The sequence below is a fragment of the Mesorhizobium sp. M0870 genome, assembly GCF_040319775.1.
Lineage (GTDB): Bacteria > Pseudomonadota > Alphaproteobacteria > Rhizobiales > Rhizobiaceae > Mesorhizobium.
Window position 1 is genome coordinate 1 of the sequence record NZ_JAMYOI010000016.1, and the last position, 112,298, is coordinate 112,298.

The 112,298-nt window shown below is 62.4% G+C and carries 111 protein-coding genes and 1 pseudogene (1 of these 112 running past the window's edge); 59 read left to right on the top strand and 53 right to left on the bottom strand.

What is annotated here, in order from left to right; all coding sequences use genetic code 11:
• Positions 1–140 precede the first annotated feature (140 nt).
• Positions 141–752, bottom strand: a complete 612-nt coding sequence (locus NKH97_RS19685) for an LOG family protein (RefSeq protein WP_023812907.1) — start codon at positions 750–752, stop codon at positions 141–143.
• Between the two features lie 143 nt (positions 753–895).
• On the opposite strand from NKH97_RS19685, the gene NKH97_RS19690 reads away from it, so the two are divergent.
• Positions 896–2,380, top strand: a complete 1,485-nt coding sequence (locus tag NKH97_RS19690) for a LysM peptidoglycan-binding domain-containing protein (RefSeq protein WP_128303054.1) — start codon at positions 896–898, stop codon at positions 2,378–2,380.
• Positions 2,381–2,404: 24 nt separating this feature from the next.
• Here NKH97_RS19690 and NKH97_RS19695 read toward each other — a convergent pair whose 3' ends face one another.
• Positions 2,405–3,199 carry an NAD(P)H-dependent oxidoreductase gene (locus tag NKH97_RS19695; protein ID WP_023813729.1) on the bottom strand — a complete coding sequence of 265 codons (795 nt, stop codon included), beginning with the start codon at positions 3,197–3,199 and terminating at the stop codon, positions 2,405–2,407.
• 95 nt (positions 3,200–3,294) lie between these two features.
• On the opposite strand from NKH97_RS19695, the gene NKH97_RS19700 reads away from it, so the two are divergent.
• The 6 genes from NKH97_RS19700 to NKH97_RS19725 all read left to right on the top strand — a co-directional run bounded on the left by NKH97_RS19700 (position 3,295) and on the right by NKH97_RS19725 (position 8,857).
• Positions 3,295–4,227, top strand: coding sequence for a LysR family transcriptional regulator (locus NKH97_RS19700; RefSeq protein ID WP_031213735.1), 933 nt, complete (start codon positions 3,295–3,297; stop codon positions 4,225–4,227).
• 67 nt (positions 4,228–4,294) lie between these two features.
• Positions 4,295–4,627 (top strand): ArsR/SmtB family transcription factor, encoded by a 333-nt coding sequence (locus NKH97_RS19705; RefSeq protein WP_502897083.1) that lies wholly within the window; start codon positions 4,295–4,297, stop codon positions 4,625–4,627.
• A gap of 76 nt (positions 4,628–4,703) precedes the next feature.
• The gene (locus tag NKH97_RS19710; protein ID WP_023813732.1) at positions 4,704–6,584 is read left to right on the top strand and encodes an ABCB family ABC transporter ATP-binding protein/permease; all 1,881 of its coding nucleotides are present in this window, start codon (positions 4,704–4,706) and stop codon (positions 6,582–6,584) included.
• Between the two features lie 121 nt (positions 6,585–6,705).
• On the top strand, positions 6,706–7,053 hold the full coding sequence (locus tag NKH97_RS19715; protein ID WP_023813733.1) for an antibiotic biosynthesis monooxygenase family protein: 348 nt from the start codon (positions 6,706–6,708) through the stop codon (positions 7,051–7,053).
• Between the two features lie 283 nt (positions 7,054–7,336).
• Positions 7,337–8,035: a phosphatidylserine decarboxylase gene (locus NKH97_RS19720; RefSeq protein ID WP_352442157.1), complete on the top strand. Its 699-nt coding sequence runs from the start codon at positions 7,337–7,339 to the stop codon at positions 8,033–8,035.
• A 3-nt stretch (positions 8,036–8,038) separates the two neighbouring features.
• Positions 8,039–8,857 carry a CDP-alcohol phosphatidyltransferase family protein gene (locus tag NKH97_RS19725; RefSeq protein WP_502895160.1) on the top strand — a complete coding sequence of 273 codons (819 nt, stop codon included), beginning with the start codon at positions 8,039–8,041 and terminating at the stop codon, positions 8,855–8,857.
• 234 nt (positions 8,858–9,091) lie between these two features.
• Here NKH97_RS19725 and NKH97_RS19730 read toward each other — a convergent pair whose 3' ends face one another.
• Both NKH97_RS19730 and NKH97_RS19735 read right to left on the bottom strand, forming a co-directional pair.
• Complete coding sequence (locus tag NKH97_RS19730) at positions 9,092–11,314, bottom strand: AMP-binding protein (protein ID WP_352609786.1); 2,223 nt, start codon at positions 11,312–11,314, stop codon at positions 9,092–9,094.
• Positions 11,315–11,437: 123 nt separating this feature from the next.
• Positions 11,438–11,845: a tautomerase family protein gene (locus tag NKH97_RS19735; protein ID WP_352609784.1), complete on the bottom strand. Its 408-nt coding sequence runs from the start codon at positions 11,843–11,845 to the stop codon at positions 11,438–11,440.
• Between the two features lie 113 nt (positions 11,846–11,958).
• Between NKH97_RS19735 and NKH97_RS19740 the strand changes: the two genes are divergently transcribed.
• Positions 11,959–12,816: a LysR substrate-binding domain-containing protein gene (locus NKH97_RS19740; RefSeq protein WP_352773967.1), complete on the top strand. Its 858-nt coding sequence runs from the start codon at positions 11,959–11,961 to the stop codon at positions 12,814–12,816.
• Between the two features lie 133 nt (positions 12,817–12,949).
• Here the strand turns inward: NKH97_RS19740 and NKH97_RS19745 are convergent, their stop codons facing one another.
• From NKH97_RS19745 to NKH97_RS19755, 3 genes are all read right to left on the bottom strand, one after another.
• On the bottom strand, positions 12,950–13,876 hold the full coding sequence (locus tag NKH97_RS19745; protein WP_352677475.1) for a DMT family transporter: 927 nt from the start codon (positions 13,874–13,876) through the stop codon (positions 12,950–12,952).
• A gap of 60 nt (positions 13,877–13,936) precedes the next feature.
• Positions 13,937–14,824 (bottom strand): DMT family transporter, encoded by an 888-nt coding sequence (locus NKH97_RS19750; RefSeq protein ID WP_128303058.1) that lies wholly within the window; start codon positions 14,822–14,824, stop codon positions 13,937–13,939.
• A 178-nt stretch (positions 14,825–15,002) separates the two neighbouring features.
• Positions 15,003–16,520, bottom strand: a complete 1,518-nt coding sequence (locus NKH97_RS19755) for a S10 family peptidase (RefSeq protein ID WP_128303059.1) — start codon at positions 16,518–16,520, stop codon at positions 15,003–15,005.
• A 153-nt stretch (positions 16,521–16,673) separates the two neighbouring features.
• Between NKH97_RS19755 and NKH97_RS19760 the strand changes: the two genes are divergently transcribed.
• The gene (locus NKH97_RS19760) at positions 16,674–17,375 is read left to right on the top strand and encodes a helix-turn-helix transcriptional regulator (RefSeq protein ID WP_352753442.1); all 702 of its coding nucleotides are present in this window, start codon (positions 16,674–16,676) and stop codon (positions 17,373–17,375) included.
• A gap of 21 nt (positions 17,376–17,396) precedes the next feature.
• On the opposite strand, the gene NKH97_RS19765 is transcribed toward NKH97_RS19760, so the two are convergent.
• Both NKH97_RS19765 and aguA read right to left on the bottom strand, forming a co-directional pair.
• Entirely contained in the window at positions 17,397–18,491 is a 1,095-nt protein-coding gene (locus NKH97_RS19765; protein ID WP_352550560.1) for a polyamine ABC transporter substrate-binding protein, read from the bottom strand.
• Positions 18,492–18,535: 44 nt separating this feature from the next.
• Positions 18,536–19,642 (bottom strand): agmatine deiminase, encoded by a 1,107-nt coding sequence (gene aguA, locus NKH97_RS19770; RefSeq protein ID WP_352753440.1) that lies wholly within the window; start codon positions 19,640–19,642, stop codon positions 18,536–18,538.
• Between the two features lie 202 nt (positions 19,643–19,844).
• Here aguA and NKH97_RS19775 point away from each other — a divergent pair, with 202 nt between their 5' ends.
• The gene (locus NKH97_RS19775; protein WP_352753438.1) at positions 19,845–20,351 is read left to right on the top strand and encodes an OsmC family protein; all 507 of its coding nucleotides are present in this window, start codon (positions 19,845–19,847) and stop codon (positions 20,349–20,351) included.
• Between the two features lie 3 nt (positions 20,352–20,354).
• Here NKH97_RS19775 and NKH97_RS19780 read toward each other — a convergent pair whose 3' ends face one another.
• The 16 genes from NKH97_RS19780 to rpsF all read right to left on the bottom strand — a co-directional run bounded on the left by NKH97_RS19780 (position 20,355) and on the right by rpsF (position 34,953).
• Positions 20,355–20,576: a hypothetical protein gene (locus NKH97_RS19780; RefSeq protein WP_013532531.1), complete on the bottom strand. Its 222-nt coding sequence runs from the start codon at positions 20,574–20,576 to the stop codon at positions 20,355–20,357.
• Positions 20,577–20,743: 167 nt separating this feature from the next.
• Positions 20,744–21,373 carry a hypothetical protein gene (locus NKH97_RS19785; protein ID WP_128303064.1) on the bottom strand — a complete coding sequence of 210 codons (630 nt, stop codon included), beginning with the start codon at positions 21,371–21,373 and terminating at the stop codon, positions 20,744–20,746.
• A 135-nt stretch (positions 21,374–21,508) separates the two neighbouring features.
• The gene (locus tag NKH97_RS19790; protein ID WP_352442166.1) at positions 21,509–22,249 is read right to left on the bottom strand and encodes an SDR family NAD(P)-dependent oxidoreductase; all 741 of its coding nucleotides are present in this window, start codon (positions 22,247–22,249) and stop codon (positions 21,509–21,511) included.
• 44 nt (positions 22,250–22,293) lie between these two features.
• On the bottom strand, positions 22,294–23,763 hold the full coding sequence (purF, locus tag NKH97_RS19795; RefSeq protein WP_013532528.1) for an amidophosphoribosyltransferase: 1,470 nt from the start codon (positions 23,761–23,763) through the stop codon (positions 22,294–22,296).
• Between the two features lie 104 nt (positions 23,764–23,867).
• Positions 23,868–24,527 carry a CvpA family protein gene (locus NKH97_RS19800; protein ID WP_352442167.1) on the bottom strand — a complete coding sequence of 220 codons (660 nt, stop codon included), beginning with the start codon at positions 24,525–24,527 and terminating at the stop codon, positions 23,868–23,870.
• A gap of 63 nt (positions 24,528–24,590) precedes the next feature.
• Positions 24,591–25,994 (bottom strand): DNA repair protein RadA, encoded by a 1,404-nt coding sequence (radA, locus tag NKH97_RS19805; RefSeq protein WP_023813748.1) that lies wholly within the window; start codon positions 25,992–25,994, stop codon positions 24,591–24,593.
• A gap of 231 nt (positions 25,995–26,225) precedes the next feature.
• On the bottom strand, positions 26,226–27,716 hold the full coding sequence (locus NKH97_RS19810) for a replicative DNA helicase (protein WP_127261333.1): 1,491 nt from the start codon (positions 27,714–27,716) through the stop codon (positions 26,226–26,228).
• Between the two features lie 226 nt (positions 27,717–27,942).
• Positions 27,943–29,172, bottom strand: a complete 1,230-nt coding sequence (locus tag NKH97_RS19815; protein ID WP_352722766.1) for an RNA polymerase sigma factor — start codon at positions 29,170–29,172, stop codon at positions 27,943–27,945.
• Entirely contained in the window at positions 29,169–29,534 is a 366-nt protein-coding gene (locus tag NKH97_RS19820; RefSeq protein WP_128303068.1) for a YciI family protein, read from the bottom strand. The genes NKH97_RS19815 and NKH97_RS19820 overlap by 4 nt, the downstream gene beginning before the upstream one ends.
• 40 nt (positions 29,535–29,574) lie before the next feature.
• Entirely contained in the window at positions 29,575–30,288 is a 714-nt protein-coding gene (locus NKH97_RS19825) for a DUF1428 domain-containing protein (protein WP_352722765.1), read from the bottom strand.
• 140 nt (positions 30,289–30,428) lie between these two features.
• On the bottom strand, positions 30,429–31,400 hold the full coding sequence (locus NKH97_RS19830) for a small ribosomal subunit Rsm22 family protein (RefSeq protein ID WP_023813754.1): 972 nt from the start codon (positions 31,398–31,400) through the stop codon (positions 30,429–30,431).
• Between the two features lies 1 nt (position 31,401).
• Positions 31,402–31,725, bottom strand: a complete 324-nt coding sequence (locus NKH97_RS19835) for a YnfA family protein (protein ID WP_023813755.1) — start codon at positions 31,723–31,725, stop codon at positions 31,402–31,404.
• Between the two features lie 67 nt (positions 31,726–31,792).
• Positions 31,793–33,097: a cyclopropane fatty acid synthase gene (locus tag NKH97_RS19840; RefSeq protein ID WP_023813756.1), complete on the bottom strand. Its 1,305-nt coding sequence runs from the start codon at positions 33,095–33,097 to the stop codon at positions 31,793–31,795.
• A gap of 301 nt (positions 33,098–33,398) precedes the next feature.
• A complete protein-coding gene (gene rplI, locus NKH97_RS19845) occupies positions 33,399–33,983 on the bottom strand; it encodes a 50S ribosomal protein L9 (protein WP_127289263.1) in 585 nt (194 codons plus the stop codon).
• Positions 33,984–34,204: 221 nt separating this feature from the next.
• Entirely contained in the window at positions 34,205–34,453 is a 249-nt protein-coding gene (rpsR, locus tag NKH97_RS19850) for a 30S ribosomal protein S18 (RefSeq protein WP_006203718.1), read from the bottom strand.
• Positions 34,453–34,953: a 30S ribosomal protein S6 gene (gene rpsF / locus NKH97_RS19855; protein WP_013532520.1), complete on the bottom strand. Its 501-nt coding sequence runs from the start codon at positions 34,951–34,953 to the stop codon at positions 34,453–34,455. The genes rpsR and rpsF overlap by 1 nt, the downstream gene beginning before the upstream one ends.
• Positions 34,954–35,406: 453 nt before the next feature.
• On the opposite strand from rpsF, the gene NKH97_RS19860 reads away from it, so the two are divergent.
• On the top strand, positions 35,407–37,065 hold the full coding sequence (locus NKH97_RS19860; RefSeq protein ID WP_352442173.1) for a pilus assembly protein TadG-related protein: 1,659 nt from the start codon (positions 35,407–35,409) through the stop codon (positions 37,063–37,065).
• 8 nt (positions 37,066–37,073) lie between these two features.
• Here the strand turns inward: NKH97_RS19860 and NKH97_RS19865 are convergent, their stop codons facing one another.
• Positions 37,074–39,005: an LTA synthase family protein gene (locus NKH97_RS19865; RefSeq protein ID WP_352442174.1), complete on the bottom strand. Its 1,932-nt coding sequence runs from the start codon at positions 39,003–39,005 to the stop codon at positions 37,074–37,076.
• 276 nt (positions 39,006–39,281) lie between these two features.
• Here NKH97_RS19865 and fabD point away from each other — a divergent pair, with 276 nt between their 5' ends.
• The 5 genes from fabD to fabF all read left to right on the top strand — a co-directional run bounded on the left by fabD (position 39,282) and on the right by fabF (position 43,030).
• Positions 39,282–40,223 carry an ACP S-malonyltransferase gene (gene fabD, locus NKH97_RS19870; RefSeq protein ID WP_352631896.1) on the top strand — a complete coding sequence of 314 codons (942 nt, stop codon included), beginning with the start codon at positions 39,282–39,284 and terminating at the stop codon, positions 40,221–40,223.
• Positions 40,224–40,283: 60 nt separating this feature from the next.
• Positions 40,284–40,508, top strand: a complete 225-nt coding sequence (gene relB / locus NKH97_RS19875) for a type II toxin-antitoxin system RelB family antitoxin (RefSeq protein ID WP_352631894.1) — start codon at positions 40,284–40,286, stop codon at positions 40,506–40,508.
• Between the two features lie 40 nt (positions 40,509–40,548).
• On the top strand, positions 40,549–41,286 hold the full coding sequence (gene fabG, locus NKH97_RS19880; RefSeq protein WP_023813762.1) for a 3-oxoacyl-[acyl-carrier-protein] reductase: 738 nt from the start codon (positions 40,549–40,551) through the stop codon (positions 41,284–41,286).
• A 210-nt stretch (positions 41,287–41,496) separates the two neighbouring features.
• A complete protein-coding gene (locus NKH97_RS19885) occupies positions 41,497–41,733 on the top strand; it encodes an acyl carrier protein (RefSeq protein ID WP_006203723.1) in 237 nt (78 codons plus the stop codon).
• Positions 41,734–41,767: 34 nt separating this feature from the next.
• Positions 41,768–43,030, top strand: a complete 1,263-nt coding sequence (fabF, locus tag NKH97_RS19890) for a beta-ketoacyl-ACP synthase II (protein WP_352609745.1) — start codon at positions 41,768–41,770, stop codon at positions 43,028–43,030.
• Here fabF and NKH97_RS19895 read toward each other — a convergent pair.
• A complete protein-coding gene (locus tag NKH97_RS19895; protein ID WP_352442176.1) occupies positions 43,018–43,290 on the bottom strand; it encodes a hypothetical protein in 273 nt (90 codons plus the stop codon). The two genes, fabF and NKH97_RS19895, sit on opposite strands and share 13 nt — an antisense overlap.
• On the opposite strand from NKH97_RS19895, the gene mltG reads away from it, so the two are divergent.
• From mltG to gmk, 3 genes are all read left to right on the top strand, one after another.
• On the top strand, positions 43,289–44,341 hold the full coding sequence (gene mltG, locus NKH97_RS19900) for an endolytic transglycosylase MltG (RefSeq protein WP_352442177.1): 1,053 nt from the start codon (positions 43,289–43,291) through the stop codon (positions 44,339–44,341). The genes NKH97_RS19895 and mltG overlap by 2 nt on opposite strands.
• Positions 44,342–44,498: 157 nt before the next feature.
• The gene (locus NKH97_RS19905; RefSeq protein ID WP_352442178.1) at positions 44,499–45,389 is read left to right on the top strand and encodes a YicC/YloC family endoribonuclease; all 891 of its coding nucleotides are present in this window, start codon (positions 44,499–44,501) and stop codon (positions 45,387–45,389) included.
• A 3-nt stretch (positions 45,390–45,392) separates the two neighbouring features.
• Positions 45,393–46,049: a guanylate kinase gene (gene gmk / locus NKH97_RS19910; protein WP_013532512.1), complete on the top strand. Its 657-nt coding sequence runs from the start codon at positions 45,393–45,395 to the stop codon at positions 46,047–46,049.
• A gap of 50 nt (positions 46,050–46,099) precedes the next feature.
• Here gmk and rsmA read toward each other — a convergent pair whose 3' ends face one another.
• From rsmA to lptF, 6 genes are all read right to left on the bottom strand, one after another.
• The gene (gene rsmA, locus NKH97_RS19915) at positions 46,100–46,939 is read right to left on the bottom strand and encodes a 16S rRNA (adenine(1518)-N(6)/adenine(1519)-N(6))-dimethyltransferase RsmA (RefSeq protein ID WP_352609739.1); all 840 of its coding nucleotides are present in this window, start codon (positions 46,937–46,939) and stop codon (positions 46,100–46,102) included.
• Between the two features lie 10 nt (positions 46,940–46,949).
• Entirely contained in the window at positions 46,950–47,966 is a 1,017-nt protein-coding gene (pdxA, locus tag NKH97_RS19920) for a 4-hydroxythreonine-4-phosphate dehydrogenase PdxA (protein WP_502895161.1), read from the bottom strand.
• A gap of 13 nt (positions 47,967–47,979) precedes the next feature.
• On the bottom strand, positions 47,980–48,909 hold the full coding sequence (locus tag NKH97_RS19925; protein ID WP_023813768.1) for a peptidylprolyl isomerase: 930 nt from the start codon (positions 48,907–48,909) through the stop codon (positions 47,980–47,982).
• 99 nt (positions 48,910–49,008) lie between these two features.
• Entirely contained in the window at positions 49,009–51,447 is a 2,439-nt protein-coding gene (locus NKH97_RS19930; protein WP_023813769.1) for an LPS-assembly protein LptD, read from the bottom strand.
• Complete coding sequence (lptG, locus tag NKH97_RS19935) at positions 51,447–52,532, bottom strand: LPS export ABC transporter permease LptG (RefSeq protein ID WP_031213741.1); 1,086 nt, start codon at positions 52,530–52,532, stop codon at positions 51,447–51,449. The genes NKH97_RS19930 and lptG overlap by 1 nt, the downstream gene beginning before the upstream one ends.
• On the bottom strand, positions 52,529–53,731 hold the full coding sequence (gene lptF, locus NKH97_RS19940) for an LPS export ABC transporter permease LptF (protein ID WP_023813771.1): 1,203 nt from the start codon (positions 53,729–53,731) through the stop codon (positions 52,529–52,531). The genes lptG and lptF overlap by 4 nt, the downstream gene beginning before the upstream one ends.
• 351 nt (positions 53,732–54,082) lie before the next feature.
• On the opposite strand from lptF, the gene NKH97_RS19945 reads away from it, so the two are divergent.
• The gene (locus NKH97_RS19945) at positions 54,083–55,594 is read left to right on the top strand and encodes a leucyl aminopeptidase (RefSeq protein ID WP_352798570.1); all 1,512 of its coding nucleotides are present in this window, start codon (positions 54,083–54,085) and stop codon (positions 55,592–55,594) included.
• Between the two features lie 28 nt (positions 55,595–55,622).
• Positions 55,623–56,072: a DNA polymerase III subunit chi gene (locus NKH97_RS19950; protein WP_352631889.1), complete on the top strand. Its 450-nt coding sequence runs from the start codon at positions 55,623–55,625 to the stop codon at positions 56,070–56,072.
• Between the two features lie 91 nt (positions 56,073–56,163).
• Here NKH97_RS19950 and NKH97_RS19955 read toward each other — a convergent pair whose 3' ends face one another.
• Entirely contained in the window at positions 56,164–56,682 is a 519-nt protein-coding gene (locus NKH97_RS19955) for a DUF995 domain-containing protein (protein WP_031213743.1), read from the bottom strand.
• Positions 56,683–56,856: 174 nt separating this feature from the next.
• Positions 56,857–57,780 (bottom strand): glycoside hydrolase family 26 protein, encoded by a 924-nt coding sequence (locus tag NKH97_RS19960; RefSeq protein ID WP_128305696.1) that lies wholly within the window; start codon positions 57,778–57,780, stop codon positions 56,857–56,859.
• 624 nt (positions 57,781–58,404) lie between these two features.
• Here NKH97_RS19960 and NKH97_RS19965 point away from each other — a divergent pair.
• From NKH97_RS19965 to NKH97_RS19975, 3 genes are all read left to right on the top strand, one after another.
• Complete coding sequence (locus NKH97_RS19965; protein WP_352722763.1) at positions 58,405–60,291, top strand: glycosyltransferase family 2 protein; 1,887 nt, start codon at positions 58,405–58,407, stop codon at positions 60,289–60,291.
• A 227-nt stretch (positions 60,292–60,518) separates the two neighbouring features.
• Positions 60,519–62,960 (top strand): sulfatase-like hydrolase/transferase, encoded by a 2,442-nt coding sequence (locus tag NKH97_RS19970; protein ID WP_352722762.1) that lies wholly within the window; start codon positions 60,519–60,521, stop codon positions 62,958–62,960.
• Positions 62,961–63,406: 446 nt separating this feature from the next.
• Entirely contained in the window at positions 63,407–63,817 is a 411-nt protein-coding gene (locus tag NKH97_RS19975; protein WP_352753436.1) for a hypothetical protein, read from the top strand.
• Positions 63,818–63,978: 161 nt separating this feature from the next.
• Here NKH97_RS19975 and NKH97_RS19980 read toward each other — a convergent pair whose 3' ends face one another.
• Complete coding sequence (locus tag NKH97_RS19980; protein ID WP_352631921.1) at positions 63,979–64,980, bottom strand: glycosyltransferase family 2 protein; 1,002 nt, start codon at positions 64,978–64,980, stop codon at positions 63,979–63,981.
• Between the two features lie 44 nt (positions 64,981–65,024).
• Complete coding sequence (locus NKH97_RS19985; protein WP_502897084.1) at positions 65,025–65,954, bottom strand: lysylphosphatidylglycerol synthase domain-containing protein; 930 nt, start codon at positions 65,952–65,954, stop codon at positions 65,025–65,027.
• A gap of 544 nt (positions 65,955–66,498) precedes the next feature.
• On the opposite strand from NKH97_RS19985, the gene NKH97_RS19990 reads away from it, so the two are divergent.
• The gene (locus tag NKH97_RS19990) at positions 66,499–66,975 is read left to right on the top strand and encodes a DUF995 domain-containing protein (RefSeq protein WP_352442186.1); all 477 of its coding nucleotides are present in this window, start codon (positions 66,499–66,501) and stop codon (positions 66,973–66,975) included.
• Between the two features lie 690 nt (positions 66,976–67,665).
• Here the strand turns inward: NKH97_RS19990 and galE are convergent.
• Together galE and NKH97_RS20000 are read right to left on the bottom strand one after the other, a co-directional pair.
• Positions 67,666–68,745: a UDP-glucose 4-epimerase GalE gene (gene galE, locus NKH97_RS19995; RefSeq protein WP_352442187.1), complete on the bottom strand. Its 1,080-nt coding sequence runs from the start codon at positions 68,743–68,745 to the stop codon at positions 67,666–67,668.
• On the bottom strand, positions 68,742–69,779 hold the full coding sequence (locus tag NKH97_RS20000; RefSeq protein WP_352798576.1) for a UDP-glucuronic acid decarboxylase family protein: 1,038 nt from the start codon (positions 69,777–69,779) through the stop codon (positions 68,742–68,744). The genes galE and NKH97_RS20000 overlap by 4 nt, the downstream gene beginning before the upstream one ends.
• 1,041 nt (positions 69,780–70,820) lie before the next feature.
• Here NKH97_RS20000 and NKH97_RS20005 point away from each other — a divergent pair.
• The 5 genes from NKH97_RS20005 to NKH97_RS20025 all read left to right on the top strand — a co-directional run bounded on the left by NKH97_RS20005 (position 70,821) and on the right by NKH97_RS20025 (position 74,537).
• Entirely contained in the window at positions 70,821–71,426 is a 606-nt protein-coding gene (locus NKH97_RS20005) for a hypothetical protein (protein WP_127289220.1), read from the top strand.
• Between the two features lie 62 nt (positions 71,427–71,488).
• Entirely contained in the window at positions 71,489–72,343 is an 855-nt protein-coding gene (locus tag NKH97_RS20010) for a 23S rRNA (adenine(2030)-N(6))-methyltransferase RlmJ (protein WP_352798578.1), read from the top strand.
• A 193-nt stretch (positions 72,344–72,536) separates the two neighbouring features.
• The gene (locus NKH97_RS20015) at positions 72,537–72,989 is read left to right on the top strand and encodes a hypothetical protein (protein ID WP_023813788.1); all 453 of its coding nucleotides are present in this window, start codon (positions 72,537–72,539) and stop codon (positions 72,987–72,989) included.
• A gap of 133 nt (positions 72,990–73,122) precedes the next feature.
• The gene (locus tag NKH97_RS20020) at positions 73,123–73,704 is read left to right on the top strand and encodes a TetR/AcrR family transcriptional regulator (RefSeq protein WP_352442190.1); all 582 of its coding nucleotides are present in this window, start codon (positions 73,123–73,125) and stop codon (positions 73,702–73,704) included.
• On the top strand, positions 73,701–74,537 hold the full coding sequence (locus NKH97_RS20025) for an EamA family transporter (protein WP_023813790.1): 837 nt from the start codon (positions 73,701–73,703) through the stop codon (positions 74,535–74,537). Before NKH97_RS20020 ends, NKH97_RS20025 begins: the two co-directional genes overlap by 4 nt.
• Positions 74,538–74,575: 38 nt before the next feature.
• On the opposite strand, the gene NKH97_RS20030 is transcribed toward NKH97_RS20025, so the two are convergent.
• Positions 74,576–74,887 carry a transcriptional regulator gene (locus NKH97_RS20030; RefSeq protein WP_023813791.1) on the bottom strand — a complete coding sequence of 104 codons (312 nt, stop codon included), beginning with the start codon at positions 74,885–74,887 and terminating at the stop codon, positions 74,576–74,578.
• Between the two features lie 573 nt (positions 74,888–75,460).
• Here NKH97_RS20030 and NKH97_RS20035 point away from each other — a divergent pair.
• Together NKH97_RS20035 and NKH97_RS20040 are read left to right on the top strand one after the other, a co-directional pair.
• Positions 75,461–75,940 (top strand): histone, encoded by a 480-nt coding sequence (locus NKH97_RS20035; protein WP_081734982.1) that lies wholly within the window; start codon positions 75,461–75,463, stop codon positions 75,938–75,940.
• 412 nt (positions 75,941–76,352) lie between these two features.
• A complete protein-coding gene (locus NKH97_RS20040; protein WP_031213750.1) occupies positions 76,353–76,949 on the top strand; it encodes a glutathione S-transferase family protein in 597 nt (198 codons plus the stop codon).
• Positions 76,950–77,055: 106 nt separating this feature from the next.
• Here the strand turns inward: NKH97_RS20040 and NKH97_RS20045 are convergent, their stop codons facing one another.
• Entirely contained in the window at positions 77,056–77,712 is a 657-nt protein-coding gene (locus NKH97_RS20045) for an outer membrane protein (protein ID WP_023812630.1), read from the bottom strand.
• A gap of 413 nt (positions 77,713–78,125) precedes the next feature.
• Between NKH97_RS20045 and NKH97_RS20050 the strand changes: the two genes are divergently transcribed.
• The 6 genes from NKH97_RS20050 (at position 78,126) to NKH97_RS20075 (ending at position 83,260) form a co-directional block, all read left to right on the top strand.
• On the top strand, positions 78,126–78,890 hold the full coding sequence (locus NKH97_RS20050) for an SDR family oxidoreductase (protein ID WP_352442191.1): 765 nt from the start codon (positions 78,126–78,128) through the stop codon (positions 78,888–78,890).
• Positions 78,887–80,950, top strand: a complete 2,064-nt coding sequence (uvrC, locus tag NKH97_RS20055; RefSeq protein WP_023812628.1) for an excinuclease ABC subunit UvrC — start codon at positions 78,887–78,889, stop codon at positions 80,948–80,950. Before NKH97_RS20050 ends, uvrC begins: the two co-directional genes overlap by 4 nt.
• A 100-nt stretch (positions 80,951–81,050) precedes the next feature.
• Positions 81,051–81,647: a CDP-diacylglycerol--glycerol-3-phosphate 3-phosphatidyltransferase gene (gene pgsA, locus NKH97_RS20060; RefSeq protein ID WP_023673449.1), complete on the top strand. Its 597-nt coding sequence runs from the start codon at positions 81,051–81,053 to the stop codon at positions 81,645–81,647.
• A gap of 1 nt (position 81,648) precedes the next feature.
• A complete protein-coding gene (gene moaD / locus NKH97_RS20065) occupies positions 81,649–81,906 on the top strand; it encodes a molybdopterin converting factor subunit 1 (RefSeq protein ID WP_023812627.1) in 258 nt (85 codons plus the stop codon).
• 1 nt (position 81,907) lies between these two features.
• Positions 81,908–82,384, top strand: a complete 477-nt coding sequence (locus NKH97_RS20070; RefSeq protein WP_023812626.1) for a molybdenum cofactor biosynthesis protein MoaE — start codon at positions 81,908–81,910, stop codon at positions 82,382–82,384.
• A gap of 111 nt (positions 82,385–82,495) precedes the next feature.
• Positions 82,496–83,260 carry a YbaY family lipoprotein gene (locus NKH97_RS20075; RefSeq protein WP_023812625.1) on the top strand — a complete coding sequence of 255 codons (765 nt, stop codon included), beginning with the start codon at positions 82,496–82,498 and terminating at the stop codon, positions 83,258–83,260.
• 69 nt (positions 83,261–83,329) lie between these two features.
• Here the strand turns inward: NKH97_RS20075 and ndk are convergent, their stop codons facing one another.
• Complete coding sequence (ndk, locus tag NKH97_RS20080) at positions 83,330–83,752, bottom strand: nucleoside-diphosphate kinase (RefSeq protein WP_013532476.1); 423 nt, start codon at positions 83,750–83,752, stop codon at positions 83,330–83,332.
• A 345-nt stretch (positions 83,753–84,097) separates the two neighbouring features.
• Between ndk and NKH97_RS20085 the strand changes: the two genes are divergently transcribed.
• Entirely contained in the window at positions 84,098–84,355 is a 258-nt protein-coding gene (locus NKH97_RS20085) for a DUF2934 domain-containing protein (RefSeq protein ID WP_023812624.1), read from the top strand.
• A gap of 17 nt (positions 84,356–84,372) precedes the next feature.
• Here the strand turns inward: NKH97_RS20085 and NKH97_RS20090 are convergent, their stop codons facing one another.
• Positions 84,373–85,065, bottom strand: a complete 693-nt coding sequence (locus NKH97_RS20090) for a glutathione S-transferase family protein (protein ID WP_128305352.1) — start codon at positions 85,063–85,065, stop codon at positions 84,373–84,375.
• Positions 85,066–85,125: 60 nt separating this feature from the next.
• Here NKH97_RS20090 and NKH97_RS20095 point away from each other — a divergent pair, with 60 nt between their 5' ends.
• The gene (locus tag NKH97_RS20095) at positions 85,126–85,638 is read left to right on the top strand and encodes a DinB family protein (protein ID WP_023812622.1); all 513 of its coding nucleotides are present in this window, start codon (positions 85,126–85,128) and stop codon (positions 85,636–85,638) included.
• A 48-nt stretch (positions 85,639–85,686) separates the two neighbouring features.
• Here NKH97_RS20095 and NKH97_RS20100 read toward each other — a convergent pair whose 3' ends face one another.
• From NKH97_RS20100 to NKH97_RS20110, 3 genes are read right to left on the bottom strand one after another with little or no spacing between them, the layout of a single operon-like run.
• The gene (locus tag NKH97_RS20100) at positions 85,687–86,277 is read right to left on the bottom strand and encodes a GNAT family N-acetyltransferase (protein WP_206535255.1); all 591 of its coding nucleotides are present in this window, start codon (positions 86,275–86,277) and stop codon (positions 85,687–85,689) included.
• Position 86,278: 1 nt separating this feature from the next.
• A complete protein-coding gene (locus NKH97_RS20105) occupies positions 86,279–87,238 on the bottom strand; it encodes a LysR substrate-binding domain-containing protein (protein ID WP_023812620.1) in 960 nt (319 codons plus the stop codon).
• Positions 87,239–87,285: 47 nt separating this feature from the next.
• On the bottom strand, positions 87,286–87,909 hold the full coding sequence (locus NKH97_RS20110; RefSeq protein ID WP_352798586.1) for a hypothetical protein: 624 nt from the start codon (positions 87,907–87,909) through the stop codon (positions 87,286–87,288).
• Between the two features lie 56 nt (positions 87,910–87,965).
• Here NKH97_RS20110 and NKH97_RS20115 point away from each other — a divergent pair, with 56 nt between their 5' ends.
• The 4 genes from NKH97_RS20115 to NKH97_RS20130 all read left to right on the top strand — a co-directional run bounded on the left by NKH97_RS20115 (position 87,966) and on the right by NKH97_RS20130 (position 91,962).
• Positions 87,966–88,181 carry a hypothetical protein gene (locus tag NKH97_RS20115; RefSeq protein ID WP_352798588.1) on the top strand — a complete coding sequence of 72 codons (216 nt, stop codon included), beginning with the start codon at positions 87,966–87,968 and terminating at the stop codon, positions 88,179–88,181.
• A 45-nt stretch (positions 88,182–88,226) separates the two neighbouring features.
• Positions 88,227–89,153 (top strand): DMT family transporter, encoded by a 927-nt coding sequence (locus NKH97_RS20120; RefSeq protein ID WP_023812618.1) that lies wholly within the window; start codon positions 88,227–88,229, stop codon positions 89,151–89,153.
• A 357-nt stretch (positions 89,154–89,510) separates the two neighbouring features.
• Positions 89,511–89,960: a Ros/MucR family transcriptional regulator gene (locus tag NKH97_RS20125; RefSeq protein ID WP_023812616.1), complete on the top strand. Its 450-nt coding sequence runs from the start codon at positions 89,511–89,513 to the stop codon at positions 89,958–89,960.
• 124 nt (positions 89,961–90,084) lie between these two features.
• The gene (locus tag NKH97_RS20130) at positions 90,085–91,962 is read left to right on the top strand and encodes an ABC-F family ATP-binding cassette domain-containing protein (RefSeq protein ID WP_023812615.1); all 1,878 of its coding nucleotides are present in this window, start codon (positions 90,085–90,087) and stop codon (positions 91,960–91,962) included.
• A 244-nt stretch (positions 91,963–92,206) separates the two neighbouring features.
• On the opposite strand, the gene NKH97_RS20135 is transcribed toward NKH97_RS20130, so the two are convergent.
• Entirely contained in the window at positions 92,207–92,545 is a 339-nt protein-coding gene (locus tag NKH97_RS20135) for a winged helix-turn-helix transcriptional regulator (protein WP_023812614.1), read from the bottom strand.
• A gap of 135 nt (positions 92,546–92,680) precedes the next feature.
• Between NKH97_RS20135 and NKH97_RS20140 the strand changes: the two genes are divergently transcribed.
• The 3 genes from NKH97_RS20140 to NKH97_RS20150 all read left to right on the top strand — a co-directional run bounded on the left by NKH97_RS20140 (position 92,681) and on the right by NKH97_RS20150 (position 96,245).
• On the top strand, positions 92,681–93,595 hold the full coding sequence (locus tag NKH97_RS20140; RefSeq protein WP_128305354.1) for an NAD(P)-dependent oxidoreductase: 915 nt from the start codon (positions 92,681–92,683) through the stop codon (positions 93,593–93,595).
• Entirely contained in the window at positions 93,588–94,001 is a 414-nt protein-coding gene (locus NKH97_RS20145) for a GFA family protein (RefSeq protein ID WP_031213540.1), read from the top strand. The genes NKH97_RS20140 and NKH97_RS20145 overlap by 8 nt, the downstream gene beginning before the upstream one ends.
• Before the next feature lie 135 nt (positions 94,002–94,136).
• On the top strand, positions 94,137–96,245 hold the full coding sequence (locus NKH97_RS20150) for a molybdopterin-containing oxidoreductase family protein (RefSeq protein ID WP_023812610.1): 2,109 nt from the start codon (positions 94,137–94,139) through the stop codon (positions 96,243–96,245).
• 137 nt (positions 96,246–96,382) lie between these two features.
• On the opposite strand, the gene NKH97_RS20155 is transcribed toward NKH97_RS20150, so the two are convergent.
• The 3 genes from NKH97_RS20155 to NKH97_RS20165 all read right to left on the bottom strand — a co-directional run bounded on the left by NKH97_RS20155 (position 96,383) and on the right by NKH97_RS20165 (position 98,928).
• Positions 96,383–96,886 carry a hypothetical protein gene (locus NKH97_RS20155; RefSeq protein ID WP_352798592.1) on the bottom strand — a complete coding sequence of 168 codons (504 nt, stop codon included), beginning with the start codon at positions 96,884–96,886 and terminating at the stop codon, positions 96,383–96,385.
• A gap of 313 nt (positions 96,887–97,199) precedes the next feature.
• Positions 97,200–98,342 (bottom strand): flavin-containing monooxygenase, encoded by a 1,143-nt coding sequence (locus NKH97_RS20160; protein ID WP_023812609.1) that lies wholly within the window; start codon positions 98,340–98,342, stop codon positions 97,200–97,202.
• Between the two features lie 76 nt (positions 98,343–98,418).
• Complete coding sequence (locus NKH97_RS20165; RefSeq protein ID WP_196815338.1) at positions 98,419–98,928, bottom strand: Lrp/AsnC family transcriptional regulator; 510 nt, start codon at positions 98,926–98,928, stop codon at positions 98,419–98,421.
• Positions 98,929–99,003: 75 nt separating this feature from the next.
• Between NKH97_RS20165 and NKH97_RS20170 the strand changes: the two genes are divergently transcribed.
• The 10 genes from NKH97_RS20170 to NKH97_RS20215 all read left to right on the top strand — a co-directional run bounded on the left by NKH97_RS20170 (position 99,004) and on the right by NKH97_RS20215 (position 108,032).
• Positions 99,004–100,212, top strand: coding sequence for a diaminopropionate ammonia-lyase (locus tag NKH97_RS20170; protein ID WP_352798595.1), 1,209 nt, complete (start codon positions 99,004–99,006; stop codon positions 100,210–100,212).
• Positions 100,209–101,435, top strand: a complete 1,227-nt coding sequence (locus NKH97_RS20175; RefSeq protein ID WP_023812606.1) for a Zn-dependent hydrolase — start codon at positions 100,209–100,211, stop codon at positions 101,433–101,435. Before NKH97_RS20170 ends, NKH97_RS20175 begins: the two co-directional genes overlap by 4 nt.
• Before the next feature lie 11 nt (positions 101,436–101,446).
• Entirely contained in the window at positions 101,447–102,619 is a 1,173-nt protein-coding gene (locus tag NKH97_RS20180) for a M20 aminoacylase family protein (protein ID WP_352798597.1), read from the top strand.
• Positions 102,620–103,106: 487 nt separating this feature from the next.
• Positions 103,107–103,280, top strand: coding sequence for a hypothetical protein (locus tag NKH97_RS20185; protein WP_023812604.1), 174 nt, complete (start codon positions 103,107–103,109; stop codon positions 103,278–103,280).
• A gap of 87 nt (positions 103,281–103,367) precedes the next feature.
• Positions 103,368–105,461: an ATP-dependent helicase gene (locus NKH97_RS20190; RefSeq protein WP_352442200.1), complete on the top strand. Its 2,094-nt coding sequence runs from the start codon at positions 103,368–103,370 to the stop codon at positions 105,459–105,461.
• Between the two features lie 19 nt (positions 105,462–105,480).
• Positions 105,481–106,260 (top strand): 4-hydroxy-tetrahydrodipicolinate reductase, encoded by a 780-nt coding sequence (dapB, locus tag NKH97_RS20195; RefSeq protein WP_128305362.1) that lies wholly within the window; start codon positions 105,481–105,483, stop codon positions 106,258–106,260.
• A gap of 397 nt (positions 106,261–106,657) precedes the next feature.
• The gene (locus NKH97_RS20200) at positions 106,658–106,861 is read left to right on the top strand and encodes a DUF680 domain-containing protein (protein ID WP_128305363.1); all 204 of its coding nucleotides are present in this window, start codon (positions 106,658–106,660) and stop codon (positions 106,859–106,861) included.
• Between the two features lie 47 nt (positions 106,862–106,908).
• A complete protein-coding gene (locus NKH97_RS20205) occupies positions 106,909–107,112 on the top strand; it encodes a DUF680 domain-containing protein (protein ID WP_128305364.1) in 204 nt (67 codons plus the stop codon).
• Positions 107,113–107,159: 47 nt separating this feature from the next.
• The gene (locus NKH97_RS20210) at positions 107,160–107,387 is read left to right on the top strand and encodes a DUF680 domain-containing protein (RefSeq protein WP_352798601.1); all 228 of its coding nucleotides are present in this window, start codon (positions 107,160–107,162) and stop codon (positions 107,385–107,387) included.
• A 411-nt stretch (positions 107,388–107,798) separates the two neighbouring features.
• Positions 107,799–108,032 (top strand): DUF680 domain-containing protein, encoded by a 234-nt coding sequence (locus NKH97_RS20215; RefSeq protein WP_023812598.1) that lies wholly within the window; start codon positions 107,799–107,801, stop codon positions 108,030–108,032.
• A gap of 51 nt (positions 108,033–108,083) precedes the next feature.
• Here the strand turns inward: NKH97_RS20215 and NKH97_RS20220 are convergent.
• The 3 genes and pseudogenes from NKH97_RS20220 to purM all read right to left on the bottom strand — a co-directional run bounded on the left by NKH97_RS20220 (position 108,084) and on the right by purM (position 110,576).
• Positions 108,084–108,591, bottom strand: a pseudogene (locus tag NKH97_RS20220) (SixA phosphatase family protein).
• A 195-nt stretch (positions 108,592–108,786) separates the two neighbouring features.
• Positions 108,787–109,500: a phosphoribosylglycinamide formyltransferase gene (purN, locus tag NKH97_RS20225; protein ID WP_023812596.1), complete on the bottom strand. Its 714-nt coding sequence runs from the start codon at positions 109,498–109,500 to the stop codon at positions 108,787–108,789.
• Complete coding sequence (gene purM / locus NKH97_RS20230; RefSeq protein WP_023812595.1) at positions 109,497–110,576, bottom strand: phosphoribosylformylglycinamidine cyclo-ligase; 1,080 nt, start codon at positions 110,574–110,576, stop codon at positions 109,497–109,499. The genes purN and purM overlap by 4 nt, the downstream gene beginning before the upstream one ends.
• A gap of 238 nt (positions 110,577–110,814) precedes the next feature.
• On the opposite strand from purM, the gene NKH97_RS20235 reads away from it, so the two are divergent.
• Positions 110,815–111,372, top strand: a complete 558-nt coding sequence (locus NKH97_RS20235) for a CDP-alcohol phosphatidyltransferase family protein (protein ID WP_023812594.1) — start codon at positions 110,815–110,817, stop codon at positions 111,370–111,372.
• On the top strand, positions 111,344–112,298 hold the 5' portion of the coding sequence (locus tag NKH97_RS20240; RefSeq protein ID WP_023812593.1) for an AI-2E family transporter. It continues 248 nt past the right edge of the window; 955 of the gene's 1,203 nt are visible here — the first part of the coding sequence; the start codon lies at positions 111,344–111,346; its stop codon lies off the right edge, out of view. Before NKH97_RS20235 ends, NKH97_RS20240 begins: the two co-directional genes overlap by 29 nt.

Here is a 112,298-nt window from a genome sequence, read left to right on the forward strand (position 1 = left end):
TAGGGGAATAGGGGAATAGGGGAATAGGGGAATAGGGGAATAGGGGAATAGGGGAATAGGGGAATAGGGGAATAGGGGAATAGGGGGCGCCGTTCCCAGGCACTTCACATATTCCCCTACTGCCTTACTCCCGTATTCCCCTACATCTTGTCTATCACCGACTGCACGCCCTCGGTCGGGGCGTCTACGGAGGATCCAGCCACCATGATGGCGGCGACGATCGCTTCGGGGTCGTCGACAACCAGCGGCTTGACCCGTTGCGCGGTGTGGATGAAGCCCTCAGCGGCCATGTGATCGAGCAGCGTCAGCATCGGATCCCAGAATCCTCCGACATTGCCGAAGACGATCGGTTTGCGATGATGGCCAAGCTGCGCCCAGGTCATCACCTCGACGATCTCCTCGACCGTGCCGATGCCCCCCGGCAGCGCCACAAAGGCGTCGGATTTCTCGAACATCTTGTGTTTGCGCTCGTGCATGTTGTCGGTGATCAGCAACTCGTCGAGCCGGTCAAGCGCGGTTTCGGTTGCCTCCCTGTTGATCAGGAAGCGCGGAATGATGCCCGTCACCTTGCCGCCGGCGCGCAAAGCGCCTTCGGCGACAGCGCCCATGATGCCTTTGGTGCCGCCGCCATAGACCAGCCGCATTCCTGCTTTGGCAATCGAGCGTCCGAGCAGGTTTCCGGCCTTGATATAGATTTCATCACGGCCCGGAGACGAGCCGCAATAGACGCAGACGGATCGAATCGTGTTCATGCCGATGATTGGTGATTGGGTCTGAAAGCGTGGTCAAGCCCCAAGGGTCAACAAGCCCGGGCTTTTTCTTGTCGGCCCGTTTTTCTTGTCGGCATTGGCAAAACAAGCTAGACCGGCGTTAGGTGGCTAAGGGGTAGGGAAATATGGCAATTAATCCACTGAAGGCGTTCCTGTTCGCGGCGGGTGGGACCGTTGCTGCCGCGGGAACCGCCTATGTATCGGGCGCACTCGACCCGTATCTCAATCCCACGCCGCCGGCGCAAGTGGCGGCGCAGACGTCGCCCGCAGCGCCAAAATCGGCCGATCCCGGCACCGAAGCGCGGCTGCCCGCCGCGGAGGTCCCCGCGGCTCCCGCCGCGGTGCCCCAGGCAACGGCACCGGCCGCGGCGGCGCCGGCTGCGGCCGGTCCCGTCGCACCGTCCTTTGACGTCGTGCGCGTCGAGGGCAATGGCTCGATCGTCGTTGCCGGCAATGCAGCGCCCAACGCAAAGGTCGAGATCCTCAACGGCACGACCGTGCTTGGCTCGACGGTTGCCGGTCCCGATGGCGCATTTGTCATCGTGCTGGACGATCCGCTGAAGCCCGGCGACTATACAATCGCACTGCGCGCGACCACGGGCGATGTCGTCACCCCTTCGGTGCAGACCGCTGTCGTTTCGGTTCCCAAGGATGCCGCCGGCCAGGTGCTGGCAATGGTCGAGGAGCCGGGCAAACCGGCCGAACTGCTCACCGTTCCGGCGCCCGAAACAAAGCCAGCTGCTCCGGCCGCCGCGCCGGCTGCTCCCGCAGCCGAAGCGCCCGCAACTGCTCCGGCACCAGCCGCCCCGGCACCTGCCGTCGTAGAAGCAGCACCGGCTCCTGCCGTGGTAGAAGCAGCACCGGCTCCTGCAGCGCCGGCGACGCCGCCCGCTGCAGGCGTGACCGAGCCCAAGATCGTCGTCGAGGCGGTCGAGATCGACGGCAGCAAGATCTTTGTCGCCGGTCTCGCCGATGCCGGCCGCAAGGTGCGCGCCTATGCCAACGATATCCTGCTCGGTGATGCGCAAACTTCGACGGACGGTCATTTCCTGGTCGAGGCGACGCGCGACATTCCGGTCGGCAGCTACACAATTCGTGTCGACGGCCTCGATACCGACGGTGTGACAGTTGTGGCCCGCGCAGCCGTGCCGTTCGAGCGCGAGCCCGGCGAAGCGGTCGCCGCCGTGGCACCCTCGGCGCCGAAGCCCGTTCAGCCCAAGCCGGCCGCACCTGCCGCCGCCGAGGCGCCGGCCGCGGCCGGGACGGCCCCGGCCACGACGCCTGCTCCCGCCACCGAGGCTCCGGCCGTTGTGGCGGAGGCGACGCCGCCAAGCGATGTGCCCGAGACCGTGGCGCCCAAGCTCGAACATGCCGACGGCGCCGTCATCATCCGCCGCAACGATACGCTGTGGCGGATCTCGCGGCGCGTCTACGGCCATGGCGTACGCTTCTCGACCATCTACCTCGCCAACCAGGACCAGATCAGTGATCCCGACCGCATCTGGCCGGGGCAGGTGTTCAAGGTCCCGGAAAAGTCGAAGGAAGGCGAGGCAGCCGACCTCAAGACGATGGGCGAGCAGGCAACGACAGCGCCGGCCAAGACCAACTAGATCCAAGGCCGTCCAGGTCGAAATCTACTGGTGTGCTGAGCCGCTCAGGTGCAGTTTGAATCCGATCATGTTCGGATCCCCCAGGTCGGGGCGTAGTTTCATGCTCGGAATCAAATAGTCGCCGCCATTCTGCCGGCGATAGGGGATGGGTTGCGTGGTCGCGAGCGTTCTCATCCTCTCGCGCAGGCGCTCGGCGGTGGGTTCGAAGTCGGCTTCACCGAAGCGGTCGACGCTGTAGACGACGAATGGCGGAAGGACGTCGTAGCCCGGGTAGTAGAGGATCCCGTGGTTGATCGGGAACAGCAGATCATCAATTGGTCCGTTGACGCCGCGAGGGGCATAGTGCTCCTCCCAGCCGCCGGCGGTCACGATCAACATTGCGCGCTTGCCCATCAAGGTTCCCTCGCCGTAGCGGTCGCCCCATCGTTTGTCGCTATGTTCGCCCACGCCGTAAGCGAAGCCGTAGGCAAAGACCCTGTCGACCCAGCCCTTGAGGATCGCCGGCATGGCAAACCACCAGAGCGGAAATTGGAGAATCAGGGCATCCGCCCATAGCAGCTTTGCGATCTCGGCCTTGACGTCCTCTGTCAGCGCGTCGGCCTCGAAAGACTTTTTTGACGCTGCGGCAGGCATCAGCCGCGCGCCCGGCGCCAAAACCGGAAAGTCGGCCCGATCAACCGCTGATTTCCAACCCTGGGCGTAGAGGTCCGTCACCCGCACTTCGTGGCCTTGTGCCTCGAGTTCTCTGATGGCGACGTCGCGGAGCGCGCCGTTGAGCGAGCGGGATTCGGGATGTGCGAAGACAAGTAGGATTTTCATGCGGGGGACTCCGGGGATTGAAAAACTGGTCCCTTAGCTAGGCAATATCGACGCAATCCGCTATATATTCGTAATGCATAAGATTGTGCCGAATAGTGGATAAATCGGACATCACCCTCGAACGCATGCGCACCTTCGTTCGCGTCGCGGAACGGGGCAATCTGTCCTTGGTTGCCGGTGAACTGGGTATCGGACAATCGACGGTCACGCGGCATCTGCAGGAACTCGAAGAGGCAGTGGGTGCGCCTTTGCTCAGCAGGACCACCCGGCGGGTCACGCTGACCGACGAGGGCAGCCGCTACTATGCCAACAGCGTCCAGATCCTGCGCCTTGTCGAGCAGGCCGGCGACGAAGCGCGGGGCGCACGTGGCGCGCCGGCCGGCACCGTCCGGATATCCTGTACTGCCGCTTTCGGGGTCTTGCACACCAGCCGACTCATCTTCGACTTTCAGGACCGATATCCCGACATCGGCGTTGACCTCAGCCTCAGCGATGAGCGTGTCGACCTCGTCAGGGAAGGTGTCGACATCGCGCTTCGGTTGGGGCCGCTCACCGACAGCTCATTGAGGCTGCGGGCCCTCGGCCTGTCACGGCGCCTGCTCGTGGCATCGCCGGATTATCTGGCGCAGCGAGGCAGACCGGCTATCCCGTCGGATCTGTCTGGACATGAGGGTATCCGGATGTCGAACGTGGCGGGGAGTGAAACTCTTGCCTTGCAGGGCGCCGGAGGCGAGCGCCATATGGTGCCTTTCGCGGGGCGCCTGCGTGTCGACCATGGGCTTGCCGCGCGCGAGGCTTTGCTCGCGGGTCGAGGGGTCGCACCGGCTCACCGATGGCTTGTCGACGATCTTTTGGCGGCGGGCCTGCTCGAGACGATACTGGATGATTATTCACTGCCGTCCGCCCCTTTGAACATGCTGATCGTCCCGGAGCGCGCGGGCGTTGCAAGGGTCCGCCTGATGGTCGACTTCCTGGCTGAGCGGATTGCCGGCATCCCGGGGATCGAGAAGTCCAGTCCAAAGCGTTAGCCGCTATCTGCTCTGCCCAGAAGAGTAGCTTGCAGCAGCGTCGACCATCGTTTATCGCCGATGGACGATGAGCGAATCCCTAGCTGAAATAGGTATGCCTGGCTGCGCCCCGGACAGCCGAGCCGTTGCCACCCGGCTGGCAGCACTTTCGCACCCGGCTCGGATCGAAATCCTGAAATACCTGTCCGCAAGCAACTCCTGCTGCTGCCGCGAGGTTGTCGACCGTTTCGAGCTGGCGCAGTCCACTGTGTCACAACATTTGAAGATACTGGTCGAAGCCGGGCTGGTCCGGTTCGAACCCGACCGTCAGCGCTCGCGCTACGAGGTCGATCGTGCCGCACTTGCCGATGTTTCCGCGTCGGTGGCCGCGCTCGTCAATTCCTGCTGCTCCGGCCGCTAGACCATGATCCCGAAAAGTGGAGCCCGGTTCTCGGACGAGATCATGGTCAAAAAGACATAAGAAGAAGGCACAAGAAATGGCCGAAAAAACCGTCTCCGACTCCTCGACCTTCAAGACGCTGCTCAATTTGTGGCCCTATATGTGGCCGGCGGATCGCGCCGATCTGAGAGCCCGGGTCACATGGGCGACGCTTCTGTTGGTCGTCGCCAAGCTGACGCTGGTCGCCGGTCCCTATTTTTTCAAATGGGCGACCGACGCGCTGGCCGGCGACGCCAAATCGGTGCCGCCGCTGCCGAGTTTTCTGCTGGCGCCGGTCATGCTGGTCGTTGCCTACAATGTCGTGCGCCTGGTGCAACTTGGCTTCAATCAATTGCGCGACGCCTTGTTTGCCCGTGTCGGCCAATACGCGGTGCGCCAGCTCGCCTTCCGCACCTTCGTCCACATGCACCAACTGTCGCTGCGCTTCCATCTCGAGCGCCGCACCGGCGGCCTGTCGCGCATCATCGAGCGCGGCACCAAGGGTATCGAGACGATCGTGCGCTTCATCATGCTCAACACGGCGCCGACCATCCTCGAATTCGCGCTGACCACCGGCATCTTCGCCTACACCTATGGCTGGAAATACGTAGTCGTCGTCGCGGTCACCGTCTGGGTCTATGTCTGGTTCACGGTCCGCGCCAGCGACTGGCGCATCTCGATCCGCCGCGACATGAACGACAGCGACACCGATGCCAACACCAAGGCAATCGACTCGTTGCTCAATTACGAGACGGTGAAATATTTCAACAATGAGGGCATGGAAGCCGAGCGCTTCGACCGCTCGATGGCACGCTACGAGGTCGCAGCGACCCGGATCTGGACCTCGCTCGGCTGGCTGAACTTCGGCCAAGGCATCATCTTTGGCCTCGGCACCGTCATCGTCATGTGCATGTCGGCGCTGGAAGTGCAGGCCGGCACGCAGACGGTCGGCGACTTCGTCTTCATCAATGCCATGCTGATGCAGCTGTCGGTGCCGCTCAATTTCATCGGCTTCATCTACCGCGAAATCCGCCAGGGGCTGACCGACATCGAGCAGATGTTCGACCTTCTGGATGTGCCGCAGGAGATCGTCGACAAGCCGGACGCGAAGCCACTTACTGTCAGCGCCGGCAAGGTCGAGTTCCGCGACGTGCATTTTTCCTATGACCCCAACCGCAAGATCCTGAAGGGCATCAGCTTCGAGGTGCCGGCCGGCAAGACCGTGGCCATTGTCGGGCCCTCGGGCGCCGGCAAGTCGACCATCTCGCGGCTTCTGTTCCGCTTCTACGACGTCCAGTCCGGCCAGGTGCTGATCGACGGCCAGGATATCAGGGACGTGACGCAGGAGAGCCTGCGCGGAGCGATCGGCATGGTGCCGCAGGACACCGTACTGTTCAACGACACCATCGCCTACAACATCCGCTATGGCCGCATCGGCGCCAGCGAGGAGGATATGCAGAAGGCCGCCGAACTCGCCCAGATCGGCCCGTTCATCGAGCGATTGCCTGACGGTTACAAGTCGATGGTCGGCGAACGCGGGCTAAAACTTTCGGGCGGCGAGAAGCAGCGCGTGGCGATCGCCCGCACCATCCTGAAGGCGCCGCCGATCCTGATGCTCGACGAAGCGACCTCGGCGCTCGACAGCCACACCGAACAGGAAATCCAGGCCGCGCTCGATCTGGTCAGCCGTGGCCGCACCACCATCGTCATCGCCCACCGCCTGTCGACGGTGATTACCGCTGATGAGATCATCGTGCTGCAGGACGGCCAGATCGCCGAGCGCGGCACCCATGCCGAGCTGATGCGCAAGCATGGCCTCTACGCCTCGATGTGGGACCGCCAGCGCGAGGCGACCGAGGCCGAGGAGCGCCTACGCATCGCCCGCGAGGGCGACGAGCTTGGCGTTGTCGTTCGTCGACGAACGTCGGAGGTGAATTGACACCGTTTCCTTCTCCAACGAGGGGAAAAGAGAAAATTTCCGCTTGACCTCAACTTAAGTTGAGATCGTAGGCCGTTCTTGGAGCCCGCCAACTAGCGTGTTTAAAAAACGGAGCAATCGAATGAGCGAGACAAATCAGACTGTTGACGGGGGCAGCGTGTTCAGGGTGGACAAATTCGTCGTCCCGGCCGCCGCTCGCAAGGAGATACTCGCCAAGGTCCGGACGACGCATGAATTGCTGCGCCTGCAACAAGGCTTTGTGCAGGATTTCCTGCTCGAGCAATTCTCAGGCCCAGGCGAATTCAACCTCGTCACCATCGTCGAATGGGAGAGCCAGGCGGCCGTCGACAACGTCGTGCCGATCGTCAAAGCCGCGCACGAGCGCATCGCCTTCAACCCGCAGGAGACGATCGCCCGGCTCGGCGTTCGCGCCGACATCGCCAACTATCAGAGGGTTCCCGGGCTGTAGCAAGGCTGCTACCGCCAGCCGATGCCAGGTGCCGGCGCTTCGACGCTGAGCACCTGGCCGGTGCGGGCTTCAGAAGCCTTCGGATTTGGGATCATGGACGGGCAACCTTTTCCGGCGCCTTGAACCGTCGGTGTCCCGAATTCTGCCGACAACGACACCGACCTAGCAAGCGGATCGCGACCCCTGCCGGCGCACCCAATACGGCCTTCCCTATTGTTGCGTTGCGGCGAGGGGGGCTTTCGGCTATTGAGGCCGGACTTGAAACGGAGCCTGTTTATTACCGATGAGCCTTGTCGATACGGTCAAGAACGCGTTCGTACCGATCCATCGCGAGGGCTATCCCTTCATCGCAGCCTTTGGCGCGGCGACGCTTTTCCTCGGTTATTTCTCCTCGATCCTGTTCTGGATCGGTCTGATACTGACGGCCTGGTGCGTCTATTTCTTTCGCGATCCCGAGCGCGTCACGCCGGTAGATGACCGCCTGGTGGTCAGCCCCGCCGACGGCATCATCTCGGCGGTCGGACCCGCCGTGCCGCCGCGCGAACTCGGCCTCGGCAATGTCGAGATGACCCGCATCTCGGTGTTCATGAACGTCTTCTCCTGCCACGTGAACCGCGCCCCGGTGCGCGGCCGTATTGCGAAAATCGAACATCGGCCGGGCAAATTCCTCAATGCCGAACTGGACAAGGCCAGCACCGAGAACGAGCGCAACGGCCTGGTCATCGAGAGCCCCAATGGCACGGTCGCGGCCGTCCAGATCGCCGGCCTGGTGGCGCGCCGCATCGTCTGCTGGGCCGAGGCCGGCGGCTCGATCGGCACTGGCGAGCGTTTTGGCCTGATCCGCTTCGGCTCGCGTGTCGATGTGTTCCTGCCCCTGACCGCGACGCCGCGCGTTGCAGTCGGCCAGACGGCGGTTGGCGGCGAAACCGTGCTGGCCGAATTCGGCGGTGTTGCCGGCACGCCTCTTGTTCGGGTTTCCTGACCGGTGGGCACGCAATACAAAAAGTTCGAGGCCCATGCCAGCGGCGGTCCGCGCATCCGCGAAATCCCGATGCGCATGGTGCTGCCCAATCTGGTCACCGTGCTCGCCATTTGCGCCGGCCTGTCCGGCATCCGCTTCGGCTTCGAAGGCCGCTTCGAGCCGGCGGTGGTGATGGTGCTGCTTGCAGCCTTCCTCGACGGCATTGACGGCCGCTTGGCGCGGATGCTGAAGGCGACATCCAAATTCGGCGCTCAGATGGATTCGCTGGCCGACATCGTCAATTTCGGCGTGGCGCCGGCTCTGGTGCTCTATGCCTTCCTGCTCGACCGCGCCGGTTCGCCGGGCTGGATCGCGGCACTGCTGTTCGCCATCGCCTGCGGGCTGCGCCTCGCCCGTTTCAACGTGCTCGATGACGAGAAGGCCGATCGCCCCATATGGCAGTCCGAATATTTCGTCGGCGTGCCGGCGCCGGCTGGCGCCGTGCTGGTGATGCTGCCGCTTTATCTCTATTTCCTGCGCACAGGTCTGGAGCCCAGTCGTCCAGCAGCCTTCGTCGCCACCGGCTTCACCATCCTGGTCGCTTTCCTGCTGGTCAGCCGGCTGCCTGTCTATTCCGGCAAGAGCCTGAGAATCCCGGGCGACAAGGTGTTGCCGATCATCCTGGGTGTCGTCCTCTACGTGCTCCTGTTGATGACCTATCCCTGGTACACGCTGACCGCTTCGGTCGCCGGCTACCTGATCTTCCTGCCGTTCAGCGTGCGCGCCTATTCGAAGCGCGCCAAGCTGGAGGGCGAGAAGGTGCCGCCTTCGGATATAGGTTAGAACCTACGCTTTCGTCATCCTAGGGCGAAGCAGGAGCGAAGCGACGTTGCGAAGACCCTGGGATCCATGCCGTGACCTCAGCCAAAAAGCGCAACGGACGAGAACTGGCAATCGCTTGGCGCCGGTCGCCTTCTGAATGGCCGCGCGTGACGTGAATGTCACGGAATGGATCCTAGGGTCTGCGCCGCGTCGCTTCGCTCCTTGCTTCGCCCTAGGATGACGACCGCGAGGTATTTACGCCGCGACGCCGAGCCCCAGCCTGTCGATCGCCAGCTTTCTCGTCGACACATAGTCGGTCTTGCCGGATCCCAGCACCGGGATTTCCTCGACCTTAACGATGTCGTTCGGCACCATCAGTTCGGCAGCACCCGCCTGTTTGCCGAATTTGCGCAATTCGTCGGGATTGGCGTCGTCGGCGGTGGTGACCAGCACGATGCGCTCGCCGCGCCTCTTGTCGGGCACGGCCACAGCCGCGTGGTGCTCTTCCGGCCACAGCGACTGCACCAGCATCTCCACCGCACCCAGCGACACCATCTCGCCGGCGATCTTGGCGAAGCGCTTGGCGCGTCCGCGAATGGTGATGAAGCCTTCGCGGTCGACGGCAACGATGTCGCCGGTGTCGTGCCAGCCGGTCAGCGGCTGCAATTCACCGGGGCGGTCCGCGGTCATGTAGCCCATCATCAGGTTCGGTCCGTCGAGCCACAATTGGCCGGCGTCGGAGATGCCGTCGACCGGCTCGAGCTTCATGCGCATGGCCGGCAGCAGCCGACCCACCGTGCCGTCGCGGCCATGGATTGCGGTGTTGACGGCAACCACGGGTGCCGCCTCCGTCAGCCCGAACCCTTCGATGATTTCGGCTTGGAAGCGTTCGCGGTAGACGCGGCGGGTTTCCGGCTTCACCGCCTCGGCGCCGGCGACGACGAAGCGCAGGCTGGAAAAATCACCGTCCTTGGCGGTGCGCGCATAGTTGGCGAGGAATGTGTCGGTGCCGAACATGATGGTCGGTTTTACCTTGCGCGCAACCTCGGGAATGATCTTGTAGTGCAGCGGCGAGGGGTAGAGGAACAGCTTTACCCCGGTGACCAGCGGCAGGATGGTGCCGCCCGTCAGGCCGAACGAATGGAACACCGGCAGCACGTTGAGCAGGATGTCGGCGGGCGAGATGGTGATCCGCGCCTCGGCCTGCATGGCGTTGGCGTAAAGGTTCTTGTGCGACAGCACGACCGCTTTCGGCGTGCCTTCCGAACCGGAGGTGAACAGGATCACCGCCGGCTTGGCCGCATCCTGCCGCTGCAGCGGCCAGCGCCACAGCAAGGCGGCGGCAAGGTTGTCCAATGTGGTTACGCTTTCCCGCACATCCTCCAGCCAAAGCAGCCTGGCGCCGCCCTTTTCGACCGCCGCGACGATATCGGCAAGGTCGGCCTTCTCGACGAACGCGCGGGACGAAATCACGGTCCTTATCACCGCCGTGCGCACGGCCGCGGTGACGCTCGCCGGCCCGGCCGTATAGTTGATCATCGCCGCCACCCGGCCGGCCGACAGAAGGCCGGTGAGCGACAGCACGACGCCATTGGCGTTGGGCAGCATCACACCGACCGCTTCGCCCGGCGCCGTGACGGCCTCGAAGCGCCTGCCCAGGACGCGGGCGCCGATGAACATCTTGCGGTAGCTCAACGCACCCAAGATGACGTCTTCTATGATCGTGTGCGAAGCGCCGACGCGGTCGGCGGCATCGCGCATGGCCAGGAACAGGCCACGATCGAGGTTGGTGCCGAAGAGCCGCGCCTCGGCGACACGGTCGAACAGCGCGTTGGTGTTCGAGGCCTGCTCGGGATTGCGCGCCACCAGTTCGGCGATGGTCATCGGCTCCAGCACGCTGATCGACAGCTGCGGAAACCAGTGTCGTGGTGCCTTGTCCGCGGGCGTCAGCGACACCGGCAGGCTGCGCGCGCCGCCGACGAAGATCGGCACGATCTTGGCATCGGCCTGCATGGCGATGCGGGTGACGGCACGAAACAGCCGAAACGTCTTGACGTCGGGCTCGACCGCATCCGGCAAATAGACAGCGAGCCGGCCCTTGCCCTTCAGCACCCGCACCAACCGGCGGCTGACGAAGACATGTTCGGCGTTGAAGGCGATGGTGCGGCCAAGCTCGCGCCAAGGTTCGAGCCACGGCGAGCGCGCCGAGACCTCATCGAGAATATGCAGCGTGTCTTCCGGCAGCAGCGACAGCATCAGCGCCGGCTCGAAGCGCGATTGATGCGAGATGACGTAGATGACTGGGGCCTGCGCCTTGCGGGCGATCCTGATGCGGCTATCTCCGATCCGGTAGGCGAGCTTGAACGGCACATAGAGCAGCGCCTGGGTGAAGCGCAGGCCGAGGCGGAATTTTTCCGCCACGCCGATCAGCAGCCAGGCCAGAACAAGACCCGCAAGCAGCGCCAGTGTCAGGATCATGCCGCGTCTCTCCCAACGTTTTTAGCATCTCGGCTCTTTGCGGCCGTGTCGGCCAGAACCTAGACGATGTGGGAGCAAGGTCAATGCGGAGCTTTTGCTTCCCTTGGTGCGGGAAGCTGCTTCTCACGCCGCCTGCAGCCGTCCACTGATGAAACGAAATTCCTGCGTCTTGCCGCCATAGCCGTAAGCGGCTGCCGGCACTTCATGCACGAAGGCGTAGCTCTCCTCGTGCACTGCGCCCAGCAGACGGCCGAAGGCTGCGAAGATCGCCTTCAGATAGGCTTCCAGCTCGAGCTTGGTGTTGGTGCCGTCGACCACCTTGATATCAAGCCAGAACGTGTTGGTGCCGTGCTCGGCCAGCGACTTGCCGCCGGCGAACCAGTGCTGCGGATCGACATAGGACACGGCAACTGCCGTGATCGTCGGGTCCTTGCGCAGCTGCGTCGCGGTGATTTCCGTGGCCTCCTTTGCGATGCGAGCGGAAAGCGCCGCGTCAGGCTTGCCGGTGACGCTGACGTTGATGATGGGCATTTTTCTTCTCCTTGGCTTGAGCGGCGTCCGATCGCCGTTGAAACAACCATGCCATCATCTTTAGGTCAAAAAAATCGAATTGTTTTTAACTGAAGATTCGATAAGATCGAAGTATGGAAACACTGGATCCCGATCTGCTCCGAACCTTCCTTGCTTTCGTCGACAGCGGCTCGCTGGCCCAGGCGGCTGCAAGCGTTGGCCGCTCGCCCTCGGCGGTGACCGCCCAGATGCAGCGGCTGGAGGAAATCGTCGGTGAGCCGCTGCTGGCGCCGCAAGGGCGAGGACGCGGCTTGACCCCTGCAGGCGAAGACCTCGTCGGCCATGCCAGGCGGATCCTTGCCGCCCATCGCGAGGCTTGGCTGGCACTGAAGGGCGTGCGCGCTGCCGGGCGCGTCGCCATCGGCACGACGCAGGATTTTGCCGACAGCGGCCTGCCGGATCTGCTGCGAGCCTTCGCCGTCAGTCATCCACGCGTCAGGATCGAACTGCGGGTCGGCCGCTCGGCAGAGCTGGCGCAGGCGCTGCAGTCTGGCGGCCTCGATCTGGCGATCGTCATGCGCCAGGCGGCAGCGCCGGACGAAGTCGGCGTGCTGCGGGAGCCGATGATATGGCTATGCTCACAAAAAGGGCTGGCTTCGCGGCAGGAGGAATTGCCGCTGGCGCTGCTCGATCCGTATTGCGGTTTTCGCGAGGCAGCACTTGCCGCACTCGATGCTGCCGGCCGCCGCTACCGCATCGCTGCCGGCAGCGCCAGTCTGGCCGGCCTGCGCACGGCGGTGAACGCCGGTGTCGCGCTGACGCTGCGAACGGCTCGCTTTGCCCATTCCGGCATTGTCGAGGCGCCGCGCGAACTTGGCCTGCCGCATGTTCCAATGGCTGAGTTCGCCATCCGGTTGCTCGCTGGCTCCGATGGTCCGGCGGGCGATCTGGCGGCCCTTCTCAGTGGCAACCTTGCCCTGCCGGGCGGTTGAATGCCCAAAGAAAAAGCCGACCTTACGGTCGGCTTGGAGTAGGACGGGCCGAGGGGTTTGGGGGGACTTGGGGATGGCCCGTCGCAGCAATAATGCCTGACCCGGATGATGGTTCCGTGACCGCGTCACTTTTTTAAGAAATATTTGACGCCACGCGTTGCGGGCCGGCCAAGCGTTGCGAGCGGGCCATCAGCCAATCCCGCCCCGCATGGGCGAACACCGCGCACAACACGATGACGCCGCCGATCATGCTGGCGGCTGGTGCAATCTCGCCCAGGAACAGGAAGGCAAACAGGATCGCGAACGGCACTTCGGCCGAGCCGAGCAGCCCGGATTCGGCCGGCGGGATGAGCCGCGCGCCTTCCGTCCACAGGATCGAGGACAGCGCGAAGGACGCGCCGAAAGTGACGAGCAGAACCGCATCCCTTGGCGAAACCGCCAGCGGATCGGTGACGAACCAGCCGAGCACGAACAACAGGAAGGCCGACACCGCACCGGCCCACACCACGGGCGTGTCGCGGAAGGCGCGTACCATGATCATGTAGAGGCCGCTGCCGATGGTCATCAGCAGTGCCAGTCCGTCGCCGAACAGATTGCCGCTGCCGAAGCCGGACCAGACCATGATCGCCACGCCGCACAGCGACACGGCGGCGGCGACCATCGTCTGCAACCGGAACGGTTCGCGCGTCAGAACCCAGGCCAGCAGTGCGGTGACGAAAGGTGCTGTGGCATAGATGACGGCGACATTGGCGACGAAGGTGAACTTGAACGCCGATATGAAGGCGATGCTGGCCAGCGCACCTTCCACCGCCAGCAGCCAGCCGCGCCAGCCAAGCCGCAGCGTTTCGCGGTTGCCGGAACGGTGACGCCGCCACAGCACATAGAAGCTGATCAGGATCGCGCCGACAAAGCCGCGCCAGCAGATGATGGTCAACGGGTCGGCATGGATCGACTTTGTCAGGACACCGGTCAGGCCGAAAACGGCAGCTGAGGACGACACCAGGATGATGCCGAGTGTGCGCTCCGCGGCGGTGTCGGTGGCGGCTGCAAAGTCAGTCATGCAACCAGCCTACGCCGCTTGGTCCTGACATCGTAGTGTCAGCAATCATGGCCATGCACATCATAGCCGTTTGCGGAAATGCTCGGTGCCGACGATCAACAGGCCGGCGGCGACGATCAGGGCGGCACCCAGGAAGACTTCGCGGCGCGGCACGTCGCCCCAGATCGCAAAGCCGAGCGCGAACGCCCACAACAGCGAGGTGTATTCCAGCGGTGCCAGCACCGAGGCCGGTGTGCGCTTCATGCCCTCGAAGAGAAGATACTGCGCCAGGCCGCCGAGTGCGCCGACGCTGGCAAGGAGCAGCAACTGAGCCCCGTCCGGTGTCCGCCACCACAACAACGCCGGTACCGCCGAAAACAGCAGGAAATAGAAATTGTTGAGCAGGAGTTGGATCATCGAGCGCTCGGCAAGGGCGGTTTTGCGCAAGAGTACGATGGCGATGCCCCACAAGAAGGCGGCCGCCAGCACCAGCAGCACCGGCACGGACAGGCCGAGATGAGTCGGATCGCAAGCGATGAACACGCCGGCAAAGCCGATCAGCACCGCCAGCCAGCGCAGCATCGGCACTTTTTCGCCGAGCAGGAACACCGAAAGCACGGTGACAATGATTGGGGCCGCGTAATAGACGGTGGTCAGTTCGGCGAGCTGCAGGCTGCGCGCCGCGTTGTAGTAGCAGAGCCACGCAGCAAGCGTGAAGGCACTGCGCACCAGCATCGGCCGCACGATCGGCGAGCGCATCGTGTCAGCAAACAACTGTCGTCCGCCGATCGCCGCGCACGCACCCAGAATGGTGATGCTGCGGAAGAACATGATCTGCCAGACGCTCATGCCGACGACCAACAGCTTGATCGAAGCATCCTGTGTCGAAAACAGCAGATAGGCCGCACCGGTCAGCAGGATGCCTGCAAGAACCCGCTCGCGTGTTTCGAGAATGGCGATATCGGCCATAAGGCGCGTGGGACCAAAATTGCCGGAGCGGCAGAAATGCTGTGAGGAGCGACACAAGGGAACTGTGAATTCAGCTCCCTTGGCACCAAGCTATACGGGCGAAAACCGCTGCGGCGCTACGCCAGCCCGGTGCTTATGTTGGGGCAGGGGTCCATGGCGAGTTGCACTGTCGCCAAGCCTATTGCGTCGCCTGGTAAAGCTCCGAAGCGGCCTCTTTCAGGGCGCGCCGACCATCGGATCGGAAATACATCATGTGCCCGCCCTCGACGACATCGAGACGGATAGGCTTGGCATTGGCGAGCGACGGGATCTGGTTCACCAGGTAGCGCGAGGCGAGGTAAGGCGTGACCAGGTCGGTGTAGCCGTTGACGATCACGACGCCGAGCGAGGGGTTCAGCGAGCGTGCTCGCTGCAGATCGTCCATTACCCCGGCATAGCCTTGCCGTGACGCGCTGGTCCCGTAGTCCCAATTATGGCTGATTTCGCCATTGAGCAGCCGATAGCTGACATCGGTGCGGAAATGCAGTTCGTCGCTGATATAGCCGACGAACGCCGACGTCAGCGCCGGCACGCTGCGGTCGAGCACCGGATCCGGGCCGGCGATGCGAGCGCTCTCGGGCGCGATGTCGGCCGTGCCGATCGTGGCGTCATAGGGGCTGAGCACCTTGCCGCTGGCGCGGGCGAACTCCCTTGCGAACAGGCCGGTGGGAATGCGGGCGGAGTTCCGCTGCACCAGGTCGAGCGGCAGGCCGGTGATGTCAGCCACGCGTTGACTGGCCAGCCGCCTGCCTTGCTCCAGTCCGCTGGTGAGCGCCGTAAGGTAATCGCCCATCGCATAATGTTCGACGTCTGCCAGCTTCTCCCGCAATGCATCGCCGCTGACGCCTTCGGCGCGCAGGCGCACCGCCGCCAGTGAAGGCAGTTCGAGCGCCCAATGCAGCGGCTCGAATTCGTCGGGCTGCACCAGCGTGAACTCCAGCGCCGGGGAGATCAGCACGATGCCGTTCGGACTGATGCCGATATCTTCCTGCAATGTCCTGGCGAGCAGCGCCGCGCGGAACCCGCCATAGCTTTCACCGGCAAGGAACAGCGGCGAGCCGGTGCGGCCGTTCTGCGAGAGATAGAGCCGGATGAAGGCGCCAATCGAGCTGGCATCCTGGTTGACACCCCAGAAATCGCGCGTGTCCTGCCCCGGTGCCTCGCGGCTATAGCCGGTTCCGACCGGATCGACGAAGACGAGATCGGTCATGTCGAGCCAGCTGTCCGGATTGTCGATCAGTCTTTGCGGTGACGGCAGGAATTCGCCGTCGGCTCCCGTCGCGATTATCCGTGGACCGAGAGCGCCGATATGCAGATAGGCGGACGCTGCTCCAGGGCCGCCGTTGAACACGAAGGTGATCGGCCGCTGCGGGTCTTTGGCCCCGCTTGCCGGCGGCTCCAGCGTGTAGGCGACATAGAAGATCTCCGCCGTGACGTCGCCCTTGCCGGAAAGCAGCGACAGGGTGGCGGCTTTTGCCTGGTAATCCAGCTTTCTTCCGGCCAGCGTGATCGAATGGTTGGTTGTCTGCGGCGGCGGCAGCAGGGACAGAACGCCGCCCGAGGGCGCCGGCCGCTCCGCTGTTTCAGCCAGGACGGGCTGCGCCAGGACGGCAAGCATCGGCAGGATAAGGCAGATCAGTTTCAGCTTGACCGGCATGATGGCTCCGCGACAACGACTCCCGCATAGGTATGGCCGAGAGGTTCGAAGTCAAAGGAAATGGCTGTTTTGAACTTGTAACGGCTTGCGCTACTGTGAGCCGGAATGCAGTCGAACGTTTCCCTCGATCAGTTTGGACGCTGGAGCGGCGGTGTGGCCGCTGCGGCCGTTGCCGCGACTCCCGAAGAATTGTCGGCTCGCTTCACGGCAGCGGCGAGCGAGTTGCTTGGCTCCGACCGCGCCTATGTCGGCTTTTACCGTCGCGATATCACGTCCCTGACCATCGACGATGCCGGCCCCGATCGCTGGAACCGCGACTACGATGCACGACTGTATCGCCAGGATCCCTTCTTCCAGAGGTTCGCCAGCACAAGGCAGGATTTCCTGTTGCCGCTGTCGGCACTCCGCAATGGCGACTTCCAGCGCACCCCCTACTATCGCGAATTCTTCGGCCCTTCCGACAGTTTCGACGAGATCACCGGCGTGTTCAATCTCGACGGGCTGACCGCTGGCTATGTCACTTTTCTCAGGCGAAACGGGGCAGAACCGTTTGGCGAGCAGGATCTGGCAACGGCTTGCGCGGCAAGCAGCGCGACAAGGCTCATTTTGGGAAGATTGCTTCATCTGTGCCGCTTCCGGCACAAGGGCGCCGCAATCGGTGACGCTCGCTCGCGGCTGAGCAGGCGCGAGGCCGAGATTGCGCGGCACCTGGTCGATGGTGGCAACGCCAAGACCATCTCGCGAAGTCTCGCCGTCTCGCCCGGCACCGTCCGCAACCACATCAAGCAGATCTACCGCAAGCTCGGCGTGCACTCCCAGGTCGAGCTGCTGGCGACCCTCCGCGACGTCGCTTGAGCCTGACGGCTCCCGCCGGCTCTATTGCCCCGTCACGATGCGCGTCCACATGCGGTTTTGCGATCGCAGCCACTTTGGGTCGTTGTTGTCGACCACGAACAGCTTGGCCTTTACGGCATCAGCCGGAAAGACGCCGGGATCGCTGGCTATGGCCTTGTCCATCAGCGGCAGGGACTCCGGTATCGCATTGGCGTAGGAGACATAGCTGGAATTGGCCGCGGCGATATCGGGCCGCAGATTGAAGTCGATCCAGGCCTGGGCGTTGTCGGGATGCGGCGCATCTTTCGGCACCGCCATCGTATCGAAGTTGATGAGCGTGCCTTCCCTGGGAATGGAATAGGCGATCTCCAGCTTCTTCACGGATTCCGCCGCACGAGTCCTTGCCTGGAGGATGTCCCCCGACCAGCCCAACACCACGCAGATGTCGCCGTTGGCGAGGTCGTTGATGTATTTGGACGAATGGAAATAGCGGATGTAGGGCCGCACCTTGCCCATCAGGTCCTCGACCCTGGCGAGGTCGTCGGGACTGGTCGATTTGGGGTCGATGTGAAGATAGTTCATCGCCATCGGGATGACTTCCGCCGGCGCATCGATCATGGCCACGCCGCAATCGGACAGCTTCTTGACCATTTCGAGGTCGAAGACCATGGCGAAGGAATCCGTCGGCGCGTCCGGCAGCCGCTGCTTCACCGCGGCGACGTTGTAGCCAATGCCGTCGGTGACCGCCATATAGGGCACGGCATGCAGGTTCCGCGGGTCGGCGCCAGCGATCAGCGCCAGGGCCTGCGGATCGATCTTCGAATGGTTGGCAAGCTTCGATTTGTCGAGTTCCAGGAACGCCCCCGCCTTCACCTGGTTCTTCAGGAACGGATAGGCTGAGGGGTAGACCACGTCATATCCCGAGCCGCCGGTGAGCAGCTTGGTTTCAAGCACCTCGTTGCCGTCATAGACATCGTAGCGAACCTTGATGCCCGTCTCCTTCTCGAATTTCTCGGCCGTGTCCTGCGCGATGTAGTCGGACCAGTTGTAGACGTTGACGATCTTTTCCTCGTCAGCCGAAGCCGCATTTGCGCAGATGCCGCAGGCAAGCAGGGTTGAGAAGATCAGAGCGCGCATAAATGTCCTCCGTTTTCGCTATCTGTTTTGGGCATGCCCTTCCCTCAACGCCGTTGCGGGGCATAGACTGGCAAGGTGATGCAGGCGACATTGCCGCCACCCAGCAGGATCTCGCGTGAGTTTTCGATGCCGACTATCTTGTGGTCGGGAAACAGCTCGGCCAGCGTCTGCTTGGCCCTCACATCGAGATCGCAGCCGAACTGCGGTACCACCACGACGCTGTTGCCCGGATAGTAGTTGATGTAGCTCGCCGCGATCCGGTTTCCGGCCGGTCGCGCCCAGGTCGAATCCAGCCGGTCCACGCTGTCGCTTTCTTCCGGCGTCATCTCGATCGGCAAGGGGTGGGGCAGCCGATGAACTTTCAGCGCGCGGCCACGCGCATCGCGGGCCGAACGCAGCACCTCTTCGGCTTCTCGCACAATCTCGTATTGTGGGTCCTCCCGGTTGTCGGTCCAGCTCAGCACGACCACGCCGGGGCGCACGAAGCAGCAGACGTCGTCGACATGGCCGTCGGTCTCGTCGAAAGCGAGGCCGCGTGGCAGCCAGATGACGGTATCGACACCGAGATAGTCGCCGAGCTGGCGTTCCACTTCGGCCTTGCCGAGATGGGCGTTGCGATTTCGGTTGAGGAGGCATTGCTCCGTCGTGATGAGGGTGCCCTGGCCGTCGCACTGCAATCCGCCGCCCTCGGCGATCAGCGGCGCCCGGTAGCGATCCATGTTCTCGATTTCGAGCACTTTCTGCGCCGCCAGGTCGTCCAGGTCCCATGGCGAATAGAGGCCGCCGTCGAAACCGCCATAGGCGTTGAAGATCCAATCGACGCCACGCACGTCGCCTTGATCGTTGACGACGAAATTGGGGCCGCTGTCGCGCAGCCAGGAATCGTTGGTGGACATCTCCACGATGCGCACATGGCCTGGCAATCGCGCTCGGGCATTCTGCCACTGGCGAGCAGAGGCCGCCACCGTCACCGGCTCGCTTTGCGCGATCGCCGCGGCGACATCCGCGAACAGCTTTTGCGCGGGCTTGGCGCCGAGGCGCCAGGTGTCCGGTCGCTCCGGCCAGATCATCCAGCAGCCTGATTTGGGTTCGAATTCGCCGGGCGCGCGAAACCCATCCTGTTTCGGCCTTGTCGAGAGGGTACGGGGCATCTTGGGACCGCCGGGAAATGGAGTGATGACTTGCCCGGATCAGACGTTTTGGGACCTTGTCCGTCAATGTCCCATTTGGGATATCGGTGTCGGCGGCTGTCTCCTGTTGCGGAACGGCATTGCCTTCCCACGGTGATCGTCGCAAATCTCGACCGGACGGCGTATGCCGGTGACGCAAGCAGTCGACGAAAGGGGAAAGCGGATGGATGCGATCGAACTGAAGGCCATGCAGGCGCCGCTGAAGCAGGCCTATCGTGACGATGCTTCGCAGGCCCTGATCACGCTTCGCGCCAAGGGCTCGATCGACGACCAGTCGGTTGCCTGCAAGGTGGAGACGGGCAGGGCGCTCGCCATCGCCGGACTGCATCCGGCAACAGGCGGCTCAGGGCTTGAGCTCTGCTCGGGCGACATGCTGCTGGAGGCCTTGGTGGCTTGCGCCGGGGTGACGCTGAAGGCGGTGGCGACGGCGCTCGAGTTCAAGCTCGGCGCCGCCACGGTGGAAGCCGAAGGCGATCTCGATTTTCGCGGCACGCTCGGTGTCGCCAAGGATGCGCCGGTCGGCTTTCGCGCCATCCGGCTCAATTTCAACCTCGACACCGATGAGCCGCAGGAGCGGATAGACTCGCTGCTGAAGCTGACCGAGCGTTATTGCGTGGTATTCCAGACCATCAGCCAGAAGCCGGAGCTGACGGTGAGCGCGCGCCGCTGACGCTTACTGCGCTGACGGTTCTTCGGCGTCGCCCTCGTCAGTGAAGGGCGAGGCGCTCGGCACGCATTGCACCGACCAGCCGGCCGGTGTCGGCTGCTTCTGATATTCGGTGATGGCGGCGGTGCACTGTTCGCGTTTGTCGAAGGTGCTGGGCAGCACGACCATGCCGCCTTGCGGGCCGGCGATTACCAGATACCAGACCAACGCTGCTGCGGTCGTAGCCATGGGGATTTCCTCATTCTGCCAGTGGGCGCTTGTTGTGGGAGTCGCTGTGATCCTTACCAACTCCACGGAAATGACGAAAGCATGACGGCGGCGCAGCCTTCCATCGTCACATCACAGCCGCGTGATGTGACGGGGGTTTCGCAGCCCGATTTCGAAGCGAAATCGGCTCAGTTGGTGGCAAAACAATAGAACAAGCCGTCGCCCCCGGTGCCCTTGAGCGCCTCCTGGCTGCAGCCGCCGCGCGAAGCGTGCGAGGAATTCCAGGATTTGGCCGCTGCCGAATCGTCGAGGCCGGCGCGGTCATGATGGCCCATCATAGCGGCGCCTTCCGCCCCGCTCATCGTCCAGTCGCCGCAGGTCTGGTCGGCGATCTTGGTGCCGTCGGGCTTGGAGCCGGTCAGCACGTCGTGGCGGTTGGGCGTGTCGCCGCGGCCGTTGACCGCTTCGCCTTTCTCGTTGAGCGCTGTCTGCTTGGTGATGCCGTTGGCATCGCTGTGCAACGAGGCGACATCGTCGGCGATCTTGATGCCCTTTGCGTTTACCCATGGCCCCTTGCCGATGCGGTCGCGGGCGTCGGTGTCGCTGGTCGACAGATAGGCGGCCCAACTTTTGCCGGTGACGCCAGCGGCTTCCGCCAGCGACGCGCAATGCGCGTCGGCGCCTTTGAGGCCGCCGAGGTCGGCACCCTTGCCGGAACCGACACTGGTAACGAAGAAGCTCATCTTGGCATCTTGCGAGTAAGCGGCGCCCGCGGCTGCGATCAGGGTGGCGGCGGTGGCGAGAAGCAGTCTACGCATGTCGGTCCTCCGGTTGGTCTTCGACGGGTTACATCAGAAGAAACGTTGCCGGAGGCCTGTTTAATCCCTACGCATGTCGCCTAAAAGTGTGCAGCGGTTTTTGGGAAACCGACATGCGTCAAAAAGGCTCTAGTTTTATTCCGGCTGGCGATAGGCGACGAAGCGATTGTGCTTGGCTTGGAAGATCAATCCGGTCTCTTTCAGCTCCGGGCTGGCCAGCGGCACGATGCGTTTGGCGATCTCGGCGGGGTGCGGCAACGTCTCGGGATCCTCGCCCGGCACTGCCTGGGCACGCATGGCGGTGCGGGTGGCGCCGGGGTCGGCGGCGTTGACCCGGAGCGGCAGGCTCTGCGTCTCATGCGCCCAGGAGCGCATCATCGTCTCCACCGCGGCCTTGGACGCCGCGTAGGGCGCCCAGAAGGCACGCGCCGAGTGCGCTGCGTTGGAAGATAGGATGATCGCTCGTCCAGCATCGGAGAGCCGCAGCAGAGGGTCGACCGAGCGGATCAGCCGCCAGGTCGAGGTGACGTTGATGGTCATCACCTTCTCGAAGGTTTTTGCTTCGACATGACCGATCGGCGAAATGACGCCGAGAACGCCGGCATTGGCGACGAGAATGTCGAGCTTGCCCCAGCGTTCGTGGATGGCGCCGCCCAGGCGGTCGATGCCGGCCATGTCGGCGAGGTCGAGCGGCACCAGTGTCGCCTGGCCGCCGGCCGTCTTGATCTGGTCGTCGAGCTCTTCCAGTCCGCCGACAGTGCGCGCCACCGCAATGACATGCGCGCCGGCGGCAGCCAATTCCTTGGCCATGAAATAGCCGATACCGCGCGAGGCGCCGGTGACGACCGCAACGCGGCCGGTAAGGTCGAGGGTCATGCGATGGATTCCGGGAATTTGACTAACGCTGATGACGGTCCGGCCTACGTCCCGCTCGTCGCCAGCAGCGACAGCGTGCGCACATTGTCGTGGCCTTCGAAGTCGAGCAGGCGGGTTGGATACTGGCCGGTGAAGCAGGCATCGCAGAATTGCGGCTGGTCGTTGTCGCGGCTGGCTTCGCCGACGGCGCGGTAGAGCCCGTCAATGGTGAGGAAGCCGAGCGAATCGACGCGAATGAACTCGGCCATCTCCTCGATTGACATGCGCGATGCCAGGAGCTTCGATTTCTCCGGCGTGTCGACACCGTAGAAGCAGGAGGCGCGTGTCGGCGGTGAGGCGATGCGCATATGCACCTCCTTGGCGCCGGCGTCGCGCACCATCTGCACGATCTTCTGGCTGGTGGTGCCGCGCACGATACTGTCGTCGACCAGCACCACGCGCTTGCCCTCGATCATGCGGCGGTTGGCATTGTGCTTCAGCTTGACGCCCATGTGGCGGATCGAATCGCCCGGCTGGATAAAGGTGCGGCCGACATAATGATTGCGGATGATGCCGAGCTCGAAGGGAATGCCTGCGGCCTGGCTGAAGCCGATCGCCGCCGGCGTGCCCGAATCCGGCACCGGCACGACGATGTCCGCCTCGACCGGGCTTTCAACCGCCAGCTCGGCGCCGATGCGCTTGCGCACCTCATAGACGTTACGGCCTTCGACCGAGGAATCCGGCCGCGCGAAATAGACATATTCGAAGATGCAGAAGCGGGTCTTCTGCGGTTCGAAGGGGAACAGGCTTTCAATACCCTTGGACGTGACGACGACCATCTCGCCGGGCTTCAGGTCGCGAACGAAACGAGCGCCGATGATGTCGAGCGCGCAGGTTTCGGAGGCCAGGATCCAGGCGCCGTCGAGATCGCCGAGCACCAGCGGCCGGATGCCGAGCGGATCGCGGCAGCCGATCATCTTCTTGGCCGTCATCGCCACCAGCGAGAAGGCGCCCTCGACCTGCCGCACCGCATCGATGAAACGCGAGTTCAAATCGCGCTCCTTGCTGGTGGCGACAAGGTGCAAAAGCGTCTCGGTATCGGAGGTGGAGGAGAAGATCGCGCCTTGCTTCTGCAGCGCGCGCTGCACGGTCATGGCGTTGGTCAGATTGCCGTTGTGGGCGACGGCGAAGCCGCCATCGGCCAATTCTGCGAAAAAGGGCTGGATGTTGCGCATGCCGGCGCCGCCAGTCGTGGCGTAGCGGGTATGGCCAATGGCGCGGTTGCCTTGCAGGCTGTCGATGACGCGCTGCTTGGTGAAGGTGTCGCCGATCAGGCCGACATGGCGTTCGACATGGAACTGGCTGCCGTCATAAGAAACGATGCCTGCCGCTTCCTGGCCACGATGCTGCAGCGCATGCAGGCCCAGTGTGACGATGGCTGCCGCGTCCTGCCGGCCGAAAATGCCGAACACACCGCATTCGTCGTGGAAATGGTCGTCGGCCTCGGCGGAAAGCACGTCGTCTGCGTCTGCCATCTTAAGCTCCGCTAAAATCGCCATATAATGCGGGTTCGCGCCGAAAGCAACGCGGGCCGTGCGGTCGTTCACACCATCGTCAGATCCTGACGTCGTTTTCGGCGTCAGTTTGCCGGTGCCGTCGGTGCCGGAGCGTTGTTGGCCGGTGGTGTTGCGTCATTGTCGTCAGGCGCCGGCGTGTTGGCATCGTCGCCGCCCGCCGGAGCATCCGCCGCCGGTGCGTCCGGAGCAGCTGGTGTCTCGGCGGCCGGCTGATTCGGATTGAGCTTCTTGAGGATCGCGTTTTCCGGATCCTCGGGCAGCAGGCTTTCGAGCTTGGCGCCGATCTGTTCGAGCAGCGGCCGCGACTTGGCCTCCGTGACCCAGGCTGGTGCCTTGGCACCGGCCAGCCAGTTGAAGAACAGCAGGGCGACGGCAACGACCAGGATGCCGCGCGCGGCGCCGTAAAGGAAACCGAGCGTACGATCGAGTGCGCCGATCCTGGAATCGATGATCCAGTCGGCTAGCTTCATGGTGATGACCGAGACGACGATCAACGCGATGATGAAAACCACGCCGGCGGCCGCCGCCATGGCGACCTTTTCATTCTCGATGTAGGGCGCGAGGTAAGGCACAACCGGCTTGTAGAAGAAGAACGCCGCCGCTGCCGCCGCTGCCCAGGAGACGACGGACAGGACTTCGCGCGAGAAGCCGCGAACCATGGCGAGCATCGCCGAGACCAGAGTGAAGCCGACGAGAATTCCGTCAAGCAGCGTAATCGGCATGTCTTTCGCCCCACTCCATGAGCCGCATTATAGCGCGGAGCATCGGGTTCTGGGTCCGATGCTCTAATCTTCTTCGTCCACGCGGCTTCGGCGTGAGCCGGCTATGCGTGCCACGAGGTCGGCAAGCTCGGTCGGCTGGAAAGAACCGGCCCCGATCCCCCCGGCCAGTTCCCCGCTGCCCGAGGGCAGAACCGCGCTTCCAAAACCCAGCTTTTCGGCTTCCTTGAGGCGCTGTTGCGCATGCGCAACCGGCCTCACGGCGCCCGAAAGGCTGATTTCGCCGAAATAGACGCAATCGGCGGGAAGGGCAAGACCGGTGAGCGAGGAAACCAGGGCGGCCGCCACTGCCAGATCGGCCGCGGGCTCCGAAATCCGGTAGCCTCCGGCGACATTGAGATAGACATCGTGAGTGCCGAAGCGCACGCCGCAATGGGCTTCGAGAACCGCCAGGATCATCGACAGCCGGGCGCCGTCCCAGCCGACGACGGCGCGGCGCGGCGTGCCGAGCGAGGAGGGTGCGACCAGTGCCTGGATCTCGACCAGCACCGGCCTTGTCCCCTCCATGCCGGCGAAAACCGCCGCCCCCGGCGATTTGGCATGGCGTTCGCCAAGGAAAAGCTCGGACGGATTGGCGACCTCGCGCAGGCCCTTGTCCGACATTTCGAAGACGCCAATCTCGTCGGTCGGTCCAAAACGGTTCTTCACCGTGCGCAGGATGCGATAGTGATGGCCGCCTTCGCCTTCGAAGTAGAGCACGGCGTCGACCATGTGCTCGACGACGCGCGGCCCGGCGATCTGGCCTTCCTTGGTGACATGGCCGACCAGCACGATCGCCGCCCCTGTGGATTTCGCATAACGGATCATCGCCTGGGCGGCGGCGCGCACCTGTGTGACGGTCCCAGGCGCCGAATCGGCAAGGTCGGTCCACAGCGTCTGGATCGAATCCAGGATGACGAGATCAGGCCGCTTGCCGTCGGCGATCGTCGCCAGGATGTCCTCGACATTGGTCTCGGCGGCAAGTTCCACCGGAGAAGAGGCGACGCCAAGCCGCTGCGCCCGCAGCCTGATCTGCGCGACCGCCTCTTCGCCGGAAACATAGACGATGCGATGGCCTTTTGATGCCAGCGCCGCGGCCGCCTGGGTGAGCAGCGTCGACTTGCCGATGCCGGGGTCGCCGCCGACCAGCAACGCCGAGCCGCGCACGAAACCGCCGCCGGTGGCGCGGTCGAGTTCGCCAATGCCCGAGATGATGCGCGGCGCGTCCTCGATATCGCCGGACAGCGTGGTCAGCACCACCGCGCGGCCCTTGCGGGCATTGCGCGTGTTGGCTGGTCCCGAGCCGATGCCGCCGGACGTGCCTTCCTCGACCAGCGTGTTCCACTCGCCACAGGCATCGCATTTGCCGGCCCAGCGCTGATGCACCGATCCGCAACTCTGGCAGATGAATTGGACGCGTGACTTTGCCATTACGTCGCCGCAGGCTGAAAATTGGGAAAGCGGGGCGTTCCTTCACACCCCCCTCTGTCCTGCCGGACATCTCCCCCGCAAGGGGGGAGATTGGCAGTTTTGACTACAGCACCATCTCTGCCACGTCGGCGATTGGCGAAATCGGTAACGACATCCAATCTCCCCCCTTGCGGGGGAGATGTCCGGCAGGACAGAGGGGGGTGTGACAGAGCGCGACGGTAGGTCAAAAAGCTACTCGAACCTTTCCGGCAGATGATGCTCCTCGGCGAGGTCGGAGAAGCGGGTGAACTCGCCCTGGAAGGCAAGGCTGACGGTGCCGGTCGGGCCATGGCGCTGCTTGGCGATGATCACTTCGGCCTTGCCCTGGACCTCGATCATCTTCGTTTCCCAGGCGAGGTGCTCGGGCGTGCCTTTCTCCGGTTCCTTGTTCTTGATGTAATATTCCTCGCGGTACACGAACAGCACGACGTCGGCGTCCTGCTCGATCGAGCCCGATTCGCGCAGATCGGACAGCTGCGGATGCTTGTCGTCGCGGCTTTCGACCTGACGCGAGAGCTGTGAGAGGGCGATGATCGGCACGCCCAACTCTTTGCCGAGTGCCTTCAGTCCGGTGGTGATCTCGGTGATTTCCTGGACGCGGTTCTGCGACGCCTTGGCGGACGAACCCTGCATCAGCTGGATATAGTCGATGACCATCAGGTCCAGCCCGCGCTGCCGCTTGAGGCGGCGGGCGCGCGCCGCGAGCTGGGCGATCGAGATACCACCCGTCTGGTCGATGTAGAGCGGGCGCTTGTGGTTCTCCTGCGTGTAGGCGACAAGCTTGCCGAAATCGGCTTCCGTCAAATCGCCGCGCCGGATTTTCGAAGATGGTATCTCGGTCTGCTCGGAGATGATGCGGGTGGCCAGCTGCTCCGACGACATTTCGAGCGAGAAGAAGCCGACGACGCCGCCATTGGCCGCCTTGACCGAACCGTCGGCCTGCTGGGCAGGCTCATAGGCGGCCGCGATGTTGTAGGCGATGTTGGTGGCCAGCGACGTCTTGCCCATGCCTGGGCGGCCGGCGATGATGATCAAATCGGATGGCTGCAGGCCGCCCATGCGGTGGTCGAGATCGCGCAGGCCGGTGGCAATGCCGGATAGGTGACCGTCGCGCATGTAAGCCGCACTGGCCATGTCGACGGCGTTCTTCAACGCATCGGAAAAACTCTCGAAGCCGCCATCGTAGCGGCCGTTTTCGGCCAGCTCGAACAGGCGGCGTTCGGCGTCCTCGATCTGTTCGCCGGGCGCCATGTCGACCGGCGCGTCATAGGCGATGTTGACCATGTCCTCGCCGACGGTGATCAGCGCGCGGCGCGTCGCAAGGTCATAGATGGCGCGGCCATAGTCGGTGGCGTTGACGACGGTAACGGCCTCCACCGCCAGCCGCACGACATATTGCGCCATCGTCATGTCGCCGACTTTCTCGTCGGCCGGCAGGAAGGTTTTTAGCGTTATCGGCGTCGCGACCTTGCCCATGCGGATGAACTCGGACGCCACCTCAAAGATCTTGCGGTGCAGCGGCTCGTAGAAATGGCTGGCCTTGAGGAAGTCCGAGACGCGGTAGAAGGCATCGTTGTTGACCAGGATCGCGCCGAGCAGCGCCTGCTCGGCCTCGATGTTGTTTGGCGCTTCACGATAAAGCGGTGTTTCCGCGACGCCGAATTTTCGCGCTGCTTCTGCCATGATGTCCCCGATTTCGATCCCGGCTTCTCGATATCAGAACGTGACAAGTCCATGCTGACTTATCTGCACCAGTGCCTGTCCAATCAGCTTTGATACCCGCGATTCACAGCCGAGTTTTTTCGGTGGAAAGAATCACAATTGACTCGAATCGAAAGAACGATTGTAGCGCATCTACAGGGAGAACAAAACGGGAAAACAAGAATGGTGCCCTGTGCAGCCATCCCGCTCAAAGCTGACCGAGTCGCCCCTCGATGAACCGGCGTTCCGCCGGTTGCCGGGTCAACTCGATCGCCCGCCGGTAGGAGGTCCTTGCCGCTTCGGTCAAGCCAAGCCTGCGCTGCATTTCTGCTCGCGCCGCGTGCGCCAGATGGTAGCCGTCCAGCCCGCCTTGTCCCATGGCCGCCTCGATTGCCGCCAGTCCGGCCTGCGGGCCGTCGCGCATGCCTATGGCCGCGGCGCGGTTGAGTGCCACGACCGGCGAGGGGTCGACGCGGCCGAGCACATCGTAAAGCGCGACGATTTGTACCCAGTCGGTCTCCGCCGTGCCTGCCGCCTCGGCGTGGACGGAAGCAATGGCCGCCTGCAGGATGTAAGGTCCGATGCGGCGCGAGGCGATCGCCCGACCGATCAGGCCGTCGGCCTCGGCGATCAGCGAACGGTCCCACAGCGTGCGGTCCTGATCCTCTAGCAGGACAAGGTCGCCGCTGGCGTCGACCCGCGTCGCGCGCCGCGCCTCGTGCAGCAGCATCAGGGCCAGCAGCCCTTGCGCCTCCGGCTGGTCGAGCAGTTCGACCATCAGCCGGCCGAGCCGGATCGCCTCGGCGCACAGATCGGCCCGCGTCAGGTTCGGCCCCTCGGTTGCCGCGTAACCCTCATTGAAGATCAGGTAGATCACCTGCAGCGCACTCTCGAGACGCGCCGGCAGGTCGTCGCGGTCCGGCACTTCGTAAGGGATGGCCTCGTCGCGGATCTTCGCCTTGGCCCGCACGATGCGTTGCGCAATGGTCGGTGCCGGCGTCAGATAGGCGCGGGCGGTCTCTTCGGTGGTCAAACCACCCACTTCGCGCAGGGTCAGGGCGATGCGTGCATCCGGCGCCAGCGCCGGATGGCAGCAGACGAAGATGAGCCGCAATTCATCGTCCTGGATGTCTTCCGGCATGGCCGGCTCCGGTGTCGGCTCGGCCAGAGCCGTGAGCTCGGGCAGAGCCCCGGCCAGCCGCGCTTCCCGGCGCCAGCGGTCGATGGTCCTGAAGCGGCCGGCCGAGACCAGCCAGGAATAGGGATTGGCCGGCACACCCTGGCGCGGCCATTGTTCGGCGGCAGCAGTGAAGGCCTCATGCAAGGCCTCCTCCGCCGCGTCGAAACCGCCGAGCAGGCGGATCAAGGTCGCCAGCACGCGCCGCGCCTCGGTGCGGTAGGCCGCCTCCAGGGCGTCGCGCGGGCCGGCGGTGCTCACAGGACCGGCGGCGGCTGGCTGAAGTCGACGACCGGACGGACTTCGATAAAGCCGATCGTTGCCAGCGGATGGCCGCTCGCCACCCGCACCGCTTCATTGAGATCACGGGCTTCGATGACGATGATGCCGCCCAGGATTTCCTTGGTCTCCATGAACGGGCCGTCGACCGAAGACATCTTGCCGTCGCGGACCTGCACGGTCATCGCCTCTTCCGGCAACACCAGGGCCTCGGCGGTTACGAAGTGGCCGCTGGCCCTGAGCACCTCGTCATATCCGGCGCATTCGGCCAGCACGGCGTTGGCTTGCGGGCTGCCGCCGAACAGCGTCTTGGGGTGGTAGTAGATGAGACAGGCATAACGCATGGTGGGTTTCCTTTTCCAGGATTGTCTAGGGTTCTTGGGATCAGGCGTCGAGGATCGGTGCGAAGCCGCCGTGGACCCGGCGCTGGTTGTCGTAGGGCATGGTGTCGGCATACATGCGCGGATCGGCAATCACCTTCTTCCAGGCGTCGTCACGCACCTGCTTCGACGGCCATTCGACCCAGGCATAGACGACAACCTCATCGCCCGTCGCTTTCACGGCGCTGCGGTAATCGGTGATCTCGCCGTCGGGAACATCGTCGCCCCACGCCTCGACGACGCGGGTTGCGCCATGTTCCTTGATCACCGCGGCCTGCTTCGCCGCCACGGCAAGGTAGGCTTGCTTGTTGGCGGCCGGCACCGGCACCAGCGAGCCATCGATATAGCCGGTCTTGCCGGTCGTGTTCAGGTCGATGAACGGCGTGAAACCGCCGATGATCATGCGCTTGCCGTCAAAGGGCATGGACGCGCCGATCTCCGCCATGCGCGGGTCGCTCATCATCGTCTGATAGGCAGCGTCCGCCGCCGCCTTGTCCGCGTATTCGTGCCACGAAAAGGTGATGACCTCATCCGGCTTTGCCTTCACGGCTCCCTTGAAGTCGGTGATCTTGCCGCCGGGCACGTCGTCGCCCCATCCCTCGACCATCCGGGTGGTGCCGAACTCCTTCAGCACCGATGCCGCCTTGGCGACATGCTTGCGATAGGCTTCCTTGTTGGCGGCGGGCACCGCGGCGACAAATCCTGCGATATAGCTCATTGCGTCTCTCCTGTTGGCTGATGGCGTTTGACACTCTTGGCGTCTCGAAAGATCCGAGAACGCCAATGGTCGAACGGCACGGCCTGGATTCGACATCGCTCCGAATTTTTCTTCGGAGCGGTTCGAAACGCCACTGCCGCCTATTCGGAACCCAGCCTGTCGCCCCAGTCCAGCCGCCGGGCGAGCTTGAAGTCGGCGCCGTCGCGCTTGGTGAACAAGCGCTCGGCGGCGGTACCGTCGTCCTGGCAAAGCTTGAGCAGAACCTTGCCGGAGCCGGATTTCGGCGGCGCAAGAACCCGCGCCTGGTGCGAAGTGGGCCGTTCTCGGGAAGCCGCGACATAGATGAACTTCTCGTCTTCCCACGGCACGTCGGCATCCTTGGCCAGCCGATGCAGGCGCGAGCGGGCGACGCGGCGGGAAAAATGGCACCAGTCGGGCTGGATCAGCGGGCAGGGCGCCTGATGCGCGCAAGGCGCTAGCACATGCGCGCCCGCCTCGATCAACTGCCGGCGCACGGCAAGGATGCGCTGCCAGCCGGCAGGGGTGCCCGGCTCGACCACAAGCAGCGTGTCGGCGGTGAGTTGCCAGAGGCGGTCGATGAGCTTCGGCAGTGATGCGGGAGCGATTTCATCGAGCACATAGGCGCAAGTGACCAGATCGGCCGACTTGAGGTCGGCAAGGTCGATGGTGGCATCACCCGCCAGCCACCTCGTCTGGGCGGCAATCGCACCGGCGGCAAGTGTCTCGCCGACCTTGCGTACCGCCGCACTGGCTTCGAACAACACAGCCTGTTCGAGATCGGGCCACAGCTCAGTCGTGGCCCAAAGCGCAGTACCAGGACCTGCGCCGACATCGAGCAGGCTCTTGGGTTGGAAGGCGGGCTTGGCATCGCTCAGCGCATCGAGACTGGTGCGGATCGCGGCATAGGTCGCCGGCAGCCGCGTCGCCAGATAGGCTTTCACCGCCAGATCCTCGGCCATGTGCAGACGGCCGTCGCGCAATTCGGCACGATAACGGTCGGACAGCGTTTTTGCCGCTTGTTTGAGTACAGCCAGCGGAACGTTTTCGAGCAAGCGCTCGACACCTTGGCGAAGGGATGCCGGCAACTCCATCTCACGCGCCCCGCGGGACGAGAAGGATCACGGAAGCGCCGGCAATGCAGAGCGCCGCGCCGGCAAAATCCCAGCGGTCGGGGCGCACGTCCTCCACCAGCCACAGCCAGCCAAGCGATGCCGCAATGTAGATGCCGCCATAGGCGGCGTAGGCGCGACCGGCGGCTGACGTGTCGACCAGCGCCAGCAGGAGGCCGAACAGGGCAAGCGAGCCGAGGCCGGGAAGAAGCCAAAGCGGCGACTTATCCAGCCGCCACCAGGCCCAGAACGAAAAGCAGCCGGCGATCTCGGCCAGAGCGGCGGCGGCATAGAGGACGTAGGTCATGAAAAAGGTCCCGCGACGGTCACGGGACCTTTTTCAGTGCAGGCGCCGGCAATGGCAAGCGGCAATGCTATTCCTGGTCCGCAACCTTGCGGCGACGAGCCGGCTTGGCGGTCGGACTCTTTTTGACGGGAGCCGTTTCACGATGCCCCATATCGCGCATCTCGAGCGCCTTTTCGCATTTGGCCATGTAGTCGCGCGACATCGGCAGCGTATCGTTCTTCTTGGTGATCTGGATCTGGAAGATGACCAGGTCCTGCCAGCGGAAGGCGGCTTCCGAGGCCGCCAGATAGAATTCCCACATGCGGCAGAAGCGCTCGTCATAGATCGCCTTGGCCTTGTCGCGGTTGGCAGCGAAGCGCTCGCCCCAGTGCTTCAGCGTATCGGCATAGTGGAGCCGCAGGATCTCGACGTCGGTGACGACCAGGCCCGACTTTTCGATCGCCGGCATGACTTCCGAGAGCGAAGGGATATAGCCGCCCGGGAAGATGTATTTGCGGATGAATGCGCTGGTCGCCCACGGCACGCCGGAACGACCGATCGTGTGCAACAGCATCACGCCATCGGGCTTGAGCAGCGTCGCGCTCTTGTCGAAGAACGTACGGTAGTGGTTGACGCCGACATGCTCGAACATGCCGACCGAGACGATGCGATCGAAACGCTCGTTGAGTTCGCGGTAGTCCTTGAGCTCGAAATGCACGCGGCTTTCCAGCCCTTGCGCGTGCGCCCGGTCGGTGGCGACGCCATGCTGCTCGGTCGACAGCGTCACGCCCTGCACGTCGACGTCGAACGCTTTGGCGAGGTAGAGGCCAAGCCCGCCCCAGCCGGAGCCGATGTCGAGCACCGTCTGGCCGGCTTTCAGCCGGAGCTTGGCGGCGATGTGGCGCTTCTTGGCGGCCTGCGCTTCGTCCAGCGTCATGTCCGGCTGCTCGAAATAGGCGCAGGAATACTGCATGTCCTGGTCAAGGAAGAGCCGGTAGAGGTCGCCCGACAAATCGTAGTGGCGCTGCACGTTGCGGCGCGAGCGCGAGGCGGTGTTGATCTGCTGCAGGCGGCGGAAGGCGTGGCGCAGCCCTTCGATGGCCTTCGACCAGGTGGCGTCGATGCCGCCGCTGCCCATATTCTGGAAGGCGATGCGCATCACGCCCAGCACGCCGCCTTCGAGGATGTCGAGTTCGCCGTCCATGTAGGACTCTGGCACTGCCAGCATCGGATCGAAGGTGATGGCGCGCTCGGCATGCGCCGTCTTGATATGCATGTGCACCGGTTCGCCGCTGCCGTCGCCGAAAATCACAGCCGAGCCCTTGGGGCCGGTCACCTTGAGATTGCCGGTGCGCACCAGGCGGTCGAGAACGCGCTTCAACAGAATATTCATGACCAAATGTCCCCTCTCGGCCAGACAGGCTGCCTTGGCGCGTGACCGCGAAAATCGGTATCGATTTCGCCGGGGGTCTTGCGCCGAACCAAAGTTGCACAGCGTGCTTTGCGCGGCCAAAGGACGCGCTACGCCATAGTCTGCAACAATATATAGGGGTTCGAAAAGTTCCATTTGGCACAAAAATGCCCGGGCGAGAGACCCGGGCATTGGTCCAGCATGGCTGGATGACGGCAAAGTGATCGGAGCTTGGCTTTAAGTCGTGATCAGCCCATGGCTCCAATCGTCTTGCGAAGTGTGATCAGGCGTTGTCTTCGCCGCCCTCGAACTCGGTGTTCGGATCGAAGAAGTTCTCCGGCCGGGCGTTGTCGTTGATGTCGTCGCCATAGATGGCTTCGGCAGTGGTCAGTGTCTCGCCCTTGGCCTGGCGCTCGGCTTCGTCGGCCGTGCGGGCGATGTTGAGCGTGACGGTGACCTCGACTTCCGGATGCAGCGCGATCGCCACATTGGTGACACCGATGGTCTTGATCGGCTGGTTGAGCAGGATCTGGTTGCGGTTGATCGAGAAACCTTCCGCCGTCAGCAGATCGGCGATGTCGCGGGTCGAAACGGAACCGTAAAGCTGCCCGGTTTCGCCGGCGGAGCGGACGGCGATGAAGCTCTTGCCGTCGAGCTTTTCGGCGATCTGGGCCGCTTCCGACTTGCGCTCGAGGTTACGGGCTTCGAGTTGGGCGCGCTGGCCTTCGAACTTCTTCTTGTTGGCTTCGTTGGCGCGCAGCGCCTTGCCCTGCGGCAGCAGGAAGTTACGGGCAAAGCCGTCCTTGACCTTGACGGTGTCGCCCATCTGGCCGAGGCGGGAAACGCGTTCGAGAAGAATGACGTCCATGGTTTTGTTCCTTCGGTTGGGCGCCAATCAATCGATGAGATCGACGCCGAATGTCTCTGGAACAGGTCAGGAAGCTTGAGCGCCCGGGGGCGCTGGTGTCGCTGTCCTGCCTGTCGCGGCAGTTAGAGGTTTTTGACCTCAACCCGGGATTTGATGTCCAACCCTGCGGCGCCCGTCGCCGTGGGAGAGGAGCGGGCGGCGAGCCGCCCGCATTGACGCTATTAGCGAACCACGTAGGGCAGCAGGCCGAGGAAGCGGGCGCGCTTGATTGCCTTGGCGAGTTCGCGCTGCTTCTTCTGGCTGACGGCGGTGATGCGCGACGGCACGATCTTGCCGCGCTCGGAAATGTAGCGCTGCAGGAGACGCACGTCCTTGTAGTCGATCTTGGGCGCGTTGGCGCCTGAGAACGGGCAGGTCTTGCGGCGGCGATGGAACGGGCGCCGGGTCGGGATCTGATTGATGTCGACCATTATTCTGCACCCCCTTCAAAGCCTTCGCGCGGACGGCGCGGACCACGATCGGCACCGGCGTCGCCGAACGAGCGCGGCGGACGATCGCCACGGTCGCCGCGATCACGGTCGCCGAACGAGCGCGGGCCACGATCGCCACGGTCGCGGTCGCCGAAGCCGCCGCGTTCCGAGCGCTCTTCGCGCTTCTGCATCATGGCCGACGGGCCTTCCTCATGCGCCTCGACCTTGATGGTCAGGAAGCGCAGCACGTCTTCGGACAGGCCCATCTGGCGCTCCATCTCGTTGAGCGCGGCCGCTGGGCAATTCAGGTCCATCAGCGTGTAGTAAGCCTTCCGGTTCTTGTTGACCCGGTAGGTGAGGGACTTCAGTCCCCAATTCTCGACCCGGCCGACGGACCCGCCATTCGCGGAGATGACACCCTTGTACTGTTCGACAAGAGCATCGACCTGCTGCTGCGAGAGGTCCTGCCGGGCAAGAAACACATGTTCGTAAAGAGCCATTATGTCTTATGCCTTTCTTCGTTTCTCTCCCGGTTCCCGGCGGCAAAAGCCTCTGCAACTTCTCTGACCCGCAAACCCTCGAAGGGGCAGGGGGAAGAAAGGAGCATAACGAGACGGTCGAGAGCGGAGACACGGGAGGCGGAAGCACTTCCGGCTTCACACGAAGGTTCTAAAAAACCTCCGGCCCTCCGTTCAGCCCCCAGCAAGGACCGGCAGATTGCGGGCGTCTATATAGCAATCCGACCGTAAAGCAAGGGCAAGCGGCATTCCCGTGTGTCCCACGTGACGATCGGGGAGCAGCAACGGCGGAAGTTGTGGTTTCCGGGAACCACGTCTTAACCACACTAGAAGGTTGTGTGGAGTTGAAGCCCAGCCGTCAACGGTCGATTCATCATGGAAGGCGCAAAAGCCCGGACGACCGCACAAAAGCGGCAAGCATTTCCGGGGGTAAGGATGCTTCTCGACAAATTCTGGCGCTCGAAGAGCGGCAATTTCACGCTTGTGCTGGCACTGGGTTTGCCGGTCATCCTGACAGCAGTCGCTTTCGCAACCGATGTCTCGACCCTTATGCGGGCCAAGAGCAATTTGCAGAACGCTCTCGATTCGGCAAACCTTGCTTCCTCGCACCTTGGCGATCTCGACATCACCCGCAATGACGCTTTCAACCGCTATTTCCAAGCCAACATCGTCGGTCATGGCGAGCTCGGCAATGCGCAGGCGACGTTGACTGTCGACAAGGGCGTCAACTTCGTCAAGACAAAGGCGGTTGCCTCGGCGGACGTCAATCTCAACTTCGCCTTCCTGTTCGGCGACAGCAAGCGCATCGTCGTCGATGCCTCGGCGGTCGAATCGAACAACCAGCTCGAAGTCGTGCTGGTGCTGGACAACACCGGCTCGATGGCCGGCGCGCGCATGACGGCGTTGAGGACGGCGACAAAATCGTTGCTCGACACGCTCGAAGCGGCGAAATCGCCGACGCGCAAGATCCGCGCCTCGCTGGTTCCTTTCGTAACCGCTGTCAACGTCAATGGCGACGGCTTCGATCCGTCCTGGATCGACATGGACGGCAAGTCCTCGACCAACGGCGTCAATTTTCCCGTCATCGACGGCAAGCGACCGAACCACATGGCGCTTTTCAAACAGCTCAAGAAGACCGGATGGACCGATGCCGGATGGAATGGCACCGGATGGAAGGGTTGTGTCGAGGCGCGGCCAGGCGCTTACAATATCTCCGACACGCCACCCGACACGGCCAAGCCCGACACGCTGTTCGTGCCGTACTTTGCGCCGGACGATCCCGAAGACGCCCAAAAGCCGTCTGGCGCCTATGGCAATTCGGACAAATACTACAACAACTCCTACCTCAACGATGTCAGCGACAAAACCAGGCTTGCCCAGTCGGGCATCAACATTCTGGGCATCGATCTCAGCAACCTGCTCGGCAACCTCATCGACCTTTTGTCACCCGATGACAGGGCTGCCAGGGAAAAGATCGCCAAATATGTTGCGCCCGCCAAGGAACTCATCACCGAGACCGGCTCTCCCATCACTATCGGCCCGAACCGTGCGTGTCCGACCCCGGTGGTCGCCCTGACCGACGATTTCGACAAGCTGCGCAAGGCAGCCAGTCAGATGACCGAGTGGAACGGTTCGGGCACCAATGTCTCCGAGGGCCTGTCATGGGGTATGCGGGTGCTGTCGCCCGCCGCGCCCTACACCGATGGAGCGCCGTGGAAGACGCCCGGCATCAGCAAGATCGTGCTGTTGCTCACCGACGGTGAGAACGTCGTCTATGGCGCCAGCCAACAGCCGACGAAGTCTGACTACACATCATATGGCTATCTGGCCGGCGGTCGTTTCGGATCGGATAACCAGACGACGGCGGCACGCAACGTCGATGGCTGGACCAAAAGCGTCTGCACCCAATTGAAGGACCAGGGCGTGCAGATCTACACCATGGTGCTGCAGTCCGACACCGCAGCCAACCGTGCGCTTTACAGCGCCTGCGCCTCTGATCCGAGCGGCTATTATGCAGTCAACGATCCGACCAAATTGCCGGACGTCTTCCAGCAGATTGCCAACAAGTTCTCAAAGCTGCAATTGACGAACTAAAGGCGGTCTCAACTCGTATGGGCGGCGACAATCTTGTCGACCGTTTCGGGGAAGAAGTCGGGTGCCGCGTGGCGTTTGCCGAACATCATATCGTACTGCAGCAGGCGGAAATCGCGGATCGCCGGATCGATCTCCTTTTGTCGCGCCCAATCGGGCGTGGCTTCGCCAGCCGGCGTCAGCAGAAGATTGCGGTCGACGACACGGTAGCGTTCGCTCATCTCGCCCAGGAAGCCGGTGTAGTAGGGATGGCTGATCCCGGCCGTTTTCAGGATATGATAGGGCAGGAAGGCTGGGCTGACGGCACCCATGTGCTCAGCCGGTCCGGTGCGGTTCGACCAGATGACCAGCGGCGTCTCGTGGTGTTCGAGGGCGGCCTCGGGCGACGCTTCCTTGCGCGGCGCGACATTGTCCTTGAGGAAGCCGGTTTCGACGTAGACCGGCCCCAGCGGCGGCAGATGATCGCCGAAGAAGGCGATCACGGTGGGACGGGAGCGTTTCTTCGCCCATTCGACCAGGCGTTCAAGGCCGCGATCCGCATCGGCTGAACCCTCGGCATAGCTAAGCAGCGATTCGCGCGCCCATTGGCTGATCGGCGCCTTCACCGTATGCGTCGGATTGTAATAGCGGTTCGGCTCGTAAGGACCGTGGTTTTGCAGGCTGACGGCAAAGAAGAACACTGGCTCGTCGCTGGCGTCGGCCTCGCTGATGATCTCGTCGGTCATCGCCGCGTCCGATGCCAGCGGCCCGCGCTTTTGCATGGGCGGCAGCGTCTCTTCCGACTTGAAGTCGTTGAAGCCGAAATCGGCGTAGACCGCGCCACGGTTCCAGAACCAGTTGGTGCCGGGATGGATGGCGCGCGCCCGGTAACCCTGGCTCTTGAGGAAGGTTGCCAGCGAAGGCGTCGGCGTGCGCACATATTGCTGATAGGGGATGCTGCCGGCCGGCAGGAAGGCGTTGGAAAAGCCGGTCAGGGCCTCGAACTCGATGTTGGCGGTCATGCCGCCGAATTCCGGCGAGAACATCGAGCCCGAGCGCAGCGCCCGCACGTTGGGGATCGGATCGGGCGTGATGGTGACGCCGGGCAGCTTGGTCGGATCCCAGAAGGATTCGCTCATGACGATGATGATGTCGGGCTTCTCGGCCGGCACCGAGGCGGTTACATCAGGTCTGCCGATCGCCGCGATCGCTTTGTCGGTATAGCCTGGCGGCGCCGAGACATGCGCCATCGGCACATTGAGGGCGAAGGCCAGCGCAAAACCGTTGGAGGCATAGTTTTCCTTCTGGTCCCACATGATCGGGATGATCTGCAGCCGGTCCCTGGTCCAGGAGAAGGTGGCGTAGTCCATGATCGAAACGAAGAAGGCGAGCAGCGGCACGGCCAGCGTCAGCCGGGCAAGGCGGCCCTTGCGGCTGAGCGCGGGAACCTTGCGGCGCCACAGCCGCCAGCCGTAGACGAGCAGTGACAGGCCGGCGACGATGCCGACGACCATGGCGAGCGCGGTCATCGGCCGGTCGCGCACCAAAAGCGGCAGCAGCGCGAAGATCTGGCGGGCATAGAGGAAATCGGTGGGATAGAGCGGATCGCCGAGATAATGCGACTTCTGGTGGCCGACGAAGGCAAGGGATAGCGTCAGCGGCGCGACGATCATCAGGCTCTGATGGCTGCGGCCGAGCACCGCATCGAGGCCGATCAGGATCAGCGCGAAGACGACGATGGTGGTCCAGCCGGGCTTCAGCGGCTGCAGGAAGAAGGAGACGGTGCCAGCAAAATCGCCGCGCACGATCAGTTCGATCGCAAACACCAGGACGGCCGCGATCGCCAGGCTGACAAGCCCATAGCGCACGACCGGCCATCTCCTGCCCGGCAGATAGCCGGTGGAGGGGTCGTCTTCCAGGAACTGTGGCGCGGGCTTGCCGGCGCGTTTGTAACTCTTTGCCACTTAAACTTCCCCACCCAGCGACAAACACGTCACTCGATTGTCATGGAATTGTCACGCAAAGCTAGCGCCTGTGGCCAAAATAAGAAGAGCCAGCAAACGAATCGTGAGCGGTTTTCATCAGGAGTGATCGCCAAAAAGCCTTTCGGAACAGGCACTCGGCGGATGAGGCGGCCGTCGGGCAGGGTCGAACCGGGCTTGACTTGGCGCCCCGCCATGCCTCACAGGCAAGAAAAACCCGTCTTCAGGCAAGCAAAACCAGCCCTTGGGAGCCCTCGCATGGCCGTCGCATTCACCTTTCCCGGACAAGGCAGCCAGGCGGTCGGCATGGGCAAGGATCTCGCCGACGCCTTCCCCGAAGCGCGCAGGGTCTTCCAGGAAGTCGACGACGCACTTGGTGAGAACTTGTCGAAGCTGATCTGGGAAGGGCCGGAAGAGGCGTTGACGCTGACCGCAAACGCGCAGCCGGCACTGATGGCGGTGTCCCTGGCCGTGGTCCGGGCGCTGGAATCGCGCGGCTTCTCGCTGAAAGGCAAGGTCACCTATGTCGCCGGTCATTCGCTGGGCGAATATTCGGCGTTGGCCGCTGCTGGCTTCGTTTCGGTTGCCGATGCCGCCCGGTTGCTGCGCATACGCGGCAATGCCATGCAGGCGGCGGTGCCGGCCGGCGAGGGCGCCATGGCGGCGATCATCGGATTGGAACAGGCCGATGTCGAAGCAGCCTGCACCGAGGCATCCAAAGGGTCGGTCTGTCAGATCGCCAACGACAATGGCGGCGGTCAGCTGGTTATTTCCGGAACCAAGGCTGCGGTCGAACTGGCGGCGAAACTGTGCACGGAAAAGGGCGCCAAGCGAGCGCTGATGCTGCAGGTTTCCGCGCCTTTCCACTCCGCGCTGATGGCGCCCGCGGCCGACGTCATGCGGGAAGCCCTGGCCGGCGTGACAAAGAATTCGCCGGTGGTTCCCGTCCTATCCAATGTCACGGTTAGCCCGACCAGCGATCCGGACGAGATCGCCCGCCGCCTGGTCGAACAGATAACCGGCCGCGTGCGTTGGCGCGAGACGGTGGAGTGGTTCGGCGCGAACGGCATCACCACGCTTTACGAAATCGGCGCCGGCAAGGTGCTTTCAGGATTGGCGCGGCGCATCAACCGCGACATTGCCACCGCGTCGGTCGGCTCCGCGGCTGAGGTCGAGGCAGTGCTGGTGGCGCTTCGTTGAGCTGCGCAACTTGAATTCACCGGCGCATGACCACATACATGCATCGCAACGAGGTGCGGCATGCCCACATCGATCCGTCTTTCTTCTGAAGTCGAGCGACGGTTGGATTCGCTTTCGGCCGAAACCGGTCGCAGCAAGGCTTACTATCTGCGCGAATTCATTGAGCGGGGCCTTGAGGATGTAGAGGATTACTACCTTGCCGCCGAGGTGCTCGGGCGGATCAGGAGCGGCGAAGAAGGCATTCTGAGAGCCGAAGACTTCTGGAACGGCGACGTCTACAGATAGCCAATTCGCGGGCTGTCCGATTTGAAAGAGGATTAAACACATGTTCGAATTGACTGGCCGCAAGGCGCTCGTCACCGGCGCATCGGGAGGCATCGGTGAGGCGATCGCCAGGATGCTGCATGCGCAGGGCGCGATCGTCGGCCTGCATGGCACCCGCGTCGAGAAACTGGAAGCGCTGGCTAGCGAGCTTGGCGACCGGGTCAAGCTGTTCCCGGCCAACCTGTCGAACCGTGACGAGGTCAAGGCGCTCGGCCAGAAAGCCGAGGCCGATCTCGAAGGCGTCGACATCCTGGTCAACAATGCCGGCATCACCAAGGACGGGCTGTTCGTGCGCATGTCGGATGCCGACTGGGACACCGTGCTCGAAGTCAACCTGACCGCCGTGTTCAGGCTGACCCGCGAACTCACCCATCCGATGATGCGCCGCCGCCATGGCCGCATCATCAACATCACCTCGGTGGTCGGCGTCACCGGCAATCCCGGCCAGACCAATTATTGCGCCTCAAAGGCCGGCATGATCGGCTTTTCCAAATCGCTGGCACAGGAGATCGCCACCCGCAACATCACCGTCAACTGCGTCGCCCCGGGCTTCATCGAATCGGCGATGACCGACAAGCTCAACGACAAGCAGAAAGAGGCGATCATGGCGGCGATCCCCACGCGGCGCATGGGCACCAGCGTTGAAGTCGCGTCCGCCGTCGCTTATCTCGCCTCCAACGAAGCCGCCTACGTCACCGGCCAGACCATCCACGTGAATGGCGGCATGGCGATGATCTAACGAGGTTCGGCAGCAACGCCGGCGGGTTGTGAAAAGAGACCATTTCGGCTTGGACCTCAGCTATTTTTCGTGTAATGCGGCCCGCAACCCGGCGGTTCGGGCAAAAACCGGTCCGTAGTCGTTGCGTTTCCGGCAGGACCATCTTTCAGCTTGATTAGCGGCATTCTGCCCGCTAACGAAGACAGACAAACAAAAGACGAGGATGCCCAAATGAGTGACACCGCAGAGCGCGTCAAGAAGATCGTCATCGAGCACCTTGGCGTCGATGCCGACAAAGTGACGGAGCAGGCGAGCTTCATCGATGATCTGGGCGCCGACAGCCTCGACACGGTCGAACTCGTCATGGCGTTCGAAGAAGAATTCGGCGTCGAGATTCCCGACGATGCGGCTGAGACCATCCTGACCGTTGGCGATGCCGTGAAGTACATCGACAAGGCTTCGGCCTGACGCTTTCCGCAGTCATCACCGGGGAGGACCTGCGATGAGGCGTGTCGTCGTCACGGGCCTTGGGTTGCTGTCGCCGTTCGGCATGGGCTTCGAGCACAGCTGGAAGGAACTTCTGACCGGCCGCAGCGCTGCCAAGCGCATCACTGAGTTCGAGGTGGAGGATCTTGCCTGCAAGATCGCCCACGTCATTCCGCGTGGTGACGGCAGCAATGCCACCTTCAATCCGGAGGCCGTGCTCGAGCCGAAGGAACTGCGCAAGATCGGCGACTTCATCCTGTATGGGATTGCCGCCGCCGACGAGGCGCTGAAGGATTCCGGCTGGGAACCCAAGACGCATGAAGAGCGGTGTGCCACCGGCGTCCTGATCGGCTCCGGCATCGGCGGCATCGAGGGCATCGCCGAGAACGCGACGATCCTCAAGGAGCGCGGCCCGCGCCGCATCAGCCCTTTCTTCATCCCGGGCCAGATCATCAATCTCGTCTCCGGGCAGGTTTCGATCCGGCACGGGCTGAAAGGCCCGAACCATGCCGTCGTCACGGCCTGTTCGACCGGCGCGCACGCTATTGGCGATGCTGCCCGGTTGATCATGTGGGGCGATGCCGACGTGATGGTCGCCGGTGGCGCCGAAGCGCCGGTGACGCGGCTGTCGATCGCCGGCTTTGCCGCATGCCGGGCACTGTCGACGGAACGCAATGATTCGCCGCAAATGGCGTCGCGACCCTATGATCGGGACCGCGACGGCTTCGTCATGGGCGAGGGCGCCGGCGTTGTCGTGCTCGAGGAGCTCGAACATGCCAGGGCGCGCGGCGCCAAGATCTATGCCGAGGTGACGGGTTATGGTCTCACCGGCGATGCGCATCACATCACCGCGCCCGCCGAGGATGGCGATGGCGCCTTCCGTTGCATGACGGCGGCACTGAACCGGGCCAAGTTGACGCCGGCCGATGTCGACTACATCAACGCGCACGGCACCTCGACCATGGCCGACACGATTGAGCTCGGTGCCGTCGAGCGGCTTGTCGGCAATGCCGCATCGAAGATTTCGATGTCGTCAACCAAGTCGTCGATCGGCCATCTGCTTGGAGCGGCGGGTGCCGCCGAAGCGATCTTCTCTATCCTTGCCATCAGAGACAATGTCGCGCCGCCGACCATCAATCTCGATAACCCGGAACGCGAAACCGCGATCGATCTGGTGCCGAACAAGCCGCGTGCCCGCCAGATCGACGTGGCGCTGTCCAATTCCTTCGGCTTTGGCGGGACCAACGCGTCGCTGGTCTTCCAGCGCTACAATGGCTGATCGTCCGGCTGCCGGGCGGCGCTTTGGCGTGCCGTCAATTTTGCCATATTCGCCCCTACTCTGCCGCTGGGGATTCGTTGGGCGATCAAACGGTAGGGCGAAATGAACACAAATCCGGCAGGCAACGGAGAATTCGGGCAACGGCCGCCGACATCCGGCCCGATCGTGCCGAAAACGGCCAGCGAGGCGTTGCGGCCAGAGGCTGGCACGCCACCGCCGAAGCGCTCGCGTGCGTCACGCAGCCAGGTCGTCGTGTTCATGAACTTCGTCATCTCCTCGGTGATGCTGGTGGTTCTGGCGGCCGGCGTCGCGGTCTATTTCGGCAAGCAGGAATTCACCGAACCCGGACCTTCGGCTAATGGCGACACCTTCCTGGTCAAGCCGAACACCGGCGTCCAGGATATCGCCGACCAGCTCGAACGCCGCGGACTGATCAGCGACGCCCGGGTATTCCGTCTTGGCGTGCGGGCCTTCGGCAATGATTCCGCGCTGAAAGCCGGCGAGTACGAGATCAAGCCCAGGGCTTCCATGCGCGATATCATGGAGCTTTTGAAGAGCGGCAAGTCGGTGATGTATTCGCTGACCATTCCTGAGGGACTGACGGTCGACCAGGCATTGCAGCGCATCGCCGAGGAGACTGCGTTGAGCGGCGACATGCCGGCAACCACGCCGCCGGAGGGCAGCCTCGCCACCGACACGCTGCGCTTCACGCGCGGCGCGACACGCCAGCAGATGGTCGACAAGCTGCTGGCGGATCAGAAGAAGCTGGTCGACGATGTCTGGGAGCGGCGCGCGCCTGACCTGCCGCTGGCCAACGTCGAGGAGTTCGTCACGCTGGCCTCGATCGTCGAGAAGGAGACGGGCAAGGGTGACGAGCGTTCGCGAGTTGCCGCCGTCTTCCTGAACCGGCTTGCCAAGGGCATGCGCCTGCAATCCGATCCAACCATCATCTATGGGCTGTTCGGCGGCAAGGGAAAGCCGGCGGACCGGCCGATCTACCAGTCGGACATCCAGAAACAGACTCCCTACAACACCTATGTGATCAATGGCTTGCCGCCGACGCCGATTGCCAATCCGGGTCGTGCAGCGCTGGAGGCGGTGGCCAATCCGTCGAAAACCGCCGACCTCTATTTCGTTGCCGACGGCACCGGCGGGCACGTCTTTGCCGCGACGCTGGACGAGCACAACGAGAATGTCGCCCGCTATCGCGCGTTGCTGAAGAAGCAGGCCGATGATGCCGCCAAAGCCGCCAAGACGACTGGCACCGGCGACAGCGATGCCAGCGGCGGTGACGCGGGCGCTGCCCAGTAAATGAAGAAAGGCGTTGCCCGACAGGCAACGCCCTGACATTTGGAAGAGCGCCGCGCGTCCGATTTCGACGCGCCTGCGGCGCAGTCTTTTTTCAAGCCGCACTCGCTCCTGTCCGGAAAGCCGGTTCAGGGCGATGTGCCAGGGACGTGTGGGCGATATGAATTTGCAGAGCATGACCGGTTTTGCACGTGCCGTCGCCGAGCACGAAGGCACTTCGATCGCCTGGGAGGTCAAGTCCGTCAACGGCAAGAGCGTCGAGGTACGGCTGCGGCTGCCGCAAGGCTTCGAACGGTTGGAACCTGCTGTCCGGCAGATACTTCAGAAACGTTTTGCACGCGGCAATTTCCAGGCGACGCTGACCATCGGCCGTGCCGTTGGCGCGCAGGCGCAGCCGGTCGTCAACGAAGCCTTCCTGAAGGACCTTGCTGGGCTCGCCAAACGGCTGCAGGAGCAATTCGGCGTTGCTGCGGCGACGTCAGATGGATTGCTTTCGCTGCGCGGCGTGCTCGACATTCCTGAAACCGTCGAAACCGAGGAGGCGAGGGCCGCGCTCGATGCCGCGATCATGGTCGCGCTCGAAGTGGCCTTGAACGGGCTCGAACAGGCACGTCAGGGCGAAGGAGCCGCGCTGGCTTTGCTGTTGTCGGGTCATATCGACACGATCGAGGTGCTGACGCTGCGAGCCGAGGCGGATCCATCCCGCGAGACGACGGTGATTCGCGAACGCATCGCCGAGCAGGTCAGGCTGCTGATGGACGCTTCCGCCAATCTGGATGCCACCCGACTGCACATGGAGGCGGCGTTCCTGGCCACCAAAGCCGATATTCGCGAAGAGATCGACCGGCTGAAAACGCATGTCGCGTCCGGCCGGGCTCTGCTGCTGGGCGGCGGTGCGGTCGGTCGCAAGCTCGATTTTCTGGCACAGGAATTTAACCGCGAATCGAATACGCTGTGTTCCAAATCGAATGCCGCAGCCGTCACCGCGATCGGCCTGGACCTGAAGGCGGTGGTCGACCAATTTCGTGAACAGATCCAGAATCTGGAGTAGCCGATGGTTGCCAAGGATTTGGGGTCCCGCATTCGCCGCCGGGGCCTGATGCTCGTCCTGTCGTCGCCATCCGGCGCCGGCAAGTCGACGATCGCGCGCAATCTTCTGGAAAGCGATTCCAGCCTCGAACTGTCGGTCTCGGTCACCACCAGGCCGCGCCGCGGAAGCGAGATCGAAGGCGTCCACTATCATTTTCGGACGATGCGGGAATTCGAGCGGCTTCGTGATTCCGACGCACTGCTGGAGTGGGCCGAGGTGCATGGCAATTGCTATGCGACGCCGCGCGAACCGGCCGAACTGGCGCTGTCCGAGGGGCGCGACATGCTGTTCGACATCGACTGGCAAGGTGCCCAGCAGCTCAAGGAGAAGATGCGCGCCGACATTGTCTCGATCTTCATCCTGCCGCCATCGATGAAGGAGTTGAAGGCGCGGCTGAAACGTCGCGCTGAAGACCAGGAGGCGGTGATCGAGACGCGGCTGAAAAACGCCCGCAACGAGATCGAGCACTGGAAGGAATATGATTTCGTCATCGTCAATGACGACCTTGACCGCGCCTTCGCCGAAGTGCGCGGTATCGTCGTCGCCGAGCGGCTAAGACGCGACCGCCGGCCAGGCCTGTTCGATTTCGTCTCTGGACTGTTGGACGAGAAGACGGGCTGAGGCGGTGAAGCGCCAATCTCCCCCACGAGGGGTGGGAGATCGGCAGCTTCTTACACCGCATTGGTCAGCCGCACGAACTCCTCGACGCTCAGCGTTTCGGCGCGGCGTGTCGGATCGATGCCGGCGCGTTCGAGCAGGGCCTCGCCGCCGAGGTTCTTCACGCTTTGCCGCAGCATTTTGCGACGTTGGCCGAACGCGGCTTCGGTGACGCGGCCGAGTTTTTTTACCTCGGCGGACAGAGGGGTCGGGCGCGGCACCAGATGCACCACCGAGGAGGTGACCTTTGGCGGCGGCGTGAATGCCTGTGGCGGTACGTCGAAGGCGATCCTCGCCTCCGTCCGCCAGCCGGCAAGAACCCCTAGCCGGCCATAGCTGTCGCTGCCGGCGGGCGCGACGATGCGCTCGGCCACTTCGCGCTGGAACATCAAAGTCATCGAGGTGTAGAAAGGCGGCCAGTCGCTGACCGTCAGCCAGCGCACCAGCAGCTCCGTGCCGATGTTGTAGGGCAGGTTGGCCACGATCTTGACCGGACCGCCGTTCCCGGTCGCTCGGCTGGCAAGGCCTGCGAAATCCGTCTTCAGCGCATCGCCGGAAACAACCTCCAGCCGGCCGGGATAGTGGTCGGACACTTCGGCAAGAGCAGCCAGGCAACGTTCGTCGCGCTCTATGGCGACCACATGGCGCGCTCCGTTGTTGAGCAAGGCGCGGGTCAGCCCGCCGGGACCAGGACCGACCTCGATTACTGTTGCATCGGACAAGTCGCCGGCGGTGCGCGCGATCTTGCCGGTGAGGTTGAGGTCGAGCAGAAAATTCTGGCCGAGCGCCTTCTTCGCCTGCAACCCATGACGCTCGATCACCTCGCGTAGCGGCGGCAGCCCGTCGATGCTCATGCCCGAGGTCTCATACGGCGATTGCCTTCGTGTTCGTGTCGGCCAGCCGCCGGGCAAGCTTCAGCGCGGCTATCAAGCTGTCGGGCCGCGCCACACCCTTGCCGGCGATGTCGAAGGCCGTGCCGTGGTCGGGCGAGGTGCGGATGAAGGGCAGGCCGAGCGTGACATTGACCGCCTCGTCGAAAGCCAGCGCCTTGGCCGGGATCAGCGCCTGGTCGTGATACATGCAAAGGGCCGCGTCGTAGCCCGCCCGCGCCCGGACATGGAACAACGTGTCGGCCGGCAAAGGGCCGAAAGCGTCGATTCCTTCGGCACGCAGGATGTCGACCGCCGGGCGCACGATCAGCTCGTCCTCGAGGCCCATGGCGCCGCCTTCGCCGGCATGTGGGTTGAGCCCGGCAATCGCCAGCCTCGGCTTGGCGATGCCGAAGCGGCCGGTAAGGTCGGCGGCGGTGATGCGCGCGGTGGCGACGATCAGTTCGGTGGTCAGTGCCTTCGGCACCTCGGCCAGCGCGATGTGGATGGTGACGGGAACGGTGCGCAGGTCGGGTCCTGCCAGCATCATCACAGGCATCGCCTCGACGCCGCTGTGCCGGGCTGCCAGATGCGCCAGATATTCGGTGTGGCCGGGAAAGCGAAAGCCCGCATCGTAGAGCGGCTTCTTGGCGATGGGGCAGGTGACCACGGCCGAGGCTTCGCCGGCAAGGCAATCGGCGACGGCGCGGTCGATGGCCTCGATGGTGGCGGCCGCATTGGCCGGATCCGGCCGGCCGGGGCTGTCGATGCAGCCGGCGGCTAGCGGAACGATCGGCAAGGCGCGGGCAAAGACCTGCGCCGCTTGCGCTGATGTCGTTTCGACGACCGGCAGCGAAATGCCGAGCAGGCGCGCCCGGGAGGCGATCAGCGCCGGATCGGCGAGCAGGTAGAAGGGGGGCAGGGCGGCAGCTTCGCGCGCCATAAAGGCGGCGATGGCGATCTCCGGCCCAATGCCGGACGGATCGCCGGCGCTCAACGCGAGCGCACTCACTGTGTTGCCCACGTCAGCGCTTGACGATGCGGGCTTTTGCCTTCAGCTCGTCGACATATTTCTTGCTGAGCGCGTCGGCATCCTTGTCGCCGCCGGAGCCTTCGGCCTGAAACGCCATCTGGGCGACCTTGTCGTCGGACACTTCGCGCGACGAGCAGATGCCGATGAATTCGACGCCGCGCTCGGTTTCGCGCGTGGCGGTGGCACCGCCGACTTTGGTAGCCTTGATCTGCTCGGCCCAGTCCGGCGGCAGCTGCGGCGCGAGCACCCGGCCCAGATCGCGAACGGTGACGTCGATCAAGCCCTTGGCGAATTCGCGCGTCGTGTTGCAGCCGTTGAAGCGGGCGCGCATGGCGTCGGCCTCGCGCTTGCGTTTGCCCAGCGTCGCGCTGCGTTCAGCCGCCGGCACCACGAAGATGACCTGCTGCAGCATGTATTCGGTGGCGCTCGGTTTGGCGCCGCCTTTTTCGAGCATCTTCCTCACGAGATCCTGCTCGCTGACGGCACCTGTGCCGTCGCCGGAACGGTAGCGTGCGCTCAAAGCCTGGTTCCAGGCCATCTGGGCGCGGATGAATTCCTTGAAGTGGCTCTTGGTGACACCTGACTTCTCCATGACGCCGTCAAGCTGGCTGAGCTGCATCTTGTTGCTCGAGGCAAAGCGCTGATACGCCGCCTCGACCTGTGCGTCGCTGATGCGGATGCCAAGCCGCTTGGCCTCGGCCATACGCAGCGTCTGGTCGATCATTTCCTGGCCGGCATCGCCCTTCTTGCGCTGCAGCTTCAGGAAGGCGGCGCGATGGGCGATGTCGCCGCTGGTGACCGGAATGTCGTTGACGACGTATTTGATCTCGCTGGCGAAAGCCGGCGGCGTCATTGCAGTGATCGACACGGACGTCGCCGCCACGAGCAACGCGAAACCTGCTGAAAAGAGGTATTTCCTCATCGTTGGTATCCCAATTCTATCCCGGTCCCGCCCAATTTCATCTTTCCAGGTGCGCGAAATCCGTGCCAGCCCTATGCGGCGAAACGATGTCGCCGATTGTTACTGGATCGTGTCGACGCCACTGGTCGACGAGCCGAAATCGCCGAGGGTGCGGAACGACAGATTGAAGCCGATGGTCTGCGACACCTCCCTGGTGTTCAGATCGCGCGACTGCGAGTAGGTCATCAGATAAGTGAAGCAGGAATCGTTGTAGGCGAAGCCGACACCGTCCTTGACCAGCAGGCTTTGCTGCAGGTCGTAGGTTCCTGTGCCGAAGACGCGCCAGTTTTCGGCCAGATGCGTGGATGCACCAAGTGTGACTTCGTGGCGGTCTTCCGTGAAACCGTACAGCGGCTGGGCCTGGATGAAGGCGTATTTGGCGCTCAGCGACACAGGCAGGCCGGAATAGGCGGCCTTCACCTCGGCACGGCGGACCTCGAAACTCTGTTCGTCGAAACGGCCGCTGACCGAGGCCGCGAAGCCGTTGGGGCTGTTGATGCCGAACAGGCCGACATAGTCGGACTTGGTCGTGTCGAGGCCGGAATTGGCGCCGACATTGACCAGATCCGGCGCGGCAAAGGAGTTCTCGCCGCCGATCTGATAGGATTGGCCGAAAATCGCATTGGTGCCCCAGCCATTATTGTACGAGCCGGAATAGCGGAAGCCGACATTGGCGCGCGAACCGCCTTCGACGCGGTCGTAACCGGAGAACTTGTCGCGCTCGAACAAGGTGGTCGCGTCGAAGACCATGCTTTGGGCGTCTTCGTTGGGCACTGAGAGGCCGCCGACATATTGCTCGTTCGGACGCATGAAGACCTGCGCCATTGGCTCGATGACATGGCTGGACCCGCTGGCCATGGAAAACAGCACCGGCCAACGCATCTCGAGGCCCGCGGTTGCCATGTAACGGGCAAATGACGAGCGCATATCGTCCTGCTCGCCCAAATGCGTTGCCATTCGGTCGATGGCGTCTAGCGAAGCCGACGATGCGTTGAGGTAGTCCACATCGCCCTGCAGCGCGAGCAACGGCGTTAGCACCAGTCCGTCATCTGTGACGAAACTCCGCTTCCACTCGGCCTCGGCGGTGAGACGGCCCGATTCGCCTTCGATGCCGCGGACGCGCTGCGTCGGAGTGAGGGCATTGTAGGGCTGGACGAAGGTCTCATCGACATCGTCGCGGCGGATGACACGCGCGTTGACATTGAGGGACAGCTGGCCGCCGGCCACCGAGGCATCAGGAATATAGGCGTAATCGAGCGACGGCAGCACCCACGGCTGTTGTCCACTTCGCGCAGAGATATTGTCGTCAGGCGTATCTTCCTGCACATCGAAATGCATGGCGCGCACGTCGAAATAATTGCGGCCGTTGAGACCCGTCAAGTAGACTGACGACTGGTGAACGCTGCTATTGTACTTGTCGATGCCGTAGGTGTTCGAGAAGTTCTTGTCGGTCTGCAGCAGCACGTCCCAGCCGAAGTTCCAGCGTGAGTTGATGGCGAACTGCCCCTGGGTACCCATCATGCCGCGGAATTTGTTGGGATCGCCGGCGCTGCCCGAATTGACGTTGTGGCCAGAGCTGGATGGGAAGGCAGTGGTGTCGAGGAAGGCGTCGGGATTCTGCTGGTGTATCCCGGCGATCTTCAAGCTGTACTCGCCATTGTCGAAGCGCTGACGCCACTCGGCCTCACCGAGGAAACCCTGCCTGGTATAGCCGGTGCCGGTGACGGTCAGGTCGTAGGTCGGCGCCAATGCGAGATAATAGGGGACTTTCACGCCGACGCCGAGATCGCTCTTGTAGATGATGCTCGGGATCAGGAAGCCGCTCTTGCGCTTCACCGTCGGGTCGGCAATTTCGAATGCAGGCAGATAGGCAAGCGGAAAACCGAAGAATTCGAAATTCGCATTCTCGAAGCGAACCGTCTTCTTCTCACCGTTCCAGATGATCTTCTTGGCCTTGACGCGCCAGGTCGGCGCTTTGTCCGGCTTATCCTCGCACGGCTCGCAGGCGGTGTAGACGCCATTGTGGAAAGTGGTCAGCACGCCGCCCATGCGTTCTGCGCTTTCGGCGGCGAAATAGGCCTTGTCGATGGTCTCGACCCGCAACGCGTTGACGAAGCCGTCGGCGAAGTCATCGGTGATGTCGATATGTTGCGAATTGATCTTGGTGCCGTCGCTGTTGATGACTTCGACGTTGCCGCTCGCGACCATCCGCTTGGTGTTGCGGTTGTATTCGACCCGCTGGGCGACAAGGCGATTGCCACCATAGTCGATCTGCACACCGCCGACGGCGGTCACGGTCTGGTTGTCGTTGTTGTAGACCAGCGTATCGGCCGCCAGCAGCATTTGCGAGCCGGCCGGAACCGATGTCGCCATGTCGCCGACGTCCTGCGCAAGCGCCGGTGCCGGAACGGCGTAGGCAAGCACGCACGCCAAGGCGGTCGCCGCATAGAGGCGCGCCAAACCGGCCTGCCTGTTGCTGGGCAAAAACGCCTCCCTCACTAGCCGTCTTCCTTGTATAGCAGGAAAGTCACCCCGAAGAACATAGCCACCATGACGGGTACCCAGGCGGCTACGACAGTCGGCACGAATCCCGCCACGCCGAATGCCTTCACCAGCACCGAAACGACATAAAGCAGAAAGCCAGCGATGATGCCACCCAGAATCATCGTCGCCGACTGTCCCATCCTGGCAAATCGCATTGAAACCGTTGCCGCGATCAGCGTCATGGCGACGAGAAGGAACGGCAACGCCACGAGCGAATCAAACTGCATGGCAAAGGCATTTGCCTTGAGGCCAAAGGAGCGGGCAACCTCGACCTTTCCGGGCAGGTCGTAGAACGGGATGGTTTCGGGGCGAGCCAGCCGCTCTTGCACGAATTCGGGCTTCAGATTGGTCGGTACGCGATCGGTTGCCGATGCCTGGATCGTGCCGTTCTGGAACGTCTTGACGTCCTGCAATTCCCAATAGCCGTCGCGCAGGAAGGCACGGGCGGCGTCCTTGCGCTCGACGATGTTGCCTTGCGGGTCGAGAATGAAAAATACGACATCGGCCATTTCCAGGCCCTGGTTCAGGATGGCCCGCGCACCGATGATGGTGTCGCCCGAACTGGTTTTCTGACGGATCCAGGGCGCGGCATCGGCCGAGACCGTATTCGATTTGCCCGAACGCAGCTGGGTTTCGATCTGCTCGGACCAGGAGAATGCGTGCGCGGCGAGTGGATTGATGACGCCAACCGACAGGACGCCGAACAGCAAGGCTCCGATACAGCAGGGCAAGAGGAACTGCCAGGCGGAAACACCGGCGGAACGCGCGATGACCAGCTCGTAGCGCCGGTTCAGCGACACCAGCGTCGCCATCGCCGAGAAGAGACCGACGAACGGCACCGTCTGCAGCATGATCATCGGCATACGGAGGCCTGAAATGGCTACCGCCGTGCCGTAGGTGAAGCCGGGCAGGCCGGTGGTGCGTCCGGACAGCTCGGTGAAATCGATCAGGAACACCAGCGCCAGGAGGCCGATGAAGAACCAGATGGTGATCGTCACATAGCGGAAAAAGAAATAGCGGCCCAGTGTCCAGCCCATCAGCCGACCCCTTGGCCTGATGCGCCGCGCCTGGACAAACGCAATTTGAAAGCATTCCAGCTGTCAGCGATGCGCGTGGCGAAGTTTGTCATCCAGTCCGCCCAGGTCACGGGCAGTTCCAGTGTCCGGTTGGAGACGATGAACCAGATCGCCACCGCGGAAGCCACGATCGGCACGCCATAGACCATATACGCATATTGCGGGACCTCATCCGCCTTGCTGGCGGCAAAAAAGCCCAGCCAACGCACGAACAGCGATATCGTGATCGCCGTGATCAGCGGATTGACGCGCGCCTCGCGGTGCGAGCGCGCATCGCCGGCGACTGCAAGCGCGATCAGCGCGAAAACCATGGAATAGGTCCATTCCGAGAACCGTTGGTTGACCTCGGCCCGGTATTCGTAGGGGTTCTGCTGATAATACTTGTCGTTGGCACCCGGGTTGAGCAGGTACTGCGTCGTCTGGTCCTTGGGCAGGAGCGTCACCGCCGAAGCCGCCGCCATGAAGGCCGACATGTCGAAGGCATAGGAGGTGAAGCGGATGACGGAGAGATCGCCGGTCAGCGTTTTGCGATGGATGACGCCGTCATTCATCATCAGCACCTTTTCACCGCCGCGTTCGACGATGCTGCCGGTCTTGGCGTAGTAGACGAGGTTGACGCCTTCTTCGCGCGAATCGGCGACGAAAATGCCACCCAGCCGATTGTTCGGAAGGCGCTCGCCGATCTGCAGGAACAACCCGTCGTCAATCTTGCGGAAGGTGCCTTCCTGGATGATCAGCGACAACAGATCCGCGCGCGACGACGCCACCAGGGCCCGGTTCTTCTGCCGTGCGTAAGGGTCGATGCCGTTGTCGACGGCAAAGGAAAAAACGGCGGCGGCGAGCGCCAGCAACATGATCGGCCGCACGATCGTCCAGCGCGAGGCCCCCGCGGCGTTGACGACGGCGAGTTCGGAATCCGAATTCATGACACTGAGTGTCTGTGCGACCGCTACCACCAGGGCAAAAGGCACCACGATCGGGATGATGGACGGAAGGATGAGGGCGGCGACTTCGAAGAAGGTCAGCGCCGACTGGCCGCTGTCGGTGACCAGATCGATCTTTGCCAGCACCTGCGTCGTCCATACGATCGCCAGCGTCCACACAAGAGCGGCCATGAAGACCACGAAAGCGCGGCGCATGATGTAGCGTTCAACGACCTTCATGAAGGCTTTTCTCGATTTTTTCGAACGGCATCATGCCACCGAACAAGGTAGCTGTCCGGCAGCGCCTGCACAACTGGCTCATCAGATGGTCTATCCGGGTTCTGTCCCACATCACCCCCCCCGGCTGGGCGGAGTGTCGGCGGGAATGGATAAGAAAGGGCGAACATCGATGGTTAACAACAGGTTGCGGCAAAAAGCGGGGCCGTGCCGCGACGAATCGTCATCGATTCCATAGGTCATATGGGATGCCAATTCGGCAAAGTCTTGCCAAATGCCGGAAAACGACCAAATGTCGCGCATCGTTTCGAACCGCTTCCCCAAAAGTCGCGCATTCCCTGAAAGCAGGACATGATGAATCAAAGACCGTCGATCGCCTTCGCCAAATTTTCCGGGTCCCAGAGCGCGGTGAACAAGAAGGGCACGGTCTTCGTGCTCGCGGCGGATGAGGGCGGCCTGAGCGACGTCGCCAAGGCCGGTGATCCCGGCAAGACACTGGAGCGGGCCTTTCCCGTGGCTGAGTTCACGGGCAAGTTCGCCAGCACGGTGGAAGTTCTGGCGCCGCAGGGAGCATCGCTCGACAGACTGGTGGCGATAGGCGCCGGCAAGGTATCGGGACTGGACGAATATGCGTGGTTGAAGCTTGGCGGCACCGTTGCCGCGTCGCTGCGCAAGGCGACCGAAGTGGCGGTGGTCCTCGATGTGGCCGGCGCCTCGCCGAGCGCGAAAGACGCGGCAAGCCTTGCCGCGGGCATTCTCCTGCGCAGCTATTCCTTCGACAAGTACAAGACCAGGAAGGACAAGGACGACGGCAAGGCAGAGCCGAAGAAGCCGGTCAAGGTGACCATCCACACCGCCGATCCGGCCGCTGCGAAGAAGGCCTTCGCCGATGCCGAGGCGGTGATAGACGGCGTCCTACTGGCGCGCGACCTCGTCAACGAACCGGCAAACGTGCTTGGGCCGGTCGAGTTCGCTGCCCGCCCCAAGGAAATCGAGGCACTAGGCGTCAAGGTCGAGATATTGGCTGAGAAGGAAATGAAGAAGCTCGGCATGGGCTCGCTGCTCGGTGTCGCGCAAGGATCGCCGCGCGGCGCCCGCATGGCGATCATGCAGTGGAACGGCGGCAAGCCGAAGGACAGCCCGATCGCCTTCGTCGGCAAGGGCGTCACTTTCGACACTGGCGGCAATTCCATAAAGCCGGCCTCGGGCATGGAGGATATGAAGGGCGACATGGGCGGTGCCGCCGCCGTTACCGGCCTGATGCATGCGCTGGCGGCCCGCAAGGCGAAAGCCAATGTCGTCGGTATCATCGGACTGGTCGAAAATGCCGTCGACGGTCATGCCCAGCGCCCCGGTGATATCGTCACTTCGATGTCGGGCCAGACCATCGAGGTGCTCAATACCGACGCCGAGGGCCGCCTCGTGCTGGCCGATGCGTTGTGGTACTGCAACGACCGCTTCCAGCCGAAATTCATGGTCAATCTGGCGACGCTGACCGGCGCCATCATGGTGGCGCTCGGTCAACATTATGCCGGCCTCTTTTCCAACAATGACGAACTGGCCGAAAAGTTGGCGGCGGCGGGGCAGGCGACGCAGGAACGGCTGTGGCGCATGCCGCTGGGGGCCGAATACGACAAGCTGATCGATTCCAAGAACGCCGACATGAAGAACATCGGCGGCCGTTTTGGCGGCGCCACCATCGCGGCGCAGTTTCTGCAGCGCTTCGTCAAGGACACGCCATGGGCCCATCTCGACATTGCCGGCACGGCGATGGGGGCGCCGTCGAACGAGATCAACCAGTCCTGGGGTTCCGGTTTCGGCGTCAGGCTGCTCGACCGGCTGGTGCGCGACAATTATGAGCAGTGAACGGGTTCAATCACTATAGGCTGAAGCGATGGCCGACGTCCTGTTCTACCACCTGACCGAATCGACGCTGGAGGATGCGCTGCCAGGCCTCCTGGAGCGCAGCGTCGACCGTGGCTGGCGCGCCGTGGTGCAGACAGGCACCGAGGAACGCCGCGATGCGCTCGACCAGCATCTTTGGACCTTCCGGGACGATTCGTTCCTGGCGCACGCGACCGATCGTGAGGCTCATCCCGGCGAACAGCCGATTCTGTTGACCACCGGCGACAGCAATCCCAACGACGCAAAGATAAGGTTCCTGGTCGACGGCGCGGTGCCGCCTGACCTTGGCGGCTACGAGCGCGCCGTGTTCCTGTTCGATGGCCACGATGCCGCCCAGCTCGAGGCGGCGCGAGGGCACTGGAAGGTGATGAAGAGCGCTGGCCACGCCGTCACCTATTGGCAACAGACGCCAGATCGCCGCTGGGAGCGCAAGGCTTAAGGCAGGTCGCCTGAACGTGACTGAGGCAGGTCGCTGACCGTTCAGTCGACCCGCTTTTGGACCAGTGCCCTGTCCCGGATGAAAGTCTCTACTACTTTGCCTTGATCCGGCTCTGTTTGCGGCTGACGTAGTCGCCGTGTTTCAATTTCATGAACGCGTCCGCAAGGTTGCGGTGCGAACTCCTGAATACGTACCATTCTCCATCTGGAACCCGGCGCTGGTAGAGAATCCTGCCTGCCTGGCGATGTTCGAAACAGGAAAGAGCGTTGGAGTCGCCTCCGGCTCCGTGCCATTTTGCGCGGAAGCACAGCTTGCCTCCTCCGGGAATGAACCAGATGCCGTCACCGTAGCCCAGCTTGCGCGCCTTGTCCGAGGTCCAGGCACTGAACTGACGGCGCTGGACGGCAAAATATCCGGCACCCTCCCGACCCCAGAGCCACGAGCGGTTCTGGTACATCTGGTAGATGCCTTTGTCCGGCACCACCTCTGCCCGCATGGCCTGTTCGGCGATTTTCGTCGCCGTCTTGGCTGTTGCGGGAATCTGGAAAGCAAACAGACCAATGGAACAGGCAAGTGCCGTTCCGATACAATTGCCCAGTACTCGTTTCACAACCCCTACCCCTACTGTTACGCCACGCCCAGTTTATGAGAACGCTTGAGATGATTTCAGGTGAATCCTGAAATCTGAATCCGCCACTAAATCAAAGAGATGGAGCATGATGCCTGGACAGATGGTGCCCCGTTTGTCCGAAAAGCCGCTTTCTCACTTTTTCAGTATCATGCTCTAGGGCAAGACATGCTGGGTCACCCTCCAGTCGGGCAGACCATAGCCGCCCAGCCACGGCCACACTTCCTTCTGGTTGAAGTAGACGACCGAAGTCAGAGCCGGGAACTCCGCGTAGGATTTGCGGGAATCTTCCTGCCATTTCGAGACATAGTCCTGCTTTCCGACATAGCCGAGTTCCGCAACGACGATCGGCTTGTTGAACACCGCAACGCGGTCATAGCCGGGCTTCAGCAGTTCAGCGAAGGTGCGGTCACGACCGGTCTCGTCACCGTCTTTTTTCTGCAGACCGAACACCGACAGGCCGATGACGTCGACATAGTCGTCGCCGGGGTAGTATTTTTCCAAACCCTCTTCGCCTTTGGGCGACCACATGTACTTGGCGGCGGGGGCAGCCTTGCGGCAGATGTCGACTTCGCGCTTGTAAGCGGAGATCCAGTCCTTGGGAGCCCAGTTGGCCCAGGTGAAGCGGCCGTTCTTGTCTTCCATTTCCTGAGCCCAGCGAATGGTCACCGGGCTCTTCATCTGTCCCACCAGGCCGCAGATTGCCTGCATGTTGGCATCATATTTGCCGCTCAAAATGCCGTCGCGCAATTCGGGCGGGGTGATGCGCCAGTCCTTGGACCATGTCCACGGCTCAATCGTGATCAGAAGCGAACGGCCGCGCTGCAGCGCATAAGCGTCGGCAAGCGGCAGCGTCGACAGATCGACGTCTTCCCAGGGCAGGAACAGCTCTTCGATGCTGGCGCTCTTGTCGGTGCTGAAGTCCCCGTAGGGATCATAGGAACCGAACGCCGACGCAGCGCTGCTCGTCTGAACGGGGTCGGTCGCGGTTACGGAGCCGGCCCCTCCTGCAGTAGGGAAGGCGGCGCTTCCGCCCAATACCAGCGCGATTGCAAGTGCCTTTGCCGCGGAGTGTGTCATCATAGATTCTCCCATGGCCTCGACTTCTCGCGGAAGTTAAGGCTTCGCCCGTGCGCATCGATGCCTGATCGATACGGCTACCCAAAAAACCTGTCGGCTCCATTGGCGGAATCTGCGGGATTTCGGAGCGATCATTGGCGGTTGTGCGAACCTTCGCACGAAGCCCACCCAAAATTACTTCTCAAGGCGCCAACACAGAAGGAGCCGTCGAGAGAGTTTCGCCGCGATACTCACAAATTCGCGTCAATATTCCGATATATCATCCCGGTCTAATTTAAGAGCCGGGCGGACCAAAGAGTCAAGCGCAATTAATGGTTGCTTAACCATGATGTTCGCAACATGGTTAACGCTGCCTTGGGCGCTTCTTCCTGCGGACAGCCTCGGCCCTTCGACGGATTCTCCGACGCTGAAACTTTTGCCGGCTGTGATTGCAGTGCTGGTCGGGGGAGGCGTCCACGGAATTACCCTCCCGATTCAAGATGTTAAGTTAACCAATTCGCAAGAAGTATAGTTAACCAACACTTAATTTAGTTGACTCTAAGACACCCAAGTGGATTCTAAGGGCGGGTTTTCAAGGCGCGTCTGCCGTCGTTCGGCTGATGCTCGGGTGGCGGCGGTACGTGTATGAGTGTTTCCGCGGACGTGGGGATCATCAGCGGCAAGACCATGCCGAAACGGGGGCGTGGGGCGGCTCCGGGGAAGGCGGCGGAGAAGCCTCCTTTTCTGGTGCCGGTGCTGTCGGCCACCCAGCGGCGGATCTGGAGGCTGGGACTTGCCTGCTGGTCGGTAACGTTCGGATTTTTCTGGTTCTGGTGGCTGCAGCCCGGGCACATCGAACATGTCATTCCATACATGCTGGCGACATTGACGCTCGTATGGCTGACGTTCATGCCGATGTATTTTCTCTTGAACGTGCATGCGATGAAAAAGCCGTCCAGTCTTCACACGATCCCGGAACGTTCGCGGGTCGCGATGGTGGTGACCAAGGCTCCGTCCGAACCGTTTTCGGTGGTTGCGCGAACGCTCGAAGCGATGCTGGCGCAGGACTGTCCGCATGATACCTGGCTGGCCGACGAGGACCCGTCAGAGGAAACGATTGCCTGGTGCGATGCCCATAACGTCATGATTTCGACGCGGCGCGGGCGGGAAGATTATCACCGCAAGGTGTGGCCCCGCCGGACGCGCTGCAAAGAGGGAAACCTGGCGTTCTTCTACGACCACTATGGTTATGAGCGCTACCACTTCGTCGCTCAGATGGATGCGGACCACGTCCCGACACCAACCTATCTCAGGGAAATCCTGGTCGCCTTTGCCGACCCGGCGGTTGGCTATGTATCGGCGCCGAGCATATGCGACAACAATGCCGCTGAAAGCTGGTCGGCACGCGGCCGACTGTTCCCGGAAGGGATGTTCCACGGACCCTTGCAGTCCGGCCATACGGGCGACGGAACGCCGCTCTGCATCGGCTCGCACTATGCCGTGAGAACCGCAGCGCTCAAGCAGGTCGGCGGCCTTGGCCCGGAACTGGCCGAAGATCACTCGACGTCCATGCTGTTCATTGCGGCTGGTTGGCGCGGTGTGCATGCCATAGACGCCATTGCCCATGGCGATGGCCCGCAGACCTTTGCCGATCTTGTCACGCAGGAGTTCCAGTGGTCGCGGAGCCTGATGACGATCATGCTCGAATACTCGCCCATATACCTTTCCAAGCTATCGCCACGGCTGAAATTCCAGTTCCTGTTTCGCCAGCTCTGGTATCCGCTTTTCGCCGTGTTTTCGCTTGTCATGTACGTCATGCCTATGTACGCGCTTCTGACGGGGAAGAGCTTCGCCAATGTGACATATGTTGATTTCCTTTTATACTATGCTCCGAACTCTATTTCCCTGATTATGCTGGTGATGTTGCTGAAGGCATTCGACCTGTCGCGCCCGCTCACTGCCAGGACGATCAGTTGGGAGGGAATGTTGTTCTCATTCTTCGCGCGTTGGCCGTGGGTGCTGGCGGGCACGCTGTCGTCGATCCGTGATTATGTGACCAAGTCGTTCGTGGATTTTCGTGTTACCCCCAAGGGCAGTGGCCCGAAAAATCTGCTGCCTGCCCGCGTCATCGTTCCGTATGTGGCACTTGCAATCGGAGCTTCGCTGCCGGTCCTTCTGGTGGACCGCGCGTCGGATGCCACCGGCTTCTACTGGTTCGCTGCCTTCAATGCGTTCGTCTACGGGTTGCTTGTGGTCGTAATCATCACCAGGCACCTGGCGGAGAACAGAATTTCGTTGCGGCGCAACGTCGCGAAACTCGCCTTGCAGGCCTCGCTCGCTGGCGTTGCGCTCTTCGTCCCGGGCGCTGCGTTTTATGACCGCGGCCTGGAAGGCATATATGGGCTCCAGCAGGGAGCAGGCGGTGTGCGCATCGTCAGCGTGGCCTACCCGGTTTCCGGAGCCGGGCGTGGTGGGAGCGGAACCCGCACATTCCATCTTGACCCCGCCTGGGATCGGCCAATCGTCAGATAGTCTGGAAGAGCCTGGCGCCCGCCAACTCAGGAATTGCCATGACAAAACACCCAAGGCACGGGGATTTCTCGACCCCAGGGGTGGAAGCGGTGGCTAATTCGAGATCTGTCGGTTCGCCGGGCGAGTGAACCTGGCACTTGGAAAATGGCAGCGGCTTTGAGATTGCAACGTAGCATCAGGCCCTTTGCTCTTTCGGTTGTCATCGCGGTTATGCACGGAACGGTCAGATGGAATTGAAGACACAGCCCGGTTCACAAGGTTCCAAGCGCTTCCTCCGCGCAGGCCTGCTGATCGCTTGCACCGGGTTTTTCTCCTGGGTGCTTCTGGGTGTCTACCGCGGCTTCATCATCGATCCCCAATCGACGCTCCAGGGTCGCTTGGCCTCTATCCCCAGCGGGATAGCGTCAAGCTACCACGATCTGATTTTCATTTCGTCGCTGACGGCAGCAGCCCTGCTCCTGCTTTTCCTGGCAAAGGCCAGCCGCCTCTTCGGCGTCGTCGTGGTCATCACTTTCTATCTCGCCATCCTGATTTCGCTATGTTGGGGGTTTGCCAACATCAATCTCGTCAAAATGCTGAGCGAGCCGTTTACTTTCCAGTGGTTGATCTATGGCGACTTCCTGCAGAATGCCGACGCCAAGAACGCCATAGGTGACGCGCTCAACCCAAGGGATTTCGCATTCTCGTCGTTGTCCATAGTTCTGGCGCTGGTCTTGGGTTATGCGACAGCAGGGCTGTGCGTGCGGCTGGCGGGAACTGCTCGAGCGGTATTGCTGGGGACGCTTTTCCTGTGCGTCGGTGCTGGACTGGTCGGCACCGGGTACCATGTTCGGGCGACGGCCTTGCCAGAGGCAAAGGTTGCCAACCCTATCGTGTACTTTGTTGAATCGGCTCTGTTCAGTCCGACCCCCGTCGTTTTCGCCGTGAATACCGGGGTGGACGTTGACGTCGCCAGCGTTGGGGAACGTCCGGCGGAGACGTCCAGCTTCAAGGTGCAATCACCAAATCCGATAAAGAACGTGCTGGTTTTCATGATGGAATCGGTGCCATCCCGATACGTCGAGACGTTTGGTGGAAAGTATACTGTTACACCAAACATAAAGAGCTACTCAAGTGACTCGATACGCTTCGACAATATATATGCGCACACTCCCTCTACAAACTATTCGATATTTTCGTTGTTCAGCTCGATGTACAATGACATATCTTACTATGGAATGACCGCGAGCCATCCGGATCTGCCGCTGAGTTCAATATCCAACACTCTGACCGCAAGCGGCTTTCGCACCGGATTTTTCTGGAGTGCGGATTCACGGTTCCAGCGCGTGGATGAGTTTCTGCTCAACAAGGGGCTTGATGTCATTCAGGACTACCGTGGGCAGAAATGCGATATTCCCACATTCAAGCTCAGTTCCAAGGAATGGAAGAATTTCGACTACAACAGCGATCTCTGTACCGCTCAATCCGTCATCAACTGGGTGAATGAGGATGCCGAAAATCCCTTCTTCGCGGTGATGTTTACGGCGATGACCCATTACCCGTATCTCATCGACAGCCCGCTGTTTACGGCGATGAAAGAGATCCCCGACCTCTCTGACGGCTCGAAAGTTCACTATTCCGATGACGAGAAGTTCAACGCCTACCTCAACGCGCTGAAGGTCGGCGACCAGGCGCTGGGACAGATACTCGATTCACTCAAGCAGTCCGGCAAACTCGATTCGACGCTTGTGGTCATACTCGGCGACCACGGTGAAGCGTTTGGAGAGCATGGGAACTACGTTCATGCCAGTGCTCTCTACGAAGAAAATATCCATATCCCGCTTATCATGATCAACAAGCAGCTTTTCCATGATGACGTCGCACATGCTGTCGGTGGGATTATCGACATAGCCCCGACCATCCTCGATATACTCGGCCTTCCGCTTCCAAGATCCTGGCAGGGTCACAGCTTGTTCAGCGAGCAGCGGCCGAACAAGACATTCTTCTTCATTCCCTGGAGCGGTTTCCAATTCGGCTACCGCGAAGATGATCGAAAGGTCACCTTCAACGCGACCACCGGCAGCATCGAGGCGTATGACCTCAAGACGGATCCTACGGAAAAGGTCAACCTCATCAAGGCCGGCACCGGCGATCGCACCGCCATCCTGCAGCCGATCGCGGGATGGGTACAGTCGCAGAAGCGCCGCGTTGCCGATATGATCGCCGATGCGACGAAAGACGCGGCGCGTTGCAGCATTGCCAGCCTCGAGATCGACGCGGCCGGTACCAGCTTCGAGGGTTCCCCTCGGCTCGACGTGCTTGTCGACGGAAAGCCGGTTGGACAGGCGGACGTCCTGGGGACGGAAAGCACGGCGATCACAGCAGAATCGATCGTCGCGGAGTTGAAGGCAGCGTCCGCTCATACCGTACCATTTCGCTTCAATCTAAGCGCCGTGCCCAATCCGCGGAAAATCGAACTCCGCTATGCCAACGACTTGTGGGCGGGGCAGGGCAAGGCTGGCGATCGCAACCTGTTCGTCAAGAATATCAAGATAGACGGCCGAGTGGTGCCGAAGAGCAAGCTGCATGTCGACAACAAGACTGTAGGGTTCATCGATGACAGCGGGACCAGCATGTTCAACAGCGGCTCGCTGTGGGTCAGCGGTCCATTTGTCGAGGGGTGCATATAGCGGCATAGGCACTCTGGAGCGGGCCGCCACATCCAGCCACTTCCGGCGATAAGGATCGCCAGCCCTTTTTGTCGGCTGGAGAGAGCCTGGGGCAGTCGGCCCTGCCGGCGCCGGTTGCGGCGCTGAGCGTTTTATACATCGCAACATCCCTGACAGCCCGAGCGCCGGCTTCTGTTTGCCGCGGGCGCGAGTCCGTCGCGTATGCCGGTGTGCCGTTTGGCAAGGCTCCGTCTGCCAGCCGATCCGACAATCGAATTTCCTTCAAATTCGAGCGAAGAGTGAAAGGCTGCGTTCATTATGACGTTTGCACGAATTTTAATAAGTCTCTTCTAATATGACGGAACGATGTGAGTGGAAAACGACCACTCACGAGCGATTAGAAACGACGGATTCGAAGTATATTCTTCGCTTTCAATCACGTTGCATTACAGGGCAGGGAGCAGATGATGAGACAGTTTATGGAAAATCTGACCGGCAGAAAATATGCCTATGCTGTTGCTGCAATCGCATTGGCCTCGATGTTGTCAGGCTGCCAGACGATGGACACGACCAAGACCAGCTCAATCAACGGACGGATCGTTGATCAAGGTTTTGGCAAGAAGGTCCAGCACGTCAGGAAGCTCGATCGCGTCGGAAAGAAGGTTCTCTACCGCAAGCCGCTCACACAGACGACCATGGTGACGCGTACGAGGCAGGAGACCTATGCGGCCTTCGTGCGGCCGCAGCGGGTCGGCAGGCCGGCGACGGTGAAGGTCTCCTACAGCCCGGGCAATGGCGGCCCGTTCCTGGGTCATTCGCCCTGGATTTGCGGCCCGAGCGGTTTCGGCCAGCGCGCCAGCTGCCGTTCGCGTTACTAGACTGGAACATCGGACCTGAAGTGGCGGCCGATTTGATCGCCGTCTGGTCTTCGCCGGGGGGCGCCGTCGAGGGCGAGAGGTTTGGCGCGTTGCGCCTTGCCTCTTGCCCTCCGGGCGCCATCGGTCTGTTGGGCGGGAACCTTCAGGAAGTCCCGATCAGCTCATGATGGCCGGCCCGGGCGGAGCCAGCCGTCATTGTCACTGGGCGCCGGCTGTGGCCGCGCGACATAGGCCGATGCTCCATTCGCTTCGTGATAGACCCGTGCCAGCATTTCAGCCAGCACGCCCGACGTCACCATCTGCACCCCGGCGATGAGCAGGAAGAAGCCGGTGAACAGCATCGGGCGTGTTCCGATGTCCTCGGCGAAAAGCAGCTTCAGGCAAAGCAGGTAGGCAAGGATCAGCGAACCCAGCGCGCCAAGCACGATGCCGATGCCGCCGAAGAAGTGCCCGGGCCGTGTGCGATAGCGCATGAAGAAATACATGAACACCAGATCGAGCACGACCCTGAAGGTGCGCGAAATGCCGTATTTGGACTGGCCGTGGATGCGGGCATGGTGCGTCACCACCTCCTGCGCGATGCGTCTGGGTGTCGTCACCGTGGCCAGCCATGCCGGGATGAAGCGGTGCATCTCGCCATAGAGCTTGACGCTGCGGATGACGTTGCCGCGATAGACCTTCAGGCTGCAGCCATAGTCCTTGAGGCGCACCCCGGTGACGCGCGCGATCAGCGCGTTGGCAATGCGCGAGGGCAGCCTGCGCATGAAAAACCCTTCCTGGCGATCCTTGCGCCAGCCGACCACCAGGTCGAGATCCTCGCTCAACAGGCGGTAGACCATACGCGGAATGTCGAAGGGATCATTTTGCAGGTCGCCGTCGATCGTGGCGATGACGTCGCCGCGCGCCGCGTCGATGCCGGCCTGCATCGCGGCGGTCTGCTTGTAGTTGCGCACCAGCTCGACCGCATGCACATGCGGGCCGTAATGCGCCGCCAGGCGCCTGATCTCGCTCACCGTCGCGTCGGTACTGCCGTCATCGACCAGCACGACCTCCCATGGCTGCTCGTAGCGTTCCATAGCCTGGTGAATCCGTGCCAGCAGTGGCTCGACGTTTTCGGCTTCGTTGTACATGGGTACGACGATGGACAGTGTATGGTCCGGCATCACCGTGCCGTCAGGCAGTCCCGAAGCAGGGATGGGCAATACGCTCATAGGGATGGTTTCCTTGCAGGGCCGACGGCCGGGTTCCCCGGCAGCGTCGATTTCGAGGGAAACAGCCAGGCGATCGCACCCGTGGCGATTGCCGAGCAGAAGATGAACAGATGCAGTGCCAGCGCTGCCTGAAGGCCGCTCTTCATGGCAATGCCGGAGGTGAGCAGCGCCGCCGCTGCACCCGCCTCGTAGGTGCCGAAGCCGGCAACGCCTTGCACCGGCAGTATGGCGGCGCCTTCGGCCCCGACGACGCCTGGAAAGGCGGTCGAAAAGGATGTCCCCAGCAGCATTGCCAGCAACCATCCCTGTACGGTGAGCTTCAGCGACCAATTGGCGATCGTCCACCACCAGCCATAGCGCGATCGGCCGGTCGCCTCGGTGAAGACATCGCGCAGCCTGCCGAGTTTCGCCACGATCTTGCCGCGGCCTGCCCAGTCATGCGGCGCCCGCGCCCAGCGCGGCAGATACCAGGCGGCAGCGACCACCGCCGCCACGCCCGCGATCCTTGTCGCCGGATGCAGGCCCGGCCACACCACCAGGGCCAGCACGCCGACGACGAAGGCATCCTGCAGTCTGAACCACAGAAGCGAGGCGCTGGCGCGCATGATCGGTATGCCGAAGACCTGGCGCAGGAGCAGGGGAAAGGCCGTCTCGCCGCCGCGAAAGGGCACGACGTTGATCATTGCATTGTGGATCAGGGTGATCCGCAGGCAGGCACCGAAACGGCCATGCACCTCGTCGCGGAACTCGTCGCAGACGCGCAGCGCGCGCAGCACGTAGGTGACGAACAGCGCAAGCGCCACCGCCGCGAAAGCGCCGGGCGTGATGCTCGCGAAAGCATCGCCCACCATCTTCCAGCGCGAGTCGCTGACGACCCACGCCAGCAGGGCCAGGCTCACGATTATTGAGGCAGCTCGTTTCAACAATTCAACAATTCCTGCGCAGGCTTGCGCTATCGGATTCCGTCGGCCGCGGCGTGCTGTATCTCAAAATCCGCAGCATTGGTAGCGGCCCAAGCCTTTCCGATCGATCGCATTGCCTGGCTTGCGAGCGCGCATCCGCGCAACTTCAGGCGGCCGCTGAACCTCCGGCATCGGCCTGCTTTCCGACCCGACTATGGCCTCGGTTTCATCGATGGCTGCTGATTAGGTCGGCCGGCTGTCCGGATCCATAAGCCCGATGCGCAATCGCGATGTTGCCGTCTTGATGGACAATGCGCGTGTCGCGAATAGTTGTTGCCCGCATGCTTTGCGGCGGTTGACACCGCCTTTCTCACGACTGTTAAATGGTTCGCGTGGCCGTCAAAGTGCTGACGCAGCCGCCTTGGACCGAATAGACATGCGAGTGCCAACTATGCCGACAGCTTTGATCAGATCGCTGCCGCTTGATGTCGGCCGTCGGCATCGCAAGGGGCCTCGGCGGTGTGCAAGTCTCAAGCAACTTGTGCTGCTCCTAGCTCTTTGCGGTCAGGTGGCTGTTTCGGGAGCGGCGCACGCGGCCGCCGCCAACGACAAAAGCACGGCGGAAGCCGGTACCGCCGCTGTTCCGACTGCTTACGAACTACAGCTTCTGTATGCCGGCCGCACATGGATATGGAAGGACGGAGCAGCTTATTTCGCGCGGGACAATCGACACCTCAGGGCCTGGACGTCCGGGCAGGGCACGGCAACCGTCGCGGAGGGCAGATGGCTGGTGACCAAGGACGGCAAGATGTGCATGGAGCTCGCCTGGCGATCGAAGAGCTACACCGGCGAGCCGCACCGCACCTGCTACAGCCATCGCATTCAGGGCCGGAACATCGAGCAACGCAAGGATCCGGACGGGGAATGGTACGGTTTCAAGCGATCTCCCGAGGATCCTTCCGACGAATACAAGAAATTCGAAGCAGGCGACACCAAGGGCGCGCAGTTCGAAGAGACCCGCAAGCTGGTCGATGCCAAGAAGTAGGCCATGCTTCCAGCCACGCTGAGCCAGTGGCCTGGCTGTTCTTGCCGTGCGCCTGTCGCGGAACCCGCGAATCGCCTATGGTTAAGCCTTAAGCGGCTCGGCAGGCGCGGTCGGCGCGCCGATCGCATCTAGTCGCATTCAATTGCATCAGCCAGACGACGAGACGATGGCCTGCCATACGGTTTTGATGAAATTTAATAATTAGTGATATCTAATATAGCGTGTGATGTGCGAGTGGTCACTCATGCGGCGTGAAAGCGGCCCAAGTATAGTATGTCGCAACGCGCCCTTGGCTTATACTTGATAGCAAGGGACAGAGGATGAGAAATTCCGCGAGCGTATTTTGCTCAAGCAAAAATGTCGTATCTATTGCCGCGGCCGTAGCGTTGAGCTCTATGGTTGCAGGTTGTCAAGGTATGGACGCAACTGAAACCGGTTCGGTCCTTATCAGGCCCATAGTCCACCCGGTCCGCAGTCAGCCCGCGGTCCAGCCCGTGCAGGCCACATTTCTCGTGCGCTCGCTCCGTGCCGACCATCCGATCCAGATGACAAGCACAATAGCAACTGAAAGTGCCTACGCCTTTGCACCACCGCAACGGATCAAAGCCAGCACGCCGGCGCCGGTGAAAATCTCGTTCAATCCGGGCGATGGCAGCACGTTCTCGGGCGGCTCGCCTTATATCTGCAGCCCTAGCGGATTTGGCCAGCGCGCGAGCTGTCACCCCCGCTATCTCTGACTCGTCGAGCGACGACCGACGCTGCCACCCTGGCTGGCGGCAGTTTCATTGGCTTGGTCTTCAGTCCGAAAAAGGGAGCGGCCGTCCTGACAATGGTGTCGATGTCTGAAAGCTCCGGCACAAAGCCAAGATGTTCGCGTGCGCTTCCCGGATCGGCGTAGAGCTCCGCCGGATCCCCAGGGCGTCGGCTCCTGAGCACTGCCGGAACCGGCCTCGACGTCATTCGGCCGACCGCCTTGACGATCTCCTTGATGGAGATGCCCCGCCCGGTGCCGAGATTGACCGCAAGACTTCGCCCGCCACCCTCGAGATAGATGAGCGCTTTCAGGTGAGCGCGGGCCAGATCGGTGACGTGGATATAATCCCTTACGCAGGTGCCGTCCGACGTGTCGTAGTCGGTGCCGAAAACCTCGATCGCGTCGATGATGCCCGATGCGGCCATGAGCACTCTGGGAACCAGATGGGTTTCCGGCGAATGCCACTCACCGAGCTCGCCGTCGGGATCGGCGCCACAAGCGTTGAAATAGCGCAGGATCGCAAATTTCATTCCATACGCGGATGCATAGTCGCCGATGATCTGTTCACCCATCAGCTTGGAGCGCCCGTAGGGGCTGATCGGATTTTGCGAGGAGGTCTCGCGAACGGGCAACGCTTCCGGCACGCCGTAGGTCGCACAACTGCTGGAGAAGATGATGTTTTCGATCGAACTCGCGCGTGCGGCATCGAGCACCGCGATGGTGCCTGTCACATTGGTCGAATAATATTCGGCCGGCTCGCGAACGGACTCTCCGACATAGGCCAGCGCCGCAAAATGGATCACGGCCGTCGGCCGGTACGTTTCCATAGCCCGCCGCAGTGCATCCTGATCCCGGATATCGCCGACGACAAGCGGACCCCAGCCGACGGATCTCTCATTGCCGCGGCTCAGATTGTCGAAAACCACCGGCATGTAGCCGGCGGCGGCCAGCTGCTTGCAGGTGTGACTGCCGATGAAACCGGCTCCACCCGTCACCAGGACTGCCGGCCGGCTCATGAAGCGGCAGCTCCCCTGGCGATGTGACTTCCGTAAAGCAGGGCATCAAAATACTCGACGGTACGCGCGAGCCCCTGGCTCAAGCTGATTTTCGGCTCCCAGCCGAGATTGGCCTTGGCAAAGGAGATGTCCGGCTTGCGCTGCCTGGGATCGTCGACGGGCAGCGGCCGATGCACGATCTTCGACCGGGCGTTGGTGTAATCGACGACCAGCGTCGCCAGTTCCATGATGGTGAATTCGGCAGGGTTGCCGAGATTGACCGGGTGGGCGGGCGCAATCGGTGCGTTCATCAGCCGGATAAAGCCCTCGATCAGGTCGTCGGCATAGCAGAAGGAGCGTGTCTGCTGGCCGCTGCCATAGACGGTCAGGTCCTCGCCGCGCAGCGCCTGAACGATGAAGTTCGAAACCACACGCCCATCGTCGGGCTGCATGCGGCGACCGTAGGTGTTGAAAATGCGAGCGACACGGATATCGAGGCCATAGGTTCTCGAATAATCGAAGAACAGGGTTTCGGCCGAGCGCTTGCCTTCATCGTAGCAGGAGCGCGGTCCGTGCGTGTTGACGTTGCCGAAGTAGCTCTCGGGCTGTGGATGCACGAAGGGATCGCCATAGACTTCGGACGTAGAGGCCTGGAATATCTTGGCCTTGTTCTGTCGCGCGAGTTCCAGAAGGTTCAGCGATCCAAGTACGCTTGTCTTGAAGGTGTGGATCGGGTCTGCCTGATAGTGCGGCGGAGAGGCGGGGCAGGCGAGATTGTAGATCTCGTCGCATTGAAGATCCGAAGGCAATGCATCGACGATGTCGTGCTCGATGCAGCTGAAGCGCGGATTATGCAGGAGGGTATTGAGATTGTATCTTTTGCCGGTGTGGAAATTGTCCAGCGCGACAACGTCGTATCCGTCCCGCAAAAGACGTTCGCACAGATGCGATCCTAAAAATCCCGCTCCTCCGGCGACAAGGGCGCGTCGTCGGCTTTGGTTGGCGCCCCTTTGGCTGCCGGATTCCAGTTTCAGAACCTTGACAAGCTTACTCATGGTTTCCTCATACGCACCGCACACGCTACCGCCGGGCCGGGACAAAGCATCGCCCGGCCACGTTCCTCAGAACGTGGCAAACCTCCGCATCTGCGGAACCGCCATCACTGATGTGCGTCAATTGTTCTTTGGCTTTCGCGAAGCTGGTGCGACTACACAACCTCCGTGCTGCCGCTCAGCATTCTCTGCGCCCCGAAATCGCGATCACACGCCCGGTGTCACCATCGTCGATTGCTCGCCCAAATTGCACATCCCAACACATCGAAAATATACCTGTGGAAATCATAGTCAACTAAATTAGATATTTCTTAACCATATCTGTTTGCGAATGGTTAATCACGGGCCGGCATCGGCCTCGAAGCTGAACCAGGAGATGTCCAGGGCAGTTCCTCATTTTGAATCAGGGTATTGGGCCGGCCGCTGGCAGTCGGCGCCACAAGCTGTTCGCTATGTCGAATCAGCGATCGCCATGAAATGAGGGTTGCGCGATTCAGGGGGAGGTCGGGATGTATCCAGCCGAAAGGTGAAATTCAACGATCCGAGCGACGGGAAAATTTCAGATAGCAACGAGATTGCTGCCCGAAACCGCTCGGAGTGCAAATATAAATTCCAGGGCGCGAATATTCATACCATAGGGCTTGACCTATCGTAGGCACGCCGCAGCTGGCTATAGTGGGAAGAAGGGCAAGGGCTAAAGCTTTGTAAGCAAATTCATTCACAGGGACGAATTTTGACTTTATCTTCTTTTGGTGCCGCTGTTCATGATCTTTGCGCATTAAGGCCTCTGGTTCGCAAGGCGCGCCGATGGCCCATTCCGCCGAAAAGCGCATGCGCGCCTTCATTCAATAGTGGAGGAGCGGTCATTTCGGCAACGAATTTTAAGCGCATAGGTAGAACCCGCATTGTTGCGCGGCCACGCCGCCACCAGGTTGTTGCTTGCGCACGTCTGGCTCGATCGCCTGGGGTGGCGACTCGGCTGGCCATCGCCTTTTGATCGTCGGGGCGCTATTGGCAAGGTCACGATGGAATGTGGTGATGTGAATGCGCTTTCTGTTTGTCCTGATCCTGCTCGCCGGCGCCGGCATCGGTGTCGTCTATCCCTGGGCGATGAGCAACTTCTCCGGCCATGAGATCGGCACCTGGCGGGTCTATGAGCAGGGCCGCTTCAAGCCGCTGACGGTGCCGCTCTCCGGCCGCGATGCGCCGGTGCGGGTGCTGGTCGACCTGACCGCAAGAGCCGAGCGCATCGTCTCGCAGCAGCGCACCGTGCTGACGCTGACCGCTGCAAGCAATGGCCGCACGGTGCTCGCCTCGACGCTGCAGTTCAACCATTCCGACAATCCTCGCCAGGCTAGCCCGCAACTGCCCGACAAGATCTTTCGCGACGAGGCCGGCGTGATCGCGACCGTCAGCCCAGGCCCCTATACCTTCACCGTTGGACCTGGTGATGCCGACGACATACCGATGCGGGCGGTCGACCTCATCCTGCGCTCCGGCGCCGGGGAGATCGACAGCCGTGCACGGCCGGTCGGCTTCGCGCTGATGGCGATCGGCCTGATCGGATTTTTGCTGACCTTGCGCACTCGTGGCGGCCGGCCGGAAAATCCGAACTCGCAGCCGCCACCGCCGCGCTGGGGCAGGGGCTGATGCATGTCGCCCAAAAGTGTGCAGCGGTTTTGGGACAACGACATGCATAACGGCACAAAACCATGAACTACCGCCACGCCTATCATGCCGGAAATTTCGCTGACGTCGTCAAGCATGTCGTGCTGACACGCTTGCTCGAGTATCTGAAGCAGAAGGACAAGGCGTTTCGGGTCGTCGACACCCATGCCGGCATTGGCCGCTACGACCTGTCGTCCGTCGAGGCGCAGAAGACGGGTGAATGGCAAGGCGGCATCGGCAGGCTGATCGATGCCTCGTTTGCCGCGCCGGTGGCGGTGCTGCTCGCGCCTTATCTGGAGACAATACGGTCGCTCAACACCGAGGGTGGCATCCAGAAGTACCCGGGCTCGCCGTTGATTGCGCGCCATCTCATGCGCAAGCAGGATCGGCTGACGGCGATCGAGCTGCACCCCAAGGATGCCGCGAGGCTGAGGACGTTCTTTGCCGGCGATTTCCAGGCCCGGATCACCGAGCTCGATGGCTGGCTGGCGCTCGGCGCCCATCTGCCGCCGAAGGAAAAGCGCGGCCTTGTCCTCATCGATCCGCCATTCGAGGAAGCGGGTGAGTTCGAACGCCTCGTCGACGGGCTCATAAGGGCGCACAAGCGGTGGCCCGGCGGCATCTACGCGCTCTGGTATCCGATCAAGGACCGCAAGGCGATCATCGCCTTCCGCAAGGCGCTGAAGCAATCCGGCATTCCGAAGCTGCTCGACATCGAATTCGAGATCAGGCCGGCCTCTTCGGAACCCAGCCTCGACGGCAGCGGTCTGCTGGTGGTCAACCCGCCGTTCACGCTGGAGGGCGAGCTGCGGATGCTGCTGCCGGCCCTGCACGGGCTGCTTGCGGTGGGGCGGCCGGCGCACTGGTCGTTGGAATGGCTGGCCGGCGAGCAGGCTTGAGGCGGGCTCATCGATGACCCAGGGACCGTGCTCTCTTGGGTCTGGATATGAACGTGCCAGAGCCATTCCGGTGCGTGCAAACTCGGCTTTGGTCAAAAAGCGGTTTCAAACTGGGAAACCATTGTCAACGCAACCGCTTGACCGCCGCCGAGCGAATCCGCACAGTGCGCGCAATCGACCTTGAGAGGCTGCCATGACTCGCTTCGCCAAATCTGCCCTTGCCGCCCTGATTTCGCTCTGCACCCCGCTTGCCGCGCCTCTCGGTATCACCCAGACTGTGCAGGCCGCCGATCTTACGGTCTATTCCGATGAAGACAGCGGAGTCTGCGGTCAGCCCTGGGTACTGAACAAGATCACCAGCCGCTTTTCCTATCAGGTGCATCACGTGCCGCATCTGCCTGACGTGCAGATCACCGATTTCCGGCGCATCCACCAGCATCGCTATCTGGCGGCCAACGATACCTGGCCGATCGGTCGCCGTTATTGCGGCGCCACCGTCAGTCTGTCCGACGGCCGCGATCGCACCATCTGGTACCTGATCGAGGAAGGCCAGGGCTTTGCCTCGATCGGCGACAATGTCGAATTTTGCGTCTCGGGCTTTGACCGCTGGATGGTCTACAACGGCCGCTGCCGCATTCTGCGCTAAACCCGGTCTCCCCTTCCAATCTCTTTCGCGCCTGTGGCTTGATGGCTGCAGGCGTTTTTCGTGCCGCGTTGACAGCAGGTGCGATCCGTCGCATAGGTATGAGACAGACCTGTCTCACTACTAGGTAGCCTCCATGACGCCATCGTCCGCTTCCGGCAAGCGCCAGCACGTCGTTGAAACGGCCTACGTGCTGTTCAAGCGCGCCGGCTTCCATGCCACGGGTATCGACCGGATTATCGCCGAAGCGGATGTGGCCAAGATGACGATGTATCGCCACTTTCCCAGCAAGGATGAACTGATCGTCGAGGTGCTCGACTATCGCGCTATGCGTTTCGACCGCCAACTCGCCCGGCTCACCCAAGAGGACGTTCCGCCGGAGCAGAAAATCGGAAGAATCTTCGACTGGCATGGGCGCTGGTTCCGCAGCCCGGATTTCCATGGCTGTCTGTTCGCACATGCGCTGGCCGAGTTCGGCGATCCCGGGCATCCGGTTTTCAAGGCCGTTGTCAGGCAGAAGAACGGCCTCAAGCGGCGCATGCGGTCTATCCTCGAAGATATGATGCCGCGCGGCCGCGCCGAGAGCGTGGCGGCGACGCTGCTTATGCTGATCGAAGGTGCGACCTTGCTGGCGCAGATGGGGCAGGCCGACGCCGCCATTCGCGACGCCCGCAAGGCGGCCATGGGCATCGTCGCTGCTTCGCGCAGGCCGCAATGAGCCCGCTGGTCATCGGGCTCGCATTGTTTGCGGCGATCCTGCACGCAAGCTGGAACGCGTTCCTGCGCACGGGGGCCGACAGGCTGTGGACCGTCACCGTCATGAGCTTTTCAAGCACGGCGCTCGCCATCCCCTTCGCCTTCTTCCACGACCTTCCGGCCGCGCCGGCCTGGTCCTATATCGTGCTCTCGGCCTGCCTGCAGGTTGGCTACAGCTTGTTTCTCGTGGCCGCCTACAGATATGGCGAACTGGGGCAGGTCTATCCGATCGTTCGCGGCAGCGTGCCGCTGCTTGTCACGCTCGGCGGGTTCTTCCTGGCCAACCAGCAGCTCACTCTGCCGCAGACCGTCGGCGTCGCGCTGGTCGCTGGCGGCATCATGGGCCTTTCACTCGGACGGGGCAGGGCCGCCACGACATCGATATTCTATGCATTGGCAACGGGAGCGATCATCGCCGCCTATGCGACGGTCGATGCGCTCGGCGTTCGGGCGGCGGGAAACGCCGGCGCCTACACTGCATGGGTCCTGCTGATCTACGGCGCGTTGCTGCCGGCGGCCTTCGTCGCCTGCCGTGGCCGGCTCATAGTCGACCTGCGGGCGCCGGAAACCTGGAAGGCGCTGGGCGGGGGCCTGTTTGCACTTCTGGCCTACGGTGTCGTGGTCGCGGCCTTCGCGCTCGGACCAGCAGGTCCGATCACCGCGATCCGCGAAACCAGCGTCGTCTTCGCGGCCTTCATCGGACGCCTGTTCCTCGGCGAGGTGCTGACGCCGCGGCGGGTCGGCGCCTGCGCCATCGTCGCGCTCGGCGCCATCTGCCTCGGCTATCAGCCGTGACGGAACTGCGGATCGCGCAGGATTGCCCGGTCACCACGCTATTTCCTGCGCGGCGCCGCCTCGGCCTGGTCGAGGATCTTGCGCAGGAATGCGGCGTGGCCGCGGAACGCGCGCCGTCCACTCATCGTCGCCCTGACGCGCGTCTGCGGCCGGCGGCCGACGAACAGCTTTTCGATGTCGACATAACCGGCCCTGGCCAGCGTATCGAGGTGCGCGCCGAGATTGCCGTCGGTGACGTCCACGATGGCCTTCAGCCCGGTGAAGTCCAGCGTTTGACGTCTTTCCAGCATGCTCAGCGCGGCCATGATCCTGAGCCGAGTGCTCTGGTGGATGATTTCGTCGGCACTCATCGATTGGCTCCGGCGCAGCCAAGCCGGAGGCCACGGACAACCATGCTGCCGCCGTGGCGGACCGTCTTGGCAATCTGGAACGGCGGCAGCGCCGTTTGCCTCTGTGCGATCGACATCGAAGTACTCCCCATGCTGTGCAGAATACTCTGTTACGTAGAGTTATCTGTCAATTCACGAGCAAGCCGGTCTGCGATCGTGCTTGACAAGACGATGCATCGACCGGCTGTCGCGTTGCAGTATAGATCGTCCGCCTGCACGAGATGATCGCACCGATGAGGCGGCGGTCATGATATCGGCGGCCGACGATCGACACGCAAAGCTGTTCACTGATCTTGGGAGCTTCACGAGAGGAGCGGTCCCGCGGAGTGCGGAGAATGTCGGCGACACATTCTAGCCATTGGTCGAAGATCAGCAGTGAATTTCTGCGACGATCAGCACGACCATGTGCCGATCGTAACCGAAATTTAAGCTGCGAAAATCAGTCTATTGCTTCGCTGGCTAGCAAGCCGCGAGTCAGATATGCATGAGCGCGCCGGGTCATTACGGCCGTCGGCACAAAGGAAGGGGCATCGCATGGCTAAGCAGTCATCCAAAGCGCCGGCGTCCAAGGCACCGGCAAAGAAAGCACCCGCAAAAGCAGCGACGGCAAAGGTCGCAGCTGCAGTGAAGAAAGCAGCACCCGCTGCCAAGCCGAAGGCCGCGGCGGCCAAGGCAAAAGCAGCACCGGCCAAGAAGCCGGCAGCGAAAGCTGCTGCGAAACCGGCAGTGAAGAAGGCAGCACCCGCCAAGGCAGCGGCAAAGCCGGCGGCGAAGGCGGCACCAGCCAAGAAGCCTGCAGCGAAGGCCGCCGCGAAACCCGCAGCGAAGAAGGCAGCGCCTGCAAAGAAACCGGCTGCCAAGGCTGCACCTGCCAAGGCTGCACCTGCCAAGAAGCCGGCTGCGAAGGCTGCACCGGCAAAGAAGGCAGCGGCAGCGAAATCTTCAGCACCGGTGAAGAAAGCGGCACCTGCGGCCAAGCCGAAGGCAGCGCCCGCGAAGGCCGGCAAGAAGTAGTCGCGTCTTCCCTCGCCGGGGCGGTGCCAAAACAGTCAAGGGCGGGTGCCTGACAGGCGCCCCGCTCGCTGTTTAGGCAGTCGGAAGGCGAGAACAGAGGCGGACGGAGGATATCTTTTCGCAGCTCCCAGGACTTCGCCATAGGGCGAAGTCCGGTGGGGCTTTTTTTGTGTCATTCATGCGGGTGATGAAATATCGGCGCGAGGCTCTTCGGTCTTGCCTGTCGGCTGAGCGATCCCTGCGATTCCGGCAACTCGGCGACCATGGTGATGAAGCGCCGTCTTCACGGAGCGCTCGCTAAACGGCCCTGGCCGATGCGCCGCTCGCTGGCGGCTGGGTTTTCCGCTTCTGGCCATTGCTCGATCGCGCCTGATCGGTCAACACTGCCGGCCTGCAAAACAGGAAACCGATCATGCCCAGACTGCTCTATGCGTCCACCTCTCCCTACAGTTCCAAAGTGCGCATGGCCGCAGCCTATGCCGGCATCGACATCGAAACGGTGGCGGTCAAAACCGAGGACAAACCGGCCGAACTGGTCGACGCCAACCCGCTCGGCAAGATCCCGGTTCTGGTGCTCGACGACGGTCGCTCCATCCATGATAGTCGCGCCATCACCCAGCATCTCAACCGTTTGTCGAAGAACGCGCTTTTTCCACGCAATCCCGACAAGCGGCTCGAGGCGGAAGTGCTGGAGGCATTGGCCGACGGCATTTGCGACTGCGCGCTGTCGATGGTCTATGAACGGCGCACGCGGCCCGAGGAGATGGTCTATCAGCCTTGGCTCGATCGCCAGTGGGCGAAGATCACGGCGGCACTCGACCTGCTCAACGCCAACCCGCCGAAGCTGCCGAAGAAGATCACCGCCGGCCAGATGGCGCTGCGCGCCTGCCTTGGCTATCTCTCGCTGCGCTTTGCCGGAAAATGGGAAAAGGGCCGCGCCCGGCTGACACGGTGGGCTGCGCGCTTCGACGAGAAGTTTCCAGAGCTGAAGCCCTGCATTCCCGGTTGATAGCCGATTGCCCCGGGATTGATTTCCCGATCACCCGGGAAAATCACTCAGACACAAAAAAAGCCGGGCGCGAGGCCCGGCTTTTTCGTGTCGTGGCTTGAACGACTTAGAACTTCATACCGACGCCGAAGGTGACGCGGTTGTCGGTGGCCTTGACCTTGCCGATGCCGTCGAAGCTCTTGCTGCCGAAGTCGGTGTAGCGGTACTCGACGCGGCCGAAGACATTGTCGGTCAACTTGATGTCGGTGCCAACACCGGCGGTCCAGCCGAGCATCGTTGCGCGATCGCTGGCCCCAAGGACGGTGTCTTCCACCTTCAGGCTTCTGCCGGCGAGACCGCCGGTGCCATAGAGCAGGATTTCTGGGCTGACCGCGTAGCCGAGACGGGCACGCAGCGAACCTTCAAAGCCGGCCTTGGAGTCGATGCCGTTGTCGTCGCCCTTGACGCCGTTGTAGCCGAGTTCGGCTTCAGCGCCGTAGACGAAGTTCTCCTGCTGCCACTGATAGCCGCCGAAGACACTGCCGACGAAACCCTTGGTATCGGTTTCAACGTCGAAATCCTTTTCCTTGGTCCGGCCGCTGAAGCCATAGCCGACGTTGAGACCGGCGTAGGGGCCGGCCCACGAAGCGACCGGAAGTTCAGCGATCGGCGCAGGTGCCGGCGGCTCTTCCGAAACCACGTCAGCAGCATAGGCGGTTCCGCTGAGGGCGAAGAGGCCGAGCGCAACGGCCAGCGGCCGTGCGAATTTGAGATTGGCTTGCATTGTTCTTTACTCCTTAAGCCACAGGACACAGGCTTGTTTCTCACGATCGCCATCTACCCGTCCGGGGGGTGAAACGGATCTGGCGTTCGTCGGTTCCAAATGTCGTGTCAAAATGCGGCTGAAGCGAACCTGAACTTGGGTCATTCCCCGGCACGAATGAGGCAGAACCTTGACGTTGCATCTTCGCAACAGCGAAATGGCAGGAACCATCCCGTGCTGCGCTGCACACCGCTTGGTGCAAGGACTCCAGCACCCTATATTGCGGTCGGGCGCGCCCGAGTCCAGGGCGGGCCGGGATGTCCAAACGGCCGTTTCGCCACAATGCTGCCCAAGGTGCGAACACCATTTAACGCATGCCGGGCCATATTTCGCCGGCACCGCTTTTTCGGGCCGAAATTGAGGATTGACACCATATGAGCAAAGCCACTGTCACGGCGCTGGTGACGGGCGGGGCCAGGCGGATCGGCAGGGCGATCGTCGAGGATCTCGCCGCGCACGGTTTTGCCGTCGCCATCCATTGCAACCGCTCGCGCATCGAGGCCGATGCGTTGGCTGCCAAAATCATCGCCGGAGGTGGCCGCGCCGCCGTGGTCGCCGCCGACCTGACCGATATGGACGCCGTCGACGATCTCGTCGGCCAGGCGCAAGCAGCGCTCGGACCGATCCCGTTGCTGGTCAACAATGCGTCGCTGTTCGAGGACGATTCGGTTCTGGATTTCGACTGGCGGGCCTGGGACCGGCACTTTGCCGTCCATGTGAAAGCGCCCGCGCTCCTGGCGCAGAATTTCGCCCGGGCGTTGCCGGCAGGGCAGGAGGGCCTGATCGTCAACATGATCGACCAGCGCGTCTGGCGTCCGACGCCGCGCTACTTCTCCTATGCGCTGTCCAAGTCGACGCTGTGGACGGCCACGCAGATGATGGCGCAAGCGCTCGGCCCCAGCATCCGCGTCAATGCCATCGGCCCGGGGCCGACCCTGAAGAACGCGCGTCAGGATGACAGCGATTTTGCAGCCCAAGTCGATGGCTTGGTCCTGAAGCGCGGCCCGGATTTGCCGGAATTCGGCGCCACGATCCGCTATCTCTGGGAAGCGCGCTCGGTCACCGGCCAGATGATCGCGCTTGATGGCGGCCAGCATCTTGCGTGGCAGACGCCCGATGTGACAGGCATGACGGAATGAGTCCCGTAGACCACAAAAGCAAGCCGCGCGGCGGCGCCGACGATCTGCCCCCCGATATCGACGTCGAGGACGAGGCAGTCGAGGAGATCGTTGAAACCGTCGGTCCCGATGTCGCCTTCACCGCCATCGACTGGACGCCGCATGCCGGCGACGCGGAAGGCATGATCGGCGCCGAGGTGATCCAGACGCTGGTCAAGCGGCTGCCCAACGCGCCCGGCGTCTACCGCATGATGAACGCTGCCGGCGATGTGCTCTATGTCGGCAAGGCGCGCAGCCTGAAGAAGCGCGTCACCAACTACGCGCAAGGCCGCTTCCACACCACCCGCATCGGCCGCATGGTGCGCGAAACGTCGACGATGGAGTTCGTCGTCACCCGCACCGAGATCGAAGCGCTGCTGCTCGAAGCCAACCTTATCAAGCGCTTGCGGCCGCGCTTCAACGTCCTGATGCGCGACGACAAGTCGTTTCCCTATATCCTCTTGACCGGCGACCATGTCTCGCCCGGCATCTACAAGCATCGCGGCGCGCGCTCGCGCAAAGGCGATTATTTCGGGCCCTTCGCCTCGGCCGGTGCCGTTGGCCGCACCATCAACTCCCTGCAGCGCGCCTTCCTGCTCAGGAGTTGCACCAACTCGTTCTACGAGAACCGCACGCGGCCATGCCTGCTTTATCAGATCAAGCGCTGCGCCGGCCCCTGCACCGGAGAGGTTTCGCACCAGGACTATGCCGAACTGGTCAATGAGGCGAAGGACTTCTTGTCCGGCCGCAGCCAAAAGGTGAAGACGGAAATCTCGGCCGCCATGCAGCAGGCGTCGGAAGCTCTCGATTTCGAGCGCGCCGCGATCTATCGCGATCGACTTGCGGCCCTGTCGCATGTGCAGAGCCACCAGGGCATCAATCCGGCTACCGTCGACGAAGCCGATGTCTTCGCCATCCATCAGGAAGGCGGCCAGGTCTGCATCCAGGTGTTCTTCTTCCGCACCGGCCAGAACTGGGGCAACCGCGCCTATTTCCCCAAGGCCGATCCGGCGTTGGAAGCAGCCGAGGTGTTGGGTTCGTTCCTGGCGCAGTTCTATGACGACAAGCCGACGCCGCGGAACATTCTTCTGTCGCATGGCGTCGAGGATCAGGAACTATTGGCCGAGGCGCTCTCCACCCGCGCCGGCCGCAAGGTCGCGATCTCCGTGCCGCAGCGTGGCGAGAAGAAGGACCTGACCGACAACGCCCTGCAGAATGCCCGCGAGGCGCTCGGACGCCGGCTGGCTGAAACCTCCACCCAGGGACGCCTGCTTGCGGGTTTCGCCGAGACATTCGGCCTGCCGAAGCCGCCGGTGCGCATCGAGGTCTACGACAATTCGCACATCATGGGCACCAATGCCGTTGGCGCCATGGTCGTCGCCGGGCCGGAAGGTTTTGTGAAGAATCAGTACCGGAAATTCAACATCCGCTCGACCGAGATCACGCCTGGTGACGATTTCGGCATGATGCGCGAGGTGATGGAGCGACGGTTTTCGCGGTTGCTCAAGGAGCATGGCGATGTCCCGGCTGGCGATGCAGTTGATGGTTCGGCAGACGATATGGAGGACGATATCTCCGGCAGCTTCCCGGCCTGGCCCGATGTCATCCTGATTGACGGTGGCCAGGGCCAGATGACCGCGGTGCGCAAGATCCTTTCGGATCTCGGCATCGAGGACCGCGTGGTTGCCATCGGCATCGCCAAGGGCCAGGACCGCGACGCCGGCCGCGAACGGTTCTTCGTCAAAGGCAGGGACTCGTTTTCGCTGCCGGTTCGCGATCCCGTGCTCTATTTCGTCCAGCGGCTGCGCGATGAGGTCCATCGTTTCGCGATCGGTTCGCATCGGGCGCGCCGCAAGAAGGAGATGGTCAAGAGCCCGCTCGACGAGATCAGCGGTATCGGTCCAGGCCGCAAACGCGCCTTGTTGTTGGCCTTCGGCACCGCCAAGGCGGTCAGCCGCGCCGCCATCGAGGATTTGAGGAAAGTCGACGGTATTTCCGAGCAGGTGGCGAAACTGGTCTACAATCATTTCCATGAGAGCTGACAGCAAGGATGCTATTTTCGTCTGGTCAATCGATTCTCGCCTGTTGACCCCCTACATTCGCTTCTGATTTGAGTAGGCAGGCAGAAAGAGTTTCCCAGATATGGCCAAGCGCGCGTTCAACCTGCCCAATATGCTCACCTACGCCCGCATCGTCGCGGTGCCGCTGGTGGTGCTATGCTTTTTTCTCGAAGGACATCTGAAGTCGAGCGACTTTGCCCGCTGGTCGGCGCTGATCATCTTCCTGCTCGCCTCGATCACCGATTATCTGGATGGCTATTTGGCGCGCGCCTGGCAGCAGACCTCCAACATCGGCAAGATGCTCGACCCGATCGCCGACAAGCTGCTGGTCGCCACCTGCCTGCTGCTGCTGGCCGCCGACACCGATCGCCATGCGGGCATTGCCGGCTGGTCGTTGTGGGCCGCGATCATCATCCTGTGCCGCGAAATCCTCGTCTCGGGTCTGCGCGAATATTTGGCGGCGCTGAAAGTTTCGGTGCCGGTGACGCAGCTGGCAAAATGGAAGACCGCCATCCAGATGGTCGCCATAGCGTTCCTCTTGGCCGGACCGGCCGGCGACAAGATTTTTCCGCTGACCACCCAGACCGGGCTGGTGCTGCTGTGGATCGCGGCGCTGGTTACGCTCTATACGGGCTACGACTATTTCCGCGCCGGCCTCAAGCACATCATGGACGAGTGAGATGACGACCCGGCTCATTTATTTTGCCTGGGTGCGCGAACGCATCGGCCTGCCTGAGGAGGATGTCGACCTGCCTGCCGGCATCGAGACGGTCGCCGATCTCCTGCGCTGGCTGAAATCGCGCGGCGAGGGCTACGAGCACGCGCTGCGATATCCCGACGTGATCCGCGTCGCCATCAACCAGGAACATGTCGAGCACCGCGAGAAGATCGCGGGCGCCCGCGAAATCGCGCTGTTCCCGCCGATGACCGGGGGCTGACATGAGCGGCGGGGTCTTACCTGTCGTGCGCATTCAGCGCCAGGATTTTGACGTCGCCGCCGAGATCGCCAGACTGACGCAAGGCCGCGCCGATATCGGCGCCGTGGTGACCTTCTCAGGCCTTTGCCGCGACGAGCAGGGCGCGCTCTCAGCGCTCGAGCTCGAACACTATCCCGGCATGGCCGAAGCGGAAATCGCCCGCATCGCTGCTGAAGCGGTCGAGCGTTGGCCATTGCAGGGGCTCACCGCCATCCACCGCCACGGGAAGATCGCGCCCGGCGAGAACATCGTGCTGGTCGTGGCAGCCTCGGCGCATCGCCATGCGGCGTTCGAGGCGGCGAATTTTCTGATGGACTATTTGAAATCGCGCGCGCCCTTCTGGAAGAAGGAGCATCGGGCTGACGGCTCGGAGGGTGGCTGGGTCGAGGCCAAGGAGGCCGATGCAACGGCCGCGCAACGCTGGTCTCAGTCCGAATAAGATCCGCCGCAGCCATGCATTGACCGCAATCCTTTGGCCAATTGGCAGGATTGGTCAGCCTGGGGCATTGGCAGCCCGGGGCATTGGCAGCCAGGGGTGAGGGAGATGGTCATGCTGGACAGGATCGCGGAGTTCTTCATCTTCGGTTTCGTGCCTCTGGTCGTCGGCATATTGGCCGTTCCGGACCAGTCTGTTGCCGCCGAACAGGCCGTGAGGGGCGAGGTCATCTATCGCGAGCGCATTGCCTTGCCGCCCAGTGCCGTGCTGTCCGTACAACTTGCCGATGTGTCGCTGGCCGATGCGCCTGCCACCATCATCGGCGAGCAGAAAGTGCAGCCGGCCGGCCAGGTGCCGATCAGCTTCGAGATCAAATTCGACCCTTCCGTCATCCGGTCGCAGATGACCTACGCGTTGCAAGCCCGCATCACCGTCGATGACAAGCTGCTGTTCATCTCCGATATGCGCCATCAGGTCGATCCGCTGGCCGACGTGCCGCAGACCATCATGCTGAAGATGGTCACCCCGAGCGCCGAGCCCATGGTTTCGGTCTTCGATCAGCTCTGGCTGGTCGACTATGTCGACGGCATCGGCGCCATTGCTGCCCCGCAAGCGACATTCAGGGTCAGCGAGGCCGGCAAGGCGGGCGGCAGCGGCCCCTGCAACACCTATTTCGCCACTGCCAAACTCGATGGCCAAACGATCGTGATCAGAGACATCGGTTCTACCTACAAGGCCTGTGCGCCCGAGGTGATGGCCGAGGAAAAGGCGCTGTTCGATGCGCTGGCCAAGGCGGCGTCATACCGTGTCGATGCCGGCAAGCTCATCATATCGGACAAGGACGGCCGCGAGATCCTGCGCTTTAGCGCGGCGAGCTGACCCCCCAACGAAGAAGGCCGGCGAAACGCCGGCCTTCTTTTTACGGGATCCAAGGTCTGGACTATCGGCTCAGCCGACGATCTCGGTGTCCGAGAACCAGTACTTGATCTCTTCTGCCGCGGTCTCCGGTGCGTCGGAGCCGTGCACGGAGTTTTCGCCGATCGACAGCGCATGAACCTTGCGGATGGTGCCTTCGGCGGCGTTAGCCGGGTTCGTGGCGCCCATCACTTCGCGGTTCCTGGCAATGGCGTTCTCGCCTTCCAGCACCTGGACGACCGTCGGTGCCGACGACATGAATTCCACCAATTCGCCGAAGAAAGGGCGGTCCTTGTGGACGGCATAGAAGCCTTCCGCTTCGCGGCGGCTCATCCAGACCCGGCGCGAGGCGATGACGCGCAGGCCTGCCTCTTCCAGCATCCTGGTGATGGCGCCGGTGAGATTGCGCCGGGTTGCGTCCGGCTTGATCATGGAAAATGTGCGTTCGAGCGCCATGGGTCGTCCTTGTCTGAGAATGGAATTGAGAGTGGCGGGCTCTATACAAGCCGCCCGGCCCATTGCCAAGGGGTGAGGAACGGTCCGCGCGGCGGACGGAAAGCCAACTGCTTGGCTTTCCGAGTGACGAACGGTGAAAGCCCGGTCCGCCTTCGGGCGGATTGAAAGGTCCAGTGGACCTTTCAAAGGGTTTGAACGCCCGAAGGGCAGGGAGCGAGAGCGAAGGGCCGGACGGCTGCGCGTTTCTGCGGCAAGCCGGCCCCGTTCAGACGGCTGCACAGCAACGCTTTGCTTGCTATAGTCGCGTGTCGGCGCCGCGCTGAGGTCGGGCCGTATGGAGACACCATGACCATGACAGACGATCGTCAGGAACGCATTCGCAACCGCGCACACCAGATTTGGGTGCAGGAGGGCCAGCCGGCTGGCCATCATGAGCGCCATTGGCATCAGGCGGCCACCGATGTCGACCAGGAGGACGCCGCAGGCAAGTCGGCAGCCAAAAAGCCAACCAGGAAGGCAGCTGGCGCAGGCAAGGCAAAGGCCGCCCCCAAGGAGGCAAAGGCTGCCACGAAGGCCGGCAAGCCAAAGAAGGCGGCCAAGTAAGTTACTGCTTTACGGCGTCAAGCCGCGGCGGCGACCTTTCGTCCCAGCCCGCCATGCAGGTCGAGGCAGCGAACGAACCACTGCGCCACCACGTCGCCATCGTCGAGCAGTTGGTAGGGAGAGGCTATGCGCGCCCATTGCAAGGCGCCGAAGACGATATAGTCGCTAAACAGCGGCGACGCGCCGCCGATGAATGGCTGATAGCCGAGCATTGAACGCAGCGGCTCCAGCGCGGCGCGGAATGTCGCCAGCCCGGCGTCGCGCGCGGTGACGACGTCCTCCAGCGTCTTGCCAAAGCGTTGCTCGCGGCTCCGGCGGAAATAAGCGGCGTTCTCCTCGTCCTGCATGGTGTGGAGGTCGATGATCGCGGCGGTGGTCACGTAGGGATGGATGGTCAGTTGCGACCAGCGCTCGACGAAACGAGCCATCGCCTTGCCGCCTTCACCGCCAAACAGCGTCGGCCGGTCCGGATAGGCTTCATCGAGATAGAGGGCGATGGCGAAGGAATCCGCGAGGACCGTCTCGCCGTCGCGGATCACCGGGACGGTTTTCGAAACGCCGCCCTCGACAGCGGGCACCTCGAGAAAGCGCGTCGGCACGGTCGATATGTCGAGCCCCTTGTGGGCGACCGCCATCGCCACCTTCCAGCAATGCGGGCTGAACGGACGTGTGCTGTCGCGTCCGACGAGATCATAGAGCAGAATGGTCATTGGCGGCAGGCCCTTCAAGCGTTAGGTAGGCCCCGCATCGACGCGAGCCGAGGGGAAGCCATGAGACAGCATTTCATGATGTTTGCGGCCTATAATCAATGGGCCAATGGCCGCATCTATGAGGCCGCCGCCGAGCTCGATGATGAGGAATTCAACCGCGATGTCGGTGCCTTCTTCGGCTCGATGATGGGCACGCTCAACCACCTTTTGACTGCCGACCGCATCTGGATGAAGCGCTTCACCGGCGAGGGCGACGCGCCGACGACACTGGATGCCATCCTGCATCGGGGGTTGACCGGCCTGCGGGCGGCGCGTGAAGCCGAGGACAGGAGGATCATCGATTGGGTCGGCGGCCTCAATGACAAGGCGTTGACGGGCCGCTTCACCTACATGACCGTCTCGGATATGCGCACCGTCTCGCAAAGGCTGGCGCCGGCGCTGGACCACGTCTTCAACCACCAGACCCATCATCGCGGCCAGGCGCATACGATCCTGACCATCCTGGGACGGCCAAGCCTGGGGTTGGACCTGATGCTTTTCCAGCGGACCGAGGAGGGCAGGGCTTTCGCCTGATCCGGTGGCGTTTTGCGTAGTCGGTCCGGGGTTGAAGAGCTTGCGCCACTATCGCTGCATTTTGTGCTGCAGCATCGTCTTTACCTCGGGCCACTCGGAATCGATGATGCTGAACCGGACGGAATTGCGCTTCCGACCGTCCGGCATGATCCGCTCGTTGCGAACGATCCCTTCCTGCTTGGCGCCAATTCGCAGGATGGCTGCCCTTGACGCGTCGTTCAGTTCGTCTGTGGTGAATTGCACACGGACACATCCCATGAACTCGAATGCATGGGCCAGGAGAAGATACTTCGCCTCGGTATTGACCCCGGACCGCTGAACCGAACTGCTGAGCCAGCTATGCCCGATCTCCAGCTTTCTATTCGTGCGATCGATCTTCCAAAACCGCGTACTTCCGCAGATCACTCCCGTGCTGCGCATGACGATTGCATAAGGCATGACAGTGCCGGCCCGTCGTCCAGCCAGGGCATTGGCAATATATCCATCGATCGTGTCTGGCCCGGGGACCACGGTGGCCCTCAGGTTCCACAACGCACCATCCGCTGCCGCGCTCAGAAGCCCCGACGAATGTGCCTGCTGAAGTGGCGTGAGCTCAACAATCTTTCCGACCAAGGCGGGCTGTACGGATTGCACGTCCATTTCAGGCAGCCGTCGAAGCTTCGCCCCTGATTTCGCTGTCCAGCTGGCACTGCGTCAGAGCCGCTTCCGCCATCACCCACTGCTTGAACAACTGGACCTTGCGTGCGGCAAGGCCTTTCTGCGGAGAGACAAAATACCAGCCAGCCGTGTTGGGATGGTGGACGGCGAAGGGAGCCACCAGCCTTTCGGCGCGGATGTCGCTGGCCATATAGGCACGGTTGGCCACCGCAAATCCCATCCCGGAATTGGCTGCCTCGTAGGACATCATGCACGAGTCGAAATAGATGCTCTTGGTCTCGCTGAGCACGAAGCTGGCGCCGGCGAAACCAAGCCAGGATTGCCAATTCTGGGTGCAGGTGTCGGAATGCAGCAGGGTGAAGTGCTTGAGGTCGTCCGGTGTCACCTTCGACAGCCGCTTATCGCCGAGGACTTCGTGGAACAGCTTGCGGCTGCACACCGGTGTCAGGTCTTCGCGAAACAGCAGATCGGATTGCAGCCCGTGAAAGTGACCGTCGCCATAACGGATTTCGAGATCGAATTCCGAGGCCGTGAACTCATGCGTCGCGTAGGAGGTCGAGACCCGCATCACGATATCGGGATATTGCTGCTGGAACAGCGGCAGGCGTGGAAATAGCCAGCGTGCGGCAAAGGTCGGCAGCACCGATATTTTTAGCACATGCTCCTGCGATTGCCCGGTCGCTTCCATGCTGGCGGCGACGATTCGCTCCAGCGCCTCGCGAACGCGCGAGACATAGGTCTCACCCTCCGGCGTCAACGAGACCGCATTGCCGCCGCGCTGGAAAATCTTGAAACGAAGCTGATCCTCCAGGCTTTTCACCCGCTGGCTGACCGCTGAAGCGGTAATGAACTGTTCTTCGCCGGCACGCGTGAAATTACCGTGCCTTGCAGCACTTTCCACGATTTTAAGCGAATTGAGGTTGACCTGACTGAGCAGACGCACGGTTTCGACCTTAAGCTTGGCTTACACTAGCACCAGCATTCCTAATTTTACAGGGGTGGGTGAATTAATCGACTGTTTACCAAGTGTTGCCCCCATCCTGGAGAAGTACAATGAACGCCCATACCATTCCCGAACTGCGTTATGCGATGAGCCGCGAAGCCATTATAGGCCATGAAACCGCCTGGAAAGTGTCGAGTTTCGGTGTCGCGCAATATCTGCACGGCTATGACCCGGCACTGCTTGCCGCGATCGAGGAGGCTGCCCTGAAGCTCAAGGCCAGCCATGCCGTGCACAAGCACCTCGATCTGACCTTCATCACCGGGGCCGACCGTTTCATCCCCGAGATCAAGGAATTGCTGCATGACAAGCTGCGCCTGGAGCGGCTGTCCGACATGATGGGCACCAAGCTGGAGCCCTATCCGCTGTCGATCGTCGGCTCGACGGTCACCTTCATGAATCCCAAGGACGGCGCCGTGGAGTGGCATTGCGATGGCGTTCCGGTCACCGAGCTCATTCCATTGTCGATCAGCAATCCGCTGGTCGGCGGCCACCTCGAAATCTACTGCGACGACTCCGAAACCGGCCGCGCCATTCTCGAAGCCGGCCGCGAGATCCCGCGCAACAGTGTCATGCGCATCGATCACAAGATGAACTACGCGACGCTCGGGCAATTCTGGGCGTCCTGCATCGCACCGCTCCGATCCGGTTCGGCGAGCGCGTCACGCTGGTGCTCAACCAGCGCTCGGTGGCCAAGCCCTATGTCGACGACAACAGAATGTTCTATCTCGCCGCCGACAATGACCACGACCGTGAGTGGGTCAGCGAACTGGCCGAAGATGTCTGGACCAACCAGTTGCCGGCCTATCGTCGGTTCGAGGCAGAGCATCCCGTGCCCGCGGCCGTCGATGCACCGGTTCCGGGCGGCGCCAGGGAATCATGGTAATGAACCAAGATCCCGAAAAGTCGGAACCGGTTTTCGGACAGGATCATGGTCGAACAGCAAAATAGAATCCCATGCCGATTGTTTCGGCAGGGATCCGGCTCGATATCCGCGTTGGTCTTCGCTGCCGGTGCGGTGGCGTTGTGGTCCACCAATGCGCTGGTCGGCAAATCCCTGCTGGCCAGCCACCCGGCGTCGCAGGTCCAGTTCCTGCAATTTGCAGGCGCTGCACTCGTCTTCGCCGCCATCCGATTGATGAGCCGGGAAAGAGTAGCACCGGTCACGGCCGGGGCGGCGCTCATCTCTGTCGCAGTCGGATTCATCGGTCTGGTCGGCACCATGGTGCTGCAATACATCGCCTTCGCTTCGATGCCGGTCATCGAGGCCAATCTGATGGCCTACACCTGGCCGTTGATGGTCGCGGTGGCAGTCATCGCCTTGGAAAATCCGCGGCATCCGGCCCTGTTGGGTCTCGCCACGGTGGTAGGCTTCATCGGCGTCGCACTGGTGATTTCGGGAGGGCGCAGCCAATCCTGGTTCCAGGGCGATCTGGTCGGCTATCTCGCCGCATTCGGGTCGGCGCTGTGCATGGCCTTCTACTCGATCATGGTGGGACGGGTCGCCACCCCAGCGGATCGCCTGTTGCTGCCATCGTCTTTGATTGGCGTCGCTTTGACGTTTCTATGGTGCGCTCGCGACGGTTTCACCTGGCCCGTCGGCGCGGACCTGGCTCTCGGCCTTTATCTCGGCGCCGGTCCGATGGGCTTGGGCTACTATTTCTGGTCGCGCGCCTTGAAGCTTGAAGGCAGCGGCAGGGTCGCGGTGGTCGCCTATCTCACGCCGATCGCCTCGACCCTGCTTTTGACCTTGTCCGGCGAGCGGCTGACGGTGACGGCCATTGTCGGAGCTATCCTCGTCATCGGCAGTTGTGTCGCGGTCGGTGTGGAACGTTCGGAGGCCGAAAACCATGTTTGACGAGAATGAGCGTCTGGCTATTAAGAAACGAATTGGCTGATCGATGAATTCGGCGCCGAGGCACCGCTTTACGCCGCGATGAGGGCCGAAAAGGCGATAGAACAAAAGGATTTCGCGCGTTGCGCCCGCTGGAAGCGTATTCTGGAGATATTGGACGAAAGTCCTGCCTCTAAGTCTGCTGGTTCCAAGTATTAGATTTTCTAATTTGCACAGCGTCGATTTTGCATGAATGCTATTTTTGCTGATTCTTGATTCTTTTATGAGGCTTGGCGGTCCGTTGGGGGACGCGGTTAAAGAGATACATCGACACAAGTCTTCGCTGGGGTGGATGATTTTGTCGCAAATAAGGTGAAAGAATTGTCAAATATCGATGATAAGACCGTTATCGAGCTGACGGCCGATATTGTCTCGGCCTATGTAGGCAACAATCCGCTTCCGGCTGCCGGCCTGCCCGAGCTGATTGCCAGCGTCAGCGCCTCGGTTCGCAAGCTCGCCGGCGCGGCTGTCGCGGAAGTCCCAAACCTGGTTCCGGCCGTCAATCCGAAGAAGTCGGTGTTTCCCGACTACATCATCTGCCTTGAGGACGGAAAGAAGTTCAAGTCGCTCAAGCGGCATCTGCGGACCGACTACGGCCTGAGCCCGGACGACTATCGGGCCAAATGGGGCTTGCCACCGGACTATCCGATGGTTGCACCAAACTACTCGGCGACGCGATCGGCGCTGGCAAAGTCGACGGGACTTGGCCGCAAGCCGGCAGCAGCGCCGGCCGCTGTCGCCAAGGCAACGAAGCGCAAGGCGACTGCCTGAGAGCAGGCAAGCCACTGTTCGGCTGCTTTGACGGCGCCCTAGCGGGCGTCGTTTCGAGGCCTTGTGCGGCCAACTGGCCCGCAAGGCCTTGCGAAGCGTTGATGTCCGGTGCAAAAGCGCGGCCATGCTGATCATCAACGACCTATCGCTCCGCATGGCCGGACGCTTGCTTCTCGACCATGCCTCGCTGACCTTGCCGGCCGGCACCAAGGCCGGCCTTGTCGGCCGCAACGGCACCGGCAAGACGACACTGTTCAAGGCCATCACCGGCGATTTCCCGTCCGAGACAGGATCGATCAGCCTGCCGAAGAGCACCCGCATCGGCCAGGTGGCGCAGGAAGCGCCGGGCACCGAGGATGCGCTGATCGAGATCGTGCTCAAGGCCGATCTCGAACGCACGGCGCTGCTCGAAGAAGAAAAGACGGCGACCGATCCGCACCGCATCGCCGACATCCATATGCGGCTGGCCGATATCGACGCGCACTCAGCCGAATCCCGCGCCGCCACCATTCTCGCCGGCCTCGGCTTCGACGACGCTGCCCAGAGGCGTCCGGCATCGTCCTTCTCCGGCGGCTGGCGCATGCGCGTGGCGCTCGCTGCGGTGCTGTTTGCCGAGCCCGACCTTCTGCTGCTCGACGAGCCGACCAACTATCTCGATCTCGAAGGCACGCTGTGGCTGGAAAACTATGTGTCGAAATACCCGCACACAGTGCTCTTGATCTCGCATGACCGCGACCTGCTCAACCGCGCCGTCAACTCGATCGTCCATCTCGACCAGAAAAAGCTGACCTTCTGGCGCGGCGGCTACGACCAGTTCGAGCGTCAATATACAGAGCAGAAGGAATTGCAGGAGAAGGGCCGGGTCAAGCAGGAGGCCGCCCGCAAGCACATGGAATCCTTCGTCGAGCGGTTCCGCGCCAAGGCCTCCAAGGCGAGACAGGCGCAGTCGCGCATCAAGGCGCTGGAAAAGATGAAGCCGATCGCGGCCCTCGTGAACGATTCGGTGCGGCCGTTCTCCTTCCCCGAGCCGGTGAAGACGGTGGCCTCGCCGATCGTGGCGCTGAACAACGTCAATGTCGGCTACACCGAGGGTCAGCCGATCCTCAAGAAGATGACGCTGCGCATCGACGCCGACGACCGCATCGCGCTGCTCGGCGCCAACGGCAACGGCAAGTCGACCTTCGCCAAATTGCTGTCGGGCCGGCTGAAGCAGGAGAGCGGCACCATGACGGTGGCGCCCGGGTTGAAGGTGGCGATCTTTGCCCAGCATCAGCTCGACGATCTCCGGCCGGACGAAAACGCCTACGAGCATGTCCGCCGGCTGATGCCGGAGGCCCCGGAATCGAAGGTACGCGGCCGCGTCGCCCAGTTCGGCCTCACGACCGAGAAGATGAACACCGCCGCCAAGGATCTGTCGGGCGGCGAGAAGGCGCGGCTGCTGATGGGGCTGTCGGCCTTCGAGGGCCCAAACCTGTTCATCCTCGACGAACCGACAAACCATCTCGACATCGACAGCCGCGAATCGCTGATCCATGCGCTGAACGAATTTCCCGGCGCCGTCATCCTGATCTCGCATGATCGCCATCTGCTGGAGGCAACCGCCGACCGGCTGTGGCTGGTCAAGGACGGCGCGGTCAACCCGTATGACGGCGACTTGGAAGACTACAAGTCGCTGGTCACCGGCGTCTCCGGCGACCGCCGCGGCAAGCGCGAGGCCGACAAGGCGTCAAAAGCCGACCGCCGCCGCGATGCAGCGGCACGCCGCGCCGCCTTCGAGCCGCTCGCCAAGGAGATCCGCGCCACCGAAGCGCTGATGGACCGCATTCGCAAGCGAATCGACGGCATCGAGGACGAACTGTCCAATCCGGCGGTGTACGAAAAGGATCCCTCGACGGCGACCCGGCTGGCCAAGGAGCGCTCGCAACTGGCCCAGACACTGGCCGGCCACGAGGAAAAATGGCTGACCATGTCGGCCGAGTATGAGGAAGGCACGGCGGAGTGAGCAGCCGGCTATGCAAGCGAATTCATCGTGCCAGCCGCACGATGAATTGCCTGTGAACGCCGGGACGGTGTAGAGTAGCGGCGGATCCGGCAGATGGCTGAAAGGCCTGTGGCACAGATGCACTTGCTGCGGCTATTTTGCTCGACCGGACGACGCTGCCCGGCATCTATTGCCGCCTTTGGCGTTTAGAAGCGGACCGCGGATCACAAACTCTTCCGCGACCATGCACGAGTTCCTGCTTTTTTCAGGCGGCTTTCCGCTCGTCTTTCCATGTCTCGTGCCGCTTTCCCCATGCCGACATAGCGGTGACCGCATCGTTCAGACTCATGCCCAGGGTCGTGACCGAGTATTCCACGCGTGGCGGTACCTCGTCATAGGCGCGCCGGCTGACGAGTCCGTCGGCCTCCATCTGTCGCAATTGTTGCGCGAGCATCTTCTCACTGATTCCAGGCAACCGCCGGTGCAGTTCGGCGAAGCGGTGCGGCCGCAGGTGCAATTCCCACAATAGCGAGGTTTTCCACTTTCCGCCGATTGCCTGCATCGCGGCGGCAAAGCCGCAACTGTCTGGCTCCTTGCTCCTCATGTGACAACTCCTGACATGATTCCAATAGCTTACCTCAAGGTGCGTACTTCTCAACACAGCAAGAATATATATCTTTGGATCAGCGCGCCAAACACAAACCAATCCCTCGTCGAGAGGGCTATCGGAGAAGTCACCATGAAATCCAATGTCTGCGTGCTCGGCGCGGGCCGCATGGGCTCGTCCATCGTTCGAACGTTGCTCGACCGAAATTATCCAACATCCGTGTGGAATCGCACTGCAGCCAAGTGCCAGCCCCTGGCTGCTCTTGGCGCGAGGTTGGCCTCTTCAGTAGAGGACGGAATCCGGTCGGCCGATGTCTTGATCATAAACGTTCTGCATTATGCCGCCAGCGATGCGCTGCTCAAGCAGCGCAATGTCGCTTCGGCGCTGGCCGGCAAAGCCGTCATACAACTCACCTCCGGCTCAGCGCGTTTGGCGCGGGAGGAGGCGCGCTGGATCGAAGCGCATGGCGCCGGCTATCTGGACGGCGCGATCCTGGCGACTCCGGATTTTATTGGCAAACCGGACACCGCATTGCTGTATTCAGGATCCCACGCCGTCTACGAAGCGAACAAGACCCTGCTTTTTGCCCTTGGTGGCGGCACGAGTTATGTCGGCGAGGTGCCTGGCCAAGCCTCCGCGCTTGACACCGCGCTGCTCACCCAGATGTGGGGCGGGCTGTTCGGCGCGCTCCAGGGCATGGCTGTCGCCGAGGCCGAAGGTCTCGATCTGGATACGTTCAGGAGCCATCTGTCCGCATTCAAGCCGGTTGTCGATGCCGCTTTGTTCGATGTGGTTGACCGGACAAAGGCGCGCCTCTTTGCCGGCGACGACGCAACGCTCGCGTCATTGGGCGCCCACTACAGCGCCTTCCGGCATCTTCTCGAAGCATGCCAGGAGCGAGGTCTTGACGCGGCCATGCCGCGCGCAATGGACGGGATTTTTCAGCAGGCGCTCTCGCGCGGGCGCGCGGATGATGATTTTGCATCTCTCTCACCCCTGTTTGGAAATGGCTCGCCCCGTCCGGGCAGGGAGCCCGCGAATGCGTGATGGCAAGACAGAGCGAAGGGCGACCTGCTCGTGTCGCGGCGCGGAACTGGTTCTCGCCGGAGAGCCTCGGCGCGTCTATGCCTGCAGTTGCCTGGAATGCCAGAGATGCACCGGGGCAGCGTTCTCATACCGAGCCATCTATGCCGACTCCGCCATAGTCGCCCAGAAAGGCGAGACGAAATCCTGGCGACGAACCGGTTCGTCGGGGCAATGGCTGGAGCAGACATTTTGTACCACATGCGGATCGATCGTCTTCATGCGTGCAGAAGGCCTGACGGAAGCGCTGTCGGTATCTGTCGGCTGTCTGGAGGACCTGGAATTTCCGGCTCCGGCAATTCTCCATTGGCCCAACAGGAAGCACAAATGGCTCTGCCTGGAAGGCGTGCCCCTGGCGGAAGTCTCCTGAAGCAGACTGCCCCAGCATTGAGTGGCCGATCGGCTTCTTCCAAAGAGGAGAAGGCAGGGGGCTTGCTCGCCGAGGCAAAACCGTGCGCCGCATCTGGCCCTACACGCGGCGTTCTGAACCCGTTAGTCTTGCAGAATGAACCAGCACGCGCACCTCCGCATCGGCCATTCGGCCTGTCCGCATGATTGCCCCTCGACCTGTGCGCTCGAGGTCGAGCTGCTCGACGGCAAGCGCATCGGCCGCGTCCATGGCGCCAAGTCCAACAGCTACACGGCCGGCGTCGTCTGCGCCAAGGTCGCGCGTTATGCCGACCGCGTCCACCACCCCGACCGTTTGCTGAAGCCGCTGATCCGCGCCGGCGCCAAGGGCGACGGCGCCTGGAAGGAAGCAAGCTGGGAGGCGGCGCTCGACCTCGTCGCCGAAAAATTCATCGCGGCCGAGGAGAAATACGGCTCGGAGACGGTCTGGCCCTATTATTATGCCGGCACGATGGGACTGGTGCAGCGTGACGGCATCGACCGGCTGCGCCACGCCAAGAAATATTCGGGCTTCTTTGGTTCGATCTGCACCAATCTCGCCTGGACCGGCTGGATGATGGGCGCCGGCGCCTTGCGCGGGCCGGACCCGCGCGAGATGGCGAAATCCGACTGCGTGGTGATCTGGGGCACCAATGCGGTGGTGACGCAGGTCAACGTCATGACCCACGCCATCAAGGCGCGCAAGGAGCGCGGCGCGAAGATCGTCGTCATCGACGTCTATGAGAATGCGACGATGAAGCAGGCCGATCTCGGCCTGGTGCTGAAGCCGGGCACCGATGGCGCGCTGGCCTGCGCGGTCATGCATGTCCTGTTCAGGGAAGGCATGGCCGATCGCGCCTATCTCTCGAAATACACCGACGACCCGAAGGGGCTGGAAGCGCATCTCGAGACGCGCACGCCGGAATGGGCGGCCGGGATCACCGGCTTGACGGTCGCCGAGATCGAGGCCTTCGCCCGCCTCGTCGGCACGACGAAAAAGACCTATTTCCGCCTCGGCTACGGCTTCGCGCGCCAGCGCAATGGCGCCGTCAACATGCATGCAGCGTCCTGCATCGCGGCTGTCACCGGCAGCTGGCAATATGAGGGCGGCGGCGCCTTCCATTCCAATTCCGGCATCTTCAAGCTCAACCAGGATGTGCTGGAAGGCACGAAGATGCGCGATCCTTCGATCCGCCATCTCGACCATTCGCGCATCGGCCCGGTGCTGATGGGAGCCAGCGACGCGCTCTATGGCGGCCCGCCGGTGACGGCGATGCTGATCCAGAACACCAACCCGGTGAATGTTGCACCGGAGCAGCGGCTGGTGACGCAGGGTTTTATGCGCGACGACCTGTTCACTTGCGTGCATGAGCAGTTCATGACCGACACGGCCAAGCTTGCCGATGTCGTGCTGCCGGCGACGATGTTCCTCGAGCACGACGACGTCTACAAGGGCGGCGGCAACCAGCACATCACGCTCGGCCCGAAGCTGATCGAGCCGCCGGACGGGCCGCGCACCAACCATTTCGTCATCGAGCAATTGGCTGATCGCCTCGGCGTCGCCGATCGCCCGGGCTTCGGCCTGACCGAGCAGCAGCATATCGACATCATCCTGGGCAAGCGCGGGCTGGGCAGCTTCGACAGCTTGAAGGAAGAAAAGTGGGTCGACCTGCAGCCGGATTTCGACACCGCGCATTTCATCAGGGGATTTGGCCATGCGGATGGAAAATTCCGCTTCCGTGCCGACTGGACGGGACAGGCAGCGCCCAATCGGCCGCCGAAAAGCATGGGCCTGTTCGGCCCGGTGGCGCGGCTGCCGGAATTTCCTGATCATGTCGATCTGATCGAGGTTGCCGACGAGGCGCACCCGTTCCGGCTGACGACGTCGCCGGCGCGCAACTTCCTCAATTCGACATTCTCGGAAACGCCGGTGTCGAAGGCCAGGGAGGGCCGCCCGGAACTGCTTCTGCATCCCGACGATGCCGCAGCCCTTGGGTTGGCCGACGGCGATCGCGTCGAAGTCGGCAACACGCGCGGCGAAGTCGTGCTGCATGCGAAGCTGTTCGACGGCATCAAGCGCGGCGTGGTGATCGCCGAAGGCATCTGGCCAAACAGCGCCCATGAGCGCGGCGAGGGCATCAACGTGCTGACCGGCGCCGATGCGCCGGCGCCCTATGGCGGTGCTGCCTTCCATGACAACAAGGTCTGGCTGCGCGCGGCGGGGTGAGGGCGGCATAGCCGGTCAGGGATTTCCTGGTCGTGCATCTGGCGATGCGGCAACAATAGCAAGTATTGGCCGCGCGCCGTGCATAGCTGCGACGTTAATATTGTTGAGATTTCAGCGGGGGCTATGTATCGCGGAAGTTAGGAGGGATTCGAAATAATTTCGCTTTGGGATGGATGCACGTGAAGTTCATTTTCAAGAAATATTAGAATATTTTTTATTTGGTTGTTGAATGAAATCGAAATTATTAGGTGGAAAACCGCAAAAAATATGAGGTAGAAAAACATATCGGCCCCATTTTCATTGGTTACTAAGAAATATACCCATCCAAAAAAGGCTAAAATTAAAATAGGGTATGATATCAATGTCCAACTATTAGTAAATGAGCCACGTATAAAATTACCATTTTTGCCTTCAATAAACTGTGCCTTAAATGTTGTTATGTTTCTGTATACTCCAGCTTCAATCCAGAATTTCTTGTTAACTTTGTCTAAAAGCACACTGCTTACCAGGTTGCCGTGTTTTTCATTCGAATCAGAAATTTTAAAGAATAGATCTTTTTCTAATGTCTCATATTTAAAATCCCCAACCATTCTAGGGAGGACTAAAATTCTTAGGAAATTGCTATATCTGGGAGATTTCATGAAGCGCCGCTTGCTCTCTTTTACCAAATAAGAGGTTTCGCATAAACTCCCAATTTAAAGCTACGGTTTTGTACCAGAGCTTTGCAACACCCTTTAGCGGGCTTTGCGTCATCTCACCACCATCACCCAATATTCTGGCTCTTCCGGCCGTGGCTGGCGTTTTTCCCATTCGACCGTAAATCCGGCTCCAGCTAGGGCCGCCCCCGCCCCAAACCAGGATCTCTAAAACACGATGGCGCTTGTCGCCGCCAAGCTGACGAAGGAGATTGCCAGCATGATGCTGACGACTGCGCTGGGATAGGCAGACCGCAGATCAAACCGGCAGGATTTCAGCCGCCTTGTTTCGGTCTCGTCGGAGGCTGATGTCGTCGGCGATCTGCTCTGCCTCGATCGAGATTTCGCGCAGCAATCCGGTGACCGGATTGTGAAACCCAATCAGATAAAGACCGAGGTCCGAAGCCCTCGCATTGACGCCGCTACCGCCTGGCTGGACGCCGGGCTCCAGCAATCTGGCATAGCCCGGCCGGAAACCGGTGGCGAAGATGATCGCATCGAACGCGCCATGCTTGCCATCGACAAAACGGGTGCCTTGTTCGGTGATCTCGGCAATATCGGGTGTGACCTTGATCGCGCCTTCGCGGATCTTGCCGACCGTACCGATATCGATCGTCGGGATGCGCGACGAGAGCGCGATCTGCTGCAGCATTCCTTGCCGCGGCCGCTTCAGCCCATATTTCCCCAGCCTGCCCAACGCCAGATCGAGAATGATAGGGAACAAGGCATCGTTTATGCGTTGCGGCATCAGGCGAGCCGCCATGCCGATCATCTGGATGGGCACGCCGAGTAGCTCGCGCGGCACGATATGGACGCCGCCGCGCACCGAAATCGTCGGTCGCGCACCGCCTTCCACCAGATCGAGCGCAATCTCGGCGCCGGTGTTGCCCATGCCGACGATCAGAACCGACTGGCCGGCAAAAGGCATGGCGTTGAGATAGTCGGCGCTATGCAGCCTTTTGCCCCTGAAGGCATCGGCGCCGGCAAATCCGGGCATCAGCGGCTCCGCGTTGTTGCCCGACGCGATCACCACGTTTGAAGCGTGCAGGGGGCCGGTTGTCGTGTCCACGAGCCAGCTTCTGCCTCGCCGGCTGATCGCCCGCACCGTTTCTCCAAATCTGGGCCGCAGATCGAAGCGTTGCGCGTAGGCATCGAGATATGAAGCGAACAGATCGCGCGGCACATAGCGCGGATACTCCCTGGGAAAGGGCACGAAGGGCAGCGACGAATAGCGTTTGGTCGTGTGCAAATGGACGCGCTCATAGTGGCGTCGCCACGCGGGTGCGGCCTGCTCCTCTTTTTCGAGCAGGACGAAATCCTGCCCTGCCTGCCGCAGGCACGCGGCAATGGCCAGGCCCGCCGGCCCGGCACCGATAATCGCAACTGGTGTGGTGTCGTCCAAGCGCGCCTCCCCCGACAAATTCGCTTCCGGAGAATGGCAAAAGCATGGCAGCCGGAGCCTGCCATGCCTGCAACGCTCAGCCGGGCAAGGGCACCGTCAACCCGACCTTGACCCTGTCCATCGCAACAAACGTGCGGAACTTGCGGACATTGTTGCTGTCGAAGAACAGTTTTCGCGTCAGCGCTTCATAAGCGCCCATGTCGGCCACGGTGATGACCAGGATGAAATCGGCCTCGCCGGTGACATAGTAGCATTGCTGGATTTCAGGGGTCGCCGAGAATTGCCGCTTAGCCGCGTCGATCAGTTCGGCGCGTTCGCTCTCGAGTTCCACCTCGACGAAGATGGTGATCGGCTGGCCGACCGCCGCCGGCTCGATCACCGCGACATTGCCGGCGATGACGCCGGTCTGTTCCATGCGCTTGATGCGGCGCTGCACCGCCGGCGCCGACAGGTTCACAGCTTCGCCGATCAGCCGCTGCGGCGTCGTGTTGTCGCGCTGCAGGATGGCAAGGATGGCGAGATCGAAACTGTCGAGCGAGGGCGGGATTGCAGGCAATGAGATATTCCTGACGAAACAAATTTGCATTCGGGAGGCCATATTACAGCGCTCCTTGCGCCGATCCTGCAATATATTCTCGCTGAATGCCAAGGAGGCCTGCCAGTGTTCCTGCTCAACCGCAATGCTTTGCATCGCCTGCCACTCGATCCAACCGATGCCGAAACTCTTGGCGTGGCCGGCGCCGACACGGTCGAGCGTTTTCTCAGCCATCGCGACAATCACCTGATGACGCGGCTGCATGCGCTGCCGGCGCTCGCCGCCGAATTCGGACTTGGCGCCGTCCACATCAAGGATGAGGGCTTTCGCCTCGGCCTCGGCAGCTTCAAGGCGCTTGGCGGCGCCTATGCCGTCTTCCGGCTGGTGCTGGAGGAGGCAGGCAGCCGGCTTGGTCGCCCTGTCGACGTGGCCGATCTCGATCGCTCTGATGTGCGGGCCGTCGCCGCGGCGATGACATTTGCCTGTGCGACCGACGGCAACCATGGCCGCTCCGTCGCGCAAGGCGCGCAACTCCTCGGTGCGCGGGCGGCGATCTTCGTCCACGCCGGCGTCAGCGAGGAGCGCATCGCCGCGATCGCCCGTTATGGCGCCGAGATGATCCGCGTTGACGGCAACTATGATGATTCGGTCAGGCAAGCTGCCCAGGTTTCGGCCGAGAAGGGCTGGACCGTTGTGTCCGACACCTCGTGGCCCGGTTATGAACGGATTCCTGGCCTGGTCATGCAGGGCTATACGGCGATCGTGCGCGAAGCCTTGCGCCAGCTCTCTCGGACGCCAACCCACGTCTTCGTGCAGGCCGGTGTCGGTGGCATTGCCGCCGCGCTGGCCGGCCATCTGGCCATCGTGCTCGGTGACGCCAGGCCGACCTTCATCGTGGTCGAGCCGGCGCGTGCCGGCTGTGTTTTTGCAGCCGCCCAGATTGGGCACCCGGTCAAAGTCGCGCACGGCCAGCCGACGGTGATGGCCATGCTTGAATGCTACGAGGCGTCGCCCGTCGCCTGGCGGGTGTTGGCGCGCGCCGCCGATGCCTTCATGACGGTGGATGAGGCCGACGCTGTCGCGGTGATGCGGCGGCTGGCACGGCCGGCCGCCGGCGATCCGGCGATCGTCGCCGGCGAAAGCGGCGGTGTTGGTCTTGCCGGGCTGATCCGGGCGATGGCCGACAACCCGACCGAGCTTGGACTGGACGGCAAATCGCGGGTGCTGGTGATCAACACCGAAGGTGCCACCGACCCGCATCGCTATGCCGAGCTGGTTGGCATGAGCCCGGCCGATGTGCTGGAAGGCAAGATGAAAGCCGAGGCAACGGCATGACCGCGATCGATGCACAGCGCCTGCTTGGCCGTATCCGCGAACTCGGTGCCGTCGGTCGCGACGGCGAGGGCAGGCTGATCCGGCTGGCCGCCTCCGACACCGACAAGCAGGGCCGCGATCTCTTCGTCGGCTGGCTGCGGCAGGTGGGGCTCGATGTCGCCATCGACCGGGTCGGCAATATTTTCGGCATCTGGCAAAGCCCGGACAACAGGGAGCAGGCGCCGCTGCTCATCGGCTCGCACATCGACACTGTCATCGATGCGGGCATCTATGACGGCTGTTATGGCGTGCTTGCCGGGCTGGAGGTGATCGAGACGCTCAAGGGATCAGGCTTTTCGCCGTCGCGTCCGGTCGCGGTCGCCGCTTTCACCAATGAAGAGGGCGTGCGCTACACTCCCGACATGATGGGCTCGCTGGTCCATGCCGGCGGCATCGATGCCGAAACGGTGCTGGCGGCTGTCGGCACCGACGGCAGCGTGCTGGGCCAGGAGCTCGCCCGCATCGGCTATGCCGGCGACCGGGAACCTGGGTTCCTCAAACCGCATGCTTATCTCGAACTGCATATCGAACAGGGGCCGGTGCTGGAGCGTGAAAGCGTGCCGATCGGCGCGGTGGAGAATCTGCAAGGCATCTCCTGGCAGCGTATCACCATAGACGGCGTCGCCAATCATGCCGGCACCACGCCGATGTCGATGCGCAACGATGCCGGCCATGCCGCCGCCCGGACCATCACCTTCCTGCTCGACCGGACCAAAGCCTCGAACGCGCCGACGGTGGCGACCGTGGGTACGATCCGCTTCGAACCGAATGCCATCAACGTCATTCCCTCGCGCGCCGTCTTCACCATCGATCTGCGCGATCCCGACGAACAGCGCCTGCAGGCGGAGGAGGCGGCGCTTGCCGCCTATCTCGAGCAGCTTGCCACCGATGGGAACGTGACGATCTCGGTCGAGCAACTGGCCCGCTTCGAACCGGTGATCTTCGACCTTCGCATCGTCGAGCTGATCGAGGCCGCCGCGAAGAACCGTGGCCTCGGCGTCCGGCGCATGACGTCCGGCGCCGGCCACGATGCACAGATGCTGGCGCGCATCGCACCGGCAGCGATGATCTTCGTGCCGAGCACCGGCGGCATCAGCCACAGTCCGCGCGAGCACACCGAAGATGCCGAGCTTGTTGCCGGTGCCAACATCCTGCTTGATGTGGCCGCGCAACTTGTGAAGTAACAGGGCGAAAAATGTCTGAACTCGATCGCGACGCGCTGAGGCGCGAGATGATTTTCTGGCGGCGCGATCTGCATGCGCATCCCGAATTCGGTTTCGAGGAGAAGCGTACCGCAGCCTTCGTCGCCGCCAAACTGCGTGAGTTCGGCCTCGACGACGTCAGCGAAGGCGTCGGCGGCACCGGCGTCGTCGGCACGTTGAAGCGCGGCAGCGGCAACCGGGCGATTGCGCTCAGGGCCGACATGGATGCGCTGCGCATATCAGAGCGGTCGGACGCATCCTACCGTTCCTGCAACCCTGGCATCATGCATGCCTGCGGCCATGACGGCCACACAACCATGCTGCTCGGCGCGGCAAAGCTGCTGGCAGGTGAGGGCGGTTTCGACGGCACCGTGCGCTTCGTCTTCCAGCCAGCCGAGGAATGGGGCAGGGGCGCGCTCGCCATGCTCGACGATGGGCTGATGCAGCGCTTTCCCTTCGACGAGATCTTCGGCCTGCACAACATGCCCGGCCTGCCGATCGGGCATTTCGAGACCCGTGCCGGCCCCATAATGTCGGCCGAGGATATCTTCGAGATCGTGCTTAAAGGGCTCGGCGGTCATGCCGCGCGACCGCATGCGGGCAACGAGACGCTGGTCGCCGCCTGCGCGCTGGTCACCAATCTGCAGACCATCGTCTCGCGCCGGCTGAGCCCGGCCGACATATCGGTGGTTTCGGTGACCGAGCTGATCACCGACGGCACCCGCAACGCTCTGCCCGGCCTTGCCCGCATCCTCGGCGATGCGCGCAGCTTCCGGCCCGAGGTCAGCGCCGAGATCGAGCGGCAAATGCGCATCATCGCCGAGGGCATCGCCGTCGCCTACAATGTCACCGCCGAGGTCAAGTACAGCAGGGAGTTCGTGCCGCTGCGCAACGATTCCGAACTGGTCGATGCGGCATTTGCCGCCGCAAGGCACGTCTTCGAACCCGGCAACATCGCCGTCGCCCGCGAGCCGATGACCGCCTCCGAGGATTTCGCCCGCTTCCTCGACCATGTGCCGGGTTGCTTCGTCTTCCTCGGCAATGGCGAGGCTTCCGCGCCGTTGCACAATTCCAGCTACGACTTCAACGATGAGGGGCTGTTGTTCGGCACGGACTTCCATGTCGCCGTGGTCAGGCAAAGGCTGAGTGGCGAGGCGGGAAGATGATCGAGTTTTGATCCCCAGGCCGCGCTCGCCGCTAGCCCAAACACCACCGCTATTGCCAACCAGCTCCGGAGTTTATTGAGATTGCGGGGATGATGGTCAAGACAAGCTTGTGACGGACCGGCGACCGATAGGGCCGTGCGCATCGGTACGTTTTTAACAAAGATAATCCCCCAATGATGCAGGGGAAAGACTCAGCTAGCCTCACCTGTGCGGCGGACCTCATTATCCGCTTGGCCGGCGCTTCATTCCTCCTCCCAAGCGGCGCCGGCCTTCTTCCCCAAAAGCCTGTCCGGGACGCCACAGCGGCATGCGGCAGTGCACGAGCCCCGCAAACGCCAAGTTCCGCCTCCGGTGCTCCGAGAATGCATCGGGAAAGCGCTGGCGAAACCCATAGCCGTCCTCCATCTTCGACTGCGCGCGTGGACGATTGGCAAGGGAACCAAAGGCGGTTTCCCCGGTTGGTTCTGCTCCAAAGGAGTGTTGCACCATGTTCCGTCTGCTCGTCGTCGGCGCCTTCGCCTATGTCACCTATCGTATCGCCAGGAAGATGGTCGAAAACGTGCCCGATACGGTCGACCCGCTGCTGTTGCCGCCATCGCAATATGATCGCGAGACCTTGCGGCGGCAGTCGGCCGACATGGGTGTCGATCCGCAACGCTAAGACACGGACGTCACGCTTCGGCCTGTCGAGCACGAGCCAGCCTCGCATCGACGTTGCGAACAAAGCAGAAACGATGCTTGATGGGCGATGAACCTCGCCACTGCTGATTCGACCTTTCGGGACCCGACCGTCCAGCCTGCCTATCTCGCCCGGCTCAACGATGCCCAGCGCCAGGCAGTCGAGCACGGCGACGGCCAAATAGCCGGTCCGCTGCTGGTCATTGCCGGCGCGGGTTCGGGCAAGACCAACACGCTGGCTCACCGCGTCGCCCATTTGGTCGTCAAGGGGGCCGACCCGCGCCGCATCCTGCTGATGACTTTCTCGCGCCGCGCCGCGTCCGAAATGGCCAGGCGCGTCGAGCGTATCGCCGGCGAAGTGCTCGGCCGCGATGCAGCTGTCATCACCGATGCGCTGACCTGGGCGGGAACCTTTCACGGCATCGGCGCGCGGCTGCTTCGCGACTATGCGCTGGAGATCGGCCTCGACCCTGCCTTCACCATCCATGATCGCGAGGATTCCGCCGACCTGATGAACCTGGTCCGCCACGAACTCGGCTTCTCGAAGACGGAAGCGCGCTTCCCCACCAAGGGAACCTGCCTTGCCATCTATTCGCGCGCCGTCAACGCACAGGCGCCGCTCAACGAGGTCTTGGGTTCTGCCTTTCCCTGGTGCGCCGGCTGGGCGGAGCAACTGAAAGAATTGTTCGCCGGTTATGTCGAGGCCAAGCAGGCACAGAACGTGCTCGATTACGACGATTTGCTGCTCTACTGGGCGCAGATGGCGGCGGAGCCCGAGATGGCGGCGCATCTGGGCGGGCGTTTCGACCATGTGCTGGTCGACGAATACCAGGACACCAACCGCTTGCAGGCTTCGATCCTGATGGCACTGAAACCCGACGGCGCCGGGCTGACGGTGGTGGGCGACGATGCACAGTCGATCTATTCGTTCCGTGCCGCCGAGGTGCGCAACATCCTCGACTTCCCCAACCAGTTCGCGCAAGCCGCCGACGTCGTGATGCTGGAGCGCAATTACCGCTCGACCGAAACCATCCTGGAGGCCGCCAATGCGGTGATCGGCGAAGCCTCGGAGCGCTTCACCAAAAACCTGTGGTCGGAGCGCAAGTCGACCGACAGGCCAAAACTGGTGAGCGTGCGCGACGAGGTCGAGCAGGCCAATTTCGTCTGCGATACCATCCTGGCCGAGCGCGAGGCCGGCACGGCACTGAAATCGCAGGCGGTGCTGTTTCGCGCCTCGCACCACAGCGGCCCGCTGGAGATCGAGCTGACGCGGCGCAACATTCCCTTCGTCAAGTTCGGCGGGCTGAAATTCCTCGATGCAGCCCATGTCAAGGACGTGCTGGCGGTGCTGCGCTTCGCCGAGAACCCGCGCGACCGCGTCGCCGGCTTCCGCGTGCTGCAGCTGATGCCAGGCATCGGCCCTTCGGCTGCCGCGCAGATCGTCGAGACCATGACGACGGCGCTGGACGAGGCCATGGGGCTGGCCGGCTGGCGTCCGCCGCAACGCGCGGCGGATGACTGGCCGGGCTTCGTCTCGCTCTATTCCGGCCTGCGCGCCGGCGCCAAATGGCCTGCCGACCTCGAACAGATCAGGCTGTGGTATGAGCCACATCTGGAGCGCATCCACGAAGATGCGACGACGCGGCGCGCCGACCTGTTGCAGCTCGAGCAGATCGGCTCGGGCTATGCCTCGCGCGAGCGCTTCCTCACCGAACTGACGCTCGACCCGCCGGACGCCACCAGTGACCAGGCCGGGCCGCCGCATCGCGACGAGGACTATCTGATCCTGTCGACCATCCATTCGGCCAAGGGCCAGGAATGGAAGAACGTCTTCGTGCTCAACACGGTCGACGGCTGTATCCCGGCCGATCTCGGCGTCGGCACCAAGGAGGACATCGAGGAGGAGCGCCGGCTGCTCTACGTGGCGATGACGCGGGCCAAGGACAATCTCAACCTGGTCATGCCGCAACGCTTCTTTCCGCACGGCCAGGCGGCGCGCGGCGACCGCCATCTCTATGCCTCGCGCACCCGCTTCATCCCGGCTTCGATCCTTGCCGCGTTCCAGCAGGTATCGTGGCCGACCGCGCAAGCGGCACAGGGCAGGGCGGCCCGGCCGGAGGTGCGCGTCGACATCGGCGCGCGCATGCGCGGCATGTGGAAATAAATAGCCGCGGGATAGCGCCATGTCGAAACCACCGGTCAGGGTCGCCATCGCGGGTGCGCTGGGCCGCATGGGCCGCGAGATGGCGGCGGCCGTGCAGGGCGACGCGCGGCTGGCGCTCGCCGCCCGCTTCCACCGGCCGGGCAGTATCGGCGAAGGGCTGGTGAGCCGCGACGAGGCGCTTGCCGTGGCCGACGTGGTCATCGACTTTACCACGCCGGCTGCCTCGGCTGATCTGGCCAGCATTTGCGCCGAACGCGGCGGGCCGGCCCTGGTCATCGGCTCAACGGGCTTCGATGCTGATGATTCGGCTGCGATCGCCGACGCCGCGAAAACAATTGCCATCGTGCGCTCCGGCAGCTTTTCGCTCGGGCTCAACATGTTGATCGGACTGGTCGAGCAGGCCGCGCGGGCACTCGATCCCGATGACTGGGACGTGGAGATTATCGAGGCGCATCATCGCCACAAGGTCGATGCGCCATCGGGAACGGCGTTGATGCTGGGGCATGCCGCAGCCGGCGGACGCGGCATCGATCTGGACACGGTCGCAAGGCGTGCACGCGACGGCGTCATGGGCTCGCGGCCGACCGGCGAGATCGGCTTTGCGGTACTGCGTGGCGGCAGCATCGTCGGGGAACACAGCGTCAGCTTCTGCGCCGAGGGCGAGACCTTAACCTTGTCGCATGCAGCCGGCGACCGCATCATGTTCGCCCGCGGCGCCATCGCCGCCGCACTCTGGGTGGCTGGACGTCCGCCCGGCGAATATGACATGCGCGACGTGCTGGGCATGACCGGCCTGTAGCGGCCGGTTTGTCGTCCCGGTTGGACGTACGCACCCATATCTCGTCCGCCTCCGCACCGTAAAAAAGAATGCTGGAGGGGTCAGGTCTCTTCAAACCGAACCGTTCGGTTCGATTTCTGTTGACGGACTGTATAGCAGATGGTGAACGCTGGCTTGGTTGTCGGCCTCGTATGGTGGGAGAAGAATCTCACTAACGATTTGATTTCGAACAGTAAAATTATGACCACCGAGGCCCTGTGCCAAATTTCAAGGTCCGAATTCGAGCCGCGGGGGAACATCTTCGTGATTGGAATCCGCGGCAGGGCAAGCCCATCTCGGGGTGGTCCGAGTGACGCGAAATTCCTCCCAAGGGCACGCCCCTAGACGGACAGAACAAAGAAATACTGGAGTAAATAAAATGACCAAGATCGCTCTTACCGCCGCCGCCATCCTCGTTGCCACGAGCACTGCTTTTGCCGGCAGCGACAACTATGGCTCGGCCAACGCCAATCAGCCTGCCGTCACTGTCGACCATTCGGTCACCGCTTCGACCTCGAAGGTGACACAGACCGTCCAGGCCCCCGCTTCGCAGGGCGCTGACCGCAATCTCTTCGGCCGCTAATCGCGACTGCCGATATCAACCCAATCTTGAATTCAGGAGTAAATAAAATGACCAAGATCGCTCTTACCGCCGCCGCCATCCTCGTCGCCACGGGCACTGCTTTTGCCGGCAGCGACAACTATGGCTCGGCCAACGCCAATCAGCCTGCCGTCACTGTCGACCATTCAGTCACCGCTTCGGTCTCGAAGTCGACGCAGACCGTCCAGGCCCCCGCTTCGCAGGGCGCTGACCGCAATCTCTTCGGTCGCTAATCGCGACTGCCGCTATCAACCCAATCTTGAATTCAGGAGTAAATAAAATGACCAAGATCGCACTCACCGCCGCCGCCATCCTCGCTGCCACGGGCACCGCTTTTGCCGGCAGCGACAATTACGGCTCTTACAATGCCAACCAGCCGGTTGCGAACCAGTCCGTGTCCAACATCGACACCACGCACACCGGCTCGATCCCGAAGTCCGTGAAGACGCAGGGTGATGCCAATGCCAACGTGCCGGCTCAGTCGGGCCAGGGCATCTGGGGTCGTTGATTTTCTGAAGTCTGCGACCACAAAGAGCGGTGGGCTTTGCCCGCCGCTCTTGTTTTTTATGCATGAGCAGGACTTCGGCCGACGGCGCCAGTGTCGGGCGCCGATCGTAATCGAACCAACTGGTTCAATTTATGTTGACGAATCGTGAACGGATGGCGAGCGCTGGCTCGACGAACCGCCGCACCGTGCGTCAGGTATCCCCCTTATAAGCGTTTGAGATCAATTGATAAAACAGGGTGAGCTCAACACCTTGGCCCACGTTCGAGGTCCGGATTTCGCGCGTGAGGGAACGTCTTCGTGATTGGAAGTCGGCGCACGAAAAACCCAGATCGAGGCTGTCCGAGCGACGCGAAATTCCTCCCAAGGGCACGCCACTAGACGGACAGGAACAGGAATACCGGAGTAAATAAAATGACCAGGATCGCTCTTACCGCCGCCGCCATCCTCGTTGCCACTGGCACCGCTTATGCCGGCAGCGACAACTATGGTTCGGACAATGTCAATCAGCCGGCCGTCACCTCGCGCGCGGTCAATGTCGACCACAGTTACACGGCTTCGACCCACAGGCTGGTCAAGCACCGCGACCTCACGCTGAGGCCCGATTCGGTCCAGCCGGAATCCGGCCAGGGCAACTGGGGAAACTGACGGCTCAAGCGGGCGTGCGGTGGGCTTGGCCTGCCGCACCTGCCATGGACGCTAGCCAAGGTCCTTCGGCCGCAGGCAATGTGTCAACCGGGCGGGGGACACGACGGACCAATCGCCTTCGAAGACCACCCGGGCCAGGGCTGCCGTCGGGAATTTCTCCTCAAGTCTCTTGAGCGCCTTGGCGTCTGACCCCGGCCCGGCAAGCTGTCTGGCCAAATGTTCCAGGCCCGGATTGTGGCCAATTACCAGCAAGCTGCCGCTTGAAGCGTCGGTTTGACCAATCTGGCTCAGAATGTCCGCCGCTGAAGCATCGTACAGCGCCTTGAATGCGATCCGGGGTGGCACGGGCAGCTCCGCCGCCACAAGCCGCCAGGTGTCGCGGGTGCGCAGTGCCGGCGACACCAGCGCCAGGTCCGGCAGCCAGCCGCGCGCCGCAAGCTCGCGTCCCATCAAGCACGCCGCCTTAACCCCGCGTTCGGCCAAAGGCCGGTCGAAATCATCGAGATCAGGGTCGTCCCAGCTCGATTTTGGCGTGACGGAGGAGGAGTAGTTGTCTCATCGATGTCGGTCAGGACCAGGGAGACTGGTCAGACGAGTGCGGGCCTTTTGTTTGATCGCTTCAATGTCGAAGGGATCTAACGGGCCGCTTTCCAATCCTTCCAGCCAAGCTCTGCGCAGCCGGTCCGTTTCGGCCTGGCACCGAGTCTGATTTGGCGGTTCCAGGCTAAGTGCCGTTGTCATTCCCGATCTAGGTTCAAGGCGTGATGCGCGCCAGATGCTCGAGGTCGGCTTCCTCGCGCAGCGGATCCGGGGCCATCACCACCGAGGTGCCGTTGTCGGCATCGTCGGCAAAGTGGGCAAGCACGGTGCGGCCGGCCTCCATGCGCGCCTTGCCTTCGGCAACCAGTCCCAGCGCCAGCGGATAGAGCCGGTGTTCGGTCTTCAGCACGCGGGCTGCCAATGTATCGGCGGTGTCGCCGACCATCACCGGTACGGCCGCCTGTGCGATGATCGGACCGTCGTCCATCTCGGAGGTGACGAAGTGCACGGTGCAGCCATGGATGCGGATGCCGGCGGCCAGTGCGCGCACATGGGTGTCGAGCCCCTTGAACGCCGGCAGCAGGGCAGGGTGGATGTTGATCATGCGGCCCTGCCATCTCTGGACGAAGCCGGGGGTGAGGATGCGCATATAGCCGGCCAGCGCCACGATCTCGGCGTTGAAGGCCGCGAGCGCCGCGTCTATTGCCGCGTCATGCGCCTGCTTGCTGCCATGGTCGGCACGCGAGACGACCTGCGTGGCGATGCCGCGCGCCCTGGCGATGCCGAGCCCGGCGGCATCCGCCTTGTCGGAAATGACACCGACGATCTCGGCCGGGAACGCCGGGTCGCTGGCCGCGGCAATCAGCGCGGTCATGTTGGAGCCGCGTCCCGAGATCAGGACAACGGTGCGTTTCCTCTGCGCGCTCATAGGCCGATCGAGCCCCGATAGATGACCCCGGCGTCGCGGCGCGGCACGATGCGGCCGATCGGCGTCACCGTCTCGCCGGCCTCCTGCAGCACGGCGGCGACCTGTGCTGCCTGGCCGGATGCGACGGCCAGAATCATGCCGATGCCGCAATTGAAAGTGCGCATCATCTCTTCCGGCGCCACGCCGCCGGTCTTGGCCAGCCACGAAAACACGGCAGGAACGTCGATCGCTTCGAGGTCGAGTTCGGCCGAAAAATCCTTGGGCAGCACGCGCGGGATGTTTTCCGGGAAGCCGCCGCCGGTGATGTGGGCGAGCGCCTTGATACCATGCGTGTTGCGGATCGCCTTGAGAATCGACTTGACGTAGATGCGGGTCGGCTCGAGCAGCGCCTCGGCCAGCGTGGCCTCGTCGTTGAACGGCGCCGGATCGCTCCACGACAGACCGCTGACGGCGACGATGCGGCGCACCAGCGAATATCCGTTCGAGTGCAAGCCAGAGGAAGCCAGGCCCAGCAGCACGTCGCCTTCGACAATATCGTCGGTGGGCAGCAATTGGCCGCGTTCGGCGGCGCCCACCGCAAAGCCGGCCAGGTCGTAATCATTGCCGTGATACATGCCGGGCATCTCGGCCGTCTCGCCGCCGATCAGCGCGCAGCCGGCCTGGCGGCAGCCCTCGGCAATGCCGCCGACGATCGCGGCACCCTGGTCGGGATCGAGCTTGCCGGTGGCGAAATAGTCGAGGAAGAACAGCGGTTCGGCACCTTGCACGACGATGTCGTTGACGCACATGGCGACGAGGTCGATGCCGATTGTGTCGTGCTTGCCGGCATCGATGGCGATCTTGAGCTTGGTGCCGACGCCGTCATTGGCCGCCACCAGCACCGGGTCGGTAAAGCCCGCGGCCTTGAGGTCGAACAGGCCTCCGAAACCGCCGATCTCACCATCGGCGCCCGGCCGGCGCGTCGCGCGCACCAGCGGCTTGATCTTCTCGACCATGAGATTGCCGGCATCGATATCGACACCGGCCGCGGCATAGGTGAGCCCGTTCTTGCGCTTGTTCACGTCGCGCTTGCTCATTTCTGGTGCCCGTTCAACAATTTTCCTTATCGCGGGCTCTTCGCATGAACGGTTTCTGTCCGCAAGGATAACGGCCATCTCGACCTACAAAACCGTGGACAGGGCGCGCGTAGGGGCTCGTGATTGGCGAAAGCCGGGCTGAAAACCGCTCTCCCATGCGGGGAGATCGGCAGCTTCTCCCTTGTTGCCACTCACCATCTTCATCATCTATCTCCGACCAAGAGGAGGTGCCAAGCATTTGACCATCCCCAACCTGATCACCATCCTGCGCCTTATCCTGGTGCCGGCGGTGGTGCTGGCGATGCTGCAGGCGCGCTGGGACTGGGCTTTTGCCGGGTTCCTCGTCGCCGGTATTTCCGACGGCGTCGACGGGTTCATCGCCCGCCGTTTCAACCAGCAATCCACCCTCGGCGCCTATCTCGACCCGGTGGCGGACAAGCTGCTGCTGGTTTCGGTGTTCGTTGTCATGAGCTTCATCGGGCAATTGCCGCTGTGGCTTGTCGTCATCATGGTGTCGCGCGACGCGTTGATCGTCTGCGCGGTGGTGTTGTCCGCCGTCATGACCCATCCGGTCGAGATGAAACCGTTGTTCGTGTCGAAGGCCAACACCGCGATCCAGATCGTGCTGGCCGCGCTTGTGCTGGGAGAACTTGCCCTTGCCGTTCACCTCGACCCGCTGAGGTCAGTTCTCATATTGCTGTCCGGGGTCTTGACCGTGGCTTCGGCCGCAGCCTATCTCGTGACTTGGCTGAGGCACATGAGCGGCTATGGCGAAGGCTCCACTCCGGACATCTGAGACAGAAGCGGCAGCGATCGAGGCCGCGGCCGCCGACACCGCCGCGTCCGCGACCTTTCGCCGCCAGATCTTCTTCTGGCTGGCCGGCGCCGCGCTGCTGGCGCTTTTCCTCTATGTTTTCAGCGCGATCCTGCTGCCCTTCGTCGCCGGCATGGTGCTTGCCTATTTCCTCGATCCCGTTGCCGACCGGCTGCAGCGGCTCGGCCTGTCCCGTTTCATGGCGACGGTGGTCATCCTCATCACCTTCCTCATCGTGCTGGTGCTGGCCTTCGTCATCCTCATCCCCGTTCTGGCCACGCAGATGGCCGATTTCGCCGGCAAATTGCCGGAATATCTGACCCGGCTGCAAAGCCTGATCACCTCGTTCGATCCGAAATGGCTGGAACAGAAGTTCGGCGTCAACGCCAATAGCTTGCGCGACGGGCTGAATTCGCTGCTGACCTCGGGCTTCGGCCTGATCACCACCGTCTTCACCTCACTGTGGAGTTCCGGCATGGCGCTGGTCTCGGTGGTCAGCCTGTTCGTGGTGACGCCGGTGGTCGCCTTCTACATGCTGCTCGACTGGGACCGCATGGTGGCGGTCATCGACGGTTGGGTGCCGCGCGACAACGTCGCGACCGTGCGCGCCATCGCGCGTGACATCAACACCGCCACAGCCGGCTTCGTGCGCGGCCAAGGCACGCTGTGCCTGGTGCTGGGCGCCATTTATGCCACCGGGCTGACGCTGACCGGACTGAATTTCGGCATCCTCATCGGCCTGTTCGCCGGGCTGATTTCCTTCATCCCTTATGTCGGCTCGCTGACCGGGCTGGTGCTGGCCGTCGGCGTCGCCTTCGTCCAGTTCTGGCCGGACTGGACGATGATCGTCGCCGTCGCGGTCGTGTTCTTCATCGGTCAGTTCATCGAGGGCAACATCCTGCAGCCGC

Bases quoted from the DNA above. Each gene is read 5' to 3' on its own strand.
- NKH97_RS19960 (WP_128305696.1), bottom strand. From the start codon at position 57,780: ATGACACACTCCGCGGCAAAGGCACTTGCAATCGCGCTGGTATTGGGC.
- NKH97_RS19750 (WP_128303058.1), bottom strand. From the start codon at position 14,824: ATGGCCGATATCGCCATTCTCGAAACACGCGAGCGGGTTCTTGCAGGC.
- purN (WP_023812596.1), bottom strand. From the start codon at position 109,500: ATGAGCGCGCAGAGGAAACGCACCGTTGTCCTGATCTCGGGACGCGGC.
- NKH97_RS19835 (WP_023813755.1), bottom strand. From the start codon at position 31,725: ATGACCTACGTCCTCTATGCCGCCGCCGCTCTGGCCGAGATCGCCGGC.
- uvrC (WP_023812628.1), top strand. From the start codon at position 78,887: ATGAGTCCCGTAGACCACAAAAGCAAGCCGCGCGGCGGCGCCGACGAT.
- pgsA (WP_023673449.1), top strand. From the start codon at position 81,051: ATGGCCAAGCGCGCGTTCAACCTGCCCAATATGCTCACCTACGCCCGC.
- NKH97_RS20040 (WP_031213750.1), top strand. From the start codon at position 76,353: ATGCCCAGACTGCTCTATGCGTCCACCTCTCCCTACAGTTCCAAAGTG.
- purM (WP_023812595.1), bottom strand. From the start codon at position 110,576: ATGAGCAAGCGCGACGTGAACAAGCGCAAGAACGGGCTCACCTATGCC.
- NKH97_RS20140 (WP_128305354.1), top strand. From the start codon at position 92,681: ATGAAATCCAATGTCTGCGTGCTCGGCGCGGGCCGCATGGGCTCGTCC.
- NKH97_RS20120 (WP_023812618.1), top strand. From the start codon at position 88,227: ATGGTCGAACAGCAAAATAGAATCCCATGCCGATTGTTTCGGCAGGGA.
- NKH97_RS19885 (WP_006203723.1), top strand. From the start codon at position 41,497: ATGAGTGACACCGCAGAGCGCGTCAAGAAGATCGTCATCGAGCACCTT.
- NKH97_RS19895 (WP_352442176.1), bottom strand. From the start codon at position 43,290: ATGAACACGACGACCTGGCTGCGTGACGCACGCGAGCGCTTCGGCGGT.
- NKH97_RS19820 (WP_128303068.1), bottom strand. From the start codon at position 29,534: ATGCGTTATGCCTGTCTCATCTACTACCACCCCAAGACGCTGTTCGGC.
- NKH97_RS19790 (WP_352442166.1), bottom strand. From the start codon at position 22,249: ATGACCCTCGACCTTACCGGCCGCGTTGCGGTCGTCACCGGCGCCTCG.
- NKH97_RS20100 (WP_206535255.1), bottom strand. From the start codon at position 86,277: ATGGACGTGCAATCCGTACAGCCCGCCTTGGTCGGAAAGATTGTTGAG.
- rsmA (WP_352609739.1), bottom strand. From the start codon at position 46,939: ATGAGCATCGACGGGCTGCCGCCGCTACGCGAGGTGATCGAGCGTCAT.
- NKH97_RS20165 (WP_196815338.1), bottom strand. From the start codon at position 98,928: ATGCAAATTTGTTTCGTCAGGAATATCTCATTGCCTGCAATCCCGCCC.
- NKH97_RS19970 (WP_352722762.1), top strand. From the start codon at position 60,519: ATGGAATTGAAGACACAGCCCGGTTCACAAGGTTCCAAGCGCTTCCTC.
- NKH97_RS19690 (WP_128303054.1), top strand. From the start codon at position 896: ATGGCAATTAATCCACTGAAGGCGTTCCTGTTCGCGGCGGGTGGGACC.
- NKH97_RS20180 (WP_352798597.1), top strand. From the start codon at position 101,447: ATGTCTGAACTCGATCGCGACGCGCTGAGGCGCGAGATGATTTTCTGG.
- rplI (WP_127289263.1), bottom strand. From the start codon at position 33,983: ATGGACGTCATTCTTCTCGAACGCGTTTCCCGCCTCGGCCAGATGGGC.
- NKH97_RS19745 (WP_352677475.1), bottom strand. From the start codon at position 13,876: ATGACTGACTTTGCAGCCGCCACCGACACCGCCGCGGAGCGCACACTC.
- NKH97_RS19685 (WP_023812907.1), bottom strand. From the start codon at position 752: ATGAACACGATTCGATCCGTCTGCGTCTATTGCGGCTCGTCTCCGGGC.
- moaD (WP_023812627.1), top strand. From the start codon at position 81,649: ATGACGACCCGGCTCATTTATTTTGCCTGGGTGCGCGAACGCATCGGC.
- NKH97_RS19975 (WP_352753436.1), top strand. From the start codon at position 63,407: ATGAGACAGTTTATGGAAAATCTGACCGGCAGAAAATATGCCTATGCT.
- fabG (WP_023813762.1), top strand. From the start codon at position 40,549: ATGTTCGAATTGACTGGCCGCAAGGCGCTCGTCACCGGCGCATCGGGA.
- NKH97_RS20185 (WP_023812604.1), top strand. From the start codon at position 103,107: ATGTTCCGTCTGCTCGTCGTCGGCGCCTTCGCCTATGTCACCTATCGT.
- NKH97_RS20030 (WP_023813791.1), bottom strand. From the start codon at position 74,887: ATGAGTGCCGACGAAATCATCCACCAGAGCACTCGGCTCAGGATCATG.
- rpsF (WP_013532520.1), bottom strand. From the start codon at position 34,953: ATGGCTCTTTACGAACATGTGTTTCTTGCCCGGCAGGACCTCTCGCAG.
- NKH97_RS20205 (WP_128305364.1), top strand. From the start codon at position 106,909: ATGACCAAGATCGCTCTTACCGCCGCCGCCATCCTCGTCGCCACGGGC.
- lptF (WP_023813771.1), bottom strand. From the start codon at position 53,731: ATGAAGGTCGTTGAACGCTACATCATGCGCCGCGCTTTCGTGGTCTTC.
- NKH97_RS19810 (WP_127261333.1), bottom strand. From the start codon at position 27,716: ATGGCAGAAGCAGCGCGAAAATTCGGCGTCGCGGAAACACCGCTTTAT.
- NKH97_RS19785 (WP_128303064.1), bottom strand. From the start codon at position 21,373: ATGCGTAGACTGCTTCTCGCCACCGCCGCCACCCTGATCGCAGCCGCG.
- NKH97_RS19775 (WP_352753438.1), top strand. From the start codon at position 19,845: ATGGATGCGATCGAACTGAAGGCCATGCAGGCGCCGCTGAAGCAGGCC.
- NKH97_RS19735 (WP_352609784.1), bottom strand. From the start codon at position 11,845: ATGCCCATCATCAACGTCAGCGTCACCGGCAAGCCTGACGCGGCGCTT.
- galE (WP_352442187.1), bottom strand. From the start codon at position 68,745: ATGAGCCGGCCGGCAGTCCTGGTGACGGGTGGAGCCGGTTTCATCGGC.
- NKH97_RS20020 (WP_352442190.1), top strand. From the start codon at position 73,123: ATGACGCCATCGTCCGCTTCCGGCAAGCGCCAGCACGTCGTTGAAACG.
- NKH97_RS19730 (WP_352609786.1), bottom strand. From the start codon at position 11,314: ATGATCCTGACACTGGCGCTGCTTGCGGGTCTTGTTCTGGCCTGGCTG.
- NKH97_RS19905 (WP_352442178.1), top strand. From the start codon at position 44,499: ATGAATTTGCAGAGCATGACCGGTTTTGCACGTGCCGTCGCCGAGCAC.
- dapB (WP_128305362.1), top strand. From the start codon at position 105,481: ATGTCGAAACCACCGGTCAGGGTCGCCATCGCGGGTGCGCTGGGCCGC.
- NKH97_RS20095 (WP_023812622.1), top strand. From the start codon at position 85,126: ATGAGACAGCATTTCATGATGTTTGCGGCCTATAATCAATGGGCCAAT.
- NKH97_RS20200 (WP_128305363.1), top strand. From the start codon at position 106,658: ATGACCAAGATCGCTCTTACCGCCGCCGCCATCCTCGTTGCCACGAGC.
- aguA (WP_352753440.1), bottom strand. From the start codon at position 19,642: ATGCCCCGTACCCTCTCGACAAGGCCGAAACAGGATGGGTTTCGCGCG.
- NKH97_RS19950 (WP_352631889.1), top strand. From the start codon at position 55,623: ATGGCCGACGTCCTGTTCTACCACCTGACCGAATCGACGCTGGAGGAT.
- NKH97_RS20005 (WP_127289220.1), top strand. From the start codon at position 70,821: ATGCGCTTTCTGTTTGTCCTGATCCTGCTCGCCGGCGCCGGCATCGGT.
- NKH97_RS19800 (WP_352442167.1), bottom strand. From the start codon at position 24,527: ATGCCGATTACGCTGCTTGACGGAATTCTCGTCGGCTTCACTCTGGTC.
- NKH97_RS19780 (WP_013532531.1), bottom strand. From the start codon at position 20,576: ATGGCTACGACCGCAGCAGCGTTGGTCTGGTATCTGGTAATCGCCGGC.
- NKH97_RS20210 (WP_352798601.1), top strand. From the start codon at position 107,160: ATGACCAAGATCGCACTCACCGCCGCCGCCATCCTCGCTGCCACGGGC.
- NKH97_RS20045 (WP_023812630.1), bottom strand. From the start codon at position 77,712: ATGCAAGCCAATCTCAAATTCGCACGGCCGCTGGCCGTTGCGCTCGGC.
- NKH97_RS19710 (WP_023813732.1), top strand. From the start codon at position 4,704: ATGGCCGAAAAAACCGTCTCCGACTCCTCGACCTTCAAGACGCTGCTC.
- NKH97_RS19965 (WP_352722763.1), top strand. From the start codon at position 58,405: ATGAGTGTTTCCGCGGACGTGGGGATCATCAGCGGCAAGACCATGCCG.
- NKH97_RS20000 (WP_352798576.1), bottom strand. From the start codon at position 69,779: ATGAGTAAGCTTGTCAAGGTTCTGAAACTGGAATCCGGCAGCCAAAGG.
- NKH97_RS20015 (WP_023813788.1), top strand. From the start codon at position 72,537: ATGACTCGCTTCGCCAAATCTGCCCTTGCCGCCCTGATTTCGCTCTGC.
- NKH97_RS19695 (WP_023813729.1), bottom strand. From the start codon at position 3,199: ATGAAAATCCTACTTGTCTTCGCACATCCCGAATCCCGCTCGCTCAAC.
- NKH97_RS19945 (WP_352798570.1), top strand. From the start codon at position 54,083: ATGAATCAAAGACCGTCGATCGCCTTCGCCAAATTTTCCGGGTCCCAG.
- NKH97_RS19715 (WP_023813733.1), top strand. From the start codon at position 6,706: ATGAGCGAGACAAATCAGACTGTTGACGGGGGCAGCGTGTTCAGGGTG.
- purF (WP_013532528.1), bottom strand. From the start codon at position 23,763: ATGGCAGACGCAGACGACGTGCTTTCCGCCGAGGCCGACGACCATTTC.
- NKH97_RS20085 (WP_023812624.1), top strand. From the start codon at position 84,098: ATGACCATGACAGACGATCGTCAGGAACGCATTCGCAACCGCGCACAC.
- NKH97_RS20070 (WP_023812626.1), top strand. From the start codon at position 81,908: ATGAGCGGCGGGGTCTTACCTGTCGTGCGCATTCAGCGCCAGGATTTT.
- NKH97_RS19825 (WP_352722765.1), bottom strand. From the start codon at position 30,288: ATGAGCTATATCGCAGGATTTGTCGCCGCGGTGCCCGCCGCCAACAAG.
- rpsR (WP_006203718.1), bottom strand. From the start codon at position 34,453: ATGGTCGACATCAATCAGATCCCGACCCGGCGCCCGTTCCATCGCCGC.
- NKH97_RS19765 (WP_352550560.1), bottom strand. From the start codon at position 18,491: ATGCGCGCTCTGATCTTCTCAACCCTGCTTGCCTGCGGCATCTGCGCA.
- NKH97_RS19840 (WP_023813756.1), bottom strand. From the start codon at position 33,097: ATGAATATTCTGTTGAAGCGCGTTCTCGACCGCCTGGTGCGCACCGGC.
- NKH97_RS20010 (WP_352798578.1), top strand. From the start codon at position 71,489: ATGAACTACCGCCACGCCTATCATGCCGGAAATTTCGCTGACGTCGTC.
- NKH97_RS20190 (WP_352442200.1), top strand. From the start codon at position 103,368: ATGAACCTCGCCACTGCTGATTCGACCTTTCGGGACCCGACCGTCCAG.
- gmk (WP_013532512.1), top strand. From the start codon at position 45,393: ATGGTTGCCAAGGATTTGGGGTCCCGCATTCGCCGCCGGGGCCTGATG.
- NKH97_RS19705 (WP_502897083.1), top strand. From the start codon at position 4,295: ATGAGCGAATCCCTAGCTGAAATAGGTATGCCTGGCTGCGCCCCGGAC.
- NKH97_RS19860 (WP_352442173.1), top strand. From the start codon at position 35,407: ATGCTTCTCGACAAATTCTGGCGCTCGAAGAGCGGCAATTTCACGCTT.
- NKH97_RS20150 (WP_023812610.1), top strand. From the start codon at position 94,137: ATGAACCAGCACGCGCACCTCCGCATCGGCCATTCGGCCTGTCCGCAT.
- fabD (WP_352631896.1), top strand. From the start codon at position 39,282: ATGGCCGTCGCATTCACCTTTCCCGGACAAGGCAGCCAGGCGGTCGGC.
- NKH97_RS19925 (WP_023813768.1), bottom strand. From the start codon at position 48,909: ATGAGGAAATACCTCTTTTCAGCAGGTTTCGCGTTGCTCGTGGCGGCG.
- NKH97_RS20215 (WP_023812598.1), top strand. From the start codon at position 107,799: ATGACCAGGATCGCTCTTACCGCCGCCGCCATCCTCGTTGCCACTGGC.
- NKH97_RS19720 (WP_352442157.1), top strand. From the start codon at position 7,337: ATGAGCCTTGTCGATACGGTCAAGAACGCGTTCGTACCGATCCATCGC.
- ndk (WP_013532476.1), bottom strand. From the start codon at position 83,752: ATGGCGCTCGAACGCACATTTTCCATGATCAAGCCGGACGCAACCCGG.
- NKH97_RS19830 (WP_023813754.1), bottom strand. From the start codon at position 31,400: ATGGAGTTGCCGGCATCCCTTCGCCAAGGTGTCGAGCGCTTGCTCGAA.
- radA (WP_023813748.1), bottom strand. From the start codon at position 25,994: ATGGCAAAGTCACGCGTCCAATTCATCTGCCAGAGTTGCGGATCGGTG.
- NKH97_RS19740 (WP_352773967.1), top strand. From the start codon at position 11,959: ATGGAAACACTGGATCCCGATCTGCTCCGAACCTTCCTTGCTTTCGTC.
- mltG (WP_352442177.1), top strand. From the start codon at position 43,289: ATGAACTTCGTCATCTCCTCGGTGATGCTGGTGGTTCTGGCGGCCGGC.
- relB (WP_352631894.1), top strand. From the start codon at position 40,284: ATGCCCACATCGATCCGTCTTTCTTCTGAAGTCGAGCGACGGTTGGAT.
- NKH97_RS20090 (WP_128305352.1), bottom strand. From the start codon at position 85,065: ATGACCATTCTGCTCTATGATCTCGTCGGACGCGACAGCACACGTCCG.
- NKH97_RS19755 (WP_128303059.1), bottom strand. From the start codon at position 16,520: ATGCCGGTCAAGCTGAAACTGATCTGCCTTATCCTGCCGATGCTTGCC.
- NKH97_RS20135 (WP_023812614.1), bottom strand. From the start codon at position 92,545: ATGAGGAGCAAGGAGCCAGACAGTTGCGGCTTTGCCGCCGCGATGCAG.
- NKH97_RS20075 (WP_023812625.1), top strand. From the start codon at position 82,496: ATGCTGGACAGGATCGCGGAGTTCTTCATCTTCGGTTTCGTGCCTCTG.
- NKH97_RS20145 (WP_031213540.1), top strand. From the start codon at position 93,588: ATGCGTGATGGCAAGACAGAGCGAAGGGCGACCTGCTCGTGTCGCGGC.
- NKH97_RS20035 (WP_081734982.1), top strand. From the start codon at position 75,461: ATGGCTAAGCAGTCATCCAAAGCGCCGGCGTCCAAGGCACCGGCAAAG.
- NKH97_RS20155 (WP_352798592.1), bottom strand. From the start codon at position 96,886: ATGAAATCTCCCAGATATAGCAATTTCCTAAGAATTTTAGTCCTCCCT.
- NKH97_RS20175 (WP_023812606.1), top strand. From the start codon at position 100,209: ATGACCGCGATCGATGCACAGCGCCTGCTTGGCCGTATCCGCGAACTC.
- NKH97_RS20050 (WP_352442191.1), top strand. From the start codon at position 78,126: ATGAGCAAAGCCACTGTCACGGCGCTGGTGACGGGCGGGGCCAGGCGG.
- NKH97_RS19980 (WP_352631921.1), bottom strand. From the start codon at position 64,980: ATGCCGGACCATACACTGTCCATCGTCGTACCCATGTACAACGAAGCC.
- NKH97_RS20025 (WP_023813790.1), top strand. From the start codon at position 73,701: ATGAGCCCGCTGGTCATCGGGCTCGCATTGTTTGCGGCGATCCTGCAC.
- fabF (WP_352609745.1), top strand. From the start codon at position 41,768: ATGAGGCGTGTCGTCGTCACGGGCCTTGGGTTGCTGTCGCCGTTCGGC.
- NKH97_RS20130 (WP_023812615.1), top strand. From the start codon at position 90,085: ATGCTGATCATCAACGACCTATCGCTCCGCATGGCCGGACGCTTGCTT.